Genomic DNA, 95,074 nt, shown 5'->3' with positions numbered 1-95,074 from the left:
CACTTTAGTGTTTACTTTGTGCGTGATTATGATGGGAGCTTATACACGACTCTCTGACGCGGGCCTTGGTTGCCCTGACTGGCCAGGTTGTTACGGCATGCTAAAGGTGCCAACTGAAACCCATGAACTAAATCAAGTTCAGCAAGCGTTTCCTGATCATACGGTTGAAACCGAAAAAGCCTGGCTGGAAATGATCCACCGCTATATAGCTGGTGCACTTGGGTTGCTGGTTTTACTGATTTTAATACTCAGCCTCAAAGCCGCTGACGCTCCCAAGAAACTGCCGATATTCATTGCTGCTTTGATTATCTTTCAAGCCGCATTAGGCATGTGGACCGTCACCATGAAACTGATGCCAATCATAGTCATGGCGCATCTAATTGGTGGCTTCGCGCTATTTTCACTGCTGTTACTGCTCTACCTTCGCAGTAAGCCCCTAAGGATCCCCGGTGGCGATCCAGCTGCGCGTAAACTCGCAGGTTTAGCGGCCATCTGCATCGGAGTGTTGTTATTACAGATTGTATTAGGCGGCTGGACGTCATCGAATTATGCAGCCCTCGCCTGTACAACACTGCCAATTTGTGAAGGTAATTGGGTCGACAACCTCAGTTTTGCAAAAGCCTTTTCACCATTTCAAGGCGACCACGCCAGCTTTGAATATGGCGTATTAGATTACCCAGCCAGAATGACCATTCATGTGGCCCACCGTGTTGGTGCAGTAATCACAGCCGCCATACTCTTGTATCTCGCTTTTAAACTTATTCGCAATGCCAATTCAAACATTATGCGCAATGCAGCATGGTTACTCGTTGGTTTGGTCGTTTTACAGGTTGCACTCGGCGTCAGCAATGTCGTGCTTAACCTTCCGCTAGGAATTGCAGTCTCCCATAACGCTGGTGCTGCGCTATTGCTGCTCAACCTAGTTTTTATCAATTACGCCTTATGGCGCAAAGCATAGGAAGGCTCGATAAATGACAACAAATAACGCCTTTCTTTTTTGTTACTGAGTACAGTGAGGTACCGAATATGGCCAAACAAATTGCAATCACACGCAGCCAATCAACGCCTATGTTTCAGTGGCGTGCCTATTATGAAATGACCAAGCCTAAAGTAGTCGCACTTATGCTGCTAACGGTGTTAGTCGGCATGTGTCTAGCGGTTCCCGGCGCAGTGCCGATTACGCCATTAATTGCAGGCATGGCAGGGATCGGCATGATGGCAGGTTCTGCGGCAGCCTTTAATCACCTCATTGATCGCCGAATCGATGGTTTAATGGCGCGTACTTACAATAGACCCTTACCCAAAGGCAGAGTCTCTATTGCTAAGGCGCTAACCTTTTCGTTTGGTTTAGGTATTTTAGGCTTCGTGCTCCTATACACCCTCGTCAATCCACTCACGGCCTGGCTAACATTTGCCAGCTTAATTGGCTATGCCGTGGTCTATACCGCTTATTTGAAACGTGCGACACCACAAAACATTGTGGTCGGCGGCTTGGCAGGAGCTATGCCACCGTTGCTAGGTTGGACTGCTGTAACGGGTGAATTCCATAGCAATGCATTGCTACTGGTGATCATCATCTTCGCTTGGACACCTCCGCACTTTTGGGCACTGGCTATTCATCGTAAAACGGAATATGCCAAGGTCGATATCCCCATGCTACCTGTAACTCACGGTGTCGAGTTTACTAAAACCTGTATTTTCCTATACACAGTGTTACTGGCAATAGCCTGCTTGCTACCAGTATTAGTGGGGATGTGCGGCCCTGTTTATCTTGTCAGTTCCACCCTGCTCAGTGCAGGCTTTATCTATAAAGCATGGCAGCTCAAATACCATGAAACCCCTGGGCTTGCGATGGATGTATTTAAGTTTTCTATCTATCACTTAATGCTGCTATTTATCGCCTTGTTAGTTGACCACTATCTGTGGGTATAGCCAATCTATAATTTATAAATACTGTTTATGGCTTTAACGATGGAAACATAAACCTCTGAGAAGCCACTGTAGTGAAAGGGAGTCAAATATGAAGCTCATTTTGGGTATTGCAGCCATCATATTAATTGCAGCAGGAGCTTATGCTAGCGTGCAGCTTAACCAACCTCAGTCGATTAACTTGCAAACCAGTTTCGAATACCCAACGCCACTGCCCTTAGCCCCGTTCTCACTCACAGATCAACGCGGCAATAGCTTCAGCAATGCAGATTTACAAGGGAAGTGGAGTCTGTTTTTTATCGGTTATACCTCATGTCCTGACGTTTGCCCAACCACTATGGGGAAGTTAACGTCAGCTTATGCAGGGCTAAACCAAGTCGAAGATGTACAAGTGATCTTTCTATCTGTTGATCCACAAAGAGATAACATCGATACCCTGAACAATTACATCAAGTTCTTCAATCCAGAGTTTATGGCGGTAACCGGCGAGCATAAGCAATTGTTTCCAATCACTCGTAGTTTGGGTTTTGTCTATGCCATGGTTGGAGACGGCGATGACTATCAAGTCGACCATAGCGCGTCGTTTGCGTTAGTGTCGCCACAAGGTGAAAAGGTAGCGATTATTAAACCGAAATCTCATTCACCGGGTCAATTACCACAGATTAGAAATAGCGAACTGATCCATGATGTAAACGCCTTAATAGGCAAATATTCAAGCTAAAAAAAGCGCCTAATTAGGCGCTTTTATTTTAGTAATCTAGATTATTCAGCAATCCACTGACCGTTAGATTTGGGGCGAACCCACGGCTGTGAAAACCAGTAATAACTACCTTTGCTTTTACTTGGTGCGGTACAGTTATAACGTGAACGGCCAGCAGGTAGGTCTAGCTCAGCTTGAATACTAAATTGGTTATCACTAATCCAATTAGGCTTCTTAGCGCCCTGTCCTTGAATGAAACACATCACTTGCGACTTATTAATGTCGCTCATATCCAATGTCACTTTTATCTCTGGACGCCATTGCCCCTGTACTAATTGTGGATCACTGTTGGTTTGCGCTATCACCGGCATATTTAGACTATGTAGCTTTACCTTTAAACTATTAAGGTCTGCATACACACCGGCAACAGGAAAACGTGGCAATGCAGTTAATGGTGAATATGGGCCAGCTGCACCAGATTGCTGACCAAATGCCACAAAGCCATGTTTAGATAGCATATCTTCAACCTGCTGATTGTACTCACCATAAGGGTAAGCCAGCATCTTTAAGTTTTGCCCTGTCGCTCTAGCAATCTCAGCTTCTGTGCGCAAAATATTGTTTTCAATACGTGCTATCCACTGCGCCTCAGTTTCGTTACCTTCTTTACGAATAAGGTGCTCGTGATTCCAGCTGTGGTTAGCAATTTCAGCCCCTTCATTTGAAAGAGTAATTAGCTGTTGCCAACTCATCATTTCGCCATAGCCTTTAAGAATTGGCTCTACTGAGACAAAAAGGGTGTAGGGGAATTTATATTGCTTTAAAATAGGGTGCGCCGTATTTGCAATGCTGCGGTATCCATCATCAAAAGTAATCGCAATAGTTTTTGCTGGCAGTGTCTGTTTTGCCTTAATTGACTCCACAACCGTTGAAAGCGGCACAACATTAAAGTTGTTTTCCGCTAGGTACTGCATTTGCTCTTTAAACTGCGCAGGCGTCACACTGGTGATCGCAGGCGTTGTATCGGACACATGATGATACTGCAGGATCACTGCCGCATGAGCCGAAAAACCTGTCAGCGCCAATAGCGCTAGCAACACGTTTTTAACCATATATATTAGACCTCTAAAATGATTGCCTTATTGTTAAACCCACAAAAAAACCGACAGTTATTCGCCTTAGCGCTGCCGATGATCTTATCAAACATCACTGTGCCGCTATTAGGTTTAGTCGATACCGCCGTTGTTGGACATCTTAGCAACGCCTATTATTTAGGCGGCGTGGCAGTTGGGTCAACGATTATAACCTTAATTTTGTGGTTGCTAGGTTTTTTACGCATGGCAACCACTGGATTAGTCGCGCAGGCTTACGGCGCGGATGATACTCAACAGCAATTTAAGCTTTTGGTACAAGCTGCAAGTTTAGCATTAATGTTTGGTATCGCAGCCATTGCGCTGCAGTATCCAATTCTAAACTTAGCCATGGCGATGTCTGATGCCAGCGTAGAAGTAGAGCGCTATTGCCGCGAATATTTTCAAGTCCGTATTTGGTCTACGCCATTTGCGCTAATGAACTTAGTGATGCTCGGTTGGTTACTCGGCCGCCAGCAACCTAAAGCCGCCATGTGGCAGCTAATTGTGGCGAACTTAGTCAATATTATTCTCGACGTACTGTTTGTACTGGTACTCGGCTGGGGCGTTAAAGGCGCGGCATTAGCCTCTGTATTTGCTGATATTTCAGGTTTCTTAGTCGCACTGACGATGGTGAAAGGCCAGCTTAGTAAACTAGGTGGCTTTAAACTATTTACAGTGGCTAAGCAGCTATCACTGCAGAGCTACGGCAAGCTAATGAGCTTAAACACCGATATTTTTATCCGTAGTTTATGCTTACAACTGTCTTTTGCCTTTATGACTTTTTACGGTGCTGGCCTTGGCGACAATACCGTGGCCGCCAATGCGGTGTTACTCAACTTATTAATGCTAATCTCCTACGCCTTAGACGGCATAGCCTACTACGCTGAAGCTGAGGTAGGCCGAGCTTATGGGCAGAAAAATAGCCGTTTAATGCAGGAGTCTGTCACCTTAGCTTGGGCATGGTCAGCGATCGCGGCTCTTGGCTTCACGCTGTTTTTTGTCTTAGCAGGTTCCAACATCATCAGCATGTTGACCAGCTTAACCGAGGTGCAAGCCGTTGCTGAGCAGTACTTGTTGTGGGTGGTGTTCCTGCCGTTATTGGCCTTTGGATCTTACTTGTTTGATGGTGTGTATATTGGCGCCGCCAAAGGCAGCATCATGCGTAATAGCATGATCTTATCGACGTTTGGTGTGTTTTTTCCGGTGTGGTACTTACTACAGGCACAAGGCAACCATGCACTTTGGGCGGCAATGAGCTGCTTTATGTTAGCGCGCAGTGTGTCTTTATCGCTGCATTACTGGTTTAGACTAAGACAAGCACTAAGCTAACAGCAGCGCTACCAATATAAAAATCAGACATAAAAAAACGCGACCTAAACTTAAAGCTTAGCGTCGCGTTTTTTATAGCACATAATACAAGAGTATTACTGGTAAGAGTGCTCACCGTGCTGGTGCTCAGTCACGTCTTTAACGCCAGTTAGCTCGCTTGGGAACATATCAAGTAGTTGCTTCTCGATACCATCTTTCAGCGTCACATCAACCATTGAACAACCGTTACAACCACCACCAAACTGCAGAACAGCGATGCCGTCTTCAGTGATCTCAACTAACATGATGTTGCCACCGTGGCTAGCAAGTTGTGGGTTGATTTCAGACTGGATAACGTACTCAATGCGCTCTTGTAGTGACGCATCGTCAGACACTTTACGCATTTTAGCGTTAGGTGCTTTCAATGTTAGTTGTGAACCTAACTGGTCAGTTACAAAGTCGATTGTCGCTTCTTCAAGGAAAGGAGCGCTCTTTTCGTCAACCATGGCATTAAAGCCATTAAACTCTAGCTCAGTGTCGTCAGCTTCAACAGCATCTGGTGGGCAATAAGATACACCACACTCAGCTTGCGCAGTGCCAGGGCTGATAACAAATACTCGAATGTGAGTTCCTTCAGGCTGATCTGATAACAATTTAACAAAATGCGCCTGAGCTGCTTCGGAAATGGTAATCATGAAAACATGCTCCGTCAGGGATAAACCTGAGTGTTTTAGTAAGAATTAGCCCTATAATACTCTTACTCTGCATTCCTTTGTAGCCCCTAATGCTCACAGATTAAGAATTAACACGAATCTGATCACAGTTTTTTATCTTCCCCTAGAGTGGTTTTGTCGTCTACGAGCTGCTAATTTAACAACAATATTATAAATATAACGAAAAACTCCATGTTAAGAATCGGTCTTGTTATTTTGTGCGCTTTTTTGATGTTACCCGCCTTTTTTGCTGAAGCGAAGAAGACGCGTCTAACCGATAATCCACTCTATGGTGTTACAACGACCAGTCCTGAGGAGTTTCTCGGTTATCCACTTGGCGAGCGCCTATTACGTCACGACCAAATCAATTACTACCTGCAGCAAATCGCTCAACAAAACCCGAGAGTGTCTCTCGAAGATACAGGCGTTAGCCATGAGGTAAGAAAGCAGCTTACCGCAGTGATTACCTCGGTTGAAAACCAAGCCAAACTCGATGATATCTTAGCGCGGCGCCAACAAGTAAAATATGGCGCGAAACAAGGTGGGCCATTAATTATTTGGCTAGCTTACTCAATTCATGGAGATGAAATTAGCGGCGCTCACAGCGCATTAAAACTTAGCCATATGCTCGCCACCAGTGAAGAGAAATGGGTAACCGATCTACTGAATAACGCCGTCGTACTTATCACTCCAAGCCAAAACCCCGATGGACTTGATCGCTTTTCAACGTGGGCTAATGGCTATGCAGGTAAAGTGGCGGTTAGCGATCCCAACCATAAAGAGCATAAACAAGGTTGGCCATCAGGCAGAAGTAACCACTACTTAGCCGACCTTAACCGTGACTGGCTATTTCTGCGTCATCCAGAATCCCAAGGTCGCGTTGCGCTATTTCACCGCTGGCAACCCCATTATGTTGGCGATTTTCATGAAATGGGCCATAACAACACTTACTTTTTCCAACCCGGCGTTCCCGATAGAACGCACCCACTGACGCCCGCTGCAAACCAAAAACTCACTGCCAAGTTAGCTGCATATCATCAAGCTGAACTGGACACCCAAAAGCAGTCTTATTTTAGTCGACAGCTATTCGATGACTTTTTCTATGGCAAAGGCTCTACCTACCCCGACATTAATGGCGCAATAGGCGTGCTGTTTGAACAAGCAAGTGCCCGCGGCCAACAACAAGACTCGGTAAATGGTTTAGTCACTATGCAGGAAGCTATCGACAACCAATACGTAACGTCGATTTCAAGCCTAAAAGGCGCGTTGGCACTAAAATCTGATCTAGAGGAATATCAAGCCGAGTTTTTTGATAAAAAACATCAAAAGGCGATAAAGAAAAAGCCGCGTCAAGCTGGGCTATTAATGAGTACCGAACATGATAGTGGTCGGATAAAAGTACTGACTCAACTGCTCGACCAACACCAAATTGAATATTATTACCTTACTAACCCACTATCTCAAGGTGGTGTTGATTTTGAGGTCAACAGCAGTATTTTTATCCCTAATAATCAAGCACAGTCATCGCTCTTAAAAGCCATGTTTGATGACAGAACTGAGTTTGTCGACCCGACCTTTTATGATATCTCTACCTGGAACTTACAACACGCTTTTGATTTAACTTTACGCCGTAACGTTAAACTCGAATTAAGTGTACTAAGCCAAACTGCGCCAATATTCAGCGCTAATAAATTAGATGACAAAGCTGTCGCTTTATTGGTTGATTGGCGTCAAAGCCAAGCCGTTTTACTGCTGCAACAGCTACTAGAACAGGGCATGCTAGTGAAGTTTGCCGCCAAACCTTTTAGCATCAAACAAGATAGTCAAAACATCGACTTTTCTGCTGGCAGCCTGCAAATTCCACTCAAACAGGATAAATTTTCATCGAGTGAGATTAATAAACGAGTCGCAGAACTTAGTCAGCAATTGCAAGTTGAGGTTATCGCCACGAATACCAGCTCAGCAAGCGCAGGAATCGATCTTGGTAGCCCCGATTTCAAACTGATTAAGCCTATTCGTCCGCTTATCATCAGCGGTAAAGGCACCTCAATATCTGAAGTTGGGCAGCTTTGGTATTACCTCGACAATACTTTAGGTGTTGCCACAACTATGGTCGACATTAATCAACTTGAAACCATTAAGCTCAGTGATTATAGCCATGTGCTGCTGGCCGATGGACGCTACCAAACATTAGACGAGCGCTTTGCGCGGAAGCTCGGGCAATTTGCCAGCGAAGGCGGCGTGGTCATCGCGCAGAAAGGTGCGCTCAATTGGCTAAGTCGATCAAACCTGCTCAAAACTAACTTACGTAGCGATCGTTTTTATAAGCAATTGTTTGATGCTGAAGGACTCACATTCGATGAAAAGTCTCAATTCCGCGCAAAACAAGCCATTGGCGGTGCAATTTTGGAGCTTAAACTCGATACTAGCCACCCTATCAATTTTGGTTTACGTAGCGATAGATTACCTGTATTGAAAAATAAGGTGTCTGGGTTTTCGCAAGTCAATAGCGACTTTAGCGTGGCAGCCAAGTATGCATCACAACCCTTATTAAGTGGCTATTTAGCCCGAGAGTATCAAAGTAGTTTTAGCAACAGTGCAGCAATTATTGTTGAGTCACGCAATAACGGCGCTGTCGTCGCACTTGCAGACAATTTGCTGTTTAGAAATATCTGGCTAGGCAGTGAGAAAGTTTACGCCAATGCACTCTACTTTATCCCTGCTTTACATTAAGAGCACAGTTACTTTACGCCCGGTGCCTCTGCCCTTGCTAGGCACCACGCTTGTACTTGAATATGAGTACGCTGAAATAACTTAGCAATCTCATTAACCGTAGTGCCCGTTGTCACTACATCGTCAATCAAAGCCACTCGCTGCCAATTAAAATCAGCGCCTAATTTAAATGCACTTTGTAAGTTTTTACGGCGTAAATTGCCACTTAATCCGGCTTGAGGTTCAGTGTCTCTGAGCCTAATCAGTTTGTCGTCAACTATGGGGATATTAAGGCGTTTTGACAATGCCTTAGCAATAATCCAAGCCTGATTAAACCCTCTTTGCTGCAGCCGATTACGGTGCAGTGGCACGGGTATTAATACTTGTGGTAGCTCAACTAACCCTAACCGCTCTAAGTAAATTAGTCGCAACACAAGTGCCTCAACCAGCACCTCAATCACTGCAAATTGAGCCTGATATTTTATCTGCCCGACCCAGTGGCCAATCCCATCATGATAACGACACGGAGCAATCACTAATATTGGATCTGACAGCATGCATTTTCCGCACAAAGCCATGGGTAATGTTAACTCTTTGCCACAGCCTAAGCAGATCTCCGTTTGATAACAACATGCTTTCAAACATACTGCACATAAACCGCTGTGATCCGAGACGATATGTTGATGGCACATCAAACAGCGATTGGGTAACATAGCCGCAAGCCATCTACTGCAAGGTATTTTGTTGATAGGTGAAGTCCTTTTCTATTATCTGTACACCCAGCGAGATCGATATGAATCAAAATCAGCTACACATTGAATCAATTGGCCAAGGCCCTGATCTCGTCATCCTCCATGGTTGGGGTGTTAACAGCGCCGTATTTACACCTTTAAAAGATGCTTTAGCAGAGTATAGAGTCCACTATGTCGATCTGCCGGGATTTGGTAATAGCCAAGTTGTAGCGGGCGATATTCAAAACTGGCTTACAGCCATCATGCAACAGCTGCCCGAGACCGCAATTTGGACTGGCTGGTCGCTCGGTGGCCTAGTGGCAACACTTGCGGCTATTCATTACCCAAAGCGAGTGAGCGCCCTATGTACCATAGCATCGTCACCTTGCTTTATGGCACGGGAAGATTGGCCAGGGATCCCGCCTGAAGTGTTAGGGCAATTTGCCAGCCAATTAACCCAAGATCTCGATAAAACCGTCGAGCGATTCTTAGCGATTCAAGCCATGGGCAGCCAAACAGCCAAAGCAGACATTAAACAACTGCGTGAGTTAGTACTCGCTCGCCCACGAGCACAACACACTGCGCTAGCCCAAGGTTTAGGAATGCTTGAAACCGTTGATCTTCGGGCTGAACTAACTCAAATAAAGCAGCCTTGGTTAAGAGTATGGGGCCGACTGGACGGGTTAGTGCCTCGCCGCGTAATGAAATCCATACCACAACTTGAAAATAGCCAAGATCTGCTAATGCTTAAAGCCTCACATGCACCATTTATTAGCCATACAGCAGAGTTTATTGAAGGCTACTTGCTCTGGCTTAACACTCAAGCAAATAGCATTAACCTAAGCTGATTTAATATAAGTAATTACAGATCGAGTAATACTTTATTTCCAAGCCCAAATTGATTAATATTTAAACGTAAATGTTAATTAGTGAATAGGGCGAGCTTAAAAAATGTTAGTGGTTACTAACTATCCTAATGTGCCAATTGCGACATCCAATGCCGCAACTGATTCCGCGCGCACGGATAGCCAACAACGGCCACCGATTATTCCGCCACAACAGCCGACCAAAGGCCATGAAGAACGTGCCTTTAGTCCGCAGCATGAACGCACTGCCGACCAAACCCAAACTCAAGCTAAACTGCGCGAATCAGTGCAAGACAAACAACAGCGTCAGTCACAACAGCAAGATCAATCGGGCCAAGAAAAGCAAAAACAGAATCAAGCTCTAAACCTAAAGCAGCTATTAAGCCAACGCGCACCACTAAAACGTAGTGATATAAAGTTACCCGGGCAAGCAGCACCGAATGCTGAGAAAAACTCTCCCAAGCAGCCAATGCCAAATGAAACTCTACAGTTCTATCAAGCTTTCGGTGTACATATTGAAGCCTTTTATCAACAACGAACCGAGCCAAATTCACAACCTGTTTTTTTAGAAACCGCGTAAAGTTTTACGTTAGCGAACACTATTGGCGTCTTATTGACGACTCTAATTTTTTTAGAAACGGTATAAAAAAACCGACAAGCTTAGTTGTCGGTTTTTTATTTAGCTGAATATTTTATCTGGCAGCTATTGCCATCAATATCGAGCTTTACGCGTTACTTTTTCAATTTAGCGAAAGCGTCAGCAAAGGCGTTACCCATAGCGGCATTCGCTTGCTGCTTAGGTTTGTGGGTCTTTTGCTGCGGGCGTTGATTTGCGCCTTTATTAGGGGCACCTTTACTATGGTTGCTTGCAGGGCGTGGGGCACTCTTAGGCGCATCACTAGCCTTATCTTCAAGACGCATAGTCAGTCCGATACGGCGACGCTCAGCATCCACTTCCATCACTTTAACTTTTACGATGTCACCAGCTTTAACGACCTTGTGCGGATCATCAATAAACTTGTCTGTCATTGACGAAATATGCACTAAACCATCTTGGTGTACACCCACATCAACAAAGGCACCAAAGTTAGTTACGTTAGTCACCACACCTTCTAAGATCATATCCAGCTTAAGATCTTTAATCTCTTCTACGCCTTCTTTAAAGGTCGCAGTCTTAAACTCACCACGAGGATCGCGTCCCGGTTTATCAAGTTCCGTCAAGATATCGGTTACAGTCGGTAAACCAAATTCGCTAGTAATAAAATCTTTGGCTTCAAGTGCTTTTAGTAACTCGGAATTACCGATGATTTCAGCCACTGATACCCCTTTAGCGCTAGCAATTGACTCTACCAATGCATAAGCCTCTGGGTGAACAGATGAGCCATCAAGCGGGTTATCGCCCTCTGTAATACGCAAGAAACCTGCTGCTTGCTCGTAAGCTTTAGGGCCTAAACGTGCAACTTTAAGTAGCGCTTTGCGGTTGTTAAAGCGCCCTTGCTCATCACGGTGAGTCACTATGTTGCGAGCTAAGGTTTTGTTGAGACCTGCAACTTGTGCAAGTAGCGCTGCAGATGCCATATTCACATCAACACCCACGCCGTTTACACAATCTTCTACAACCGCTTCTAGCGAGCTTGATAACTGACTTTGGCTAACGTCATGCTGATACTGGCCAACACCAATCGCTTTTGGCTCGATTTTAACAAGTTCAGCCAATGGATCTTGTAAGCGACGCGCAATTGAAACCGCGCCACGGATCGATACATCGATATCAGGAAATTCTTCAGAGGCTAGTTCAGATGCAGAGTAAACCGATGCACCCGCTTCACTAACCATTATTTTGGTCAATCTTGGCAAATCAGCTTTAACTTGGCTAATCAAATCAGCCGCTAGCTTATCGGTCTCCCGTGATGCAGTGCCGTTACCAATCGCAATTAACTCAACCTTATGCATTTTAACTAGGTTAGATAAAGTTCTTACTGACTTATCCCACTGGTTTTGCGGTGCATGCGGGAAAATAGTCGTGTGCGCAACTAACTTACCCGTATCGTTAACGATAGCAACTTTTACGCCTGAGCGAAGACCCGGATCTAAACCTAGCGTTGCTTTGGCACCAGCAGGAGCAGCCATCAGTAAATCGCCTAAGTTGCGAGCAAACACCTTAATCGCTTCTTGTTCAGCAGTTTCACGCATACGACCAAGAAACTCGGTTTCCATCTGTAATGCAATCTTCACCTTCCAAGTCGAAGCAACCACAGTCTTTAACCAAGTATCGACTTTAGAATCACTAAGACCAAGCTTAAAGTGGTCGATAATAATCACTTCACAATAGCTGGCTTGCTTGGCATCTTGATGCGGATCTGCATTGATATTTAAGCTGAGCATACCTTCATTACGGCCACGAAGCATTGCCAATGCGCGGTGCGATGGTACTTTAGTTAGCTTTTCAGAATGCTCAAAGTAATCTCTAAACTTGGCGCCTTCTTTTTCTTTTCCCTTCAACATACGGCTTTCAAGTACTGCATTTTGCTCTACTTGAGTACGAATTTTTTGCAGTAACTCAGCGTCTTCAGCAAAGCGCTCCATTAGAATAAAACGTGCGCCATCAAGCACTGCTTTAGCATCGGCAAATCCCGCAGCTGCATTAATATAGTCAGCCGCGACAGCTTCACAATCAGCTTGACGGTTGGCTAATAGGAAATCTGCTAGTGGTTCAATACCGGCTTCTATCGCAATGAGGCCTTTAGTGCGACGCTTCGGCTTATAAGGAAGGTATAAATCTTCTAGGCGAGTTTTACTATCTGCAGCGTTAATTGCAGCTTTCAGCTCAGGCGTTAACTTACTTTGAGCTTCAATGCTCGACAAAATCACATTACGACGATCATTCAAATCACGTAAGTAACTAAGACGACTGTTCAATGTGCGTAACTGCGCATCATCCAAGCCACCAGTGGCTTCTTTACGGTAACGGGCAATAAACGGCACCGTCGCACCATCGTCGAGTAATGAAATAGTATCGGTAACTTGTTGCTGGCGAACGTTAAGTTCTTCAGCGATGAGCTGTGCAATATTTTGCATAAATAGAGGTCGAGCCTAGTTGATAAAGGGAATTTTGCCAAAGATACCACAGCCTATGGCTTTGGTTAATGCTAATACTAAGACAATTATGCTATTTGCGCCGCGGATCCGCGGCACACGTTTCACAGAAACCAAAGAATCTACTCGAAGCCTTGATAGGAAATGCGATTGATATACCAAACTTGTTCACCGTTTGGCGTCTTGATCACCGCTTCGTCATCGACTTCTTTCTTCAACAAACCCCGCGCCATTGGCGAATCAATTGAGATATAGTCTTTGCGGCCAAAAATTTCATCATAACCAACAATTTTAAACTGCAGTTTATTGCCATCATCGTTTTCGATTTCAACCCAAGCACCAAAAAAGACCTTGCCCTCTTGCGCAGGGGAATAATCAACAACCTGCACATTTTCTAAGGTTTTACGCAAATATCTAACCCTACGGTCGATTTCACGCAGTTTACGCTTATTAAATGTGTAGTCAGCATTTTCACTTCTATCGCCTAAACTAGCAGCCCAACTAACAATTTTAGTGATTTCAGGTCGATGCTCACGCCAAAGATAATTTAATTCTTTTTGTAATTTTTCGAAACCTTCACGGGTGACGATTGCGGTTCTCATAGGTTCTACTTTCTATAATTATGGTAACTAAGATAATCGAGGTTTTAGCCGAGGCTATTAGCCCTACTCTAGCGCAATAGCAAGCTCCAGACTATAAACAACAGCATTATCTAACGCTAAATTTCTGTTAGTTTGCTATGTTGCAATGGTCTTATGGCCAATGCACTTTTTTACCCCACAGCTAGCTATAACTAGCATTATTGCATCGATATTCAACAAAGCAGCTAATTTGTTACAATTTAACCGGCAACAATACGCTATAAAAAACATTATAATTCATGAAATTAAAAGTTTTGCATCAATATAGTCATGCTTAGTTACTGAACTAATTGAAATCTAACTAGTCATTTAATTAGCAAAGACGCTATATTAAGCAAGCACATAAGATTAATAACAAATAAGCTAGGTAAGCGATTATTTACACGCCTATCGATAGCAATAAGGGACCTAAGCATGGGACAAGAAACCTCTAAAATTCTCGTTGTTGACGATGATATGAGATTACGTGCGTTGTTAGAGCGCTACTTGATGGAGCAAGGTTATCAAGTGCGTAGCGCAGCCAATGCAGAACAAATGGACCGCTTATTAGAACGCGAGAATTTTCACTTACTTGTATTAGATCTTATGCTGCCCGGTGAAGACGGCCTTTCTATTTGTCGTCGACTACGCCAAACCGGTAACCCTATACCTATTGTAATGCTTACAGCCAAGGGCGATGAAGTAGATAGAATTATCGGTCTAGAATTAGGTGCCGATGACTATTTGCCTAAACCATTTAACCCAAGGGAACTGTTAGCGCGAATTAAGGCAGTAATGCGTCGCCAGACACCTGAGGTCCCAGGCGCACCAACACTGCAAGAAGAAGAGATCACTTTTGGTGAGTATTCTTTAAACTTGGCCACTCGTGAGATGCACCATGGTGAAGAAAGTATTGCATTAACTAGCGGTGAGTTTGCGGTACTCAAGGTCTTAGTGAGCCACCCACGCGAGCCTTTATCACGCGACAAACTAATGAACCTAGCTCGAGGCCGTGACTACTCAGCACTAGAACGCTCTATTGACGTGCAGGTGTCTCGACTGCGTCGACTCATTGAAAAAGATGCTGCCAACCCGCGTTATATTCAAACCGTATGGGGCTTGGGCTATGTATTTGTGCCAGATGGCCAGTCACGTAAGTAATTTTAAGCAAGTAAAATGCCTTTAAACAGACGATGGTGGCAGCGCCTTCTGCCACGCAGTTCTTTCAGCCAAACAGTAATGTTAATTGGCTGTTTGCTGCTGACTAATCAGCTTGTATCTTACATCTCTGTTGCCGTTTATTTTATAAAACCTAGCTACCAACAGATAAACCAACTTATTGCTCGACAAGTAAAATTGCTGTTTGTTGATGGCGTAGATATTGGTCGCGAACACTTAACTATGGTGGACGCATTAAATGCCAAGGTGCGCGATGACACCATGCATTTTTATAATCAAAAACAAGCTCGCCAAGCCGGTATAGAACGCGCAACCTACTACAGCTTTTTATCATCACAAATGTCTGAATACTTAGGCGGCGAAGCTGAAGTACGTATTGCCCAAGGTGAAGAATTTGAAATTTGGATCCGCCCCCCTCAAGCGCCTTCTATTTGGATAAAAGTTCCACTCACCGGGCTTAATGAAAAAAATCTATCGCCGCTAACTTTGTATCTTATGGTAATTGGTGCATTGAGTGTTGCCGGGGGATGGTGGTTTGCTCGTCAGCAAAATCGCCCGCTGCGACGTTTGCAAAAAGCCGCAACGGCGGTATCCCGTGGTGATTACCCTGAACCATTACCTTTAAGTGGATCAACCGAAATTGTTGAAGTAACCAATACTTTCAACCAAATGTCTCACAGCATGAGGCAGCTAGAACAAGATCGCGCACTCTTAATGGCTGGTATTTCTCACGATCTGCGCACGCCACTTACCCGCATTCGGTTAGCCTCTGAAATGATGGTGGAAGAAGATCAGTACCTAAAAGATGGCATTGTGAATGATATCGAAGATATGGACGCCATCATCAATCAGTTCATCTCTTATATTAGACAAGATCAAGAAGGCACCCGCGAGTTAGAGCAGATCAACGACCTGATACAAGATGTGATCCAAGCGGAATCGAACCGAGAAGGCAATATCGATTCTGATTTAAGCCAATGCCCTAACATACCTATGCAAGGTGTCGCCATAAAACGTGTGATTAGCAATTTGGTAGAAAATGCCTACCGCTACGGCAACGGCTGGGTCAAAATCAGTTCACAATGTAACGGCCAGTTTATCGGTTTTAGTGTCGAAGATAATGGTTCAGGCATAAATGAAGAGCAAATTCCTAAACTTTTCCAGCCATTTACACAAGGCGATACTGCACGAGGAAGTGTTGGTTCTGGTCTAGGCTTAGCGATTATCAAACGTATTGTTGATAGACATCAGGGCAAAGTGATTTTAACGAATCGCAGCGAAGGAGGATTACATGCGCAAGTGTGGTTACCGATTGAATAAACCCTTTAAATGATGAATTAATCTATTGTTTGTTGTAATTTTTTTGTAACCAAAGTGCCATATTCTAACGCCAATAATTAAAATTGGCGTGAAATATGAAAATCTCAACCCTATCTCTTTCTGCCTCGGCGGTGCTATTACTTATCGCAGCCACGCTTGCTGGTGTGGTGTTTTGGAGCAGTGAAGAACGCCAATTTATCGAGCAACAAACCTCAAAATTACAACAGATCCAAAAAATATTCTTAGTTGAGATCCGTAGAGATCTCGATAGCTACCTATCTACAGGCGATGCTGGGCAGTTAGAGCATGCAAAACTTAACTTAATCGATATTCAGCGCCAGATAAGCCAGCAAAATGGGCTCAATACTGACGAACTGACCACTAGCCTTAGCACCTTTATCGATGCATTAGACAATGAATATCGCGCCGCAGGAAAGTTAGCTGGCAACCCTCGTCAACTCTTGGCTCACGCCGAATCAGAGATGATAGATAACAATCGTCGCCTTGCTGACTACGCATTTCAGGGGCAAACAGAGCACCCGCAACTAGCAGATAAGTATATTGCGTTAACCAGCCAGCTGCCGCCTATCATTTACGAATTATCACAAGTAACATCGGGTTATTTGATTAATAAAGAGCGTAGATTAAAGTCGATATTAGCTAGCCTAATAGCCGAGCTTGAAGCATGGCATGATGAACTTAATACATTGGTATTGTTAGGTATTTATCAAACTATTGAAGCCGATGAGTTTGCACTAGGTGATGATGAATCAGAGCAAGTGGAAATAGGTGAAAATTATCGAAATGAACTACTTAGTCTCAGTAAACGCTACAATAAAGAAGTCGCTAACACTCACGCATTGCTTATCGAAAATCAACGAACTCAACAAGCACTTATCGAAGATGTCGCCATTATTGAACAACTACTATTAACTTTAGGGACACAGCAAGAAAAGCAAAACCAACTACTAAAACAGGAATTAATGATCGCCATCTATACCATGGTGTCGATTTTAATCATTTTTGCTATTAGCTACTTGGTACTACAGCAACGCCGCGTGATCAAACCATTGAAACATTTAAATACCGCTTTCTCTAAGCTGAGCGAATCCAATAGTCGCGAACGACTAGCGATTCAACGCCGCTGCGAAACAGGAGAGATTGCTGGTCACTTCAATCAATTATTACATCGCTTTGAACAGGAAGATGAACAGCAACGGCAACAGATCACTCAAGTATCGCAATCCCTCTCGCAATTAGTTGACCGGATCTGTCACATCTCCGCCAGCACCGAGCAAACCCAAAGTATTGTGCTAACCGCACAAAATCAAACTGAGCATATTCGGCAATTAGCTAAAGATGTTAGTCAAACCACTGAACAGGTACAGCAAAGTGCACAACAAACTATGGTGCAAATGCAGCAGAGTCAGCAAGAATCACAAGCAGTACTCGATGCTACAACAGAAACACAAGCAGCCGTACAGCACTGTCATCAGTCGCTTGCCAGCCTGACGACCTCTGTTTCAGATGTTTCACGAATTATCGATGTAATTGGCAACATTGCCGAGCAAACAAATCTACTCGCACTCAATGCAGCAATTGAGGCTGCCAGAGCTGGTGAGCAAGGTAGAGGATTTGCGGTTGTAGCAGAGGAAGTTCGCAACCTTTCTCAACGTACACAGCTTTCACTTAAAGAAATAATGGAGATCCTTAATCAGCTTACCCAAGCCAATAGCGAGCTTGACGCTAGAGTCAATGGGATTGAGGAAGCAACGCAGGTACAAAGAAGCCGCGCGCAAAGCTTATGGCAAGTAGCCCAAAGTGTACAAACTCAAGCAAGTGCCATGGCGACTACAGCCCAGCAAGGCGCTAATAGTACGCTAGAGCAAGTGTCACACTTAGATGACTTTGTCGTTGCCATGCAAAGCCTTAAAAATCATGCACAGGCTTCATCAGAGCAGAGCGAAGTCATAGCTAATGAAGTGCAGCAAAGCGTTGAGAGTATTGAAGTGAGTTTAGGTATTAGGATGGCTTAATAGCCTAAAAAGGAGCCATAAGGCTCCATGGAACTAGCTAGCATTTAAAGTGTGGCTAAAATAGCTTCAGCAGTACTGACTTCAAACGATTTTGGCGCTTCAACATTTAGCGTTGTAACAACACCGTTATCAACCACCATGGCATAGCGTTGTGAACGCACGCCGCCAAAGCCTGCAGTATCCATTTCCAAGCCTAGCGCTTGAGTGAAACTAGCATCACCATCCGCAAGCATCATCAGCTCAGCTGCATTTTGGGTATCGCCCCAAGCTTTCATCACAAATGCGTCGTTAACCGAAACACAAGCGATTAAGTCAACTCCCTTAGCTTTAAGTTGATCAGCAAATACAATAAAGCCAGGCAGATGCGCTTCAGAGCAAGTCGGTGTAAACGCCCCCGGCACAGCAAATAATACCACTTTCTTACCTGTAAACAGCTCGGTGACATCATGGTTAACCATGCCATCTTTAGTAAGCTCAGCCAGTGTGCCGGCTGGTAGTTTTTGGCCTTGTTCAATCATCAGAATATCCCTTCGTTATGTGTTCAGTCACCAACATGCTAGTTGAATTAAGACCAAACAAAAACCATAACTCAGTAAGGGCTTTTAATTATCAGTGGTTGTTGTGGCGTATTCTTTAATGATCCAGTCAACGATCTTCATAATGCGGGCGTCCCTTTTTCTTGAAGATTTATATGCGATTGAATAGGTCCATCCTGTATAACAATGCGGTAAATCTAATTTGATTAGATTTCCAGAGTCGACTTCAACCTGCAATGTTTGCTCTAGCCCAAGAACGATACCTTGACCAAAAATAGCAGCCTGAACAGCTAGCATATTGTGGTTATAGATAGACTTTCTCTGTAACGGCCCAACACCGACTTTGTTAACTCTAAACCATCCTTCCCAATCTACACCATAATCTTTATGTTTTGAGTAGAGCAATGTTTGCTCATGAAACGTTTCCAACGAAACATTCGGGTGTTTATCTAGGTATTCAGGACTGCAATATGCCACCAGCTTTTCTTCCACTAATGGAATAATGGTGTAACCATCTTGAATCTCACGAGTAATAATAAAAATATCTGCGAGCATGTCACTCATTTCAACATCATCTTGAAACATACCCACGTTAATGTTGAATTCTGGATGCTGCTTTCTAAACTCAGCCATTTTCGGAACTAACCAACGAGCTGCCAATGAGTTATAGGAGTGAACTCTAACCTCGTTGGACATGTCGGGAACTAGACTGGCACAAACACTATTTAAATCATAAAAAACGGGAGCTAATCTTTGACGCAGTTCAAGGCCTGACTCTGTTAGCGTTATCTTGCCCGCATTGCGGTGAAATAGCTTTTCTAGGAAATAATCCTCAAGCAGTTTTATTTGTTGCGAAACAGCGCTTTGAGTTATGCACAATTCATTCGCAGCAAGTGAGCAACTTTCTAATCTCGCGCATGATTCAAAAACCTGTAACGCCCTTAATGGGATGTTATTGTTCATAATTTTATATACATAGTTTAAATGCATGAGGTGCCAGATTAGCACAGGGTTTTAAACTAAAAATGTAACTCTGAGCACATAAGGATAGGAATTTCCTGCTGTTTGTAGACTAGTTACCAATAATTCGAATGAGCTCACGAAACTGTCTATTTTGTGAGCACAGCCAAGCAATTCCTTACAATGGTGACACCTAGATCTCTAGTAGATCTTGCTTAAGTTCATTAAGAAATTCATCAGCTTGATCGAATGTGCCTAGCATTTTAATGAATCCATGGATGACACCGTCAAAACAGCGATATTTAACATTAACTCCTGCTCCGCGTAGCTCTCGCGCATATAGAAAGCCGTCATCACATAATGGGTCAAATTCGGCGGTATAAATAAAGGTTGGCGGTAAGTCTTTATGACTTTGAGCATTAAGAGGAGAACAATAGGGATTTAGTGCATCAGCTTCACTACGTACATAGTGTCCCCAATAGTATTTCATACTGGCCCGCTGTAGCAGGTAGCCTTCAGCATTCGCATGAGCAGAAGGCGTATCCCAACCATATTGGACTGCTGGATACACCAAGACTTGATAAGCAAGCCTAGGTCCATTCTCATCACGCAATCTTAGTGTTACAGCCGCCGCAAGGTTACCACCCGCACTGTCACCTAAAATCCCGATCCTCAGAGGATCTAACCCAAGTAATTCTGCATGTTCAAAGATCCACAAAGTTGATGAGTAGCAATCATCCATCGGGATGGGAAACTTATGTTCAGGGGCTTTTTGATAGTTAATAGCCACAACAACAGAACCAGTGCGGTTCGCAAGCGCACGACTAAAATGATCGTTAGTCTCAATATTAGATACAACCCAGCCACTGCCATGTATGAAAATAATTGCAGGTTGCAACTCATCACTATTGGCAGTCGTTGGACGATAGATTCGGACAGGAAGATCGGCTGTGGGACCGGGAATAAAACTATGTTCAATTGCAACAAAGGGCTCTAGCACTCGCTCAGTTCGTGTTTTAGTCAGTTCATTCATATCTAGACGCCTAGACTCGGCAGGAGTCATATCCTCATAAGGCTTGGCACCTGAGTCGCTAACTTGCTGCAAATACAGTGCAACTTTTGGATCTAACGGCATACAACTTTCCTTATATATCAATATTTAAACTGCTATTAATGCAAAATAAGGTCTACCGCCTGAGGCGCTAACAAGTTTAAGCTTTTATTGGGGCCGTACTCCCTCTTAAACCTTGAGCCATTAAAGACTCACTCAGGCGGAACCTTATCAATCGAGTAGCGTAAAATTTGCCTGCGGGAGTACTTGAGTCGTCCCTTTTAACCTTGCTCTATCAGGTTCAATCTGAGTCAATGGCACGACTAGCTGCATGCTCTTTGCCGAGCGTCGTGACAACTCCTGATACTCCAGAGTATTGAGTCCTTTCCAATGCAGATCTTGCTCTGTTACCTCACGAACATACTTTGCTGGTTGGCCCATTAATAACTGCTTGGGCTTACCTTGAAAGCCCGCTTTAACAAAGCTCATCGCAGCTACGATGCTATTCTCTCCAACGACCGCACCATCCATAACGACAGCATTCATCCCCACTAAAGTATTACGCTTAATGACACAGCCATGTAAAATAGCTCCATGTCCAATATGGCCATCAGGCTCTACAACCGTATCCATATCGCAGTATCCATGCATAATGCAACCATCTTGAAGGTTACTGCCACGCTGTAATATCAGCCGCCCGTAATCTCCACGCAGTGATGCATTAGGCCCAACATATACATCAGCCTCTATGATCACATCACCTATTAGAACCGCTGTGGGATGTATGTAAGCACTGGGATCAACCACTGGTATTAACCCTTCAAATTCATAGCAAGGCATAGACTAATTACTCTAAGAAGTTTGACTGACTCATCACTTAGCAATAACGCCTCAAGCATTAAAATCACTATTGCTAAGTACTGAATCCTTTAAGTGATCTTTAGACAGGAGGCAAACACCTCCTATTTCGACTTACTTCCACTCAACTAATCCAAAGTTAAGATAAAAGGTCTCAGGATCATTCGCATCCATCACTCTAAAATGCACACAGTTATCGCCCCACTTCCAGATCTGGGTTTTCACTCTGCACCCTGGATATAAAGATTTAGTTAACCGAGTTTTAAAGCGCGTAAGACGTTCTGGCTCACCAGTAAACATCGCTTGGATAACATGACGACAAGCGACACCAGCAGTGCTCACACCGTGTAAATTTGGCTTAGGATGGCCAAACTCCTGCGCATAATCCCAATCCACATGCTGTGGATGGTCGTCACCAGATAAACGATAAATTAACGCTTGGTTTAATGGAATGTCTTGCTCGATTTCAAAGTCAGGTGAACGTTCAGGGATCTCGACAATATCAGTAGGAGCCTTAGGTCCGCCAAAACCACCGTCATACAAAGCGCAGTCCCAGCTTTCATTGGTAAACAGCTTTACTCCAGCTTCATCGAACGTTTCACCTATATGTTGAGCTAAACAGCCCCGCCCTTCACCTCGATCAAATAGTCCTTTCAACAGTACCTTAGTGGTCAATTTTCCTGGGTTAGTAGGTAACGGCTGATGGATTTGTAAATCAAAGCCCCAGTGAAGCGAGCCTCCCCAATTAAAGCCGTAATCAATAGTTTTAGTCACTTCAGCATCAACGATCTGAGTGGCTGCAAAGATAGGTAATACCTTTAAATTTTTTTCATACACATAATCGAGATCTGTTTTGCCATCACTAGCTGCACCGCAACCTAATGCAAATAGCATCACATCTCTGGCTGTATATTCATTAATAAATGGGCCATAGGTTTGCCCTTGCATCTCTAAATTCAACGCCATCTGTAAATCCTTTCATTACCGACAAACAGTTAAAGTAAGGCCTGACATTTCAGTGAAACATCAGGCTTTATCGAGAGTCAAAATCTAAGAAAACTATCTACCTTTCCACACTGGATCGCGCTTTTCAGAGAAAGCTAAAGGACCTTCTAGCGCATCTTCAGAGTGCAGCACTGATGGGTAGTTTTTCAGACCACCAGCTCGAATATGGCGATACCCATCTTCAACTGAAAGCTCACTCGTTTCACGGTAGATTTCTTTAATCGCCGCAATAGCTAAAGGGGCACCTTGAGCAATTTGCTGTGCAAGCTCACGAGCACTTGCCATTAATTGATCACTTTCAACTACACGGTTCACAACACCCCAGCGCAGAGCTTCCTCAGCGTCCATACCACGGCCAGTCATCATCAACTCATTAACGATGGCAGGCGGTAACAATTTAGGTAAACGCAACATTCCACCGCTATCAGGAACAATGCCTAGCTTGGCTTCTGGTAGAGCAAAGCTGGCATTTTCAGAGCAAATAATCATATCTGCAGCTAACGCTAGCTCAAACCCGCCACCAAATGCATATCCATTTACAGCTGCAATCACAGGCTTATCAAGATCAAAAATCTCAGTTAAACCTGCAAATCCACCTGGGCCAAAATCTGCATCAGGCGCTTCGCCTTCAGCAGCCGCTTTTAAATCCCAACCTGCTGAGAAGAAACGTTCACCTGCACCAGTGATAATCGCCACACGTAACTCAGGATCTTCACGGAATGCTAAGAAGACCTCACCCATTTCAAAACTTGTTTTAGCGTCAATCGCGTTGGCTTTCGGTCTATCAAGAGTAATTTCTAAAATAGCGCCATTGCGGGTAACGTGTAATGATTCACTCATGCTAATACTCCAATATAGAGCCACTTCAGACTCATTTATTAAAAAGCTAATTAAGTTAACTTCACATCAGAAGTTTTTTTTGTACTTTGCAGGTACAGGTTCTTGGAAAAGATTTTTTTATTTCGATAAAAGATGGAACTTTAAATTTCGCCATATTCTCAGCACAAAATTGTAAAATTTGGTCGACACTTAAAGACACACCCTCATTAAATATTACAAACGCTTTAACAGCTTCATCTCGAATTAAATCAGGCACACCAATAACAGCTGCATCTAAAATAAATGGGTGGGACATTAAAACTTTTTCAATTTCAGAACTTGAAATGTTTTCTCCGGATCTTTTAATCATATTTGTCTTTCTATCGACAAAATAAAATAGACCACTTTCATCCACATAAGCTTTATCACCGGTATATAGCCAACCATCGGCACTTAATACTTCTTCGGTCGACTTTTGGTCTTGATAATAGCCCTTCATAATGGTTCGGCCAGGTACACCTTTAACCCAAAGGTCACCAACCACATTAGCAGCCAACTCTTGGCCATTCTCATCGGCGATTTTGGCTTCATAACCAAGCCCAGGACGACCGATTGACGGCCAATGACGCTCCTCTGCTGGACTATCACCAATCAGGCCAACTAAGGTTTCTGTCATACCGTAAGAGTTAAATAACTGCACATTAAAACGGGTTTCAAAATCAAGTTTTTCTTGATCTGAAATATGCAAAAAAAACAACATGTCACGTAGGCAATGATCTTGCTCAGTGGCTACTTTGGGTTGCAACATCAAGGTGCGAACAATCATTGGCATACTATGTGTTAGTGTTGCTCTATAGTCACAGATTTGCTGCCAAAATTTACGTGCACTATACTTCTCCAGCATCACTAACTTCGCACCAACCGTAAAGGCTGCCATCGCTGCATTACATTGAAAATCAATGTGAAAACTCGGCATCATCGTTAGATAAGTATCATCGCTTCTCAAGCAGGTTTGCCACGCCGTGTAGTAGCCTGCAAATTGCAGATTACAATGAGTTATTTCCACTCCTTTTGGCTGTGACGTTGTCCCTGAGGTAAATAATATTTCGGCCACATCATCACTACTAATCGTGACCTGTTTGGCTAGTTCGGTCTTTTGTTGCTTTACTAGAATATCGAAGTTCATTGAATCAGATATATCTAGACTAGTGGTCCTTGTGACCAAAATATTATTTATTGAGTTACCTAGTTGTTGTTTCATTTTGCTATAAATAGCCAGAAACTCTTCTTCTATAACGACGGCTTTAACATCACACTTATTAATAATGAATTGACTCTCAGAAAATAAGTATTGATTATTGATAGGGACAATAACCGCACCTATTTTTGCGAGACCAAACCAACAGAAAATAAACTGCGGACTGTTATATAACTGCACTGCAACTTTATCGCCTTTATTAATACCTAAACTCAGAAATAAGTTAGCGGTTCTATTAATTTCGTCATTAAGCTGACTATAAGTAAACTCTTGGACATCGCCGGCAGCATCCTCATAAACCAACGCTGTGTTATTACTAAATTTACGAGCACGCTCTTCCCACATGCATCTTAATGTTTTGCTGCCAACGATATCCATTCTTCTAGCCTCACTTACACTCAGATACTTTTGCCAAGCCTTTTTCGCTTAAGCTCTGAATTTGCTCTTGTGAGTAACCTATATCTTCCAAGATTGCTGCGGTATCCATGCCATGCTTTGGCATACCACGCCAGATCTGACCAGGATTATTCTTGAACTTAGGCATCACGTTCGGACCTCTGTAGGTCTTACCGTCAATGTTCTTCCACTCAGTAATAGACTCGCGTGCAATATATTGCGGATTGCTATCTAACTCAGGAATGGTCAACACTTTTGCACAAGCAACATTTAGCTCTGCAAATCTTGCCAATACTTCTTCAATGCTCTTTTGTGCTAAGTATTCGTCTAATGCATCTTCAATTTGATAGCCAAATGGGCACTCAATACGATGGATTAACTGCGTACCTTGAGGCACCTCCTCGCCACCATATAAATGCATGATATCCATATCCTTGAACATCTCTTCGATCTGCATACCGCCAACAAGTTCCATAACGATATAACCATCATTACACTTGTATAGGCCGCAACCTGCATAGTAAGGATCTTTACCCTTAGTCATACGGGGGCAGACTTCGCCGCCATTAAAGTGATCCATCATGAAGTACTGCCCCATTCGTAGCATCACTTCATACATTGCAACGTCGATACTTTCACCCACACCAGTTTCACGAACACGGTATAAAGCAGCTAGCGCTGAAGTTGTTGCCGTCATACCAGAGAAGTAATCCGCCGTGTATGGGAAGGCTGGCATTGGCTGGTCAACATCGCCGTTTTGAATTAAGTAACCACTGAATGCTTGAGCAATAGTGTTATATGCCGGCAAATTAGTGTATTCGTCAGTACCGTACTGGCCAAAACCAGACAAGTGAGCAATAACTAACTTTTTGTTTTGTTCCCATAACACTTCATCGGTAATACCACGACGCGCAAAGGCTGGGCCTTTACTTGCTTCAATAAAGATATCAGTTGTTTCCATTAACTTAAGAAACGCATCACGGCCTTCATCTTTAAAGATGTTAAGTGATAATGCATGAAGGTTACGGCGCGATAGTTCAGGGTAATTAGGCTGTACGCGGATGGTGTCAGCATAAGCAACGTTTTCAATCCAAATAACTTCTGCGCCCCACTCAGCAAGCATTTGTGCCGCGAATGGACCCGCAATTTCAATACCAGAAAACACCACTCTTAAACCAGCAAGAGGACCAAACGTAGGTGTGGACAATTTATTTGACATAATACCCATCTCTCAAAATATTCGAATAAAAATTCATCACGGCGCAGCGCCGAGAAGATAGTCTTAATTGGCATTTACCAAGCATTACAGTAGTGAATGGCAGCGTGTTGGAATTTGAGTTGCAGTGTCGATCTGCTGAAAATTAAAGAACCCAAATTCCACACTAAGTACTACCTAGATTAAGTACTCACTAGCGTCAGCACTTAATCTGTTAATCACTACGCTTAACTAGCGGTAGCGTTTTAACACTTCGCGACCTAAGGTCAGGATCTGCATTTCATCAGAACCACCAGAGACACGGTCAACACGGATATCGCGCCACATACGGCTAATACGGTGTTCACCAGCAATCGCATAACCACCTAGCACTTGCATTGCAGAGTCAATCACTTCAAAGCCAGCATTAGCACAGTAGAACTTACACATCGCAGAATCACCCGATGTCATTGTGCCGTTATCACACTTCCAAGCCGCTTCATAAACCATGTTTTTCATGCTGTTAAGCTTGATAGCCATGTGAGCAAACTTGTCTTGGATTAACTGGAAACGACCAATTGCTTCACCGAACTGAACGCGTTGGTTAGCGTATTTAGCCGCATCTTCAAACGCACAGTACGCTGCGCCATAGTTAGTTAACGCCACTAAGAAGCGCTCTGAATCGAACTCTTCTTTAACACGCATGAAACCGTTGCCTTCGATGCCGAAAATGTCTGACTCTTCTAGCTCAAACTCGTCGAATTGAAGCTCACAGCAACTATCCATTTTTAAACCTAACTTTGGTAACTTGCTCATCTTGATGCCAGGCTTTGACATATCGACAAACCACTCACTGAAGATTGGTTTCTCAGAGTCAGCATCTTTGGCCATCACTACTATGTATGGTGTGCCTGCAGCACTGGTAATGAAGCACTTACTACCCGTTAAATACACCTTGCCATCGCGACGCTTATAAGTGGTTAGCAAACTACCCACATCAGAACCCGCACTTGGCTCTGTGATCGCTGAGTTCCACATTTGCTTACCTGTGCCACGTAGCGTCATGATCTTATCGATCTGCTCTGGACTACCATGTCTTAGCATCGTGCTAATCCCTGGTAGTTGATACAAGACGTATGTCGGTGCTCCTAAACGGCCTAACTCTTCCCAGATCACGGCAAGCGTAACCATGCCTTCGTTAAATCCACCGTGCTCTTCTGGTAGCAGCAAGCTATCGATGCCCATTTCAGCCAGCTCTTTTACAAAACGCTCTGGGTACTGACTATTTTCATCACATTCTGCGAAATAGTTTTCCCAGTTTTCCTTAGCCATTAAGTCGCGGATACCTGCTACAAAAAGCTCTTGTTCGTCGGTTAATTTAAAATCCATTATTTATTCCTCTAAATTTCAACTGTGGATCCCAGGTGTGGCTAAGCCTCTTCACCGACAGGTTTCCAATTATTTTTACGAGCATCTTTTAAGAAAGAGATGATAATCATGATGTTGACGATAATAAGTGGAGCGCCACCGGCAATAATTGCTGTTTGCAGCGGCTTCAAGCCACCAAGTGATAACAGAACAATACCGATTACACCGACAAGTACAGACCAACCAACACGAACCCAAATTGGTGGCTCGTTATCAGCGTCAGCACCTTTACAGGTAGACATCGCTAATGTGTAAGAACAGGCGTTAACTAAAGTCACAGTGGCAAGGAAACATAGAATGAAGAATCCCCACATTGTGATCGTACTGAAAGGTAATGCTGCCCATGTTTCGATAATGGCGCGAGCGGCACCGTATTGTTCAATGAGTTGTGGCATATTGATGAGGTTTTCATTCATCAAATTCATGGTGTTACTGCCTAGAATGGTCCAAAGGAACCAGGTAGAAGCAGTTAAACCAGCAACCATAGTCAAACAAAGTTCACGAACTGTACGGCCACGAGAAATCTTCGCTAAGAAGATACACATCTGGATGCCATACACTACCCACCAAGCCCAGTAGAACACGGTCCAATCTTGAGGGAAGCTGCCTTCACTCACTGATGCTGTGTAGAACAACATACGAGGAAGTAGCTCTAGCATTACGCCAATAGAGTCAGTGAAATAATTAATAGTGAAACTAGTTGCGCCAATCAGGAACACCCATACCAACATGATGATGCTTAAGTAGCTGCGTAAGTCACTCGCAATCTTCACACCTTTAGTTAGACCAAAGGCAACACAGATAGCATTGAATACAATCCATGCAGAGATAATGATGGTGTCAACTTCAGGGGTACGTGGAATACCAAATAGCCACTGGATACATTCAGTCACTAGCGGAGTAGCCAAACCTAAGCTGGTACCCATAGCAAGGATCAAGGCAACAACATAGACGTTATCGATAAAGATCCCGATAAACCCTTTGTGATGCTTACCTAAAATAGGCTCTAGTGTGCCGCTTGGACGAACTACATCCATTTTCTTAACGAAAAGGAAGTAACCCAAAGCAACGGTAAAGAAGCCATAACCCATCCAAGGAAGCGGTCCCCAATGGAATAGACTGTATGCAAGACCTAACTCTTGAGCTTGAACTGATAGCGGTTCAAGATCGAAAGGTGGATAAGTTACATAATAATAAACTTCTAGTGAGCCCCAGAACAAAACTGCTGCAGAGGTACAAGAGGCAAACATCAGAAAGATCCAACTTCCAGTACTAAACTCGGGTTTTTCCTGGCCTAAACGGTTGTTCGAGTATGGACCCCAAGTAAGCCAAGCCCAGCCAGCCCCCATGAAAATCATATACCACTCAAATGCCCAACCCCATGTATGGGTCAAGTAATGAAATACTTCTTGAATCGCAACGTTCGCCGCATCTAAATCTCTTACGGTAAAGTAAGAAAGTAATACAACGGCGATTAATGAAGGAAAAAAGATAATCGGATCAATAGTGACCTTCCTCTTCCCTGCTTTGGCATCTACATCCATCGTTTTATTGTTCATATTAATACTTCTCCCTCTCTATTTTAGGAGGATAATAGTTAAAGTTTTAAACTGAGTATTTATCTAATTACTTTATTACTTAGAAATAGAAGTTAATAAAAACAAATATAACTAAGGAATTTAATCAATCACCAAACAACAAAATTAATTACTTATAAAACCAAAGGATATATAAACAATTAATAAACTAAAATAAGCCCGCTGATTTGCGTAAGAATCATGCCAGCCAAGATTTTGCTATACAGTGATCGTTATCACGTTCATTTGAAATAGGAATTTAATGAGATAAAAATGGCTATAACTGATTAATAAAAACTAAAAAACATATTCTAAAAAAATCCATGAAAGCCGATATAAAAAGGGTTGACCACCAAGTGAAAAAAGAAAGCGGAAAACGAAATAACCAATCAAAAACAGCAAGATACAGCCAAGCTAAATTGTTAACCGCTTCCGATAAATGATAGCGAAAAACCAATGGCAAAAATTTATAAAAAATCTAAAAACATAAAAATCTGTAATTCTAATAAGCGTATTAGAATTACTTAACAGGCCCTTTTAAGCTTTACTAATAAGCTTATTAGCTAACCTAAAAACCCCTATTAGCCTGACTAATAACGCTATTAAAAAACCTTAAAATCAGGTTTAAAAAGTATATTAGAGAAACTAATACAGCTGTTAGAAAGACTAACTTTCACCCGTCAATAAGTGTGACCGACATAACATTAGCTTTTTAATTTATCACCATATAATTGTTTCAACTTAGCGAGGTTGCTCAAAAGAAAAGTTTATAGAACTATTCTAAACAATTAATGATTTTATAAGTTATTAAATTAAAACCTATTTAAATAAACGCCATTACTAATAAACAGTGGTGGCGAATGAAATTCCTAATTTAGGTTTTAAAATACTTAGTATTTTAACGGGAGAAATAATGAAAATTATTACGTGTTACAAGTTAGTGCCTGAAGAGCAAGATATCACCGTAACTGCTGATGGTAGCTTAGATACCAACAAAGCTGCACCTAAAATTAACCCATTCGATCTCTGTGCAGTAGAAGCTGGCGTTCAACTCAAAGGTCTTATCGATGGCAGCACTATTACTGCTATGAGTGTTGGCGGTAAGGCACTAGAAAACCCTAAATCGCGTAAAGATATTCTTTCTCGCGGCCCCGACGAGCTAACTGTTGTTGTTGACGAAAAATTTGAACAATTATTACCACATCAAACTGCACGTGTATTGATGGCAGCAGCCCAGAAAAACGGATTTGACCTAATAATCTGTGGCGATGGCTCTGGCGATTTATATGCACAACAAGTGGGTTTGCAACTAGGCGAACTACTTGGCATTGCCAACATTAATGCTGTTAGTAAAATTGTTGCGGCTGAATCAGGAAAGATTACGGTTGAGCGTTCATTAGATGATGAAGTTGAAGTATTAGAAATTTCACTTCCGGCAGTTATCTCGGTATCAGCCGATATTAATGAGCCCACTATCCCTTCAATGAAAACGATTTTAGCGGCAGCTAAAAAGCCTGTAACAAGCCTAAGCGCGACAGATCTTGAACTAACAGAGTTTCCAGCATTAGTTGAACTCGTCTCTGTTATCGCGCCAAAACAAAAGGCTCGCCAAAATATTGTGATCGAAGGTGATGATGAGCAGCAGCTTGCCGAATTCGCAGAACACTTACGTAAAGCACTTAACTAATTAAGGATAAATGATGAGCAAACTATCTAATATCTGGGTATTTAGCGATATCGCTTCCCGTTTACCTGAAATGATCGCTGCGGGTGCAGCGTTAGGTGAAAAAGTATCAGCATTTATTATTGGTGCAGAATCTGAAATTACAGCCGCTTACGCACTAGGGGCTACTCATGTGTATTACTTAGGTGATAAAGATAGCCAAAAAATCACAGAAGACTACAGCCACACTATTGCGCAAGTGATAGCAGCAAATAGCGAAAATAGCTTAGTGCTACTTGCACCAACTAAACGTGGCAAAGCTCTTGCCAGCAAGTTAGGTGTCCAATTACAAGCTGGTGTTGTTAATGATGTTACCGAAATCAGCGTTGAAAATGGCATATGTGCAAAGCATATGGCATATGGCGGTTTAGCGATAGCGGAAGAAAAAATTAACAGCCAGGTAGCGATTATCACTTTAAGTAGCGGCGTATATGAGGCATTGCCAGCAGATGCTAGCCGCACAGGTGAAGCTGTTAATGTGACTTTTATGGAACCGACTACCCAAATTAAGTGTATTGAACGTCGAGCAAAACAAGGTGAGAGCGTTGACTTAGGTAAAGCGAAACGTGTTATCGGCGTTGGTAGCGGTATTGGTACTCAAGAAAATCTACACGTCGCTGGCGAATTAGCTACGCTAATGGGAGCTGAACTCGGCTGTTCTCGTCCAATAGCTGAAACTGAAAAGTGGATGGAACGTGAGCGTTACATTGGCGTATCAGGCGTAATGTTAAAACCTGAGATTTATTTAGCATTGGGCATTTCTGGTCAAATCCAACATATGGTTGGGGCACTCGGTTCTCAGACTATTTTAGCTGTTAACAAAGATAAGAATGCGCCGATTTTCCAATATGCGGATTACGGCATTGTTGGTGATATCAATAAAGTCATGCCAGCACTGATCAGCGCTTTAAAAGCTTAACTGAAACACAATTTATATTGTTATTTCAATCGCCTCTTCCTCATATGAGAGAGGCGACTAGCCAAATATATGTAGAGAGTGACGAGTATGTCAGAAGAATCATTTGACGCGATTATCGTAGGAGCAGGGCTTGCAGGCTGTGTTGCTGCATACGTTCTTGCGAAAGAAGGCGCAGACGTTCTAGTTATTGAACGCGGCAACTATGCTGGTAGCAAGAATATGACTGGTGGCCGTTTGTATAGCCACAGCTTAGAAAGAATCATCCCTGGTTTTGCTAAAGAAGCGCCAATAGAAAGAAAGGTAACTAAAGAAAAAGTCACCTTTCTAACCGACGATACAGGCGTCACTCTCGACTACCACAACGGCCGAGAACAAACTGCAATTGAAGAATCTTACACCTTGCTTAGAGGTGATTTCGACCAGTGGTTAATGGGCAAAGCTGAAGAAGTGGGCGCTCAGTTTATTAGTGGTATTCGGGTTGATGAAATCTTAACTCAGGACGGAAAAGTCATTGGCGTTAAAGCTGATGGTGATGAGCTAACGGCTAAATCCGTGATTCTAGCGGAAGGAGTTAACCCGGTTTTGGGTGAACAACTTGGCATGGTTAAGCGCGTTAAGTCTGATGCCATGGCTGTTGGAGCAAAAGAATTAATCGAACTACCGCAACAGGTAATTCAAGATCGTTTTAATCTTAATGATGACGAAGGTTGTGCATGGTTATTTGCAGGCTCACCCGCTAACGGTTTGATGGGGGGCGGCTTCATTTATACGAATAAAACGTCGGTTTCATTAGGTATCGTCTGTGGTTTACATGATATTGGCAGCTCAGATAAAACTGTACCGCAAATGCTTGAAGACTTTAAAAACCACGCCATGATTAAACCTCTCATAGAAGGCGGCAAGCTGATTGAATACTCAGGCCATGTTGTACCTGAAGCTGGTATTCATATGGTGCCAAAACTTGTTGATGACGGCGTATTAATTACCGGAGATGCTGCAGGTTTTTGCCTAAACATAGGCTACACAGTCCGCGGTATGGATCTGGCTATCGCCTCTGGTGAGGCCGCTGCAAAAGCAGTACTAGCAGCACGAGAGAAAAACGATTTTAGTGCACAAGGTTTATCTTCTTACCAAACATTATTAGAAGATAGCTTCATCATGAAGGATCTCAAGTTGTATAAAGAGTTGCCTAAATTCATGGAAAACCCGCGCATCTTCAATCAATACCCCAAGATGGTTGCTGATATTATGCAAAGCATGTTCACTGTGGATGGCAGCCCTTCGCAACCTATTAGAAAAACACTCATGAAGCACTGTAAAGAAGTCGGCTACATGAACTTAATCAAAGATGGCTTTAAAGGAGTGACTTCAATATGAGTAAACTAGTTAATGTCGATGTCAAACTTGGTGCCAATAAGTTCCATGTCGATGAAGGCCATGCACATATTATTTTAAAAGATAATCCAGATTTAAATGAATATCGAAAACTGGTTAATGCATGTCCAGCAGGGCTCTATAAATTAGAAGATGATGGAAGTATTCGATTTGACTCTGCTGGCTGTTTAGAATGTGGAACCTGTAAATTTCTTTGTGGTGAAACCATTTTAGAAAAGTGGGAATACCCAAGAGGAACGTTTGGTATCGAATATAGATACGGATAAAACCACACAATTCAATTAAATGTAATTTAGGGTTGGAATATATATTCCGACCCTTTAGTCGTGCACCAAAAATATATTTGTCGTCACTTCACAAATGCAAAACCTTTATTAAAAAATATAACAAAACACTATTCACATCACCGTTTTAATATTTTTACAGAGTAATATCTTCGCTGAGATTATAAAACATACAAATGGAGCTGGCACCTCCAAATAATAAATAAAATCATAATTTTAATTTGTAAATTATATTTGGTGGTAAGTCGCATGAAACCAAGAACTAACTTCGATGATATGGAGTTTACTCCGTTACACAGAAAAATAATGTTGTGGGGAAGTGGAGGCCCTTTTTTAGATGGCTATGTCTTGGTGATTATTGGCCTTGCCCTGCAACAACTCACCCCCGCATTAGAGCTTGATGCCCAATGGATTGGCTTAGTCGGAGCCGCTACGTTAGCGGGTCTATTTATCGGCACTGCACTTTTTGGCTATGTTGCTGATATTTTTGGTCGAAAATTAATGTTTATGATAGATATCATTGCTATCGCCGTGCTCTCTTTTGCCACAATGTTCATCTCTTCGCCTATTGAGCTTGTGGTCATGCGTTTTTTAATCGGTATTGTCATTGGAGCCGACTATCCTATTGCAACGTCAATGGTAGCGGAGTTTTCTCCGACTAAAAAACGTGCTTACACAATGGGCTTTATTGCCGCAATGTGGTACGTCGGCGCGACTGCTGCAAACATGGTTGGTTACCTTCTGTATGATGTAGAAGATGGTTGGCGCTGGATGTTTGGTAGCGCCATAATCCCTTGTTTGATAATACTTCTTGGTAGATTCCATTTGCCAGAGTCACCAAGATGGCTATTAAAAAAAGGACGTATTAAAGAATGTAAAGAAACAATGGAAAAGTACTTCGGTCCCAATGTTGATATTGCACATGAGTCTGCAGAGCAAACTAAATACAGTAAATTGTTTGAACCTGTGTATTTAAAAAGAATTCTATTTATCGGCTTCATTTGGACCTGCCAAGTTATTCCTATGTTTGCCATCTACACCTTTGGGCCGCAAATAATTGAACTCCTCGGTTTTACTGATGGAAAAGATGCTGCACTAGGTAATATTGTTATTAGCCTATTTTTTATGGCTGGCTGTATTCCTGCTATGTATTGGCTCAACTCTATTGGTCGTCGACCTTTATTGATCGGTAGCTTTGGCATAATGACTGCTTCGTTAGCTTTATTAGGCGTTGTTCCAGACCCGAGCATTTGGCTAATCATTGGTGCATTTGCGACCTATGCTTTCTTCTCTGGCGGGCCTGGCATACTACAATGGTTATATCCAAATGAACTTTTTCCAACAGAGATCCGCGCATCAGCAGTCGGGGCTGTCATGTCATTCAGCCGTATTGGCACCATAATTTCAACTTACGCATTACCTATTTTCATGGCCAATTATGGTATTTCTCCAACTTTATTAGTGGGTGCTGCTATCTCATTATTTGGTTTGATTATCTCAGTATTTATGGCTCCAGAAACTAAAGGATTAACGTTAGAAACAACCAGTTCTGCTGAATTTAAGAGCAAAAGGATTGCAACTAGCAACTAATAAAGGTTAAGGGCTTAGTTTAAATTAAGTAAACCAAGCCCTAACTGCTACTCCAGTTAATTATTAATTTATTTGCCAATAAATCATATTTAAAACTGAAGGAGTTCATATTATTTGAAAACAAAAAAGACAGCGTTATATAAATATTAATTAAGACAATAAACAAAAAATTTAACATGAATTTATAAGATATTGGGATAACATGATCATGAAATCAAATAAAGCTTTTTGCCTTTCTTTGGTTGCAAGTGCGCTAGCGCTTAGCAGCTTTAATACTATTGCAGCAGAACAAGAAGAAGATGGTATCAATATTCACGGTGGAGTACGTGTCAATTATGCCTATAAAGATTACAGCGAAAGCTCAAAGGATAAAGGCGGGGATGCTACTTTTGATATGCTTTCTTTACGCTTTGATGGTAAAAAAGGCAATTGGGGCTTGAAATCTGACTATCGCTTTACGGCTAATACAAACTACATCAAATACGGTTATGGTTTTTACGACTTCAACCCAGATTGGCAGTTACAATTTGGTATAAACAAGGTGCCGTTTGGTAACCTCGGATATATTTCAAATAGTTATTGGTTCGGCCTACCTTACTATCTAGGTTTCGAAGATGACCATGATATAGGTGTAAAGGCTGTTTACCAACATAACGGTTGGCAAACTGATATGGCGTTTTACAAAGGTGCAGAATACGGCCCTACAGAGAACAAACGCTATGCAGCAGATCTTTACAGCGGCACAATCAATGGTACTGAGTATCACAACGAAGAAACCAATCAAGTCAACTTACGCCAAACCTACACAATGGATTACCAAGGCGGCTCAACTACATTCGGTGCATCTGTTGAAGCAGGTCAGATTTATAACTCCGAAACGGGTAATAACGGTGACAGGTATGCCTTCGCAGCCCATTTAGATAGTACGTTTAAAGGCTGGAACTTACAGTTGCAAGCAATGCAATATGAATTTGATGCAGCTGATAGTGCTGATCATAATAAAATCGGTATTTCTGTCGTAAGTTGGCAGTTTGAAGTTGCATCTAAAGGCCAAGTTTACAGTGCCAACATAGCTAAAACACTGGCTACTGATTGGGGCAGCATCAAGTTTTATAATGACTTTGGCTTAATGACCCCAGATGTAGATGACGACAGCTACGATAATAGTATGCAAAACGTTTTAGGTGCCGCTATCAGTGCTGGCCCAACCTATACCCAAATTGACTTTATCATGGGTAAGAATATGACTTTCTCAACGGCTAACAACGACCATATCGGTCTGCCGGAAGTTGGCGACGATTGGGATAAACGCTTCAATGTCAGCGTTGCTTATTACTTCTAAAGAGTTCCACACTCTATTTGTGGCACTCACATTCTACAAGCCACTCGTAAAATGTTGATTTAACCACGTCACCCATAGCCTTCATTATTAATGAAGGCTTTTTTTACACATAATAAAAAAGCCAGCCCATCAATAAGCTAGCACTCTATCTTCTAAGTTAGTTACCAACACCACCATTGTTAACAGGGCCAGTTTCAGACGTTACTGCCGGCCACTGCTTAAACGTTGCAAGATGCTGTGCAACCGCAGCTTGTGCAGGACCAAACGCCCACATTTTTTGCCCCATCCATTTTAAATACATACCTGATTCTTCAGCCGCTCTTTCAAAAGGATCACGACGTAAATTAAATAATAACGGCGCATTTAGCTCTTCTTTAGGGCCACTCCAGCCTTGATTTTGTATTACAAAATGCGCTTTCCAATCACCTACCCTCACTGCTTGCAACTTATCTCGCTCGTAGTAAAAAATCTCTTTACGGCTTGAAGCGCCATTATCAGTCAGTAGTGACATTTGATTATAACCATCAAGGTGCGCCTTAAATCCTTTGTAACCCTTGAGCATTTGTTGTTTCAAATCATTAGGACCACCAGCAGCATTTACCAGCGTAGGCAATAAATCCATACCATCAAACATACCATTATTAACAACTCCAGCAGGGATCTTAGCAGGCCACTGGATCAAAAATGGGGCACGAACACCACCTTCCCAAGTTGTACCTTTTTCACCGTGGTAAGGCGTCATACCACCATCAGGCCAAGTCATAATTTCGGGACCATTATCTGCAGTAAAAATAATGATGGTATTGTCAGCAATACCTAACTCCTCAATCTTAGCAAGCATCTCACCAACATGGTCATCAAGATCTTTCATCACCACTTCTTGTAAACCCCAACCATTTTGGCCTAACATCTTTTCATACTTAGGCGATAAGTGAGTCCAAACGTGTCCGCGTGATGGGCAATACCAAGTAAAGAATGGTTTATCCTCTTTCACTGCTTTTTCAATAAAATTAATCGCGTGCTTATTCACTTCATCATCAAGTGTACGCATTCGTTCTATATGCAATGGGCCGTCATCAGTAATGATTTGGCCACCTTTGCCATCTGCTTTAGCATGAATCACATTACGTGGCGCAAATTGCTTAAATGCTTCATCTTTTGGCCAATCAGGATCTTCGGTATATTCCATCGCATTAAGATGATAGAGCCAACCCCAATACTCATCGAAGCCATGCATGGTAGGTAAAAAAGCATCCCTATCACCTAAGTGGTTTTTACCAAACTGCCCAGTAACGTAACCCTGTTCTTTTAGCAGTTCAGGTAATGTTGGCGTATTAGCATTTAAACCTACTGGTCCACCTGGCAAGCCAACAGAGTGCATACCGGTTCTTACTGGAAACTGCCCTGTTAAAAATGCTGAGCGTCCCGCAGTGCAAGAGGGTTGCGCATAGTAATCGGTGAGCAACATACCTTTTTCGGCAATGCTATCAATATTTGGAGTTTGGCTGCTCATCACCCCTCTGTGATAAGCGCTCAAATTTGAAATACCAATATCATCTGTAAAAATCACAAAAATATTTGGCTTGTTCTCAGCGGCAAAAGCTGCGGTAGATATAAATCCGTATAGGCAAATAACTAATATATACAAAATCCGTTTCATCTATTTATCCCTCTTTTTCAGTTTTTTTTATCATCGCAATACCCACAAGCCCAAAACCAACCTCTAGTAGTAAATAAACGACTAATAACCAATGCGGCCAACCGTCAAAAATAAGACTTAATGTTCGTCCAAACGCCAATCCAAACATAAATACAGTCAAGCTATAAAGGGCTGGTAATTGGTACTTTTTAATGAATGCCCCAAGCACCCAAAAAAGTACCAAAGCGAGATATAGGCCCATTACCGCTCTAAAAATATGCCTGCTGTTTATTGAACTAGCATCGATCTCAAAAAGATAGGCAAGTGAAGTGCTTGGTTGCAAACCATAACCTAAGGCAATTGGCGTTAAACCCACTGCCGCAACAAGCAAAAATTGTTGTTGGATCCGCATCGACTGTCCTTGTTAAATACGATTTGTATTTAAGGCTAGTCGACAAAGGTTAGTAATCAAGGAGGAACAATTAAATAATTACGTAAGAACAATAGCTAATGTTTAAAATCCTACTAGCAAAAGGCTTATCTAACAGTGGTATTTACCAAGTATATCTGCCACATAGTTAACCTCTACCGCACTTATCAAGAAAAATGCTACTATTGCCACGAATAACACTCAACCGCTACTGCGGTAAAAATCATTGTCAGTGAACTGTTTAATCAATATAGTTTCGCCCCTTTTCAAGTCTCACTTAAGGTCTGTTAGCCATGCCATTGCCAAAAGATGAACTCCCTATCGATAACAGCCAACATCTAAGCGATTCAGAATATGAAGCGCCTGAGTTAGCTATGGTAGAAGTGAGCCAATCGGTTGAGCAACTGACCAATGCTGAAGGTGACCAGCAAGCTGAGCTGTTCAATGACATGTTAGAAGAGTCAGAACCTGGAACAGTCGCGCTATTGCTAGAGTCATTACCGCTCGATGAGCGTTATGAGCGTTGGTCACAGGTTGATGCCGACGAACGTATTGCTGTACTCGATTTGATGCGTGCCGATCCACGTAACGGCATTCTAGATGAGATGCCTGAATCAGAACTCGACTTACTTTTCTCGCAAATTTCACCTGAAGACTTGATTGAGTGGAGTGACACTTTATCTGACGCGATGACCGAGCGTGCGCTGTCACAAATGGGCGAGCGCCAACGTCAGCACTATGATCGCTATGACCAATACTCTGAAAATGAAATTGGCCGTTATGCTGAGCATCAGTTTTTAGCACTAAACCTGACCTCAACCGTTTCTCAAGCGCAGCGCTTTTTCCGCCGAATCAAGCTCGACTGTAACGATCATGTATTTTTGCTCGATGATGATGACAAATACATTGGTAGCGTGCGCCGTCACGATGTATTTCGCGCCGCACCAGACGCAACTTTAGAAAGTTTATTATGGGAAGACAGTCGCTCAATTCTTGCAGACTCTAGCTTGATTGAAGCCGCTGAAGCGATTGAGCACAGTAACGAATTAGAAATCGCCGTTGTTGATACAAGCGGTATTATGATTGGCCGTATGACGCTGCGCACCGCCACGGCACTGGTGCGTGAACATTACGAAGCGCAGTTAATGGCAACCGCAGGTATGGACGAGGACGACGATTTGTTCGCGCCTATAACCGTAGGTGCTCGCCGCCGTGCAGTATGGCTGGGGATTAATTTACTCACAGCCTTTTTAGCATCTGCCACCATTGGCCTGTTTGAGAATGTATTAGAGAAAGTTGTCGCCCTAGCGGTATTGATGCCAATCGTCGCCTCAATGGGCGGTATCGCTGGTAGCCAGTCGTTAACTCTGATGATCCGCGGTATGGCCATGGGCCAGATCTCCTCGGGTAACTTCATGTCGTTGCTAAAGAACGAACTGGGTATTGGGATCTTAAATGGGGTGCTGTGGGCAACGGTGATTGGCTTAATTGCAGGCTACTGGTTTAACGACCCAATTATCGGCACTGTAATTGGCGCGGCCATTTTAATTAATATGGCGGTAGCGGCAATTGCGGGTGTGGTTGTACCGATGATTCTGCAAAAGATGAATCAAGACGCGGCGCTGTCCGGCTCCGTGATTTTAACTACGGTGACTGACGTAGTGGGCTTCTTCTGTTTCTTAGGTTTAGCTTCGGTACTGTACCTATACTAATTGCTGTTACTTACTGCTGTATTTTCCCTCGCGCAGAAACAACAAAGCCTAGCTAAATAGCTAGGCTTTTAACTATTAATGACAACCAATACCTCATCCACTCGCTCTTAAGTGAGTCAATCTACTAGGTTGCAACCTTTGGCTGGTTATCTTGCAGCGCTAACCTTACTGGTAGCCCTAGCTGAACTAAATGATTGAGAATATATCGGCCGCTCCAAGCCCAACCACTTAATGGAATGAGATTATTATCCACTCCAATTAGCTTTATATCACCGTCGATAGATAAACGTAGCGGAGCATTATCTTCGGCTCCAACTTGAACATCGGCGTGACTAATATAAGCGATTTCGGCACATGATATCTTTCTCGAATCATGGCCATTTATGCCGGGAGTTAGCAGCCAAGTTGCATCTTTAGTGATGCAAACGGACTTAAAGGTTCGAGACTTAACATCACTATAAAAGCTAAATATGTAGGCCAAACAAGGCAGGGCGAGCATGATAAACGCAATGACCATCATAAAGATCACGCCCCCATCTGACATTGACTCAGTCCTGTAAATAACATCACCGAACTTATTTCGATAGCGGCCAACAGGAAACATAAACTTAAACAGACCTGGCAGCCAAAAAACGTAAGCGTATAAACCAGTGAAGCTCAATAAAAATATCTTTACTCCATCACGCCACGACTGTTTAGTGATTGTGTGCCCCGTCATCATGGATAGGTGCTGATTGAGCTGCGCAATAACCGTTTTGGCATCATCGCCATCGAATGGGTTCTCTTCAAGAGAGATCGTGCCAACAAATACAAGCTCACGCTGCTTAGCTTCGCTTTGTTCCACTTCCTCACCAGCTAGCAGCGGGAACACTTCAACAGACTGTTTTACTAAATAGATATCAAACCTTTGCAGTAGCAAACAGTTAGACTGCTTGTTCTCCAGCAGCATATATTTCTCAGCCAAAGGTAAAACGAGCTCATCTTGCCGATGCAATCGTCTATAAACCAATACAGATAGACAGATTTGATAGGCCACAACACCAACCATTTGCATGGTGATATTCGCCAAAGCATAGAAGTTACTCGCTGCCGCAATCACAATGAAGCAACCAAACACCCATTTATCAAAGGCAGACATTCGCGCCGACTTTGATACCCGCAGTTCGTCATCTTGAAGGTAAATCTGCTGGCGTAACTTAGGTTTAAAAACAAAACTGACAATCACATAAAGAGTTGCGAAAATGGTTAGCACCAGCGAAATAGCCTGAGCATCATAAAAACACGCACCAATTAGAAAACCTAAGCCGATAGCTAAGGAGGCTTTTTGATACATACTTCGAATAAATGGAATTAATACTGTGTCTTGAATACTGACTGTTGCGCTCACTGTATCTCCATCGCTTTTCCGATTGGCGTTATGGCATCGATTAACTTATTCAAAAATGCTGACTCATCCTGCATAAAGCTATTTTTCTTATGCTCTACCAGCGTCACTTTCGGCAGTTTGGCCATTAAAATCAAATTCATTAGCTCTCGTTCTGGCGGATACTGATAATAAATCTTACCCATTACATAAGCATTATCACGCTGCCACTCAGCGAACGCTTTCGAAAAAACAGCACCGCTTGGCAAACTGATTTGTACAAATAACTCAGGCTCAACACATCGAGCGAAGTTATAAAGCCCGTGTAGTTCAAGTACAAAACATTTATCGAGTGCGCCATACATCCGGCTACGCGCAAAGCCAAGACTAGCTTGCTGCAGCTCCTCACTCGCGCGCTTACTATCACCTTGCATCAGCGCCACTAGAAAATTGATAACTGCAGCATCTAAGATTGGCAGCTTTTTTTTCAAAAATTTTTCAGCCAAAGCTAATGCTTCTGCTTGCTTAGCCTGATCTTGATAATACAGAGAGGTCATTAGATTCAGCGCTGGCGCGTTGTAGTAGGGGTACTTGCAAAATGGTAAGTCAGCAGGTGCAAATGTATGCATCACCTCAAAGTCATTACACGCAAAAGCAGCCATTATATTGTGATAAAAACTGCTGTGGTCAGTGCCACCAGCAGTGATGGCGCTCGATAATAGTCTTTGCCTTGTGGACTGAAAGATAACGTCATTAAGCATCTGGCAATCCTGAGTCTTGAACGCTTGATAACATCCAAATAGCTCAACCGGCTGAGTATCTTGTAGACATCTCGCTATCGCCTTTGGCAAGTCATCTCGATTTGCAAGTAACTTAACAGTGTCTTCTGGCTCAAGTTCAACGCTATATAATTGCTGCAACTCATCCCATGAACGGATGTAAGGGTATGTCTCAGCAAAACATTGCAGGCGATCTTCGGCAAGTTTGTTATAAAGGCTTAGATACTTTTGTGCATTTTCCATAATGATCTCAAGCAAGCATAAACTTATGTCGATGTAGCGGCGAAATCCGCAGGGACAAAAGCGATCCCACGAACACCGGCTTGCTCTAACGCTAGCTTGACTCGTTCGCTGACATAATAAACCTGTTTGTAATTCGATAAGGTGAAGCAGTCGTGAGCAATTATGCACTGCAAAAACTTCAGAGTATCGAGCTTTTCGCTCGACACCTTAGCATAGCCACCAATCACCTCTTTAAAGCGTTTGGCATTAGATGCTAAAGGGTCAAGTAGATCATAATCCGCGATACAATTCATAAAAGAATAACCGTTGCTAACAGTGTCACAATGCACTTCTACAGGCACAAACTGTATTCCGGTAAATCCGTTTATCTGGAAGATTCTTTGCACTTTTTCGCTAGCTAAAAAGCCAATACCGAGTTTTAAAAAGTCAGACATTGCCCGGCCTTCATAAAAGGCATCTAGGCTAACAACAGGCGGTGTAGCAAATGATTTAGGCTCTGTATGATAAAAGTTAAGCTGCTGAGGTTGATGCTCTGTGAAGCTCGCTTCATCAGGTTCAAATACTGCGGACAACAAATAATAATTCATAGGTAAACATACTCAGCAACAACGACCACAAAGCAGATGGTCTCTGATAATGCCATGTAAATCAATAGCATTTACTAATCAGTTCCGCGCTATCTTGCTATCGAATAATACCGAAAATTGCCTATTTCCTAGCGTTACTGGCGTTGTGAGTAACAAATATGAGGTAACAAAAAGCCCCTTACTATCGAGTTTAATAAGGGGCTATATAGCTGGTACTTGGCAGTTGCGACAAAATGCCAACACAATTAACTGTTTGTTATCTTACGAAGCCGTCATCGCCGCTTTTACGTATACATCGAAACGGTTTTTCTTAGTGGCAATCACCATGCTAGGTTTTACACCATCTAAGTCATCGGCATAATCAGGGCGCTTAACCACTACGCGCTTTGTGGCGAGTGCCATAGCCGGTGCTAATAAGCCATCAGCATCAAGATCGGCGCCAACTAATGACTGAAACACGCGCATCTCTTTTTTAACTAGTGCTGATTTTTCACGGTGCGGATACATAGGATCTAAATACACCACATCCACTTCAGTGTTTGTCGCCTGCGCTGCATCAGCTAATGAGTCAATACTAGAGCCGTGAAACAAGCTCATACGATCCTGCATCCAGCTACCAATTTCAGCGTCTTCATAAGCACGGCGTAAACCATCTTCTAACAGTGCAGCCACAATCGGATGACGCTCAACCATTAACACCTTGCAACCAAGGCTTGCTAATACAAAGGCGTCACGGCCAAGACCGGCAGTACCATCAACCACGGTAGGCATCACACCCTGCTTAAGACCTACGGCTTTTGCAATCGATTGACCACGACCACCACCAAACTTACGGCGATGCGCCACAGCGCCAGATACGAAATCAACCGAAATACCTTTCAGCTTTGGCTCATCACGCTTGATTAGCGTCAAGATATTATCTTCAAATACCAACTCAAACTCAGCGTCGGCATCATAAACCAGCCCCCAGCGCTCACAGGCTGATTCGATTGTAGGGTAATGTCGATTAAAGAAAATGCTGGTCACAATTAGGCTCTATGTTTGAGTGTTAACCTGCAGATAATACCACTCCTCGCTAAGAAACCATATCAACCGCCAGTGCCTGTTTTACATAAATTAGGCTTATTTCGGGCAATTTATCCCCTCAAAAAGCCTCAAAACAGCTCAAAGCAACTGAAATCTGCCTAAAAAACTTCAAGATAACTATAAGTAGGTAGATGTTCACATCCTAGTCGATCTGCTTAAGGCACACTTTTTCTGTCGTTGATAAATCAAACGGCTCTAAAAAGAAATAAGTAGGATAAAAATGATGATGAATCCAAAAACGTTTAATAAGAAGCTGTGCTACGCCACGTTTCTTGCTGCATGCTCAATCGGTATGACCGCATGTTCTGGTGATGACGGAAAAGACGGCGAAGATGGTCAGCCGGGCGGCAACACCAGCACTCAAGCCGAAGTATTAACGCTAACACTGACTAGCACCACAATTACCGATAACGTACTGAGTATCGACTTCAGCGCCGAGAACGAACTTGCTATTCCAGTAATAAAAATTGCTGCAATTAAAGTCAACGCAGCACAATTGTTGCCACAAATTGAAGGCGAGCGCTCACAATGGCAAAAGCTCGCAGGTGAAACCTGTTCGCCAGCTAAAGGCTGTGAAGGTACCTTAGTTGATAACATGGACGGTAGCTACCGCTACACCATGAATGCGCCACTTGCCATGAGCGATGTAAGTCATAACAGCGACTTTACCCAACGCGTCCTATTTAGCGTACTAGCAACTGACAATGTTCCAGCAACTGAAGTTATCTCAGACTTTAAAGTGGATGGTAGCGAAGTCACAGATAACCGCGGCATTATCGACGGTAGCTCATGTTTGAGCTGTCACGATGATATCGCGTCGATTAAGCACGGCGGCGCTAACATTGAAAACTGTGCAAGTTGCCACACCAGCAACAATATGGATAACCCAGAGATGGTTTGGCCGGTACTGGCTCACACCGCGCATATTGGTATAACACCTCAGGCGCTAGGCAATTGTGCAAGCTGTCATAGCAAAGAGGTCAGCGAATCAGAGCTTCAAGCGACCAACTGGAACCTAGTACCAACGCGTGAAACCTGTTCTAGCTGTCATGACATGACAACTAACCCTGTTTACGATCACAGCACCCAACCTGATAATGGCAACTGCTTGACCTGTCACTCGCCAGAAAATACCTACGAGGTACATTTAAGTAAGTCAGAAAACGCGGTAGCAGAAGATCAGCGAAATATTGTTAATATCAGCTTAGAAAAAGCCAAGCTGGTTGAACAAGATGGTGAGCATTACGCTGAAATCAGCTTTGCGCTGCTTGACCGCCAAGGCGAACGCATTAGCGTTGCTAACAACAATCCTGCCGATGCCGATTGGATTAAGAACCTGCAGCTATATGTTAACTGGGGCACCTCAGTCGACTTTACCACCAGCCGTGGTTACAGCATTTTTGTTAAGAGTAACAAGAAAGACATTACCCAAGACGGCAGTGGTAACACACCCGCTGGCGAGCGTGAGCGTACACCGCTACATGGCTCACAAGACAATGTGTTTACTTACTTAATGGGCCCAATTGTTACTCAAGACGCCATCTCAGGCGACTTAATTGATGATGCAGGCTTTATCACTAACCGCTTTATTTACTGCTTCGATAGCGCACAAAACCTAGTGAGCTGTGACCAAGCAGGCCACACTAAAAACGCTGAAGCGAACAAGCGTTGGTTCTTCGATAAAGATGGCCTAACTGACGCACCAGAAGCCAAACGCCCGGTAATTGTTAGCAACAAAACTTGTGGTACTTGCCATGGTTACGATGAGTTTAACGACAACACCGAGCTTGCTTGCCGTAGCTGTCACAGCCGCAAAACGGAGATCAACAAAGAACTAGCCGATACGACTTGCTTCTCAGGTCACGATCACGATGAGTTAGGCGAGCATATTCGTCCGTTTGAAGAGCGCGCTATGATGCCAGGTGGTAAGCCAGGTTTCTTAAGCTCTACAGCTGATATCGTTGACCCATGCTTAGCGTGCCATAACCCGAACACGCCGCCGACTCAGGCGATTCGTGAAATGCACACTAAACCAAGCGATTGGGATTATGTTGAGCAGTTAACCGTGAGCCACCCTGATCACAAAGTATGGATGCACTCACTACATACCAATCAACGAGCGACTCAAGATCGTGACAACGGCGTGCGTAATATCGAGTTCCCAGCAGATAAAGCTAACTGTTACCGCTGCCACGAAGGCGACACCTTTGGCGTTGACCGTCTAACGGCTGTGGGTCGTCCATTAGCACTAGACTTGGACTACGATCCAGATTCACGTGCTCACCCAGCAACCGATATCACGGTTGATGCTTACACCTCCCCCGTTTCAGCGACGTGTTACGCGTGTCATGCCAAACAAGAAGACGCTAACGGTAAGATGGTGATCAACAAAGCCGTACGTGCTCATATGGAGCAAAACGGTGGTCGATTCGGCGTTGCCGCAAACGAGCTGCAAGTTGAAGCGTGCGCCGTTTGTCACTCGCTAGACAACCTTAAACAGGTGCACAACCTTTAAGGTTAAACCCAAAAAGTAATTGATGTCCCTGCAAAAGATATCAAGCAGCCCAGCACTTTGTGTTGGGCTGCAACTTTTTAAATGTTCGACAAATATTATTGAGCCAGTCAGCAACCTTTGCATAAAGCTGGAACTGGATCAAAGTTTACGGGCTTCAATTTCCACCGTAATAAAGGTCAGAATATACTGAATTAGATATCTGTTTTATTAGAGAATACCTGTGCAACTAACGTCAACGCTAAGCTTAAACGTGGTTCAGCAACATCTAGTTGATGCTGAAGACTCGTCACGTATCGAACTCAGCTTCGCCGAGACCGCAGTGCTACAGTTGATGCTCAAGCATCAAGGTACTCTAATTACTCGCGAAGCCTTACTAGAAGCGGGATGGCAAGACAGAGTGGTGTCTGCATCATCACTGCAACAGTGTATTAGTGTGCTTAGGAAAAAGCTGGCTAACTACCCTGAAGTTGAATTTAAAACCATTCCTAGGCATGGTTATGTGTTGCATATCGCGGCTCAAAGCAATCACCACTACCGCTTAAAAAAGCCCAAGGCTGCGTTACTGTTTGCCGGTGCGGTTATCGTCTCAGTTATCTTGCTCGGTTACGCTTATCTTAACCACCATCAAGCGCCTTATAACGAAAGCCTAGTAAACAGTAAGCTAAGCAGTATTGCCGGTAATATTCGCGTTTTCACTGCCGTTAAGCAGCCACAATTATCCGCCGACAGCACCAACAAGCGCTTAAAAAACCAAATCAATGACGAGCCTAATTGGCAAGCCCCTTTTAGTAGCTTTACCAGTTTTGCACTCCTCAGCGACAAGATGGACAGCTTTGCCATTTGTCCTGACTATCAACAAAATCAATGCAGTGGCAAACAACTAATTAATATCAGTAGCGAAACCGATCACGGTAGCCAACTAGAGTTATCTGACTTTTTAACCACTAAGATCAGGATGGAGCAGAAGACCTATAACAAGTTGGATTTGCCGGAGCTTAAGAAGCATCAAGGGGATTTAAAAGAGCAGATCTATCATGGCGATCTTTACTTCGCTATTGACGATCATCGCCTTGTTCGCAGCGACATTCGTATTTCATTAGTCGATCTCGCACCTGATAACGGTATCTTTTACTTCGCCGCCTGTATCACTGACGAAGACTGTTACACCACACCGATCCGTTACGAAATTCGCGGTCATTTCAAACGTAAGACTGAGAAATGGCAACAACGTACTGTCGAACGTTTTGATATCGAGGTTGGTAAAACCACCCTATCGTCACCCAATGCACTGTCTGATACCGCGCAAACTATTTACCTTGCCCTAAGGAAACAGCACTTAACGCAAGAGCAATTAAGTTTCTACCGCATCTACCAAGACGATGGCACTGCGATATGGCAACTGCCACTAGTGAGTGACAATATTATGTGGATGCAGCGCCAAACGCTTAAGTTGTGATCGACTATTTGAGCCAATCAGCTGTCAAATAGCCTCTATTGGCCGCAATCTGAACGGTCGGGGACTACTGAATTCTGCACATCTGTGCGGTTTGGGTATATAATCAGCGCTCTGTTCATCTTTGGTTTATACGCAATGTTAAGTTATCGTCACGGCTACCACGCAGGCAATTATGCCGATGTTCTCAAGCACGCTATTTTGCTACAAGTGCTTAAACTCATGCACAAAAAAGATAAGCCTATGGCTTATATCGACACCCATGCAGGCGCTGGCGGTTACGCATTAACTGATGAGTTTTCAAAGAAAACCGGTGAATATCTAGATGGTGTTGCCAGACTGTGGGAAAGAACCGACTTACCAGAGTCTTTAGTGCAATACATCGAAGATGTAAAACACTTCAACCAAGGTAAAGCGGAGTTAGAGTTCTACCCAGGTTCACCTGCTTTTGTTGACATGAACATGCGTGAAAAAGACCGCATGGTACTGCACGAACTGCACAGTACTGACTTCTTAACCCTGGATGAGCAATTTAGCGGTGATCGCGCTGTACGCGTTATCAAAGGCGATGGCCTTAAAGGCCTGATTGCTGCAGTACCGCCACTTGAGCGTCGCGGCGTCATTTTGATTGACCCAAGTTACGAAATCAAAACCGACTACCAAGATGTGGCTAAAGCCATTATTAAAGCCCACAAACGCTTTTCTACCGGTGTGTTTATGTTGTGGTATCCGGTTGTAGATCGCGATCAAACCGAAGGCATGCTGAAGCTATTAGCTGAAAGCGGCATTAAAAACCAATTACGTATCGAGCAAGCGATTAAGCCTGATAGTAATGAGTTTGGCATGACAGCAGCTGGTCTGTGGATCATTAACCCACCTTGGCAGCTAGATACTACCGCTAAAGAGATGCTGGATTACTTAGAGCGTCGCATTGGTCATAACGGCGGTAAGACAACGGTTAAGCAAGAAGTGCCGGAATAAAAGATAGAGCCTAGGAAAGCAAAGAAAGGTCCTAGGTCCTAGGAAAAACTACAATCAAAAGATTACAGCTGCCATGAGTCAGCTTAGGCCTTTGCTTTTAGCTTTTCCTAGTAGCCAACTTGTTGGCGTCCTCGTAGGTGCGTAGCACCATCCTAGCAGTGAGCCTGCGAGCGTCCTAGTACCTGATGCCTATAAACACTCTTCGTCATCGTTAGCTTGCCGACTAAACACGCCGAAAATGGCATTGATGATCCCAACCTCAGTATCTCTATTATTCGCTGATGATTCCGAACTGCCGCCAATCACTTGCCGCTGCTCTCTTTGCTCCGCATTGCTATGTGCGCCACTGACAAAGTCACAGCCAGCATTAGTCATTGAGTTTGATGAACACCCTGTTATTGCTGTGCTGATCAACAATATAATCACAGTCCTTTGTACTAGCTCTTTCATAAGCTTTTGCATAAATCCTTGCTCTAATTATTCAAAAAACGACTCAATCAGGTCGCTTTAAAATGCGCCTGCAGCGCCGGGGAAAACTACCGGACTTGCATTGCCATTGGCACTCACACTGGCAACCCCATATAGGTAGTTATCGATCACCATATTATTCAAGGTGAATGACTCGACCTTACCAACATAGCGGCGATGGGTCCATTCAGGCTCTGCAGTTAAGCGCCAAAAGACACGGTAACCCACTATGTCTTGCGCATCACTTGGCTGCCAACTTAATGTAGTATTAGCAGAGACTTTACCCGCTATGGTCACTTCAGTTGGCGGCGCTGGCGCCCACGCCATAGAGGCTAAACTAATCGCATTAAGGGCGGTCAGTTTGGCGTTAAAATCAAAATCGACCCCCTCAATCACATCACCATAAGCAATGCCGTTTTCTACACGGATATCCTGATGCTGCCGATCGTAATGTTCATTGGTTTCCATAATCCGTACCGCTGGAAACCCAGCTTTATTAAACGGTAAATGGTGGCCACCACGGCCAAATCTATCTAAACGGTATACCAACATAACATCGAGATTTGTCATGTATTGATCAGCTAACGTTTTAATCTTACGAGCGAGATTTCGCGATGCAGAATCGTTCTCGCCACCACTAAAGTAACGTTCTTTAGCTTCATCAGGTGTTTCGGCAATGCGCACTCCCTCTGAAAACACTCGCACTGAACGATTGTCGATAACGCCATTAATTCCGGCAATATTACCTATCATGTCGTTATTAAGAACCGCTTCAACTCGCCAGTCGTTATCTTTAGCATACTGTGCTAGCGTCGCACCGCCATATAAGCCCTGCTCTTCACCAGATAACGCAGCATAAACAATGGTGCCTGCAAATTGATACTGCGATAGCACCCGCGCCGCTTCTATCGCACCCGCAACCCCAGAAGCGTTATCATTAGCACCGGGAGAAATGGATTTAGCGTTCATCACATCAGTCACACGTGAGTCAATGTCACCACTCATCATCACCACGCGTTTTGGGTCAAGCATGCCGCGTTGAATGGCAATAACATTAACCACTTCAGTGGGATTAGGGATACGTTTCCCCGTCACGGTATCACTTAAACTTATCACCTCTAAACAGCCACCGCAGTCTTTAGATATTTGCTCAAATTCAGCATGGATCCAACGCCTTGCCGCGCCAATACCTTGCGTGTCAGACTCGGTTTCAGACAAAGTATGTCGCGTGCCAAAGCTCACCAGTTTAGCCACATCTTTATGCAAACGACTCGCCGAGGCCGCGTTAGCGATATCGTATAAACGCATGTCTTCCATCGAAGGAGCTGCTGAACTTGATGTTCCTTGCTTAGCAATTGCGACTGCAGGCAATAAAAGAGATAACATTGCCACGCTTGATAGCACGCGGCTGTTTATAGAGGAAGTAGGTAGCATAATAGGCGCATTCTTTGTTGTTATTTTAAACAACACAGTAGCAAAATCCTGCAGCTAAACCAGAGCCAAGCAGTAAAGAATTGTTAATAGGTATGTCTGCTAGCTATCACGATATGTCGCTAGTGCAACACCGAATGCAACTCATCAAACAACCAATGCATTACCGGGCCTATTTGTTTATCGCGGCGATTGACTACGCCCATTTCCACCAGCAATGGTTCAGTTATATATTCAGTTGAAAGCTCGCTAAGATCTTCAATATACCAGTCTGATTTAGCTACATGCTCAGGCACCAACGCCCAGCCGACGCCCTGCAATACCAGAGCAACTATGTAATAGTAGCTATCGATATACCAATAATTTGCCGACAAAGGCGGGATTTGCGATTGCCCAGTAATATCGCAAATAGCCAGCTGCCGATATTGCATGAGTTGTTCTAATGTCGGCGCGAGGCTGGCTGCTAGCGGGTGAGATGGCGCAACCACTAAGCTCTGTTTAAACTGGCCTATCGACATAAAGTCGAGTGAATCAGGTAGCATGGTCGACGAGTGAAACATAATGCCGATATCAGCACGTTTTGCATCAACCCATGCAGCGATGTCCTCTTGCGATCCATTAATAATCGTCAATTTAAGCAGTGGGAATTGCGTCGATATTCGCTGAAACAAGGCTTCAAATGCGGTCACAGGAACGGCTTCATCCATAGCAACCGTTAGGGTGATTTCCTCACCAGATGTCACCGTCATTGCGCGGGCATTTAAGCGTTGGCATTGAGCGAGTACTGACTGCGCTTCAATATACATCTCTTCACCAAGTGTCGTAAGCACTGGCAGTCTAGCGCTGCGGTCAAATAACTCAAAGCCTAACCCCGCCTCTAAGTTACTAATTGCCGTACTAATACGCGACTGCGCTTTGCCCATTTTGCGCGCGGCAGCGGAAAATGAGCCGAGCTTTACCGAGTTTACAAATGCATTAAGCTCATCAATCGTCCAGTTCATCGCCTACTCACCTATAATAAAAACAGATAGTAACTAACTTTATTCAATCTCAAATACAGAGTAACTTGCCGAGCTTTATTGTTCAATATTGATATTCCCATGTTAGAAGCAAGCATCGAAAACACCCAAGCTCAGTCCATTAGCCGCACATTTTGGCGTTACACCTTGCCAGCGATTGCCGCCATGCTAGTTAACGGTTTATACCAAATCGTTGACGGTATTTTTATTGGCCATTACATAGGTTTTGAAGGACTAGCGGCTATCAATATGGCTTGGCCAGTGATCTACTTTATGGTGGGTTTTGGCATCATGGTGGGCATGGGTAGCGGTAGCTTACTGTCGATTCAACGCGGTAAGGGTGACACACGCGCAGCACCAACTATTTTGACTAGCAGCTTAATACTTATGCTTGGTTTAGCTGCCATATCGACTACAATTTTAGCCGTCTTTAGCGATTTCTTCCTTGAAGCTCAAGGCGGTGCTGGCAATACCTTAGTCATGGCGCAGGAATATATTAGCGTATTCACTTGGGGCGCAGTGATTACGGTTATCGCCTCAGCCTTGCCACTACTCATCCGTAATGATGAAAGCCCTAACTTCGCCACCGGCTTAATGGTGTTAGGTGCGTTTATCAATATCGCTCTCGACTATCTATTGATAGGCGTATTCGACTTTGGTTTATTGGGCGCATCAATAGCGACCATTAGTGCCCAAGTCGTAGTTTGTATCTTAGGCCTGATCTATTTTTGCTCAGCTAAAAGCAGCATTAACTGGTCGAGCACATTTAGCTGGTTTAACGCTCCCTTTGCCAAGCAAATCGTACTATTAGGATCTTCAAGCCTATTTATGTACTTGTACACTAGCTTTGTATTCGCGTTGCATAACCGCTTATTCACTGAATATGGCACGCCACTGACAGTTGGTGCTTTTGCCATTGTTGGTTACTTGATGGTGTTGTATTACTTAGTGGCAGAAGGTATCGCTGAGGGTATGCAGCCGCCCGTGAGTTATTACTACGGTGCCGAGCAGCATGAAAATATTAACAAGATGCTTAAGCTATCTGTAAAGGTAACCTTAATTGCCGGTACTAGCTGGGTGCTACTGCTCAACTTATTGCCAGAAACCATGGTTGGACTGTTTAACAATGATGACCCTTTACTTATAACCACTGCGATTGATGGCATTAAGATGCACCTGTTTGCTATGCCGCTAGATGGTTTTATCGCACTTTCGTCCATCTACTTTATGGCAACCAACCAAGGGGTGAAAGCACTGGTTATTGCCTGTGGCAATATGCTAATCCAGCTTCCATTTCTAATGATATTACCTAAGTTTTTAGGGGTAAATGGCGTGTGGATGGCGATGCCTTTATCTAACATCGCTTTATGTTTAATTGTAGTGCCAATGGTGTGGTTAGATATCCGCTCGCGCGCTAAGCAAGCGCATACTTTGCCGCTAAACCAAGTCGCAGTAGCGTAACACTAGGCACTTCGATAACGTTTAAGCAGTATTTGCACTCGCTCTACATATGCTTGAGTTTCTGGGTAGGGTGGTATGCCTTTATACTGCTCAACCCTAGAGGCTCCAGCGTTGTATGCTGCGCAAGCTAAAGCAATATCGCCATCAAATCTATCCAGTAAGTTGGCTAAATAACGGCTACCAGCAAGGATATTCTCCGCTGGATGAAAGGCATCATTTACGCCGAGCTCTTTAGCCGTTTCAGGCATTAACTGCATCAAGCCTTGTGCACCAACTTTTGATAAAGCTGCGGGCTTAAAGGCCGATTCTGCGTGGATAACGGCACGAATTAATGCCGGATCAAGTTGATACCGTTTGGCCGCAATGGCAATCTGCTGCTGATAAAGAGTGGTAAATAACGGTATAGAGAACCAATTTACATTGGATTTTGGCGAGCAAGCATAGCAATCGAACAACAATACTTGATAATGACCTTCCTCTGGCGCTCTATCAGAAAAAGCCAACCCGCCGTCTGCAGTGCGATAGTGGTAAACTTTATCGCCTTGCTTAGTTTCTTGACTCACATTAGCACTTACCGCTGCTTTACTTGATTCAGACGCTTTACCTAAAACGCTTTTATCTGAAGGCTTAGCAACAAAGTGCGGTTTACTGACCTCAGCGATGACATTTGCCGATAACAATAGTAATCCAACCAAGTATCCTTGTTTAATCATAAACCTGTCGCCCGTTCCAATTGCAACACATCAACTATAGCGAATAACTGCTTCATCTCTTTATTAATCTGACTAAATTCGTATTGAAATGTCGCGGGCTTAAATATAGAGGCCATCTCAAAACGATCACCCTTACTCCCCAACATAATCAGTAGCTGATTACGGTAAAAAGCGCATTGAATTTTATTGCCAAAACTAGCCGATAGTGCCTGTAAGCGCTGCATAAAACTCACAGTAAGCAGATAGCGCGCCTCAATTTGATCAGTAGAAAACACATCAAATAGCTTTTCAAAAACCGGATCTTCTAGCCTAACTCGCTCCAAGCCTTTAAATGAATCCGATAGGAAATTAACTAAACTACCACGGGTTTTAACCACCACAGTGTGTCCCCGAAAATCTTTATGACTACTGAGCTCTATCATGACGCCTTTAAATACACTCACCGTATCGGTGGATTTATCACGCCTAATTTGTTTAGTCAGGTGTAATTCATTTAAGGCTATCTCAACTCCGTTATAGGTACCTTGTACATAGTCAAAAAAGTTCGCGTCTTCATAATAGGGTAATAACTTTGAAGCCTTTAGCGCAGACAGGCTCATTTTATGATCGACGCTGAAAATAAAGTCTTGACCGAAGTACTTAAAAATCAGTGGGTAAATCTTGAGTTTTACGTCTTTTTTATAATGTTTTATTGGGTTGTAGAGCCACCATACAAGCGGTAAAGCCAATACAACGAAGCCGATAAAATAAACCATCAATGGCTCAGATAAGTGCATATATGGCATAAACATAAACGCCAAAATAACAATACCAAGGTAGATAGCAGCGCAAAGGTACAAACGCTGACGACAAGCCTTTAAACTCGCGACACGAGCATTTTCAAACTTACTGGTCAGCGGCTCTAAATGCTGCTGATAATATTGTTTGAATTGCGCAATTTCAGCAGGATCAGCCACTAGATTATTACTATTACGAATAGCCCTAATTGGCGCACCGAACACAAAGGAAAGCAGATGCATAATGTCTATAACCCCTAAGAATTAACACCTTCAAACGGCCAAAAATTAAATAAGTGTTAGCGGTTATTAATCATTACTTTAGGAAGTCAGCCGCATCTACAGGGGCTTTTGCTGCTTCATCAGCCTCATAGAAAGGCATCACTTTTACATTAGCCATCTTAGCAATAATCGAACCAGGGAAAATTTCTACCGCAGTATTAAGTTCAGATACAGCGGAGTTATAAAAGCGTCGAGCTGCAGATAATTGCGCTTCAACTTCATTGTAAGTCTGCATTGCTTGCAGCATGGTATTGTCAGATTTGAGTTCGGGGTAATTTTCTACCGACACCATCAGCTGTGACACCTTTTGGTTGAGCTTTTCAGAAACCTCAAGATGACTTTTTACCGAACGGGGATCGCTTTCATTATATCCCTTGGTAGCAAGGGCTCTTAACTCAGTGATTTCTGTCAGTAAGGACTTTTCATGGTCCATATACTTTTGAGCAATTTTAAGAATATTAGGCACTAAGTTGGAGCGCTTTTTTAGCTGTACATCAATGCCCGATAGAGCCTCACGCCCCGTATTGCGCTTTTTAATTAAACTCACATACCACAGGTAACCGATAATCACGGCAAGGCCTAAGCCTAATAATATCCCTTCCATTTGTACTTCCTGTCTGTTCTTTTTTTATTTATATAGTTTGGAGCGAATCCATGGTTGTAGGATTGAAACTGTCAAATACCTTCTACTTGCCGCCAATACTGTTACTGATTTAAGCCATGAAATCCAGTATCTAACATATCAGCCAACCCGACTTTTAGCGGTATTTTTTAACCTGGTAAACACAAAACTCATTTAAATAGCCTAGAAAAATGCAGGAAGAAGTCAGACTTTTCTGACTTTAGCCATTGATTTAACCTAAGCAATTGAAAGTCAACCAAGGTGTACACCATTTGCACTAGCTGTTTAATAAAAACGTTAAAAATCAACGATAAAACATCATCACCAAGTAGTGTTTTTTTATACAACTAAATAGTTATCTCTTCGGTTTTCTCACTTTATCCTACTAAATACACAAACTAATTGGCACTTTTATTTAACTTTATTACTACTTCTTTGTTTGCATCTATTTGCTACCCAAGCTCGCTTCCAAAAAAACATCACAATCATTTTATCTTGCTAAGTTGTTGATACTTTATTCAGTGTTAGTACAGCTTGCCTTAGCTATATTAATCACATCCCCAACGGACATGTAATTCATATATCCCCTTTGGACTCATTCAAAAATGAGTCCTTTTTTTTGTCTAAAAAACAATAAACCAGATAGAAAAACAAAAGGCTTAAGCTGTATTTATTTATAAAGATAAGCAAGATTAACAAGGGTTAATCTTGCTCATTTCGTCCATTCAGCTTTGATACAGCTAACCCTAGCTATAGTAATTCCACTCCCAACGGAAACAGCGAATCATCCCTTTTGGACTCATTCAATATGAGTCCTTTTTTTTAGCCAAAAATTATCTCCGCTCACTAAGAAAAAAAGCCACAAAGTAGCAGTAAAACCGTACCTATTCAGGTAATGCCAACCCATAGTAAAAACCATAAAACCAACCGATTTAAGGTTTAATTAATTATATCTCGCCATCATGCCACATTGGCTTAACAAGAAGTCCTTATTAGTAGCTACTCTTGCCGCACATAAGTAGAATAAAAATAACAAAATAATAATTATTAAAGGAAGACCCTATGAGCTCCAATAATGGCGACAGCCTGCCTTTGCCAGGTGATGTCCCTTCCGATCCTAATAATCAGCCGAGTGGTTGGTTTGTCCGCTTCCTTAATGTAGTTGAACGCCTAGGTAACTTGCTGCCTCACCCTATTACTCTTTTTGCCATGTTCTGCGCTGCAGTTGTAGTGATTAGCGGAATCGCTGGTTACTTTGAATTAACCGTTGTCGATCCACGCCCAGAAGGTGCATCAGGCCGCAGTGCCGACGGACTTATTCACGTTGTCAGTTTAATGAATGCTGAAGGTTTGCGGATGATAGTCTCCAATTTGGTGACTAACTTTACCGGCTTCACTCCTCTTGGAACCGTACTTGTAGCCTTGTTAGGTGTAGGCATTGCCGATCGCTCAGGCTTATTGTCTGCTGCAATGCGTTTGCTGGTAATGGGCGCATCTAAGCGCTTAGTCACACTCACCTTGGTGTTTGCTGGTATCGTGTCGAACACAGCATCAGAGCTAGGCTATGTGGTATTGATTCCAATGGCGGCGATGATTTTTCACTCTTTAGGGCGTCATCCACTTGCAGGCCTTGCGGCGGCATTTGCCGGCGTATCGGGCGGTTACAGTGCTAACTTACTGCTGGGCACTGTCGATCCCTTACTATCAGGGATCACCGAAGCAGCAGCGCAAATGATCGATCCAGACTACCTAGTTGGCCCTGAAGTAAACTGGTACTTTATGTTTGTCTCAACCTTCTTAATCACCTTCTTAGGTGCATTCGTTACCGAGAAAATTGTTGAGCCCAAACTAGGTAAATACGATGCTAGCGAAGCAGCGATTGACCTTAGCGAACAGAAGATGGATACAGTAAGTGCCCTTGAGAAAAAAGGCCTTAAAATCGCCGGTTTAACTGTACTTGTGATGTCAGCAATTCTGGCGCTAACCATTATTCCAGAAGGTGCACCACTTCGAAATCAAGAAACCGGTTTAGTTGCCGGCTCGCCTTTCCTTAAAGGAATTGTAGCGTTTATTTTTGTGTGTTTTGCCATTCCAGGCTTAGTCTATGGCCGTGTTGTAGGCAGTATGAAGCGCGATATTGATGTCATTAATGCTATGTCTAGCAGTATGAGTAGCATGGGCATGTATATCGTTTTAGTGTTCTTTGCGTCGCAGTTTGTGGCTTTCTTTAAGTGGACTAACTTAGGTGCTGTGTTGGCTGTATCTGGCGCAGACGCACTAAATGCTGTTGGCCTTACAGGCCCACTGGTATTCGTGTTGTTTATTATGATGTGTGGCTTTATCAACTTAATGCTAGGTAGTGCTTCAGCCCAGTGGGCAGTAACCGCACCTATCTTCGTGCCTATGTTGATGCTAGTGGGTTACGCGCCGGAAACGATTCAGGCTGCTTACCGAATTGGTGACTCAGTAACCAACCTCATCACTCCGATGATGAGTTACTTTGGATTAATTTTGGCCGTTGCTTCGCAGTACAAAAAGAACCTAGGTATTGGTACGCTAGTTGCTACCATGCTGCCTTATTCAATCGTATTCTTTATCGGTTGGACCTGCTTCTTCTTTATCTGGGTATTCGTGATTGGCCTACCAGTTGGCCCAGGTGCAGCGACTTATTACACGCCTTAAAGGTTGAGCTTTATTGCAATAGAAAAAAGGCTTAGCAATTTATTTGCTAAGCCTTTTTAGTCTTATCTCACACTCGCTCTACGAGTTAGCGACTATAATTAGCAAAATCCACACCGAACAAGGTCGTATTAACCGCCTTGTTACTATTGTCTGTAGAGCTAACCCTCGCTTATGAAACTATTTATTGCTTCTGATCTGCATGGATCATTAACAGCAACCCAAGCTATGTTGGCACGCTTTGAAGAGTCAGGTGCAAATCACCTTATCCTCTTAGGCGACTTGCTCAACCATGGCCCACGCAATGCCATCCCTGACGGCTATAATCCGGTGGCGACAGCTGAGGCATTAAATGCCTACAGTGGCAAAATCATTGCCGTACGCGGTAACTGTGACAGCGAAGTCGACCAAGCATTACTGCAGTTTCCGATCACAGCCAGCTACGCTCACGTATTACTAGCACAAATGCGTTTATTCTTAACTCATGGCCATATTTACAACCCAGACAACCTGCCGCCACTGCAAAGCGGTGACGCCTTACTTTATGGTCATAGCCATATTCCTGTTGCTGAGTATCGCGATGATATTTTGTTATTCAATCCAGGCTCAACCACTATTCCGCGCAACAATGGCCTTGCTGCATATGGCTTAATAACAGCAACAGAATGTCAGGTACGCACATTAGACAACGACGCTCTATTACTAAGCTGTCCGATACGTCTTAAAAGATAGGTCCTAGGACCTAGGCAAAGCAACAATCAAAAGATTACAGCCGCCATAAGCCAGCTTAAGCCTTTGCTTTTGGCTTTTCCTAGCAGTGAGCCTGCGAAAGGATTAGAAGATAGATCCTAGGCCCGAGGTTCTAGGACCTAGGAAAGCAACAACCAAAAGATTCCAAGCACTATGAGTAGGCTTTAGCTGTTAAGCTGTTAGCTTTTCCTCGCAGGTGCGTAGCACCGTCCTAGCTCCTATCTTTTAATAACAAAAAGCCCAGCATTTGCTGGGCTTTTTAGTGTTAGCGAGTGAACTCTGTAACCTTTAGGTTATTTGTTCGCTTTAGCGGCTTTAGCTTCAGCCTTTGCTGCTTTCGCTGCATCTCGTTCGCGCTTACTGAACATACGCTCAACAATGACGAAGAAGATTGGGATAAAGAAGATCCCCATAAAGGTCGAGCTCATCATACCGCCAAGTACCGCAGTACCGATGGCGTTCTGGCTACCAGAACCAACACCGCTACTGATAGCAAGTGGCACAACACCTAGGCCGAATGCTAACGACGTCATCAAGATTGGACGTAAACGCACTCGAACCGCATGTAGCGTCGCTTCAACAAGTCCAGCACCTTTCTCATAGAACTCTTTAGCGAATTCCACAATCAAGATGGCGTTCTTGGTCGCTAGACCGACAGTAGTTAGTAGACCTACTTGGAAGAATACGTCGTTTGGTAAGCCACGACCATTCATCGCAATCAAGGCTCCGATAATACCCAGAGGTACAACGAGCACTACCGCAAATGGTACCGACCAGCTCTCGTAAAGTGCAGCTAGTACTAAGAATACCACCACAATAGACAAGGCATACAACATTGGCGCTTGGTTACCCGATAGACGTTCTTCATAAGAAAGACCGTTCCACTCGATACCAAACCCTGGAGGTAACTTCTTAGCCATAGCTTCGATGTCATCCATTGCTGCACCGGTACTATAACCAGGTGCCGTACCACCTTGAATGTTCATCGCTGGTAAACCACCGAAACGTTCTAGACGTGGAGAGCCATACTGCCAACTACCCGAAGCGAATGCCGAGAAAGGTACCATTTCACCTTTATCGTTACGTACATACCAAGAGTCTAAATCTTCTGGTTGCATACGATATTCGGCTTCACCTTGCACGTAAACTTTCTTCACACGACCACGGTCGATAAAGTCGTTGACGTAATTACCACCCCACGCAGTACCAAGTACGCTATTTACTGAATCAATATCAATACCTAATGCACGTAATTTACCGTGATCGATATGAACTTGATAAAGTGGCGCATCTTCCTGACCGTTAGGACGTACGCCCACTAGGTTCGGATTCTGTGCAGCCATACCTAGTAACATGTTACGCGCTTCAACCAGCTTTTCATGACCTTGACCATTCTTGTCCTGCAAGTAGAAGTCGAAACCGTTAGCCGTACCTAACTCAATTACCGCTGGCGGAACAAAGGCGAATACAAAGGCTTCTTTCATCCCCATAAACATGCCCATGGCTCGGTTAGCAACTGACTGTACGTCTTGACCTGGTTCACTACGTTCTGCCCAGTCTTTAAGACCAACGAACGCAATACCCATGTTTTGACCATTACCTGCGAAACTAAAGCCTGATACGCTAAATACTGACTTAACGTTGTTGCCTTCTTCATTCAAGTAAAAATCAGTAACACGCTCTAGTACAGCCTTGGTTTCTTGCTGCGTCGAGTTCACTGGCAAAATCGCCTGCGTAAACAAGATCCCTTGGTCTTCGTCTGGTAAGAATGCTGTAGGCATACGCATGAAGATCCAGCCCACTGCAACCGTAATTGCGAGGTAAACCATCATAGTACGGCCAGTACGCTTAATCATTGCCGCAACACTGGCTTCATAGCGAGAAGTCAAGGCATCAAACTTACGGTTAAACCAACCAAAGAAACCGGTTTTAACGTGGCTTTCACCTTTGGCGATTGGCTTAAGCATGGTCGCACAAAGTGCCGGAGTTAGAATAATTGCCACCATTACAGATAGCGCCATTGCTGACACAATCGTAATTGAGAACTGACGATAAATAACACCAGTTGAACCAGACATAAATGCCATCGGTACAAATACAGCTGACAGCGTTAGACCAATACCCACTAGCGCACCAGTGATTTGATCCATCGATTTCTTGGTAGCCTCAATCGGACTGAGGCCCTCCTCCTGCATTACACGTTCGACGTTCTCCACCACAACAATCGCGTCATCTACCAGAAGACCAATTGCCAGTACCATAGCGAACATGGTTAAGGTGTTAATTGAGAAGCCTGCTGCAGCCAAAATCGCAAAAGTACCTAGCAATACAACTGGTACCGCAATTGTTGGGATTAGCGTTGCACGGAAGTTCTGCAAGAACAGGTACATGATCAAGAATACTAAAACAACAGCTTCGAGTAGCGTATGCACAACGCCTTCAATTGATTTCTCAACGAATGGGGTTGTGTCATACGGATAAACCACTTCCATCCCATCAGGGAAGAATGGCTTCATCTCATTGATTTTTGCTCGCACGCCTTCAGCAGTTGCCAATGCGTTAGCACCGGTTGCTAGCTGAATACCAATACCAGCCGCAGGTTTACCATTGTAAAATGACTCAACCGCGTAGCTTTCTGCACCCAGCTCAACACGCGCTACATCTTCTAGGAATACTTTCGCACCTGAAGTGTCAGCTTTAATGATGATCTTTTTAAACTGCTCAGCGTTTTGTAAACGGCTTTGTGCCGATACCGTTGCGTTTAGCTCTTGGCCTGCAACCGATGGAGCACCACCTAACTGACCTGCTGATACCTGGGCATTCTGCTCTCTAATTGAAGAGATAATGTCTTGGCTTGTCAGGTTATATTGAGTCAGTTTAAGAGGGTCTAGCCATATACGCATCGCATATTGCGCACCGAATAGCTCGATAGTACCTACACCAGGAACACGGCTTAGCGGATCCTGAATGTTAGAGCCTACGTAATCGGCAATATCGTTTTTATCCAGTAAACCATCTTGTGATACGAAAGCCGCTACCATCAAGAAACCGGCACTCGATTTACTTACGTTAACACCTTGCGCCTGAACTTCTTGCGGTAACAATGGCATTGCAAGCTGTAGCTTGTTCTGCACTTGTACCTGCGCGATATCAGGATCGGCTTCAGCATTAAACGTTAAGGTAATTTGCGCATTACCAAAGCTATCACTGGTCGATGTAATGTAGCGAAGGTGGTCAATACCTGTCATTCGCTGCTCAATAACCTGAGTTACTGAGTCTTCCATCGTCTTAGCCGAAGCACCAGGATAAACAGCACTGATCACTACCGACGGCGGTGCAATGCTTGGATATTGCGATACTGGTAAGCCCACAATTGAGAGCACACCCGCCAGCATCACAATAATAGCGATAACCCATGCAAAAATTGGGCGATCGATAAAGAAACGTGCCATAACTCTGCCCTATTTCTGTTGTGTTTCTGGTTTCTTATCAGCGACCAAAGGACCCGCCTTTACTGGCGCGCCTGGACGAATTTTTTGCAGGCCTTCAACGATTAGCTGATCGCCAACCTTCAAGCCGTCAATAATACGCCATTGGTTATCAATCACTTCAGCAGTTGTCACGATACGTGCAGCCACTTTGCCATCTTCAATCACCATAGCTACCGCTTGACCTTTGGTGTTACGAGTAATGGCTTTTTGTGGTACTAGAATCGCTTCAGGATCAGTACCCGTATTCAGCACAGCACGTACATACATGCCAGGCATTAACACGCCATCCGGATTAGGAAACTCTGCACGGATAATAACTGAACCCGTGTTTTCATTAACCGTCACTTCAGCAAACTGCAACACACCGGTTTGACCGTATGGCGTACCGTCTTCAAGGATTAGCTCTACATTTGCGTTTGCAGCGGCTTCAATTTGACCACGTTTAAGTTGTGACTTAAGACGTAACATTTGCGCGCTCGATTGAGCAATATCAATGTTAATTGGGTCAAGCTGCTGAATCGTAGCTAATGTTTGGCTTTGATTTGCAGTAACAAGGGCACCAGGAGTGACATCAGACTTACCAACACGACCAGAAATCGGTGCGGTAACTTTAGTGTATTCAAGGTTGATTTTTGCTGTGTTAATTGCCGCTTTAGCAACGGTTACACGCGCCATCGCTTCTTTGTAAGCTGCATCAGCTTCATCATAGTCTTGCTCACTAATAGAATTAAGCTTAACTAGCTTCTCAAAACGCACAGCTTTAGCTTTAGCTGATACTAGACTTGCATTTGCGCTAGTAAGATCTGCTTCTGCGCTAACAAGTGCCGCTTCATATGTAGATGGTTCGATCTGATATAAAGACTGCCCTTTTTCGACATCTCTACCTTCAGTAAACCCACGGGTCATAATGATACCGCTAACCTGTGGACGCACTTCTGCTTCCAAATACGCCTTACTGCGACCTGGTAATTCAACCATAATCGATTGAGGTTTAGCTGTAACTGTCAGAGCACCAACTTCCATAGGTCCACGTTGCTGTGGTCCTTGCTCAGGTTTTTGCTCACAGCCAGTTATCCATAACGCCACACTTAAAACAGAGGCAATTTTCACTATTTGCCGCATGAGAACTCCTAATAAAAGCCATCTACTCGGTAATATTTTTTTTGAAAGCAGAAAGTGCCGTCAAACCCACCTTTGGAAGCATATTTTTTTGTCGAATATATAACGCACCTTTATCTCATAATGGGCGCAAGCCAACAAGAAAAATGCCCGTTAAAATTGTAAGCTAATGAAAATATTTGCATAAAATCAGCCACGTATGTTTCAGTTATGTTAACAGCGGCGTAACTAGCCAAAACATGTTAGCCCTTAGTTTAAGCACAACCTATTAAGATATAGCTTATTAACATTAACTTAGCATTACTTTAAAGCGCTTAGCAGGTTTAAATCACTTAGTTATTTCAGCATTGGTAGTGAACACTAAATTCGGTTGTCTCCAACGCTACATGCCAATACTCTGCTGATGTCTGCCAAGCTTCTTCCAGACTCTTGTTGCCAATGATTAAACACCTCTTGCACCTGCTTCATGCCCGCTTTTGAGCTAAAGCCATAATCCACAAGACCGTGGCTTTTTAGGTATCCTTGCACATCATTGGTTAATAAAAAGGTGTCCTTACCCATTGATCGCAAAAAGTAAGGCCCGGTATTTCCCCCTAAGCGCACACCTTTGCGCTTAAGTAGAGCCCACAAGCCGGTAATGTCTTCACTTGGCCAATCAGCAATTAACTTAGCGAGACTGCCATGCTCACGAGCAATATCGTTAACCATGTGCGCATTATCATAAATCGCCATGGTTTTTTTCAGGTGACGGATAAGCTTAGGATCGCTAGCACGCTCTTGTAATTGTTCCGGTGACAGCATCAACACTTTAAAAGGCTCAAAACCAAAAAATGCCTTTTCATATTCGGGCCATTTAGCCTCAACGATGCGCCAAACAAAGCCGCTTTGAAATACCTTTTTGCTGATCTCAGATAACAACTGTGCGTCACTATATTGAGTTAGCTCTTGATCACTCAAGCCACTCGGCAGTAAGGCTTCTAATCCAGCATCACCACCTTTTCGTTCTGCGGCCCTTGTATAAATGGCAGCAAACTTTTCAATTTGACTCATATTCTTTCTCAATCTAAAAAAACACACGCTAATTAAACGCTCAAGGTTAGCAAGTAAGCGTTTGAAGCAAAAAATGATTACCGAATTAGTCAGTCCATTATCTGTACCGCGCATTTTGCGTGGCATTGAGACTCCTAATATTAACGACTAGAGTTAATAGTAACTACCCAATTTACGAACTGAAATAAGCTATGGATCTGTATTACCACCCGCTGGCACGCCAGTCACAAAAAACATTGATTGCACTCTATGAAAAGCAAGCAAGCTTTTATCCGCATATTATCGATCTTCACAACGCATTCAATAGGCGTAGCTTTCTGCAAATAAACCGTTCTAGCCGCCTTCCTTTGCTCAACATACAAACCGGCGAGTCTTTCAACGATGCCACAATTATTATCGAATATCTCGATAACTACATCAGCTCAGGCACCCAACTTATTCCAATCGAGAAAACCCAAGCCTTATACGTGCGTCAATACGACAGACAATGCGATATGTTGTTAGATCCCAATATTGATTTATGGCTAGCAGCCAAAGCAACTAATAACCAAATTAATACTAAGCAGCTGGAAAAAGACCTGTTATCGATACTAAACAATATAGATCATCGCCTAGCAGATAATCATTGGGTATGTGGTGATAGCTTTTCACTAGCAGATTGCGCATTCATTCCTTGCCTTTATGCACTAGAGCATGAATTACATCTACTTGATTACCAAAATATAGGCCGCTATTGGATCCAAGCTAAGTTAAGAGGATCTGTAAACCAAGTGATAGAAGAAATAGAGCTCACTTTAGCTACAGGTGACCAAAGTGAACAACGCGCACATACCTAACCGATTGTGTCAAAAAAGCTTTAACTCGCAGACTTAAACTCTACAGGCTCTGATGGTACTGGCGGTAAGTTACGTTCTTTTTTAAGCTGTAAAAATGCTTTCCACTTTACGACCTCTGCAGGCATTTCTGGCGCAGCTTGCTCATAGCCAACCTCTGCAAGCATGGTAGGAATTGGTACCTGCTTACGTTTACACACAAACACCCCTCGCACATGGGCAATACAGTGCAAGCCGCGCTCACTGACAAAACGTTGCTCAATATAAAAGTACTTCTCATCCCAACCCACCAACTTAGTTTCAATTTCAAACTGAGCAAATGGTTTAATATCACGGATATAAGTAAATTCAGCAGCATTAACAATTGGCATCCAACCCAGCTTAATGAAACGCTTCAAAAAACCCATTTCAGCCATCATATAGGTACGAGCTAGATCCATAAAAGCGGGGTAGCGAGAATTGGTCAAATGAAAATTAATGTCGCAGTCGCTAGGTAAGGCGCGATAAGCCAGTTTGCTGGTACCTAAAAAGCCAATTTTTTTACAGTGGCGTATACGCCATAAGAATAACCATACCAGTCTAAAATACAGATTCATTTACAATACTACCTAACATCCTTGAAAAGAATCGAAAGGCTAACAAAGGTCATACCAGATAACAAGTGTGAAACAGATCAAACAAAAAAGGCGCCTAAGGCGCCTTTCCAATTATAGATAGCAGTCTATGCTAGCCCGTTATACCGCTATGTCTTAGTAATGCATCGGTTTGTGGTTCGCGACCACGGAAGCGTTTAAATAGCTCCATAGGTTCTTCACTACCACCCATTTCTAAAATGTTCTCTAAGAAACGTTGACCAGTTTCACGATTGAATATGCCCTGCTCTTCAAACAGTGAGAAAGCATCTGCAGAAAGCACTTCAGCCCACTTATAGCTGTAGTAACCTGCCGCGTAGCCACCAGCAAAGATATGCGCAAAGCTGTGTTGGAAGCGATTAAACTCAGCCGCCTTAATTACCGCAACTTGGTCACGAACTTCGTCAAGCTTTTGCTGGATCTCTGCGCCCTTAGCTGGGTCATATTCAAGGTGCATTTTAAAATCAAATAGTGAGAACTCAAGCTGACGTAACATCATCATGCCTGACTGGAAGTTCTTCGCCGCTAGCATCTTGTCTAGTAGAGCCTTAGGTAAAGGCTCACCAGTTTCGTAGTGTCCTGAGATCTCCGCTAGCGCTTCTTCTTCATAGCACCAGTTTTCCATAAACTGGCTTGGCAACTCTACAGCATCCCAAGGCACACCGCTGATGCCAGATACGCCACCCACATCGATTTTAGTCAGCATATGGTGAATGCCATGGCCAAATTCATGGAATAGTGTGGTCACTTCGTCATGGGTAAACAGTGCAGGCTTACCTGCCACAGGAGCATTAAAGTTACAGGTTAAGTAAGCCACTGGGTCTTGCAAACCGTTAACCGTTGCGCGACGAGCACGGCAATCATCCATCCAAGCACCACCACGCTTACCTTCACGAGCATATAAATCGAGGTAGAAGCTACCGCGATGCTCATTGTTAGCGTCGGTAATATCAAAGAAACGCACATCTTTATGGTAGGTATCGAACTCTTTTTGCTCGGTAACCGTTAAGCCAAACAGGCGTGATACCGTATAGAACAAACCAGATAACACTTTGTCCTCAGGGAAGTATGGACGCAGGATCTCTTGTGAGATCTCGTATCTATGATGCTTTAATTTTTCAGCATAAAAAGACAGATCCCACGATTCTAATTCGCTAACCCCACATTCTTTGGCAGCAAACTCTTTAAGTTCTGCCAGCTCGGTTTCACCTTGTGTCTTCGAGCGCGCAGCAAGCTCAGTCAAAAAGTCTAAAACTTGTGCTGGAGATTCTGCCATTTTGGTTGCTAATGACTTATCTGCAAAGCTGTCAAAACCAAGTAGATTGGCCAGCTCGTGGCGCACAGCTAAAATCTCATCCATCAATGGACCGTTATCAAACTCACCGGCATTTGGACCTTGATCAGAAGCACGAGTCACAAATGCACGGTAGCACTCTTCACGCAGTTCACGGTTTTCGCTGTAAGTCATAACAGGCAAGTAAGATGGGAAGTCGAGTGTAAATAGCCAGCCATCTAATTCTTTAGCTTCTGCCATCGCTTTAGCGGCAGCTACAGCAGACTCTGGTAAACCAGCAAGCTCAGTTTCATCGGTAATTAACTTAGTCCAAGCTTGAGTGGCATCAAGTAACTGATTAGAGAAGTTGCTGGTGAGTTCAGACATACGCTTAACTAACTCGCCATAGCGTAGTTTGTCACTATCGCTTAGACCAATACCTGACAATTCAAAATCACGTAGGCTGTTTTCAATAAGCTTTTTCTTAGCTTGCGAATAAGTCGCAAACTCAGCAGATTCAGCCAATGACTTATATGCTTGATACAAACCTTGGTGCTGGCCCACAAACGTGCCGTACTCAGACAACAAAGGTAAACATGCATCGTGTGCCTGACGCCACTCTTCACTGCTGACTACCGAGTTCATATGCGAAATTGGTGACCAGATCTTACCTAGCTCGTCATCCACCTCTTCAAGTGGAGCAATAAGGTTGTCCCAAGTAAATTGGCCTTGGTGCTTTAACACCTCTTCAATTTTTTGGCGGCAATTAGCAATACCTTGCTCAACAGCAGGCTGAATATGTTCAGGTTGAATACTTGAAAAAGGGGGAAGCTTGGCACTGTTTAGCAAAGGATTGCTCATCGATAATTCCTTAACATTCTATGTTGATAAGTAAGAGATAAGGGCGAATCAGCGATTATTCAATATTTAACCCATAATTCTTTGTAAAGAATGTAAGCTCTAGCAGTAAGAAATCGTATTTACTATGATATAAATCAAACTTTAACCGCACAAACTTTGCACACTTTTGGTATTGCAAAGCGGGTCGCAAATAAGAGCCATTATCATTTACATTCTCGTATTAAAAACTAGTATGCACAGGGTCAATTTCTTTCGCCAATATTTGAGTCCTGACATGATAAAAACCTATCAATGCACAGCCTTAGCAGCACTCCTAATGAGCTCAGCCGCAATTGCCGATGAAGCGCCTAACATCGATGATTCTCATAGCACTAAGATCCTTAAAACATTACCTGCTGATAATGACAACCAGCAAGTTCAAGCATTATTCGACTTAGGCTGGGATTCAAAATATATCTCAGAAGGCCGTAATAACTTAGATAAAGGTGGCATCTATTGGGCCACTGCCGCAATACAAAAAGACAACCTCAACGTATATGCCACTGTCGGTCGGGGCGACAGCCAGCACTATACGGAATGGAACTTTGGTATTGAGTATGGCTTTGACCTAACTGAAAATTTAAACGGTAGCGTAGGTTATCAACGCCTTGAGTTTTACGGCGACGAGCGCGCCCACGACAATGAGCTATTTAGTAGCTTAGAGTACACAGCTGTAGAATGGTTGATCCCTTCTGTAAGCTACACCTATTCGACCGAAGCCGCTGGTTACTTTATCGAAGTAAGCTTACACAGTAACTGGGAATTGGCTCCAGGGTTTACCGTTAGTCCATACGTCACCCAAGGTTTCGATTTTCAATATGTTACCGAAGAGCACGATGGTGCTAACCACTTTCAATTTGGTGTCGAAGCCGAATATCAACTGCCTAATAATTTAGTGCTTTCAGGCCATATTAGCCAAACCATCGCCCAAGAAGATATCAAACTTGAAGCTCGCAATAACGGTACCGTTGGTGACTTAGACGAGACTTATGCCGGTATCCACTTAAGCTGGAGCTTTTAATCCAAGATCTCTAGTCATCCGTTATAATTAGGCAAATATCGTAATTTGGCACTCGAAAACGCAGAGTCGCTAAACCCAAGCAGAAAACACGGATTGTTTTCTGCATACCGAGGAACAAGGAATGTTATATCTATACCACCTCATGCTGCTTACCTGCATATTGATGTGTATTCCCCTTAATACATCAGCCAATGAGCCTACATCTCTGCCTTTAGGCAGCATCTTGAATGACAAGGGGCAACCTATTACGCCCAGCAACAAAACCCATACAGATCTACGTTTTAGCAATCCTGTTATTAAGAAATCATCAACACAAAAGCCTACAAACAAAAAAACGACTAACCAAAAGACCAAAGCAAAAAGTCGCAAACAAAAACTCGCCAGCCGAGATTCTGTGGCAAATAATCCCAGTTGCCGCTGGTTGAACACCCGTATGACTTCCCTTGAGCGTAACTTAGACTCAGGAGTAAACTCGCGTAATCAACATTATCAGCAAGAGCTCGATATGCGCCAAGATGAATGGCAATGCATGAAATGTGGTGCAGAAGGTCCAGAGCAAGCCGATCATGCAGTTTGTCAGTATCGGCGTTAATGCTTCGCAACAATCTCGCGGCTAGCTCAGTGCAACAAATACTCTAATATCTCGGTCTATTTCGCCAAGCCTTGATGCAGAGTAACGGTTACACCAGTGATTAAGCAAAAGATAATTCACGGCGGTAATTAAACACTTGAACCGAGATGTATTCGTCCCCATTTAATAGTCTACTAAGCAAGCTAATACAGTATTTTTAAACTCATCTAACTCATTCTTGATTGGGCTAGCTGGATTAAAAAATTCCCTCTACAATGGCTTGTTCTTGAGCTGACCGACAAGCCAATCACAGTTTTTGGCGATGGAAGTTCGTCTATTGACAGCTACCTACGTCTTATTGGTATACGGCAAATATATTTGCCTGAGGCTGAAAATGGGTCTCTAACTGCAAGGCATCAACCGCAACTGCGGGCTCGTTAAGCTCATACAGTTAGGCTCAACTAGCTAAGAGCAGATCAATGCTCAAGCTAGTATTCATTATAATGATAAGTTCAAAGGCGCCCTATTTATCTGCCTTTGTTCAGCAGTTCACAACTTTATTGGAGATACACATGGCTCAACATTTTGATTATATCTGTCTTGGCGCAGGAAGCGGCGGCATTGCATCAGCTAACCGAGCTGCCATGCGCGGTGCCAAAGTATTGCTTATCGAAGCCAAAGAGCTTGGCGGTACTTGTGTAAACGTAGGTTGTGTTCCGAAAAAAGTAATGTGGTACGGTGCGCAGGTTGCCGAAGCTATGCACTTATATGCCAAAGATTATGGCTTTGACGTAACCGTTAATAAGTTCGACTGGAGTACGCTTGTTGCTAGCCGCGAAGCCTATATCGACCGTATTCACGGCTCATATGACCGTGGTCTTGAAAGCAATGGTGTAACGCTAGTGCGTGGTTATGGCCGCTTTATCGATAGTAAAACTATTGAAGTGAATGGCGAACACTACACTGCCGATAACATCTTAATTGCCACTGGCGGCGCGGCAACGATTCCAAACATTCCCGGAGCTGAGTACGGCATCGATTCAGACGGGTTCTTTGCTTTAGAAGCACAGCCAAAGCGCGTAGCGGTTGTGGGCGCGGGTTATATTGCTGTTGAGGTTGCTGGCGTATTACAAGCACTAGGTAGCGATACCCACCTATTTGTACGTAAACATGCACCACTGCGTAACTTTGACCCTATGCTGAGCGAAGCATTAATGGAGTCGATGGCAATTGATGGCCCAACGCTACATACTCACAGCACGCCAGAGTCGGTCATCAAAAATGACGATGGCAGCTTAACCCTTAAGATTGAAAATGGCGAAAGCTACGATGTTGATTGTTTAATTTGGGCAATTGGTCGTCATCCATCAACGGGCAACATTGGTCTTGAAAATACTAAAGTTGAACTAGATGCTAAAGGCTACGTGATTACTGATGAGCAGCAAAACACCACAGATGCAGGCATCTACTGTGTTGGCGATATCATGGCTGGCGGCGTTGAGCTAACACCTGTTGCCGTTAAAGCGGGCCGCCTCCTGTCAGAGCGCTTATTCAACGGCATGACAGATGCGAAGATGGATTACAGCGTTATTCCTACCGTAGTATTTAGCCACCCAGCAATCGGCACTATGGGTCTGACTCAGCCAGAAGCTATCGCGCAGTACGGCGAAGAAAACGTAACGGTTTACACCTCTGGTTTCACGTCAATGTACACAGCCGTTACTGCACATCGTCAAGCTTGTAAGATGAAGTTAGTCTGCGCGGGCGATAACCAAAAAGTCGTGGGTATTCACGGTATCGGTTACGGTATGGATGAAATTCTACAAGGCTTTGGTGTGGCAATGAAGATGGGCGCAACGAAGGCTGATTTCGATGCCGTTGTAGCGATTCATCCTACTGGCGCAGAAGAGTTTGTTACTATGCGTTAATCTTATGATTAATATAAAAAAGCCGCTTATCAGCGGCTTTTTTGTATCTAGCGTTTATCGCTTAATGCCTGAAAATCCATGTTCAAGCATTAATCGGAAATATTACTATTAGCTAGGGGTATTCAAGCGTGCCTGAATAGCCAGCTTAACTTCTTCTTGAGCTAATAATGCCTCTTCTTCTTCCTTGCTGCGCATTAGCGCATCAAAAGCTACACGCGCTTCTTGTGCAAGCTCTGACGCTGCAAGTTTGGCCTCTTTAGCCTTCATTGAATCATCAGTTAACTGGCGTAGCTGCTCGATGATCTCATCAGGCGCGTCGCCCAAATCAATACTCGATTCGCCGCGTGACAGTGCTTCTTTACGTAACTGCTTCTTAAGCATCCAGATAGCATCGTTAGCTTCACGCTCAAGCTCTGCAGCTTCAATCGCGTTATCACGTAGCCCTTCAAAACGAGCTAATGCCTGACCTTCTTTACTCCAAGGGTCAACATCAGGAAGATCTGAAATATTAATCACAGGATCGACGTAATCATCTTGATGCGCTAAGTCTAACGTCGCCGCTTTAACGCCAGAGATCATTAGCATTACCGCGATAATCAATAATGGTAAACCACCCACAATTGCCGCTGTTTGCAATGTTGCTAAGCCGCCCATAAACATCAGTGCCGAAGGCATAAATGATAAAGTGAAAGCCCAGAACAAACGGTTCCAACGCATTGGATCTTCGGTTACGTTAGTTTGTACAACCGATGCCAAGATATAAGAGATTGAGTCAAACGTTGTTGCGGTGAAAATCACACATAACAAGGTAAATACTGCAATAATTAGTGTACTAAACGGCAGGGTTTCTAAAATGGCGAAGATTGCGCGAGTCGCGCCCTCAGCATTAAGAATGCTCACCACATCAAGCTCACCAGACAACTGCAGTGATAAACCGTAGTTACCCAAGATGATGAAGTACATTGAACAGCCTAGTGAGCCAAAGAATACCGCACCAGACACCATCTGCTTAATCGTTCTACCACGTGAAATACGTGCAACGAATAGACCCATACTTGGCGCAAATACTAACCACCATGCCCAGTAGAAAATCGTCCAATCTTGTGGGAAGTGAGTATCTTCAAAGGTACCCATACCACCGAATGGCTCAGCCCAGGTCGCCATAACAAAGAAGTTAGACAACATACGGCCGATTGAGTCTAAGCCTGTTTCCAACATGAAGATTGTTGGGCCACAAACCAATACAAATAGCAGTAAACCTAACGCACCCCAGAAGTTAATGTTACTTAAAATCTTAATGCCTTTGTCCATACCCATATAAGATGAGTAAGCAAAGATGGCGGTACACACCATTAGCACCGCAATTTGGCTACCTGTCGATGCTGGAATACCAAACAGGTAACTAATACCTTCGTTAATCAGTGGTGCAGCCAAACCTAAGGTTGTTGCCGCGCCGCCCAATAGACCGAAGATAAACAGTACATCAATTACTTTGCCTAGCTTACCGAAGCTATTGGCTTCGCCAATAACAGGCATAAGCGCAGCAGATACTTTAAGTACAGGCTGCTTACGTACATAAAAGAAGTAAGCAATTGGGATGGCTGGGATCATATAGATACACCAAGCGATTGGTCCCCAGTGGAACAAACCGTAAGTTGCTGCCCAGCGCACCGCTTCTTCACTGCCAGCTTCTAGCTGGAATGGTGGGTTTTGGTAGTAATAAGCCCACTCAATGGTACCCCAGTAAAGGATACTGGCACCGATACCACCACAAAATAGCATTGCCGCCCAAGACGCTAGTGCAAATTCAGGCTTTTCATCAGGATCGCCTAATTTAATCTGACCGATATCAGAAAAAACGATATAGATCATGAAGAAAAATGCCGCCAAACCTAGGCCTAAATATGCAAAGCCCAGCTTGTCTGTCATAAATGTTTTAGCAACTGCAATCCACTTTGCTCCTTCGTCTGGAAATATCAGCAAAGGGATCACAACTGCACAAAGCAGCATTATTGCGCCGAAAAATGTCGGCTTATCGATAAGCTCGAAGTGTTTTTTCATTTTTTATTGTCCGTAACAACCTAAAAACAAATTTAATTAAGTGCACGCCACAGACTGCTCCCCGTGCTGAAAGGGCCAGACGGGTTTTCTACTAAAAGAAAGAGTATGAATTATGTGTGTGAACGGTTTTTTTTGTGAGTCTTATAACACTCGAAAGTTATCCAGATTACGATTAATATGGACTAAGGATAAAATAATGTTAATTCAACTTGCTGTCGACAAACTTATGTCGCGAATAAACACAATTTGTGACACAGTTCTCATATACTCCTAACCACTTAAAACCTACTGAACAATAAACACTCGAATGTTAACTAAACCCAGACACAGCGCGCTATGAGGATAGGTAGGAACGATAACAGCCACGAAGAAGCCTATGCTAAACACCTATAAATAAGCATTTCACTCAAATATAGGTCGAAGCTAATATAATTAACAAGTTCATGATGGAAAAACTGAAATTAATAGTTTGCTTATGCGGAGATACTCAAGCAAAACTACCTGCAGAGTTTAGCAATTAATACTTTTCAACTCAGGAGGGGGTGTTGACGCCAATTAGCCATAATTAGCATCAACATTATCTACTGTTTAGCGCTTCTTATATACCACGCAGAAATTACCACGTTTAGTACGACACTTTGAACAGCGCTCGCAGTCGACTTCTTTACTACAACCATCCTGCCAACGCTTTACTAAATGCGGTTCAGCTAAAAGTGGTCGTGAAAGAGCAAAATATTGAATATTGGTGGTAGTCGCTATCTCGTCAATGGCAGCAATATCGGCCAAACCACCAACAGTAATAATCGGTACTCCAACCTCTTGGCTAACAACTGCACCATACTCACGGAAGTAACCTTCACTTTGAATGGTATAACCATCAAATTGTTCACCCACTACAGAATTAGCATTACCATGAATGTTGCCAGAGATAATAATCGCATCAACGCCAACTGCTTCCAGCTTTTTACAGATAGCTCGGGTGTCATCGAAGGTTAAACCACCATCGAAAAACTCAGAGGCGGTTAACTTAACTAAGATCGGATAGTCATCGCCAACCAACTTACGGATCGCAGTGTAGATCTCCAGCAAGAAGCGCATACGGTTCTCAAGACTGCCGCCGTATTCATCTTGACGTTGGTTGTAATATGGGCTCAAAAATTGGTTAATCAGATAAGTGTGCGCAGCATGGATTTCTACACCATCAAAGCCTGACTCTTTTGCGCGGCGGCTCGCCAAAGCAAATGCCTGCACAATATAATCAATCTCAGCTTTGGTCATCGCCTTACCCATAGTTTGGGTACCACGCTCAGCAATAGCGCTCGGAGCGAATATCACTCTCTCACCGACATTATAAGTAGTCTTAGTACCACCATAAGCCAGTTGCATCACGATTTTAGAATCATAATAATGGACTAAGCTCGTCAACTTTTGGTATTCAGCAATAAAAGAATCGTCATACATGCCCATCATGCCAGCATTAGGCTTTTCTTCGGCAACAATGTTGGCATAGCCTGTAACAATCAGCCCTACCTCACCTTTAGCCAGCTCTTCATAAACCGCGTACAGTTTATCGGTCATATGGCCAGTATCAGTGGCCATGTTTTCCCAAGTAGCGCTGCGTACAAAACGGTTCTTCAGGGTCATATTGCCAATACGGCTAGGTGAAAACAAAGTGCTCAAGTGCAATCCTCTTAAAAATCATATTTAGTGCTAACTAACAGCCTCAGCAAGCAGCCAAAACAGCAGGCGCTGGATCCTACTCGGAAAATATAAGAAATTCCTTAAGCTAGATTCAATTTTTAAGAATTGCTTTGAACAAGTAGTTAGCCATATGAATGTATATGAAATCAAACAGAGCAAGACACAAGAGTTAAATATAAGTAACAATACAAAACCAATGTTAATAAAACAACAAACACTTAAATTAAACTTAGTATTTTACGGATGTATTTAATATTAAATATCGCAATGGTATTTATAGTCACGACTTAGTATTAGAAGGGGATTTACAAATAAAAAGCAGGTATTTTTGATATTGAAATGTATTTAACAAAACCTCTAGTTACTAATGAAAATTCAAAAGTAACTAGAGGGGAAAGCTTTATAAGACTTATAGTAAACCAGTCTTCATTTCAGATTCGCTGCTGCTGTAAGTATAATCAGCAACTTTACCGCTCTTATCTAAAGTAATGTATAGCATTTGTGATTCAACATCTGTGCTAGAAAACAGCATACCCACGTATGGAATGAATGAAATAGGGTTTGCACTTGCGTTAGTGTAGCTAAATGTTAGCATTTTAGAGCCGTCAGATGAGAAACCTGAAGAAGTCGGCTTGCCAAGCATACTAACTACTTGAGCTTCAGTTGTTTGACCTTTCTTAACTTTGCTAATGGCCTCTTCGTCAATTTTATTACCCTGTGTAGCACAGCCTACCATTAACAAAGCTAACAATACTGGAGCGATTTTCTTAAACATTATGTAATCCATATTTATAATTAATTATCGAATGACTCATACTGTTATTATTCCAATATGAATCATCGCTATATTAACAATAAATAAATCTCCAATAAATAATAACCAACACAAGCAGTCACTGTACGAACAGGAATCAAACAATTGAATCAAACATTAACCAAAGGCAAACCATATAAAAACACAAATTGCATTTAATATAACGAATTTTATTATTACTTAGTCATTTTTCATTTAAAACAGACATAAACAAAATATAAATATATGTAATCAACAGCATCCTATCGTTATTACCATGACTAAATAGCCGCCTAAATAAAGCTTAACAGCTCCATACTTAAAAACCTCAAAGCTTGAGCATCCACGCACACATTGAACAGAAAGCCGCTAAATAGAACGTCATCACCACAAGCAACGGTGTAAATTTGGAACGCTTTGATTTTAAATCACTAAAACGCTAATCTATCGCTTAAAATTCAGACCGATTACTCAGCCTAATTGACGCCTATTGCAGGCATTTTCAGAGACTACCGCTATGTATACTCGATTCATACCCTATATTTTGCTTGCCCTACTCACAAATTTAGCTTTACCAGTGTTTGCCGATGATGAGTTAACTGGGGTATGGCAAGGCACCTTAGGCAAAAGCAACATTCGTGTGTGTTTTAATGAATACGGTACAGGCAGTTATTACTATCAGCGTTATTTAACGCCGATCAGACTGGAACAGGTCGATAACCACTGGCAAGAAGATAAGCAAACCGGCTTCTGGCAGTTTGACAGTATCAACGAGCAACAGCTAGTTGGGCTCTGGTCTAATCAAGAGTGGTCTAAAACAGAGCCGTCAAAAGACAATGGCACGAGTCCAAAAGGCCAACAGGGCAAGTCATTAGCCATTATCCTTGAGCGCCAAATCAGCCCTGATAGCATCAATGATTGCAGCAGCGATGCTTATAACCTGCCGCTAGAAACAGCTCCCAAACTTAAGCGTGGAAAATGGCAGCCGTTTGACAATGCTGACTCTCAGCAAGCCAACTCTAACAAAGCTAACGCTAACCCAATAAGCTATCGTCAACTCAGCTATGGCACAGAACTCGGCCTCGAGCTTAAAGGTAAACAAACAGGTATTCCGGCGATTAATCAGTGGCTAAAGCAAAAGCTAACTAGCGAGCAGCTGCTTGCAGAAACCTTTGAAACTCGCCGCGACATGCTGGCTCGAGTAGGCCATGCAATCGCAGACGAAACCGGAGCTGAAATCGATTTTATTAATCAACATTGGCTAAGTGTAAGATTTTACCGCTGGGCAGCAGGCTATGGCGCTGGCGGCATAAGCCGCACCTATACCAGTTTTAATCTGAGTGATGGCAAGCCATTCAATCCATGGCAATGGTTTAGAGACGATGTAGCCCTTGATGAAATGCAGCATCAACTGCCAGACGCTCTGCGCGAAAAGCTGTTTGCCGATATGCAAGTTTATGAAGATTGCGACAACTCAGACGGCTCAGGCTATTTCTACCTAACCCTCACCCCAAAAGGCATCGAGCTTTGGGAGACACCGAACGGCAGAGGTTGCGAGAATGAGTTCACCCTCAGCCCAACAGACGCCATGCCGTTTGCTACGGAGTTTGGTAAGAGTCAGCTTAAGCTAATGGAGTGAGCCTCCATTTCTAGGTCAAATGATGGAACCTTGGGATAGTATTTAAGCCCAGCTTAAATCAACTATCTGTGGTTCCAATGGCCTGCAGTCAGCGTATGTGCAGACACTGCCGTGACACGCTGTAAATCCATCCTTGGAAGCTCGGCCATGACGTCCATGTCATGTACGGTCACGGCCGCATCTACACGGGATTAGAAAAGCACAAACTTTCAGCCTCTACGCTCCGCTTAACAAGAAAGAGAAATACCAACAGCTACGAAAAGATAACAGAAAACACCTATTCCCATCGAAGCTGCCGACGTCATTGAAGAACTCTTACAAACATTAGGCGCGTGAGCGAGGCATGGATGCCGAGGTAGCCTTAGGTGAGCCAAGGATGGCGAATATGAGGCGATAGCGATTTTCGATAATGACTGAGGATCAACAACTTCGTTAGGGGGCGGCTCGGACTCTTTATTACAAAAATGGCCAAGAGGGAGAAGCTGTTGTCCCCCTTTTGCCCGAGTGTGAGCTGGAAGCTCACGACCTTCATCAAGCGCAGCTTGATTGCTTTAATCGTTAGACGAAGTCTAACTCCCCCTTGCGAACGCTTGGCGCAAAAACCAAGCAACAAAAAAGGCTATGAACCTAAGCTCATAGCCTTCTATATCGACCTCGTTTGAGACAAAACTCAAACTCAGTTAACTCATGTGCAAATTACTTAGCCAAACATTGTTCAACAAGCGTCTGCCAGTATCTCAGACCAGATACCAAGATATTGTCGTTAAAGTCGTAAGTCGGCTTGTGTAGCGCCACGCTACCACAACCACAGCCAGCGCCGTTACCCACTAGGATGTAACAACCTGGTGCTTCACGTAGCATGAACGAGAAGTCTTCACTGATCGTGAATGGCTGACAGCTGCCATTAACTTTATCTTCGCCAACCACAGTTTCAGCCGCACGAATCGCGAAAGCTGTTTCAGCTGGGGTGTTGATAGTCGATAGGAAGCTGTTGTTGAACTTGTAAGTGTAATCAACGCCTGCTGACATACACTGACCCGCAACAACGCGCTCAATGGCTTTTTCAATCTTGTTTAACGCGATATCAGTAAAGCTACGAGTATCACCCGTGATAGTCACTTTAGTTGGGATAACGTTAACGGTACCGTTAGTAGCGAACTCTGTTACCGAGATAACTGCAGTTTCGTCAATTGCGCTTAGGTTACGCGATACGATAGTTTGAATTGCAGTGACGATTTGCGCGCCAACAACGATAGGGTCAGTACCCATGTGTGGCATTGCCGCGTGGCCGCCGGTTGCTAGCACTTCGATTTCGAAGCTGCTTTCGCTTGCCATTACTGAGTGTGGGCGAGTCACGAAATGACCTGCTTCAATACCCGGTAGATTGTGCATTGCGTACACGCCGTCGATTTTCCAACGAGTGAATAGGCCGTCAGCGATCATCGCTTTAGCCCCTGTGCCGCGCTCTTCATCTGGTTGGAAGATGAAGTAAACCGTACCGTCAAAATTCTTGGTTTGTGCTAGCTCATGCGCTGCAGCCAGTAGCATTGCCGTGTGACCGTCGTGACCACAAGCGTGCATTGCGCCTTCGTTTACAGATGCGTAATCGAAAGTGTTTTCTTCATGAATATGCAGGGCATCCATATCAGCACGTAGGCCAATTGAACGGTCGCTATCGCCACACTTTAAAATACCTACAACGCCAGTGCCGCCGATGCCTGTGTGCACTTCAATGCCAAACTCTTCTAGTTTGCTTGCTACAAATGCTGCAGTCTCGTGCTCTTGGGTACCAAACTCAGGGTGCTGGTGAATGTGATGACGCCACTCAATAACTTTCTGTTCGATATTCATATGCTTTTCTCTTATAACAACAAACCGGTGACTAGGTCACCGGTGATAAAAATTGATTTAATTTGCTAACTGATTACTCAGTTACTGGCTACGACATGGCTTAGGTGCGATAGGCAACTCAACTTCTTCCGCTTTTGCCTTGTTCTTGTTACCCAACTTCATGAAGGCAATCATCGAAGTAATAACCACTGCGATAGCAATCAAACGCATTGGTGTTACCTGCTCACCTAGAGCAAATACCGCTAGGATGAATGAAGATAGTGGCATTAGGTTTAGCGCCATACCGGTACCGTCAACCCCTACACGCTCCATACCGTAGATGTAAACTAGGTAGCTCATACCTGAGATACACACACCTAAGATAACGATACATAGGATACGTAGTGGCGAGCTGAATACGTTCAATGCAGAGCTAAAGTCAGCGCCAACTACGAACAGGTACAAACCAAAACCAAGTGCAGCGAATACAAACTGGTGGAACATAGTTGCAACTGAACCGTACTTGTCAGCCAGTTTGGCACGAGCATAAGCCATGGTTGCAAAGCTTGCTGCTGAGCCGAAACAGATTAGGTGACCAATGTTGAAACCTTGCGTTTCAGACTGTGGATCCATCACTAGAATCGCCACACCTAGGAAAGCACCTAGTGCACACATGATTTGCATTACAGTGAAACGCTCACCGTGACGCAGGAAACCAACACTTAAGATTAGGATTGGGATCAAACCTTGGATCACGCCGTTTTCAGAGGCGGTAATATAATCCAAAGATAGGAATGATAGGAAGCTGAAAGAACCTTGGCCAATGATACCGCAACATGCAGCCCAGAAGATGTCCTTACGGTTTTCCCAGTTAAGCTTGAAATCGGCTTTTTTAGTCATCTTGCCCGTTGCAAGACCGATGTTGAAAATCAAACCTAGTGTAATAAATGCAACCGTGTAACGTAACCAAACAAGTACTTGTGGATCCATCACCTCAAGAATTGGTGTACCCACAATCCACGGGATACCCCATAACAGACCAACGAAAATCGCAGCCATCCAACCTTTTTGTGTATTAGTCATTATTATTCTTCCAACAATTTTGTATCGGTAGTCAACAGCTTAAGCTGTTTGATTATTAAGTAGTTTGCCGTAACCTGGGCATTGAGCCACGTTGCCGGTTAGGTGCATTGCATGCCAGAACATGGCAGAGTTACTGCACACAACTGGAATGCCGAATTTGGCTTCGATCTCTTCGATATAATCAAGTACACGTAAGTTAGTGCATGACATAAATACTAATTCTGCGTCAGAATCTTTTAGCATCTGCTCTAGTGCTGCGAACATAGATTCTTTAGCCACTAAAGTGATGTCGGTATCGCGTTCGATACCTAATGAACCTAGTGTTACTACGTCAAAATCTGCATCAGTTAACTGCTGGTACAGTGGGTAGTTAACGCTAGTTGGGTAAGGAGAAAACACAGCAATCTTTTTCGCGTTCAAATGCTTGAATGACGCTTTTGCTGCTGTCCATGGGTTAGTCGCTGGGATGTCGCCACGGTTTTGAGTCAATAAGTCAGCAACTTTTTCTTCGCCGATAATAATTGAAGCTGATGTGCAGCCAAATGCCATCACATCCATAGGTAAGCCTGTGGCAATCAAGTCAGACGCTTCAACGATACCGCTAGCGATTTGATCAAGTGCTTCAGGAGTCATTTCGCTTGAGTAATACACGCGTGAGCTAAATACGCCTGCTTGAGTACCGAGTAACTTAGCCCAGTCCATTTCTAGACTGTGGTCAGTGCTTAACTGCACTAAACCAATGTGTACGCGGTTAATTCTTGGCGCCTGCTTATGCTCAAGCGGCTGTTCAAACGAGGTAAAGGCTTCAAAACTCATCATAATGAGATTCTCTTTAGTAATGATTTCTCCGGCTCCCTCCGGAGAAATCAAAGGCTATATTAAGTTATTTGATAATCAATAATTCTGGTTCAGCGCGCTTGCTTAACCACTCAGCACCGTTCTCGGTGATCACGATGTTTTCTTCGTGAACCATAGACTTACCTGGTGCGTAAACCATGCCTGGCTCTAGTGTCATCACCATGCCTGGTACTAATAATGTGTTGTCAGTTGCGGTGTTAGATGGACGCTCAGTTAGCTCCATACCTAAGCCGTGACCTAGACGACCTACATCGTTACCTAGTGCACCGTTTGCTTCTAGTACCTTCCACATTGCGTTGTAGATGTCTGAAGTGGTGTTACCTGGACGTGCAGCGTCAAAACCAGCTGTAGTTGCGTCGTAAGTTGCACGGTAAGCTGCTTTAGTTTGCTCACTTGCGTGACCAAATGCCCAGTTACGGTCAAAATCTGAGAAGTAACCGTCACGTACAGCACCGGTGTCGATGATTAATACGTCGCCGTCTTCGATTACGCGGTCTGTTGGACCCATGATGATGCTGTCGTAACCGTCTTGGCCTGAACCTGCGATGATGTATGGACATTCATCAGCGCCTTCCATCAGCATGTCGATACCGAACTGCTTACAGATCTCACGCTCAGTCATACCCGCTTTTGCGTAACCTGGGATCTTGTCGAAGCCCACGTTAGTGATGCGACAGATTTCACGTACTTTTTCAATTTCAGCTTCAGACTTAACTTGGCGAAGCTCATGAACAGCTAGTGAAACGTCAACGAATTCTTTGCTTACTAAAGTCGTTAACTGTAGGTAGTTAGCAACTGGCATACGTAGGTGAGACTCAATACCTAGGGTTGCACCCACACGGCCAAAGCGCGAAGGTAGGCTGTTAAGTACGCTAGCTACAATGCTGATACCGTCGTCTTCTGGACGTGGTGACGCCCAAGTGTGAATATCTTCAATCCAAGTGCCCGCCATGCCGCTGGCGCCGATTTCAGGGATGACAGCGATTGGCTTGCCTTCTGCAGGAAGGATTAGGAACCATGGACGAGTAGGGCTGTGCCAGAACTGAGTGTGGAAGCCTGAAAAGTAACGTACGTTAGGCTCGGTAGTTAATATAATGGCGTCTACTTCTAGCTCACGCATTTTCTGCTGTGCTTTAGTTGCACGCATTTCAAATTCAGCTGTTGTAAATCCGCGCTGTAATATGCTTTTCATTTTTATCTCCACATCCCACAAACTGGCCTATTTGCCAAAAGGTCACTAAAGTGACCGGAAATCAGTTTTAGTCAACTATCGTTAACTTGGTGCGCATCATACTGTTTGCTGGATTTAAAAATGTGATGCATATCTCATAGTCAAAATCTGTTAACTCAGGATATGCTGTTAAACAGAAAAATCATGACCAAAGTCAAATATTTTAAACCATAGTTAAATTTAACTTGCTTAAAACCGCAAAAAAACGTCCCATAGTTACATAAAGTTGATTCAAGGGTTGAATTGTTAACCCAAAAAGTTGACAATAACGGCATATATAGTTCACAAAAGTAATCTGAAATGATCAAAGCGGCAGAACAGGCATTTAAAACGGAATTTACACCTAGAGATCGTGAGTTACTGCAAAGCTATTTCCATTTAGCTGAAAGCATGGCCGATCTAATAGGCCCTCACTGTGAAGTCGTGATCCATTCATTAGAAAGCTTTGAACAGTCAGTCGTAAAAATAGTTAACGGCCACCATACCGGTCGTAAAGTGGGATCGCCGATCACCGACTTAGGCTTAAAGATGCTGCGCCAGTACGAACAAACGGGCGAGTTAACACCTAAGAGTTATTTTAGTAATAACAAAGGTGGCGAGATGTTGAAGTCGAGCACCTGCATATTACAGGGCGAGAAAGGCCGACCAATTGGCATGTTTTGCGTAAACATGAACTTGTCGTACCCGTTCCCTGAAATCATTAAAACCTTGATGCCAGATACAACCCAGCATCACAGTTTTGATATGACAGAAAACTTCAGCGCATCGGCTGGAGATGTGGTTGAGCAAGCGCTAAACCACGCGATTGCAGAAGTCGAGGCTGATGACAGCGTCAATCTGAAAGGTCGCAATAAAGCTATTACTAAGGTGTTGTTTGATAACGGCATCTTTGAATTAAAAGAAGCAACTAACATAGTTGCTAACCATTTAAGCATTACCAAACATGCGGTGTACAAATACATCCGTGAATTTAAATCCTAATTATCGAGATAACAACGCTATGAAAACTGTAATCCATACTGAAAATGCTCCAGCTGCAATTGGTCCATACTCTCAAGCTCTTGCTTTCGACAAGTTAGTATTCACCTCTGGTCAGCTACCGCTTGATCCAGTGACTATGGCTTTCGTTGAAGGTGGTGTTAAAGAGCAAGCTTACCAATCTCTAAAGAACCTTAAAGCCGTTCTAGAGCAAGCTGGCGCAGGTACTGACACTGTACTTAAAACAACTTGTTTCCTAGCTAACATGGAAGACTTCGCTGTATTTAACGAAGTTTACACTGAAGTATTCGGTACTGAAGCAGCTCCTGCTCGTTCATGTGTACAAGCTGCTCGTCTACCAAAAGACGCACTAGTTGAAGTTGAAGCGATCGCTTTCATCAAATAACTTGAATTTGGCCATTAACGGCTAATTTAGGTCAATCTGACTGTCCATTTACCCATAAGAGTTAAATGGGCAGCAGTTCCCCCAGTTCAAAATATATAGTGGTTACTATGCTAAAGCTGACTCAAAATGATTTCTTTAACGGCGAGACTTCTGACCTTTTCACAGCTGAAGTTGCTGAAAAAACTCGTCAATTCCACCAGCAGATCGAAGCTTACCAGCCAACACCGCTGGTCTCTTTAGAGCAGCTAGCTGCGCGCCTAGGCGTTAAAGCGATTCTGGTTAAAGACGAATCTTACCGTTTCGGTCTAAACGCTTTTAAAGTACTTGGTGGTTCTTACGCATTAGGTAAGCAACTTGCTGAGCACTTAAATGTAGATATCAGTGAAATTGATATGAAAACCGTTGCCGCTAAACTAAGCGCGCCATTGGTTTTCGCTACTGCAACTGCTGGTAACCACGGTACTGGTGTAGCTTGGGCTGCACGTGAAATGGGTCAAAAGGCTGTTGTTTACATGCCAAAAGGTTCATCTCAGGCAAGCGTCACTCGTATTCAAAACTTAGGTGCTGAGTGTATCGTTACTGACTGTAACTACGATGACACCGTACGTATTGCTAACCAAACCGCGACTGAAAACGGTTGGATGCTAGTACAAGATACCGCTTGGGAAGGTTACGACAAGATCCCAACTTGGATCTCGCAAGGCTATATGACTATGGCTGTTGAAGCGCAAGAGCAAGTTGAAGCTATGGGTCTTAAACCAACTCACCTAATGCTACAAGCGGGTGTTGGTGCTATGGCTGGCGGCCTATTAGGCTACTTCGCTGACAAAGTTGGCGCAGCTAACTTCAAGACTATTATTGCAGAGCCTGCAAAAGCTGATTGTATCTACAACTCAGGCATTAAAGGCGAAATGGTTGCTGTTACTGGCGAGCTAAACTCTATCATGGCAGGTCTTGCATGTGGCGAGCCTAACCCTGTGACTTGGCCAATCCTAAAGCAGTGCAGCAGCTTCTTCGCATCAGTTGAAGACGAAGTGACTGCAACAGGTATGCGCGTACTGGGCAACCCACTAACTGGCGACACCAAAGTGGTTAGCGGTGAGTCAGGTGCTCTAACGCTAGGTCTACTTTACATGCTAGCTAGCCGTGAAGAGTACAGCGAATACCGTATTCAACTTGGTCTAGACCAAGATGCAGTTATCATGCTGTTCAGCACTGAAGGTGACACTAACCCAGACCGTTACCGTCAAATCGTTTGGGAAGGCATGCATAGCACTGCTAAATAAGTCTCTGACTTCACCCTCTAAAAAGCCGCTCTTTAGCGGCTTTTTTTGTTTTTAAAAGAAGGGACGGACGTCGTCCTGATAGGTTATAGGGCGTTCGCATCTCACTGCGAGGACGCCAACAAGTTGGCTGCTAGGAAAAGCATAACAGCACATCAAAAGCTGCCCCACGGAACTTCTTTACTTTTCCTTCTTAGCTTTTCCTAGGACCTAGGACCTAGAACCTCGTACTTAGGATCTATCTTTTCGTAGGGCCTAGGACCTTGCTTCGCCTTATCCTATTACCTTCTTAACATTCAATTTTTCTTACCCTAACCGTAAAGCGTATTTAATTTATTAAACACAGTTGCGCAGCTATAATTAAAGGCTGACTAGCAGCCTTTAATTATTAAATTCATGACCAGCGAAAGCCCAAACAAAATCCATTTAGCGCTATTTATCTTAGTTGGCCTACTTTGCCTAATGCCGATGGTATCGTCTCCAGTTGCGCTCATTTTAGGGTTTACGCTTGCCAGCATTGGCTGGGCACCGGATCAAATCCACCTTGGCGCACTGACGAAGAAGTTATTAGCCTACTCTATCGTTGGGTTAGGTTTTGGCATTCAATTAGATGCCGCCGTCAGTATCAGCCTACAAAACTTACCCCTCATTCTAGGCTCGATTGTATTAACCCTTGTTCTAGGCTTTGGCTTAACCAAACTACTTAAGCTCGATGCAAAGACCGGCCATTTGGTTGCCTCAGGCACCGCGATTTGCGGCGGCAGTGCGATTGCGGCAGTTTCACCTGCCATTCGAGCTAACAGCGAACAAACAGCTGTTGCCTTAGCCACAGTATTTATTCTTAACTCGATTGCATTATTTGTATTTCCCGCTATCGGTCATGCGTTATCGCTTAGCCAGCATGACTTTGGCGTGTGGAGCGCAATTGCGATTCACGACACTTCATCAGTTGTCGGCGCGGCTTCAGCCTACGGCAGCGAAGCACTGACAACAGCAACCACCATTAAGCTTGCACGCGCGCTGTGGATTATCCCTATCGCGTTAATCAGCGCCATCCTGTTTAAAGGCAATAAGAACAAGATCGCTATCCCCTACTTTATCGGTTTCTACTGCTTAGCCATTGCCATTGCCCACTGGCTACCCCAAGGGCAAGTGGTATATGAAGCAGTGTTTGAAGTATCAAAGCGCTTATTGGTAGTGTGTCTGTTCTTGATTGGTGCGGGGATCACCATTAAGAAGATGAAATCGACTGGGCCTAAACCACTGATTTTAGGCGTGCTGCTGTGGTTAGCCATCGGCAGCAGCTCGCTAGCGTATATTCTTGCTAGCCATTAGCTATTAACACGTTCTTTTAGCGATAATGCCTATATAAAAACAGCGCCTATGAGCGCTGTTTTTTGTTATTGTTTCGCCAAAATAATAAGCCAAGTAAGCAACTAAATGCGCCTAAATCGATTAACGCGCGCGTAAGCCCACTAGTTAGCAAAGAGGCTGCAATTAACACTGTGCAACACAATAATATTAGCCAGTTATTCAATGTAATCTCCCCTCTAAGGCAGGTGAATGAATAGCTATTATTGGTGTTAGTACTCGATCGCGCCAAGATCCTTTATTACTAATAAATAGCAATATCAGCTAAGGCTAGATGATTTACTTATAAAGCAGTGGCTTCTATGTAAGTTAACTGACTGCGTAAGGATCGTTATTAGGGTCATCATTCCACTGATATTCGGTTAAGGTTTGAATGCGCTTAGCCTCTTTTTCACCATGCAAATGTTTGACCCAAAACAATGCTGCATCCGTACCAGCAGAAACCCCTGATGAAGTTAAAAACTTACCATCAAATACCCAACGAGCCTTTGGTTGCCAATTAGGCTTTGCATTCAATGATGTCACCCACTGGTATGCCATTTTATTGGTGGTAGCTTTACGATCATTAAGCACTGAAGTCATCGCCAGCAAAGCTGTACCGGTACATACAGTAAACACGTTCTGGCTGCGAGCAGTCTGCAAGTTAAGCCATTGACGTAGGCTGATATCACTCACTAAATCACGCGTACCTAAGCCACCAGGAATAAGCAACAGATCGCAGTCATAAGTGTTGCTCGTTAAGCAATCTGCTAGCACTCTTGGGCCTTGATAGCTACGAACAATTTCCTTCGCCGCCACTAGCTTTATCTCGGTGTTCGGCATATGGCCTAACATCTCAACCGGACCATGAAGATCTAAGGTTTCATAGTCATCAAATACTAACGCTAGAATACGGTATTTACCTTGGGTAAAAGGCGTTTCAGTAACTAAAGGGTGTGAAATCGTTTTCGCCTGAAGCATAGGTGTCATGACCCCCCCAGCCATTAATAGCGAAGCGCCCTTTATAAACTGTCTACGTTGCATTTTTATCCCCATCAATATCAATATGAGGGTTTAGTCAGACTAATTAGTAATTAATTCAATGATTAGTATTATAAAAATAAAATCGTTCATCAAAATAAGAGACAGTTCAAACTCTGTCGCTTAGTGGGATCTTATACCGCTACTAAGGTGGATATTAAGCCTGTCGGTAAACAACAAAAAAGCGCCAAAGAAGGCGCTTTTAATAGAATGAAGCTGTGCTAATAAAACGGTGTTGGATCGATATCTAAACTGCGTGGTGAAATGCCCTTTTCAATATTAAAAGACGACCTCAGCAAGTCGACAATCTCAACCTTGGTGTAGCATTTATTTTTAATTGAATAGAAACATTTCACTTTTGGGTGCAAAGCGTCGCGCCCTTTCGCAGCCCAAACAATACCGACTCTGCCATCAGATAACTGCACTAATGAGCCAACGGGGTAAACACCAACGCAGCGTATAAACTCATACACTAGCTTTTGGTCTAGATGAAATGGCGTCAAACTAATTAAGATTTTAAACGCGGCTGCTGGGCTCATCGCCTCTTTATAACAACGAGTTGCCGTTAACGCATCAAAGATATCAACAATACAACTCATACGGCCATGAATTGGGATCTCATCACCTTTCAAGCCTCTAGGGTAACCATTGCCATCAAGCTTTTCATGGTGCATCAGGCTGATATCTTTACTGATTTGCGACAAGCCTTTAGTTTGAGACATGATCTCAACCGCGTATGTTTGATGCAGCTTTACATGTTCATATTCTTCAGCGGTTAGTTTGCCAGGCTTATTTAAAACCTGACTATCGACCTTGATCTTGCCGATGTCGTGCAAAATGCCACCAATTGCCAACTGTCTTAGCATATCGGTATCAAAATCAAGATAACGGCCAAATGTCACCAACAAAAAAGCGACATTAATCGAGTGTTCAAGCAGGTAAGCATCTTTAGAACGCAGCGCCGACACACACTTTAGTGCATCAGCATCGAGCATTACCGACTCGATCATGTTGTCGGCTAATGCTTCAAAGGGCTGAACCTCAACGGCTTTACCCTCAAAAGTTTCAGACAGCACTTTATGGATGAGATCTTTAGCCTCAACCATTAATTCTTTAGCTTGTTTTTGTGTTGTTTCGCGATCGACAGGTCTTTTTTTAATTACTGGTTTAGCGTCGATAACGCTGCGACCCAAGCCAAGATCTGGTGACGAACGTTCACCGTTCACCCACACATGAGTTATCTGGCTTTTATGTAGCTTGAGTATCGCTTCAGTACTGCGAATTTGTCCGGCATTGGCAATGTTTACTTTGCTGGTGTTTTTATCGATAGCCTCAACAAACATCCCAACTTTAAGCTCAGCCACAGGTATTTTTAATAAGCGAACGGATTCAGATGAATCAGCCATTATCTCTTAGATCCCCGTAAAATTTAGGTCTTAATTACGGCGATAATCTCTCGCCGTTAACCCCACAGTATTATTATCTTATGGCTCAGTTTTACTGAGTCCGTTTTTATTTTCTGTGAGAAGCTGACCATTCTATTCCGTGAACTATAAAATCTCTATAGATAATGTTAATTAATCTTCGCTAATACAACGTATCCATACCGTAAAAATGCTACATTTTAAGCAATTAATTAAACTATTTTACGACTCAGCATACCGCTTGTAGCACTGAAAACTCGTTGGCTGCCAGCGGCGATACATGCAGTTATAGCAAGAACGAAAAACATTATCAGTGTGTTCATCTTCATCGTCGCTCATAAATATCGAACATTGTGCCGCCGCCTCACGCGCGGCGGCATAATCAGTACAACCAAACTTAAACTGCCATTGGGTGCCAGCAGGTGTAAACCATTTAAGCATAGGTTCTTCTGGCGACTGCTCGGTATTAGTGTTGTGTTTATCTAAGGACTCTTTCATTGCCACCGTTTTAAGCCTCCCTTTATTTAGTAAGACTTCAGCTGTTGCTTACTAGCATTAACCCAAAGACCCGCCTCTTGAGCAACCAGCAATGCAAACTGATATTGGCAATATACGGCTTTAATCTTACCTCTTAGTGTCAGAACCTGATCATCTGCCAGACGTTCGCCATCAACAGAAATTACCGCCTGTAACCCAGTATTTGCTAACACATCAGCCACGTTCATCTGCACTTGCGTAGACTCATCGATATGCAGTCCTAACTGCAATTGACCTTTTACCCGTCCATCTTGACCACTAAGGCGCAAACCTAACCCAGCTAACGAGCCAATAATGCCTTGACCTGTGCCGCCATGCTCTGACAGATCGACCCCTAATTCAGTAGCCAAGCTATAAGCTTGCTCTTTGGTCTTAACCTCAACCTTAGATTGCTGACCAAAAGCGATTAACTGCGGCTGGTTATAATCAGAAGTTAAATCCAAAATGGCTAATCCCGGATCTGCAGCCGCTGCCGACTCTTGCTTTAAATGGGCGACACAGATTTGTTTGATCTGCTCCAAGCCCAACGCGCTATCAATTTGAAAACACATAGCACTGTTATGTGAGGTATAAGGAATATCAGGATGTACAAATAGCTGATGCCTAGTCACAGACTCGGTGATTGCTCGTTTAGATTGCACTGCACCACATTCAGCAGAAATAAGCTTAGCGACAATTTCCTCGGCGATTTCACCTGTGCCTTTAGTGCCAATATCATCGGTATCATCTATACAGATAAGCCACGTTTTCATCTAAAACCCTTATAATTTATTTGCTATCGTTTAATCGTTATTTTTCGTCTGTCAGGCTTCGGTGTAACAAGTCATGGGCATCGAGGCGCCGTAATACCGGAGGCACCAGCAGCGCTGCAGCCACTGCAAACATTGCACCTTGTAAGAAATTGATACCAAATTGCACTAGTGCAACTTGGCCACTCATACCCGCAAGCAAGTTACCTATCCAACCCTTACTCGCCCATGCAAGACAGCCAATTAACGCCAAAATGATGCTCTGCCAACGCAAGCTAAATAGACCAGACATAAATAGTAAAGCAAGATCCATCGCCATCGCTGGCAAACCAAACTTAAGTAAAATCATCGGCCCACCTTTGCCGACGCTCAGCATCATGGCGACTAGACCAGCCAATAAACCACATGCGGTGATACTGCCAACACGACCCACTGCGCCGTAACAGATAAGATAAAAGAAGGTCATTAGAAACATTGAGTGGCCACTTAAGCCAAGCTTGAGTCGCAACATACTTTTCAGTACAACTAATAATGTGGCGCAGAAGCCGATAAATAGGGCATCTTGTAAATCGAATGGTGACTTCATTCATCCTCTCTTGTTGCAGGCCAATGGGTTGGTTGATTAACTTTGCCGAAGTGTCGTAACTTGGCTGCTTTTGCCATCTGTTTAGACAGCTTTAATAATTGAATGAGCACAGGAAGCACTACGCAGTAGATAAGTTCAGGCCAATTTTTAGGGTTGCGTAATGCTTTAGGTGTGATACTTGCGCCGCGAAGGCATTGAATGGCGTAGATCTCTTTTGTCTCTTGCATCATGTAAGGCAGCAGACCAATAGACGCAGCAATAACAAACGCCCATTTAGACGGTAACCCCCAACTCAATACCTCGCCGAGACGCTCAGGGCTTTGAGTGCTCGACAGCCACCAGCCCGGAAGCATGGCTAAGAATACCCGCAGCACCACAATCGCACCGTCGAGTAACTGCGCTTCACCATGCAACAAATAATATAGTGGTAAAGTTAGCGCTAGCTGGATAACACCGACTCTAAGCAGTGCAGTGATCTTATTTTTAAGGTACAAACCATGGATAACCAAAATGCCATCCACCAACAGCAACCAACCTAAACCGCTATTGGGTAAGAAAAAGGCGCAGCTAGACAAAACTAAGCTCAACACTAAAGCAAAAGCGCAATACTGTGTTGCAGTTAATAAGGTCCCAAGGGGCTTTTTAGCCCCTGTCGCTGTACGTTTAGCCCACATTGAAATGTTCTACCTGCCCGGCACCATCACGTAAGACTGCCGACTCGATTAACCAATAACGATCAACAGCTAAACTGGACGCGCAGCGGTGACTAGTTAGCAAAATAGCGCTACCTTTGGCTTTAAGTTGCTCCAATAGCATCACTACTTTTTCAATATGCTGCTTATCAAGTCCAGCAAATGGATCATCAAGTAGTAACACTTTGGGCTGCAGGCACACCAAAGACGCCAGTGCGATAATGTGCTGTTGACCGTATGACAGTTTATGCGGTGAACATTGGGCTAAATGTGTTAAGCCTAGTCTTTGTAAAATCTGCTCGGCACGGCATAAAGGTAATTTAAAGCGCTTCAAGCTGAACTCTAGTTCTGCCAAAACACTTTGCTCAAACAGCTGCCGATTAGGCCGTTGCATTAATAAGCCCAGATCAGCACCATAAATACCAAGTTGTGGCCGCTTACCTAGAACTGAAATCGGCAATGTGGCAGTGTTTGCCTGAATACCTGCAAGGCTTTTGAGCAAGCTACTTTTACCGGCACCGTTATCACCAACCAAAGCAACTATCTCACCGCTATAAAGCGACAATGTTTGCGGACAATTAAATAGGCATTCTTGCTCTAAGAATCTAAACTGATGGGCCTTTATCTTCACCAGACATGCAGACTGTGCGGTAGCTTTATGCTGGATATTCACTGAAGAGTGCTTTGGTTCTGAATGAGTCAAAGCCAAAGCATCTACAGTTAAGTTTGTTGCGGTTAAATTACCGTTTTCTAGATCCCAGAGATAGTCGACTAAGGACGCAAATGCACTAGGATTATGCTCAACCATAACCACAGCCACACCCTCGTGTAACAAGGTTTTAAGCACTGCTTGTAGCTCAGAAACACCATTGTCATCTAGCTGTGCCCAAGGTTCATCAAGTAGTAATAACGATGGTTTAAACACCAATTGCGCCGCCATCATTAAACGATATTTTTGCCCCAAAGAGAGTACTTCCACAGGGGTATCTAAACTAATGTACAGTCCAACTCGTCTTAGTGATTGTTGTACTTTTTCAACCATCAGCTCGGCTGCAATGCCGAGATTTTCCAAAGCGAAGGCAATTTCTGCTCCTACGCTTTGACGTAATACTTGCACGTTAGGATCTTGCATGACTAAACCGACCAATAATGAGGGATGGCGATAAACCTCCCCCTCATAGGGCCGACAAAGCTCCCCAGCTAATAAGTGCAACAGGCTGGATTTACCAGAACCTGTTGGCCCATTAATACAGTGGCACTCTCCTCGATTAACCACCAAATTGAGATCGTCCAAGATCTCGCCTTGGTGCGAGCCATAGCCAAAGTGAATCCCTTCTAATGCTATGAGTTTCATAATAGTCCCCGAAAGACCTAGATTTGCCAGTTAATACCGATGAATACCTGACGACCAGCTTGCGGCAACGCCTCACTTTGGTCGTAGTTTTCATCGAGTAGGTTAGTCGCTCTTAAATACACTTCTAGCTTGTCATCCATAAACGGCTGCACAAGGTTAAGATCAACTAAGGTGTAGTCATCTAACTGCTGCTCAACTAATACTTTGTTGCCACCCACTTTATGCTGTGCGTAATACACCTGATCCATAATGCGCTCTACGTTTAAGTTAACGCGCATGCTGAATGGCAAGGTATATTCAGCTTGAAAGCGAACCTGATGCTTCGGGCGGTATTCCAAGGTTTGCATCGCTTCTTCAGCACTCTTATCTTCAGTATCTAAGAAGCTATAAGAGAAAGTCATAGATAGATCGTCAAAGCTGTTATTTTCTAGCTGTAGATCAACACCTTTAAAACCGTAACGCCCCATATTCTGGTAAACGCCATCAAGATCTTTAGCAATATAATCTTCAGCATCAGTGTAATAACCAGCAATATTTAGCTCAGTTGAATAACCAAGTTGCTGCAATAGACCTAGTTCATAGTGCTCAGAAGTCTCGGCTTGTAACTCTGCATTACCTGAAGATTGTGCGTAAAGGTTACGCATCGATGGGAAGCGGACTTTACGAGCCACCCCCATGTTGATTCGCGTATCTTCTAATACTTGCCAGTAACCAGATAATTGTGCTGAATAGTCATTCTCAGACTCATTGACACGGTCTTGATCATGGAAGGCACCACCTAGCGTCACGCCATAGTTATTACCTTGGTACTGGTATTCCAGAGCTGCGGTATATAACCAAGATGAATCATCAAAGTTGCCGCCAGAACCGCCGCCGTTGCCGCCACCTGAACCACCGCCGTTACCGCCACCTGAACCACCGCCGTTACCGCCGCCTGAACCACCACCGCTACCGCCGCCTGACTCACCACCGTTGCCGCCACCTGAACCACCGCC

General features: G+C 43.6%; 79 protein-coding genes and 1 pseudogene. 32 read left to right on the top strand and 48 right to left on the bottom strand.

All coding sequences use genetic code 11. The features are described from left to right. The 3 genes from AB4298_RS02385 to AB4298_RS02375 all read left to right on the top strand — a co-directional run. On the top strand, positions 1-958 hold a 958-nt coding region (locus AB4298_RS02385; protein ID WP_371985631.1), incomplete at its 5' end, for a COX15/CtaA family protein. A 68-nt stretch (positions 959-1,026) separates the two neighbouring features. Next, a complete protein-coding gene (cyoE, locus tag AB4298_RS02380; protein WP_371985630.1) occupies positions 1,027-1,932 on the top strand; it encodes a heme o synthase in 906 nt (301 codons plus the stop codon). A gap of 88 nt (positions 1,933-2,020) precedes the next feature. Further along, positions 2,021-2,650, top strand: coding sequence for an SCO family protein (locus AB4298_RS02375; protein WP_371985629.1), 630 nt, complete (start codon positions 2,021-2,023; stop codon positions 2,648-2,650). 41 nt (positions 2,651-2,691) lie between these two features. On the opposite strand, the gene AB4298_RS02370 is transcribed toward AB4298_RS02375, so the two are convergent. After that, positions 2,692-3,738 (bottom strand): polysaccharide deacetylase family protein, encoded by a 1,047-nt coding sequence (locus AB4298_RS02370; protein WP_371985628.1) that lies wholly within the window; start codon positions 3,736-3,738, stop codon positions 2,692-2,694. 18 nt (positions 3,739-3,756) lie between these two features. On the opposite strand from AB4298_RS02370, the gene AB4298_RS02365 reads away from it, so the two are divergent. Next, positions 3,757-5,088 carry an MATE family efflux transporter gene (locus tag AB4298_RS02365; protein WP_371985627.1) on the top strand — a complete coding sequence of 444 codons (1,332 nt, stop codon included), beginning with the start codon at positions 3,757-3,759 and terminating at the stop codon, positions 5,086-5,088. A gap of 95 nt (positions 5,089-5,183) precedes the next feature. Here AB4298_RS02365 and nfuA read toward each other — a convergent pair whose 3' ends face one another. After that, positions 5,184-5,762 (bottom strand): Fe-S biogenesis protein NfuA, encoded by a 579-nt coding sequence (nfuA, locus tag AB4298_RS02360; protein WP_220778295.1) that lies wholly within the window; start codon positions 5,760-5,762, stop codon positions 5,184-5,186. Between the two features lie 210 nt (positions 5,763-5,972). Between nfuA and AB4298_RS02355 the strand changes: the two genes are divergently transcribed. Next, a complete protein-coding gene (locus AB4298_RS02355; protein ID WP_371985626.1) occupies positions 5,973-8,513 on the top strand; it encodes a M14 family zinc carboxypeptidase in 2,541 nt (846 codons plus the stop codon). Positions 8,514-8,521: 8 nt separating this feature from the next. Here the strand turns inward: AB4298_RS02355 and AB4298_RS02350 are convergent, their stop codons facing one another. Then, positions 8,522-9,049, bottom strand: a complete 528-nt coding sequence (locus tag AB4298_RS02350; RefSeq protein ID WP_371985625.1) for a ComF family protein — start codon at positions 9,047-9,049, stop codon at positions 8,522-8,524. A 9-nt stretch (positions 9,050-9,058) separates the two neighbouring features. Then, a pseudogene (locus tag AB4298_RS21375) lies at positions 9,059-9,205 on the bottom strand (ComF family protein); the annotation flags it as partial. A gap of 80 nt (positions 9,206-9,285) precedes the next feature. Between AB4298_RS21375 and bioH the strand changes: the two are divergent. Further along, positions 9,286-10,071: a pimeloyl-ACP methyl ester esterase BioH gene (gene bioH / locus AB4298_RS02345; protein ID WP_248999802.1), complete on the top strand. Its 786-nt coding sequence runs from the start codon at positions 9,286-9,288 to the stop codon at positions 10,069-10,071. A 103-nt stretch (positions 10,072-10,174) separates the two neighbouring features. Further along, the gene (locus AB4298_RS02340; RefSeq protein ID WP_371985624.1) at positions 10,175-10,669 is read left to right on the top strand and encodes a hypothetical protein; all 495 of its coding nucleotides are present in this window, start codon (positions 10,175-10,177) and stop codon (positions 10,667-10,669) included. A gap of 152 nt (positions 10,670-10,821) precedes the next feature. On the opposite strand, the gene AB4298_RS02335 is transcribed toward AB4298_RS02340, so the two are convergent. Both AB4298_RS02335 and greB read right to left on the bottom strand, forming a co-directional pair. Next, positions 10,822-13,167, bottom strand: coding sequence for a Tex family protein (locus AB4298_RS02335; protein WP_248999804.1), 2,346 nt, complete (start codon positions 13,165-13,167; stop codon positions 10,822-10,824). A 140-nt stretch (positions 13,168-13,307) separates the two neighbouring features. Next, positions 13,308-13,787: a transcription elongation factor GreB gene (greB, locus tag AB4298_RS02330; protein ID WP_220778305.1), complete on the bottom strand. Its 480-nt coding sequence runs from the start codon at positions 13,785-13,787 to the stop codon at positions 13,308-13,310. Between the two features lie 453 nt (positions 13,788-14,240). Here greB and ompR point away from each other — a divergent pair, with 453 nt between their 5' ends. From ompR to AB4298_RS02315, 3 genes are all read left to right on the top strand, one after another. Then, a complete protein-coding gene (ompR, locus tag AB4298_RS02325; protein WP_248999805.1) occupies positions 14,241-14,966 on the top strand; it encodes an osmolarity response regulator transcription factor OmpR in 726 nt (241 codons plus the stop codon). A 15-nt stretch (positions 14,967-14,981) separates the two neighbouring features. Then, on the top strand, positions 14,982-16,304 hold the full coding sequence (gene envZ, locus AB4298_RS02320; protein WP_371985623.1) for a two-component system sensor histidine kinase EnvZ: 1,323 nt from the start codon (positions 14,982-14,984) through the stop codon (positions 16,302-16,304). A gap of 95 nt (positions 16,305-16,399) precedes the next feature. Then, positions 16,400-18,340, top strand: a complete 1,941-nt coding sequence (locus tag AB4298_RS02315) for a methyl-accepting chemotaxis protein (RefSeq protein ID WP_371985622.1) — start codon at positions 16,400-16,402, stop codon at positions 18,338-18,340. Between the two features lie 44 nt (positions 18,341-18,384). Here AB4298_RS02315 and AB4298_RS02310 read toward each other — a convergent pair whose 3' ends face one another. From AB4298_RS02310 to caiT, 10 genes are all read right to left on the bottom strand, one after another. Next, the gene (locus tag AB4298_RS02310; protein WP_371985621.1) at positions 18,385-18,858 is read right to left on the bottom strand and encodes a peroxiredoxin; all 474 of its coding nucleotides are present in this window, start codon (positions 18,856-18,858) and stop codon (positions 18,385-18,387) included. Positions 18,859-18,942: 84 nt separating this feature from the next. Continuing rightward, entirely contained in the window at positions 18,943-19,839 is an 897-nt protein-coding gene (locus AB4298_RS02305; RefSeq protein WP_371985620.1) for a LysR substrate-binding domain-containing protein, read from the bottom strand. A gap of 190 nt (positions 19,840-20,029) precedes the next feature. Further along, a complete protein-coding gene (gene lipP1 / locus AB4298_RS02300) occupies positions 20,030-20,971 on the bottom strand; it encodes a LipP1 family hormone-sensitive lipase (protein ID WP_371985619.1) in 942 nt (313 codons plus the stop codon). Positions 20,972-21,118: 147 nt separating this feature from the next. Beyond that, on the bottom strand, positions 21,119-21,727 hold the full coding sequence (gene caiE, locus AB4298_RS02295) for a carnitine operon protein CaiE (protein ID WP_371985618.1): 609 nt from the start codon (positions 21,725-21,727) through the stop codon (positions 21,119-21,121). Between the two features lie 132 nt (positions 21,728-21,859). Further along, complete coding sequence (locus AB4298_RS02290) at positions 21,860-22,711, bottom strand: MaoC/PaaZ C-terminal domain-containing protein (protein ID WP_248999824.1); 852 nt, start codon at positions 22,709-22,711, stop codon at positions 21,860-21,862. A 93-nt stretch (positions 22,712-22,804) separates the two neighbouring features. Then, on the bottom strand, positions 22,805-23,590 hold the full coding sequence (gene caiD, locus AB4298_RS02285; protein ID WP_248999825.1) for a crotonobetainyl-CoA hydratase: 786 nt from the start codon (positions 23,588-23,590) through the stop codon (positions 22,805-22,807). 61 nt (positions 23,591-23,651) lie between these two features. Beyond that, positions 23,652-25,205, bottom strand: coding sequence for a crotonobetaine/carnitine-CoA ligase (gene caiC / locus AB4298_RS02280; RefSeq protein WP_371985617.1), 1,554 nt, complete (start codon positions 25,203-25,205; stop codon positions 23,652-23,654). A 10-nt stretch (positions 25,206-25,215) separates the two neighbouring features. Then, positions 25,216-26,442 carry an L-carnitine CoA-transferase gene (gene caiB, locus AB4298_RS02275; RefSeq protein WP_248999827.1) on the bottom strand — a complete coding sequence of 409 codons (1,227 nt, stop codon included), beginning with the start codon at positions 26,440-26,442 and terminating at the stop codon, positions 25,216-25,218. Positions 26,443-26,670: 228 nt separating this feature from the next. Beyond that, the gene (gene caiA / locus AB4298_RS02270) at positions 26,671-27,807 is read right to left on the bottom strand and encodes a crotonobetainyl-CoA dehydrogenase (protein WP_371985616.1); all 1,137 of its coding nucleotides are present in this window, start codon (positions 27,805-27,807) and stop codon (positions 26,671-26,673) included. A gap of 41 nt (positions 27,808-27,848) precedes the next feature. After that, on the bottom strand, positions 27,849-29,405 hold the full coding sequence (gene caiT, locus AB4298_RS02265; protein ID WP_248999829.1) for an L-carnitine/gamma-butyrobetaine antiporter: 1,557 nt from the start codon (positions 29,403-29,405) through the stop codon (positions 27,849-27,851). Between the two features lie 931 nt (positions 29,406-30,336). Here caiT and AB4298_RS02260 point away from each other — a divergent pair. The 6 genes from AB4298_RS02260 to AB4298_RS02235 all read left to right on the top strand — a co-directional run bounded on the left by AB4298_RS02260 (position 30,337) and on the right by AB4298_RS02235 (position 36,676). Further along, the gene (locus AB4298_RS02260; RefSeq protein WP_371985615.1) at positions 30,337-31,110 is read left to right on the top strand and encodes an electron transfer flavoprotein FixA; all 774 of its coding nucleotides are present in this window, start codon (positions 30,337-30,339) and stop codon (positions 31,108-31,110) included. Between the two features lie 13 nt (positions 31,111-31,123). Further along, positions 31,124-32,065 (top strand): FAD-binding protein, encoded by a 942-nt coding sequence (locus AB4298_RS02255; protein WP_371985614.1) that lies wholly within the window; start codon positions 31,124-31,126, stop codon positions 32,063-32,065. 87 nt (positions 32,066-32,152) lie between these two features. Beyond that, positions 32,153-33,442, top strand: coding sequence for an FAD-dependent oxidoreductase FixC (locus AB4298_RS02250; protein ID WP_371985613.1), 1,290 nt, complete (start codon positions 32,153-32,155; stop codon positions 33,440-33,442). Further along, complete coding sequence (locus tag AB4298_RS02245) at positions 33,439-33,726, top strand: ferredoxin family protein (protein ID WP_248999833.1); 288 nt, start codon at positions 33,439-33,441, stop codon at positions 33,724-33,726. The genes AB4298_RS02250 and AB4298_RS02245 overlap by 4 nt, the downstream gene beginning before the upstream one ends. Positions 33,727-33,993: 267 nt before the next feature. After that, positions 33,994-35,334, top strand: a complete 1,341-nt coding sequence (locus tag AB4298_RS02240) for an MFS transporter (protein WP_371985612.1) — start codon at positions 33,994-33,996, stop codon at positions 35,332-35,334. Between the two features lie 202 nt (positions 35,335-35,536). Continuing rightward, positions 35,537-36,676 carry a hypothetical protein gene (locus tag AB4298_RS02235; RefSeq protein ID WP_371985611.1) on the top strand — a complete coding sequence of 380 codons (1,140 nt, stop codon included), beginning with the start codon at positions 35,537-35,539 and terminating at the stop codon, positions 36,674-36,676. Between the two features lie 157 nt (positions 36,677-36,833). On the opposite strand, the gene AB4298_RS02230 is transcribed toward AB4298_RS02235, so the two are convergent. Continuing rightward, on the bottom strand, positions 36,834-38,336 hold the full coding sequence (locus AB4298_RS02230) for an arylsulfatase (RefSeq protein ID WP_371985610.1): 1,503 nt from the start codon (positions 38,334-38,336) through the stop codon (positions 36,834-36,836). Positions 38,337-38,340: 4 nt separating this feature from the next. Further along, on the bottom strand, positions 38,341-38,727 hold the full coding sequence (locus tag AB4298_RS02225; protein ID WP_371985609.1) for a DUF4345 domain-containing protein: 387 nt from the start codon (positions 38,725-38,727) through the stop codon (positions 38,341-38,343). Between the two features lie 311 nt (positions 38,728-39,038). Here AB4298_RS02225 and AB4298_RS02220 point away from each other — a divergent pair, with 311 nt between their 5' ends. Continuing rightward, complete coding sequence (locus AB4298_RS02220; RefSeq protein ID WP_371985608.1) at positions 39,039-40,457, top strand: magnesium transporter; 1,419 nt, start codon at positions 39,039-39,041, stop codon at positions 40,455-40,457. Positions 40,458-40,581: 124 nt separating this feature from the next. Here the strand turns inward: AB4298_RS02220 and AB4298_RS02215 are convergent, their stop codons facing one another. The 4 genes from AB4298_RS02215 to AB4298_RS02200 all read right to left on the bottom strand — a co-directional run bounded on the left by AB4298_RS02215 (position 40,582) and on the right by AB4298_RS02200 (position 44,455). Beyond that, entirely contained in the window at positions 40,582-41,844 is a 1,263-nt protein-coding gene (locus tag AB4298_RS02215; RefSeq protein ID WP_371985607.1) for a hypothetical protein, read from the bottom strand. Next, entirely contained in the window at positions 41,841-42,842 is a 1,002-nt protein-coding gene (locus AB4298_RS02210) for a hypothetical protein (protein WP_371985606.1), read from the bottom strand. The genes AB4298_RS02215 and AB4298_RS02210 overlap by 4 nt, the downstream gene beginning before the upstream one ends. Positions 42,843-42,865: 23 nt before the next feature. Continuing rightward, positions 42,866-43,429: an imm11 family protein gene (locus tag AB4298_RS02205; RefSeq protein ID WP_371985605.1), complete on the bottom strand. Its 564-nt coding sequence runs from the start codon at positions 43,427-43,429 to the stop codon at positions 42,866-42,868. Positions 43,430-43,690: 261 nt separating this feature from the next. Then, complete coding sequence (locus AB4298_RS02200) at positions 43,691-44,455, bottom strand: class I SAM-dependent methyltransferase (RefSeq protein ID WP_371985604.1); 765 nt, start codon at positions 44,453-44,455, stop codon at positions 43,691-43,693. Between the two features lie 280 nt (positions 44,456-44,735). Between AB4298_RS02200 and AB4298_RS02195 the strand changes: the two genes are divergently transcribed. From AB4298_RS02195 to AB4298_RS02185, 3 genes are all read left to right on the top strand, one after another. Further along, positions 44,736-47,030, top strand: coding sequence for a multiheme c-type cytochrome (locus tag AB4298_RS02195; protein ID WP_371985603.1), 2,295 nt, complete (start codon positions 44,736-44,738; stop codon positions 47,028-47,030). Between the two features lie 220 nt (positions 47,031-47,250). After that, positions 47,251-48,486: a winged helix-turn-helix domain-containing protein gene (locus AB4298_RS02190; RefSeq protein ID WP_371985602.1), complete on the top strand. Its 1,236-nt coding sequence runs from the start codon at positions 47,251-47,253 to the stop codon at positions 48,484-48,486. 135 nt (positions 48,487-48,621) lie between these two features. Continuing rightward, a complete protein-coding gene (locus AB4298_RS02185) occupies positions 48,622-49,464 on the top strand; it encodes a 23S rRNA (adenine(2030)-N(6))-methyltransferase RlmJ (RefSeq protein WP_371985601.1) in 843 nt (280 codons plus the stop codon). Between the two features lie 189 nt (positions 49,465-49,653). On the opposite strand, the gene AB4298_RS02180 is transcribed toward AB4298_RS02185, so the two are convergent. From AB4298_RS02180 to AB4298_RS02170, 3 genes are all read right to left on the bottom strand, one after another. Further along, on the bottom strand, positions 49,654-49,926 hold the full coding sequence (locus AB4298_RS02180; RefSeq protein WP_248999844.1) for a hypothetical protein: 273 nt from the start codon (positions 49,924-49,926) through the stop codon (positions 49,654-49,656). A 45-nt stretch (positions 49,927-49,971) separates the two neighbouring features. Beyond that, a complete protein-coding gene (locus AB4298_RS02175; RefSeq protein WP_371985600.1) occupies positions 49,972-51,318 on the bottom strand; it encodes a M28 family peptidase in 1,347 nt (448 codons plus the stop codon). Positions 51,319-51,485: 167 nt separating this feature from the next. After that, complete coding sequence (locus AB4298_RS02170) at positions 51,486-52,364, bottom strand: LysR family transcriptional regulator (RefSeq protein ID WP_371985599.1); 879 nt, start codon at positions 52,362-52,364, stop codon at positions 51,486-51,488. A gap of 99 nt (positions 52,365-52,463) precedes the next feature. On the opposite strand from AB4298_RS02170, the gene AB4298_RS02165 reads away from it, so the two are divergent. Beyond that, positions 52,464-53,843, top strand: a complete 1,380-nt coding sequence (locus tag AB4298_RS02165) for an MATE family efflux transporter (RefSeq protein WP_371985598.1) — start codon at positions 52,464-52,466, stop codon at positions 53,841-53,843. Between the two features lie 2 nt (positions 53,844-53,845). On the opposite strand, the gene AB4298_RS02160 is transcribed toward AB4298_RS02165, so the two are convergent. The 3 genes from AB4298_RS02160 to AB4298_RS02150 form a co-directional block, all read right to left on the bottom strand. Next, on the bottom strand, positions 53,846-54,556 hold the full coding sequence (locus AB4298_RS02160) for a lytic transglycosylase domain-containing protein (protein WP_248999848.1): 711 nt from the start codon (positions 54,554-54,556) through the stop codon (positions 53,846-53,848). Then, positions 54,553-55,575: a DUF3137 domain-containing protein gene (locus tag AB4298_RS02155; protein ID WP_371985597.1), complete on the bottom strand. Its 1,023-nt coding sequence runs from the start codon at positions 55,573-55,575 to the stop codon at positions 54,553-54,555. The genes AB4298_RS02160 and AB4298_RS02155 overlap by 4 nt, the downstream gene beginning before the upstream one ends. Before the next feature lie 73 nt (positions 55,576-55,648). Then, entirely contained in the window at positions 55,649-56,218 is a 570-nt protein-coding gene (locus tag AB4298_RS02150) for a LemA family protein (RefSeq protein ID WP_371985596.1), read from the bottom strand. A 1,080-nt stretch (positions 56,219-57,298) separates the two neighbouring features. Between AB4298_RS02150 and AB4298_RS02145 the strand changes: the two genes are divergently transcribed. Together AB4298_RS02145 and yfcE are read left to right on the top strand one after the other, a co-directional pair. Beyond that, entirely contained in the window at positions 57,299-58,918 is a 1,620-nt protein-coding gene (locus tag AB4298_RS02145; RefSeq protein WP_248999851.1) for an AbgT family transporter, read from the top strand. A gap of 171 nt (positions 58,919-59,089) precedes the next feature. Then, positions 59,090-59,647: a phosphodiesterase gene (gene yfcE / locus AB4298_RS02140; protein WP_371985595.1), complete on the top strand. Its 558-nt coding sequence runs from the start codon at positions 59,090-59,092 to the stop codon at positions 59,645-59,647. 311 nt (positions 59,648-59,958) lie between these two features. Here yfcE and AB4298_RS02135 read toward each other — a convergent pair whose 3' ends face one another. The 3 genes from AB4298_RS02135 to AB4298_RS02125 form a co-directional block, all read right to left on the bottom strand. Beyond that, entirely contained in the window at positions 59,959-63,117 is a 3,159-nt protein-coding gene (locus AB4298_RS02135; protein ID WP_371985594.1) for an efflux RND transporter permease subunit, read from the bottom strand. Between the two features lie 9 nt (positions 63,118-63,126). Next, positions 63,127-64,278 (bottom strand): efflux RND transporter periplasmic adaptor subunit, encoded by a 1,152-nt coding sequence (locus AB4298_RS02130; protein WP_248999854.1) that lies wholly within the window; start codon positions 64,276-64,278, stop codon positions 63,127-63,129. A gap of 357 nt (positions 64,279-64,635) precedes the next feature. Beyond that, positions 64,636-65,325 (bottom strand): DNA-3-methyladenine glycosylase I, encoded by a 690-nt coding sequence (locus AB4298_RS02125; protein WP_371985633.1) that lies wholly within the window; start codon positions 65,323-65,325, stop codon positions 64,636-64,638. Between the two features lie 191 nt (positions 65,326-65,516). Here AB4298_RS02125 and AB4298_RS02120 point away from each other — a divergent pair, with 191 nt between their 5' ends. Then, positions 65,517-66,161: a glutathione S-transferase family protein gene (locus tag AB4298_RS02120; protein ID WP_371985593.1), complete on the top strand. Its 645-nt coding sequence runs from the start codon at positions 65,517-65,519 to the stop codon at positions 66,159-66,161. Between the two features lie 20 nt (positions 66,162-66,181). Here AB4298_RS02120 and AB4298_RS02115 read toward each other — a convergent pair whose 3' ends face one another. Both AB4298_RS02115 and prlC read right to left on the bottom strand, forming a co-directional pair. Further along, a complete protein-coding gene (locus AB4298_RS02115) occupies positions 66,182-66,754 on the bottom strand; it encodes a thioesterase family protein (protein WP_248999857.1) in 573 nt (190 codons plus the stop codon). A 130-nt stretch (positions 66,755-66,884) separates the two neighbouring features. Beyond that, positions 66,885-68,924 (bottom strand): oligopeptidase A, encoded by a 2,040-nt coding sequence (gene prlC, locus AB4298_RS02110; protein ID WP_371985592.1) that lies wholly within the window; start codon positions 68,922-68,924, stop codon positions 66,885-66,887. 274 nt (positions 68,925-69,198) lie between these two features. On the opposite strand from prlC, the gene AB4298_RS02105 reads away from it, so the two are divergent. From AB4298_RS02105 to gorA, 3 genes are all read left to right on the top strand, one after another. Beyond that, complete coding sequence (locus AB4298_RS02105; protein WP_371985591.1) at positions 69,199-69,984, top strand: hypothetical protein; 786 nt, start codon at positions 69,199-69,201, stop codon at positions 69,982-69,984. Between the two features lie 121 nt (positions 69,985-70,105). Beyond that, complete coding sequence (locus AB4298_RS02100) at positions 70,106-70,576, top strand: hypothetical protein (RefSeq protein WP_248999860.1); 471 nt, start codon at positions 70,106-70,108, stop codon at positions 70,574-70,576. 551 nt (positions 70,577-71,127) lie between these two features. Further along, positions 71,128-72,483, top strand: coding sequence for a glutathione-disulfide reductase (gorA, locus tag AB4298_RS02095; protein WP_371985590.1), 1,356 nt, complete (start codon positions 71,128-71,130; stop codon positions 72,481-72,483). Positions 72,484-72,591: 108 nt separating this feature from the next. Here the strand turns inward: gorA and AB4298_RS02090 are convergent, their stop codons facing one another. The 3 genes from AB4298_RS02090 to bamE all read right to left on the bottom strand — a co-directional run bounded on the left by AB4298_RS02090 (position 72,592) and on the right by bamE (position 77,020). Beyond that, positions 72,592-74,544, bottom strand: a complete 1,953-nt coding sequence (locus tag AB4298_RS02090; protein WP_248999862.1) for a BCCT family transporter — start codon at positions 74,542-74,544, stop codon at positions 72,592-72,594. Between the two features lie 588 nt (positions 74,545-75,132). Next, the gene (locus AB4298_RS02085) at positions 75,133-76,224 is read right to left on the bottom strand and encodes an NADH:flavin oxidoreductase (protein ID WP_371985589.1); all 1,092 of its coding nucleotides are present in this window, start codon (positions 76,222-76,224) and stop codon (positions 75,133-75,135) included. 430 nt (positions 76,225-76,654) lie between these two features. After that, positions 76,655-77,020: an outer membrane protein assembly factor BamE domain-containing protein gene (gene bamE / locus AB4298_RS02080; RefSeq protein WP_248999864.1), complete on the bottom strand. Its 366-nt coding sequence runs from the start codon at positions 77,018-77,020 to the stop codon at positions 76,655-76,657. A gap of 535 nt (positions 77,021-77,555) precedes the next feature. Between bamE and AB4298_RS02075 the strand changes: the two genes are divergently transcribed. Further along, entirely contained in the window at positions 77,556-78,677 is a 1,122-nt protein-coding gene (locus tag AB4298_RS02075) for a hypothetical protein (RefSeq protein WP_371985588.1), read from the top strand. A gap of 696 nt (positions 78,678-79,373) precedes the next feature. On the opposite strand, the gene AB4298_RS02070 is transcribed toward AB4298_RS02075, so the two are convergent. The 4 genes from AB4298_RS02070 to AB4298_RS02055 form a co-directional block, all read right to left on the bottom strand. Next, positions 79,374-80,528 carry a M20 aminoacylase family protein gene (locus AB4298_RS02070; RefSeq protein WP_371985587.1) on the bottom strand — a complete coding sequence of 385 codons (1,155 nt, stop codon included), beginning with the start codon at positions 80,526-80,528 and terminating at the stop codon, positions 79,374-79,376. A gap of 81 nt (positions 80,529-80,609) precedes the next feature. Continuing rightward, entirely contained in the window at positions 80,610-81,590 is a 981-nt protein-coding gene (locus AB4298_RS02065; RefSeq protein WP_248999867.1) for a DMT family transporter, read from the bottom strand. A 39-nt stretch (positions 81,591-81,629) separates the two neighbouring features. Further along, positions 81,630-82,409, bottom strand: a complete 780-nt coding sequence (locus tag AB4298_RS02060) for a maleate cis-trans isomerase family protein (protein WP_220782605.1) — start codon at positions 82,407-82,409, stop codon at positions 81,630-81,632. 64 nt (positions 82,410-82,473) lie between these two features. After that, positions 82,474-83,640, bottom strand: a complete 1,167-nt coding sequence (locus tag AB4298_RS02055) for a M24 family metallopeptidase (protein WP_220782606.1) — start codon at positions 83,638-83,640, stop codon at positions 82,474-82,476. Positions 83,641-83,979: 339 nt separating this feature from the next. Here AB4298_RS02055 and AB4298_RS02050 point away from each other — a divergent pair, with 339 nt between their 5' ends. The 4 genes from AB4298_RS02050 to AB4298_RS02035 all read left to right on the top strand — a co-directional run bounded on the left by AB4298_RS02050 (position 83,980) and on the right by AB4298_RS02035 (position 87,681). Continuing rightward, on the top strand, positions 83,980-84,660 hold the full coding sequence (locus tag AB4298_RS02050) for a helix-turn-helix transcriptional regulator (protein ID WP_248999869.1): 681 nt from the start codon (positions 83,980-83,982) through the stop codon (positions 84,658-84,660). Between the two features lie 19 nt (positions 84,661-84,679). Further along, the gene (locus tag AB4298_RS02045; protein WP_012157267.1) at positions 84,680-85,063 is read left to right on the top strand and encodes a RidA family protein; all 384 of its coding nucleotides are present in this window, start codon (positions 84,680-84,682) and stop codon (positions 85,061-85,063) included. Between the two features lie 107 nt (positions 85,064-85,170). Next, the gene (locus tag AB4298_RS02040) at positions 85,171-86,349 is read left to right on the top strand and encodes a diaminopropionate ammonia-lyase (RefSeq protein ID WP_248999870.1); all 1,179 of its coding nucleotides are present in this window, start codon (positions 85,171-85,173) and stop codon (positions 86,347-86,349) included. A gap of 393 nt (positions 86,350-86,742) precedes the next feature. Further along, on the top strand, positions 86,743-87,681 hold the full coding sequence (locus AB4298_RS02035) for a YeiH family protein (protein ID WP_371985586.1): 939 nt from the start codon (positions 86,743-86,745) through the stop codon (positions 87,679-87,681). A 345-nt stretch (positions 87,682-88,026) separates the two neighbouring features. On the opposite strand, the gene AB4298_RS02030 is transcribed toward AB4298_RS02035, so the two are convergent. The 8 genes from AB4298_RS02030 to AB4298_RS01995 all read right to left on the bottom strand — a co-directional run. Beyond that, positions 88,027-88,740: a DJ-1/PfpI family protein gene (locus AB4298_RS02030; RefSeq protein WP_371985585.1), complete on the bottom strand. Its 714-nt coding sequence runs from the start codon at positions 88,738-88,740 to the stop codon at positions 88,027-88,029. 218 nt (positions 88,741-88,958) lie between these two features. Then, positions 88,959-90,143, bottom strand: a complete 1,185-nt coding sequence (locus AB4298_RS02025) for an HD-GYP domain-containing protein (protein WP_248999873.1) — start codon at positions 90,141-90,143, stop codon at positions 88,959-88,961. A gap of 240 nt (positions 90,144-90,383) precedes the next feature. After that, complete coding sequence (locus AB4298_RS02020) at positions 90,384-90,659, bottom strand: hypothetical protein (protein WP_371985584.1); 276 nt, start codon at positions 90,657-90,659, stop codon at positions 90,384-90,386. A gap of 26 nt (positions 90,660-90,685) precedes the next feature. Next, positions 90,686-91,450, bottom strand: a complete 765-nt coding sequence (locus tag AB4298_RS02015) for a DNA-binding protein (RefSeq protein ID WP_248999875.1) — start codon at positions 91,448-91,450, stop codon at positions 90,686-90,688. A gap of 37 nt (positions 91,451-91,487) precedes the next feature. Next, complete coding sequence (locus AB4298_RS02010; protein ID WP_248999876.1) at positions 91,488-92,033, bottom strand: core component of ECF transporter; 546 nt, start codon at positions 92,031-92,033, stop codon at positions 91,488-91,490. Further along, positions 92,030-92,707 carry an energy-coupling factor transporter transmembrane component T gene (locus tag AB4298_RS02005; RefSeq protein WP_248999877.1) on the bottom strand — a complete coding sequence of 226 codons (678 nt, stop codon included), beginning with the start codon at positions 92,705-92,707 and terminating at the stop codon, positions 92,030-92,032. The genes AB4298_RS02010 and AB4298_RS02005 overlap by 4 nt, the downstream gene beginning before the upstream one ends. After that, complete coding sequence (locus AB4298_RS02000) at positions 92,697-94,079, bottom strand: ATP-binding cassette domain-containing protein (protein ID WP_248999878.1); 1,383 nt, start codon at positions 94,077-94,079, stop codon at positions 92,697-92,699. The genes AB4298_RS02005 and AB4298_RS02000 overlap by 11 nt, the downstream gene beginning before the upstream one ends. Before the next feature lie 17 nt (positions 94,080-94,096). After that, on the bottom strand, positions 94,097-95,074 hold a 978-nt coding region (locus tag AB4298_RS01995; RefSeq protein ID WP_371985583.1), incomplete at its 5' end, for a TonB-dependent receptor plug domain-containing protein.

This window comes from Shewanella sp. 10N.261.52.F9, assembly GCF_041471165.1.
Classification (GTDB): domain Bacteria; phylum Pseudomonadota; class Gammaproteobacteria; order Enterobacterales; family Shewanellaceae; genus Shewanella; species Shewanella marinintestina.
This window is presented reverse-complemented; position numbering and strand designations above follow the sequence as displayed.

Bases quoted from the DNA above. Each gene is read 5' to 3' on its own strand.
- cyoE (WP_371985630.1), top strand. From the start codon at position 1,027: ATGGCCAAACAAATTGCAATCACACGCAGCCAATCAACGCCTATGTTT.
- AB4298_RS02375 (WP_371985629.1), top strand. From the start codon at position 2,021: ATGAAGCTCATTTTGGGTATTGCAGCCATCATATTAATTGCAGCAGGA.
- AB4298_RS02370 (WP_371985628.1), bottom strand. From the start codon at position 3,738: ATGGTTAAAAACGTGTTGCTAGCGCTATTGGCGCTGACAGGTTTTTCG.
- AB4298_RS02365 (WP_371985627.1), top strand. From the start codon at position 3,757: ATGATTGCCTTATTGTTAAACCCACAAAAAAACCGACAGTTATTCGCC.
- nfuA (WP_220778295.1), bottom strand. From the start codon at position 5,762: ATGATTACCATTTCCGAAGCAGCTCAGGCGCATTTTGTTAAATTGTTA.
- AB4298_RS02355 (WP_371985626.1), top strand. From the start codon at position 5,973: ATGTTAAGAATCGGTCTTGTTATTTTGTGCGCTTTTTTGATGTTACCC.
- AB4298_RS02350 (WP_371985625.1), bottom strand. From the start codon at position 9,049: ATGCTGTCAGATCCAATATTAGTGATTGCTCCGTGTCGTTATCATGAT.
- bioH (WP_248999802.1), top strand. From the start codon at position 9,286: ATGAATCAAAATCAGCTACACATTGAATCAATTGGCCAAGGCCCTGAT.
- AB4298_RS02340 (WP_371985624.1), top strand. From the start codon at position 10,175: ATGTTAGTGGTTACTAACTATCCTAATGTGCCAATTGCGACATCCAAT.
- AB4298_RS02335 (WP_248999804.1), bottom strand. From the start codon at position 13,167: ATGCAAAATATTGCACAGCTCATCGCTGAAGAACTTAACGTTCGCCAG.
- greB (WP_220778305.1), bottom strand. From the start codon at position 13,787: ATGAGAACCGCAATCGTCACCCGTGAAGGTTTCGAAAAATTACAAAAA.
- ompR (WP_248999805.1), top strand. From the start codon at position 14,241: ATGGGACAAGAAACCTCTAAAATTCTCGTTGTTGACGATGATATGAGA.
- envZ (WP_371985623.1), top strand. From the start codon at position 14,982: ATGCCTTTAAACAGACGATGGTGGCAGCGCCTTCTGCCACGCAGTTCT.
- AB4298_RS02315 (WP_371985622.1), top strand. From the start codon at position 16,400: ATGAAAATCTCAACCCTATCTCTTTCTGCCTCGGCGGTGCTATTACTT.
- AB4298_RS02310 (WP_371985621.1), bottom strand. From the start codon at position 18,858: ATGATTGAACAAGGCCAAAAACTACCAGCCGGCACACTGGCTGAGCTT.
- AB4298_RS02305 (WP_371985620.1), bottom strand. From the start codon at position 19,839: ATGAACAATAACATCCCATTAAGGGCGTTACAGGTTTTTGAATCATGC.
- lipP1 (WP_371985619.1), bottom strand. From the start codon at position 20,971: ATGCCGTTAGATCCAAAAGTTGCACTGTATTTGCAGCAAGTTAGCGAC.
- caiE (WP_371985618.1), bottom strand. From the start codon at position 21,727: ATGCCTTGCTATGAATTTGAAGGGTTAATACCAGTGGTTGATCCCAGT.
- AB4298_RS02290 (WP_248999824.1), bottom strand. From the start codon at position 22,711: ATGGCGTTGAATTTAGAGATGCAAGGGCAAACCTATGGCCCATTTATT.
- caiD (WP_248999825.1), bottom strand. From the start codon at position 23,590: ATGAGTGAATCATTACACGTTACCCGCAATGGCGCTATTTTAGAAATT.
- caiC (WP_371985617.1), bottom strand. From the start codon at position 25,205: ATGGATATCGTTGGCAGCAAAACATTAAGATGCATGTGGGAAGAGCGT.
- caiB (WP_248999827.1), bottom strand. From the start codon at position 26,442: ATGTCAAATAAATTGTCCACACCTACGTTTGGTCCTCTTGCTGGTTTA.
- caiA (WP_371985616.1), bottom strand. From the start codon at position 27,807: ATGGATTTTAAATTAACCGACGAACAAGAGCTTTTTGTAGCAGGTATC.
- caiT (WP_248999829.1), bottom strand. From the start codon at position 29,405: ATGAACAATAAAACGATGGATGTAGATGCCAAAGCAGGGAAGAGGAAG.
- AB4298_RS02260 (WP_371985615.1), top strand. From the start codon at position 30,337: ATGAAAATTATTACGTGTTACAAGTTAGTGCCTGAAGAGCAAGATATC.
- AB4298_RS02255 (WP_371985614.1), top strand. From the start codon at position 31,124: ATGAGCAAACTATCTAATATCTGGGTATTTAGCGATATCGCTTCCCGT.
- AB4298_RS02250 (WP_371985613.1), top strand. From the start codon at position 32,153: ATGTCAGAAGAATCATTTGACGCGATTATCGTAGGAGCAGGGCTTGCA.
- AB4298_RS02245 (WP_248999833.1), top strand. From the start codon at position 33,439: ATGAGTAAACTAGTTAATGTCGATGTCAAACTTGGTGCCAATAAGTTC.
- AB4298_RS02240 (WP_371985612.1), top strand. From the start codon at position 33,994: ATGAAACCAAGAACTAACTTCGATGATATGGAGTTTACTCCGTTACAC.
- AB4298_RS02235 (WP_371985611.1), top strand. From the start codon at position 35,537: ATGATCATGAAATCAAATAAAGCTTTTTGCCTTTCTTTGGTTGCAAGT.
- AB4298_RS02230 (WP_371985610.1), bottom strand. From the start codon at position 38,336: ATGAAACGGATTTTGTATATATTAGTTATTTGCCTATACGGATTTATA.
- AB4298_RS02225 (WP_371985609.1), bottom strand. From the start codon at position 38,727: ATGCGGATCCAACAACAATTTTTGCTTGTTGCGGCAGTGGGTTTAACG.
- AB4298_RS02220 (WP_371985608.1), top strand. From the start codon at position 39,039: ATGCCATTGCCAAAAGATGAACTCCCTATCGATAACAGCCAACATCTA.
- AB4298_RS02210 (WP_371985606.1), bottom strand. From the start codon at position 42,842: ATGGAAAATGCACAAAAGTATCTAAGCCTTTATAACAAACTTGCCGAA.
- AB4298_RS02205 (WP_371985605.1), bottom strand. From the start codon at position 43,429: ATGAATTATTATTTGTTGTCCGCAGTATTTGAACCTGATGAAGCGAGC.
- AB4298_RS02195 (WP_371985603.1), top strand. From the start codon at position 44,736: ATGATGATGAATCCAAAAACGTTTAATAAGAAGCTGTGCTACGCCACG.
- AB4298_RS02185 (WP_371985601.1), top strand. From the start codon at position 48,622: ATGTTAAGTTATCGTCACGGCTACCACGCAGGCAATTATGCCGATGTT.
- AB4298_RS02180 (WP_248999844.1), bottom strand. From the start codon at position 49,926: ATGCAAAAGCTTATGAAAGAGCTAGTACAAAGGACTGTGATTATATTG.
- AB4298_RS02175 (WP_371985600.1), bottom strand. From the start codon at position 51,318: ATGTTATCTCTTTTATTGCCTGCAGTCGCAATTGCTAAGCAAGGAACA.
- AB4298_RS02170 (WP_371985599.1), bottom strand. From the start codon at position 52,364: ATGAACTGGACGATTGATGAGCTTAATGCATTTGTAAACTCGGTAAAG.
- AB4298_RS02165 (WP_371985598.1), top strand. From the start codon at position 52,464: ATGTTAGAAGCAAGCATCGAAAACACCCAAGCTCAGTCCATTAGCCGC.
- AB4298_RS02160 (WP_248999848.1), bottom strand. From the start codon at position 54,556: ATGATTAAACAAGGATACTTGGTTGGATTACTATTGTTATCGGCAAAT.
- AB4298_RS02155 (WP_371985597.1), bottom strand. From the start codon at position 55,575: ATGCATCTGCTTTCCTTTGTGTTCGGTGCGCCAATTAGGGCTATTCGT.
- AB4298_RS02150 (WP_371985596.1), bottom strand. From the start codon at position 56,218: ATGGAAGGGATATTATTAGGCTTAGGCCTTGCCGTGATTATCGGTTAC.
- AB4298_RS02145 (WP_248999851.1), top strand. From the start codon at position 57,299: ATGAGCTCCAATAATGGCGACAGCCTGCCTTTGCCAGGTGATGTCCCT.
- yfcE (WP_371985595.1), top strand. From the start codon at position 59,090: ATGAAACTATTTATTGCTTCTGATCTGCATGGATCATTAACAGCAACC.
- AB4298_RS02135 (WP_371985594.1), bottom strand. From the start codon at position 63,117: ATGGCACGTTTCTTTATCGATCGCCCAATTTTTGCATGGGTTATCGCT.
- AB4298_RS02130 (WP_248999854.1), bottom strand. From the start codon at position 64,278: ATGCGGCAAATAGTGAAAATTGCCTCTGTTTTAAGTGTGGCGTTATGG.
- AB4298_RS02125 (WP_371985633.1), bottom strand. From the start codon at position 65,325: ATGAGTCAAATTGAAAAGTTTGCTGCCATTTATACAAGGGCCGCAGAA.
- AB4298_RS02120 (WP_371985593.1), top strand. From the start codon at position 65,517: ATGGATCTGTATTACCACCCGCTGGCACGCCAGTCACAAAAAACATTG.
- AB4298_RS02115 (WP_248999857.1), bottom strand. From the start codon at position 66,754: ATGAATCTGTATTTTAGACTGGTATGGTTATTCTTATGGCGTATACGC.
- prlC (WP_371985592.1), bottom strand. From the start codon at position 68,924: ATGAGCAATCCTTTGCTAAACAGTGCCAAGCTTCCCCCTTTTTCAAGT.
- AB4298_RS02105 (WP_371985591.1), top strand. From the start codon at position 69,199: ATGATAAAAACCTATCAATGCACAGCCTTAGCAGCACTCCTAATGAGC.
- AB4298_RS02100 (WP_248999860.1), top strand. From the start codon at position 70,106: ATGTTATATCTATACCACCTCATGCTGCTTACCTGCATATTGATGTGT.
- gorA (WP_371985590.1), top strand. From the start codon at position 71,128: ATGGCTCAACATTTTGATTATATCTGTCTTGGCGCAGGAAGCGGCGGC.
- AB4298_RS02090 (WP_248999862.1), bottom strand. From the start codon at position 74,544: ATGAAAAAACACTTCGAGCTTATCGATAAGCCGACATTTTTCGGCGCA.
- bamE (WP_248999864.1), bottom strand. From the start codon at position 77,020: ATGTTTAAGAAAATCGCTCCAGTATTGTTAGCTTTGTTAATGGTAGGC.
- AB4298_RS02075 (WP_371985588.1), top strand. From the start codon at position 77,556: ATGTATACTCGATTCATACCCTATATTTTGCTTGCCCTACTCACAAAT.
- AB4298_RS02070 (WP_371985587.1), bottom strand. From the start codon at position 80,528: ATGAATATCGAACAGAAAGTTATTGAGTGGCGTCATCACATTCACCAG.
- AB4298_RS02065 (WP_248999867.1), bottom strand. From the start codon at position 81,590: ATGACTAATACACAAAAAGGTTGGATGGCTGCGATTTTCGTTGGTCTG.
- AB4298_RS02060 (WP_220782605.1), bottom strand. From the start codon at position 82,409: ATGATGAGTTTTGAAGCCTTTACCTCGTTTGAACAGCCGCTTGAGCAT.
- AB4298_RS02055 (WP_220782606.1), bottom strand. From the start codon at position 83,640: ATGAAAAGCATATTACAGCGCGGATTTACAACAGCTGAATTTGAAATG.
- AB4298_RS02050 (WP_248999869.1), top strand. From the start codon at position 83,980: ATGATCAAAGCGGCAGAACAGGCATTTAAAACGGAATTTACACCTAGA.
- AB4298_RS02045 (WP_012157267.1), top strand. From the start codon at position 84,680: ATGAAAACTGTAATCCATACTGAAAATGCTCCAGCTGCAATTGGTCCA.
- AB4298_RS02040 (WP_248999870.1), top strand. From the start codon at position 85,171: ATGCTAAAGCTGACTCAAAATGATTTCTTTAACGGCGAGACTTCTGAC.
- AB4298_RS02035 (WP_371985586.1), top strand. From the start codon at position 86,743: ATGACCAGCGAAAGCCCAAACAAAATCCATTTAGCGCTATTTATCTTA.
- AB4298_RS02030 (WP_371985585.1), bottom strand. From the start codon at position 88,740: ATGCAACGTAGACAGTTTATAAAGGGCGCTTCGCTATTAATGGCTGGG.
- AB4298_RS02025 (WP_248999873.1), bottom strand. From the start codon at position 90,143: ATGGCTGATTCATCTGAATCCGTTCGCTTATTAAAAATACCTGTGGCT.
- AB4298_RS02020 (WP_371985584.1), bottom strand. From the start codon at position 90,659: ATGAAAGAGTCCTTAGATAAACACAACACTAATACCGAGCAGTCGCCA.
- AB4298_RS02015 (WP_248999875.1), bottom strand. From the start codon at position 91,450: ATGAAAACGTGGCTTATCTGTATAGATGATACCGATGATATTGGCACT.
- AB4298_RS02010 (WP_248999876.1), bottom strand. From the start codon at position 92,033: ATGAAGTCACCATTCGATTTACAAGATGCCCTATTTATCGGCTTCTGC.
- AB4298_RS02005 (WP_248999877.1), bottom strand. From the start codon at position 92,707: ATGTGGGCTAAACGTACAGCGACAGGGGCTAAAAAGCCCCTTGGGACC.
- AB4298_RS02000 (WP_248999878.1), bottom strand. From the start codon at position 94,079: ATGAAACTCATAGCATTAGAAGGGATTCACTTTGGCTATGGCTCGCAC.